Genomic DNA, 115,343 nt, shown 5'->3' with positions numbered 1-115,343 from the left:
TGGCGCTAAAAAACGAAGATCTGTATCAAAAATATTACTCTATATATAAGGAGCAAACCGATAAATTAGACAAAAATAAAAAAGACGCTATCCGAAATCTGGTAAAGCTGAATGAACAATACGAAGCTAAACGAATAGAAAACTCTAACAGCAATTTTGTAAACAATATTCTGATTATTTCAATGGTTTGTTTCATTGGAATTTTGGTGATTATTATTGTCAGTATTTCCGAAAAGAGAAAAGCAAAATCAATCCAGAAGCAAATCGATTTTTATTCCAAACAACATGATTTCATTAAAAAAATTGATAAAAATAAAACTGTTGTTGAACCAAAAGTTGGTAAAATAGATCCAGATATTTCTAAAAAAACGCCACTCATTTCCAAAGAAAAAGAAATGGATATTTTGGCGCGTCTGGAAGAATTTGAAAAATCGGAAAAATTTCTGAACCGCGATATGTCATTGGCAATGCTGGCCGGACAACTGGACACGAATACGAAATATCTGTCCGACGTCATCAACCGATACAAAGAAAAAAATTACAATAATTACATCAACGAACTAAGAATCAATTACATTGCTTATCTTTTAAAAACCGACCCAGCTTATCTTAATTATAAAGTGAGTTATCTGGCGGAGAAAGCAGGTTTCTCATCGCACAGTGCATTCACAACAGTTTTCAAATCCGTAACTGGTATTTCGCCAAACACTTACATCCAGCAATTGACTCAGAATAAACAATGAAACGCTTCATTTTCATATTAATTATTTTCTCATTTACCGGAATTTTCAAATCCCAGTACAACGAGCAATTGTATAAAAAGGCACTTTCGGACATTTATCAAAATCCTGATAACTCTCAGAAAATGGCTCAGGAAATGCTGAAAAATGAGAAAAACCCGGACAATCTCATTAAACTTTACAAACTGATATCCCATTCCTATATCTCAAAAAGAGATTTTGACAAATCGCTGGATTGGGTTCTGAAGATGAAGGAACTAAGTAAAAATGTAACAAATCCCGAACAAAAAGTAAAAATCCTAAATGCTACGTCTATACAATATCAGCAGATGGGGCTCAACAGCAAGACTTTGGAAATTCTGGACGAATCTTATCAAATTTGCAGTCAACTTCCGGATGGGAAATTCAGGACTTATTATCTTGGTCTCAATTCTGCGTTAAGAGGTTTGGTCTATAAATCTCAAGACAACAACGAGCTGGCCTTGGAAAAACTGCTCATCGGCTTGGAGTATGTAAAAAAAGTTGGAAATTATGATAATGCGATCGCGAACTCCAGTGTTTTCCTTTACAATATTGGCTATTGTTATTTTTATTTGAAGAGATATAGCGAGGCAGAAAAATATTTCAAAAAGTCTGCTGAAGTTGCCAAATCTGTTCAAGCAGAGAGTTTGGAGGCTTTTGCCTACAAAGGTTTGTCTGAGAATTTCACGGCTTTGGGAAAACATCAGGAAGCCATAGACCTTTTGAAAAAATCGGTCAATCTGTCCAAAAAAGTCGGCGATTTGGTCTTGAGCGAAGGGATTTACAAAGGTTTTTCTGACAATTATCTCGCACTTCAAGATTGGAACAATTATGAAGTGTACAACAAACTGTACATCGAAACCAAATTTGCCAGAGAACAAAGCGAGCTCGCTTCTCTCAACAAAAGCATCGATGTCCAGAATCAGGAAAACAACAAAAAAATCGAGGAACAAAAGAACAGATTGAGAATCATAAGCGCCATTATTATTTTAATTTCTTCAATCTTATTTATTTGGTTTCTTCTTAAATTTATCAAGCACAAAAAGCGCAACCAATTATTATTAGAAAAGCTCAATCAAATTAATAAAATCACGACCTAAACTATGAAGAATATATTCGACCAAGCAGACACCAGTCATTTTATCAAGAGAATCAACGCACTCACGGAAGACTCTTTCCCGAAATGGGGCGTGATGTCCGTGGACAAAATGTTGGCGCACTGCAACGTAACTTACGAACTCATCTATGAAACCGAAAAACATAAAAAGCCTGGCGCTATTACCAAATGGATTCTTAAGCAATTTGTAAAATCAAAGGTCGTGAGCGAAACGCCTTATAAACATAACTCTCCTACTTCGGCAATGTTTGTTATTACAGATAACAAAATATTTGAAGAAGAGAGAAAAAGAATTATCGGTTTCATCCAGAAAACCCAACAATTGGGTGCAGACGCTTTTGAAGGCAAAGAAAGTTTCAACTTCGGAAAACTCACAGCCATCGAATGGAATAATATGATGTCCAAACATCTCGACCACCATTTGACACAATTTGGAGTTTAATAATTTAGTTCACTGATTGATCGGATTTTGCAGCTTCATTTCTATCTGCTTGATCAAAACAATCTGCGAGACACTAAATATTTTTTATTGGGGCAACTTATCCGCCTTCCGCTCCCAATCTTTTTTGCATACGATTTCACATTGACATAGAATTTGGAGGTTGGCAAAAAAGGATTTCCGCTCAAGTCGGGTTGCGAGTAATTCAATGTTTTAAAATTTATGGTTATGAAAAAACTTTTCTTTCTTTTAATTCTTGTTTTTGGGATTATTCATTCCAAGGCTCAAACCGAAAGTCTTATTATGAATAATACCGAATCTTATATCGGAACAATTGATGATAAAACAAAAATAAAAGTGGGATTTTATTCAGTTTTTCTGGACAAAGATTCTCCCGAAACCTATAAAGTAAAAGGCTATTCTGATGTCGAAGGAACTAAATCCAACTTCAGCGGAACAATTATTCTAAATATTGAAAGAACAAAAAAATCTCCGAAAGGCAATTTGAAAATTTACGATTTCAAATTTTCTGAAGAAGGAACAGGCAAACACAATGGAACTTTTTCTGGTGATATGCTTTCTTTAAGTTTAGGAAAATTAGCGTTCATAGGTTTTGAGGGCAATTGGGAAAACTATGAACAATCTTTGAAATTCCCTGTTTACTTTGACAACAGCAATAAAATATATAATTTAAAAAAATGAAACTTTTCACTCCTATAACATTCAGAAATGTAGAACTGAAAAACCGAATCGTAATGTCGCCAATGTGTATGTATTCCGCAGAAGAAGGTGTAGCGAATGATTTCCACTTCGTTCATTACGGAAGCCGAGCTCAAGGTGGCGCTGGCCTTATTGTAGTAGAAGCAACTGGCGTTGAACCTCGCGGTAGAATCTCGGATAAATGCCTTGGAATCTGGAATGACGAACAAGTTTTGGCTTTGCAAAAAATCGTTGACTTTGTTCATGAGAATTCAGAAAGTAAAATCGGAATTCAGTTGGCTCACGCTGGACGAAAGGGTTCTGTTTCCGCTGAAACCAATCGACAAATGAGCTTGGAAGAAGGCTGGGAAACCATTGCGCCAAGTCCAATTCCGTTTCATCATTCCGAAAGAATTCCCCACGAATTATCTGTTGACGAAATCAAAACTTTGGTAGAAGATTTCCGAAAAGCAGCGAAAAGAGCAGTTGAAGTTGGATTTGATGTTTTGGAAATTCACGGTGCGCACGGTTATTTGATTCATCAATTTCTATCGCCACTTTCCAATACAAGGACTGATGAATATGGTGGAAATCCTGAAAACAGAGCAAGATTCTTAATGGAAATTGTAGATGCCGTTAATTCTGAAATTACAGAAAACCAAGCGCTTTTCGTAAGAATCTCCGGAACCGAATATGCGGAAAATGGATGGGAAATCTCCGATAGTGTAGAATTATCAAAAGCTTTGAAAGCTAAGAATGTAGATTTGGTAGATGTTTCCAGCGGTGGTAATATCAATGGTGTAACCATTCCTTTGAGACCAGGTTACCAAGTTCCGTTAGCAGAAGATGTGAAAAAGAATTCGGATGTCAAAACCGGAGCTGTTGGTCTTATCACGTCAGCGGAACAAGCGGAAGAAATTTTACAAAACGGACAAGGAGATTTAATTTTCCTGGCTAGAGAAATTCTGAGAAATCCTTATTTCGCAGTTCAGTCTTCTTGGAAAAATGGCGATGATTGTTTTTATCCGCATCAATATTTGAGAGCGAAACCAACAAAATAAAAAAACCGCCCTCACAGAAAAGAACGGTTTTAAAATGAATTTGGGTTTATCATTTTGGAGTTACTAAGGTAGAAAATAAGAAAACCTGTTCCAACTTTCTTGAACTGACTTTTAACAGAATATTAAATAAAAACTTTCCTTTTTGGAGAGTTTTTTTCGTTTTCACAGAAATTGACAATTGTTGTCACACAATGTCACGCCATAAATTAAAGCTTTCGGGTTTATACTATATAACTTCACTCAACAAAAAAAAATTATATATGGAAAAGTATATATTCTCGGGAATTTTAAACAGAGGAATTTTATCAATGACTGTTTTGAGTTTGACATTGGTTTTTGGACAGTATCAATCGAAAAAAATCACAGCTTCTACAAGGGAAAGCAGAGCAGAATTCGGGACGTCGGTTGCGATTAACAATCAATTTTTGGCGGTTGGCGCTTCCAGAGAAGCCATTGCAAAAGGTGCTGTTTATATTCATCAAAAAAGCGGAAACAATTGGAATTTCAATCAAAAAATCACGGCTCCGGATGGTTTCGAAATGGCAGAATTTGGAGGAAGTATAAAGTTTGGAAATGATTTTCTTGTGATTTCTGCAGGAAGGGCGGATATCGAAAATACAATCCGGGCTGGAGCTTTATATGTTTATGAGTTGAATCCTAACAATCAATGGAATTTCAAAAAGAAATTAATTGCTTCCGATTATGATAATGATGCATTGCTAGGCGTTAATCCGACTTCCATTGCTGTTGACGGGAATACGATTGTTGCTGGTGCTCCAGGATTCAGCAGTTGGAATGGTGCTGTTTATATTTACAAAAAAAATGGTAATGACTGGATAGAAGCACAGAAAATCACTTCATCGGAAAGTGTGGATTTTGGAAATTTTGGAATTGGTGTCAGTCTCTATGGCGATTATCTTGTGGTTGGCGCAAGTGGTGTCAACAACAGCGCAGGGAAAATTTACATTTATAAAAAGAATAATTCGGGTAATTGGATATTCCATCAGAGCTTAACGTCATCAGACAATTTTGAGAACTCTTATTTTGGAAATTCGGTTAGTATTTCTGGTAATGAATTGGTTGTTGGTGCTTATACAGAATCCAACACAGGAAATCCGTCGATGGCTTATATTTTTAAATTGAATGATAATGGCAACTGGGAAGAATCTCAAAAAATCCCAAGTTATGAGTCTTCCGAACACACCTATTTCGCCTGGATGTGTGAGTTGAAAAATGACAAACTACTCATCAGTAGTCCGCATCTTTATGGTGCTGAGCCAGGAAGAACATTGCTTTACAAAAAGAATAACCAGAATAATTGGGAATTTGACCAGGAACTGAAACCTGGAGATGATGTTGCAGAAGATTTTTATGGCTGGAGCCTTGCAATGAATGATAATGAAATCATCGTTGGTTCTGCGAGAGATAATTTTGATGATAATGAAGAAAATGAACTTAATGATGCGGGTTCCGCTTATATTTTCACTTCAACAGATCTTGCAACTAATGAAAGTAATCTTCCTAAAAAAGATGTAAAAATCTATCCAAATCCCGCTAAAGATTTCATCAACATTACAAGTAAACAACAAATTAATTTGGTTGAAATTCTGGACCAATCCGGAAAACGGATTTCGGAGTCCAAAGAATTAAAAATTAATGTTTCAAATCTTTCAAAAGGAATTTATATTCTGAAAATAAAATTCTCAAACGGAAGTTCATCGATTCAAAAATTGATTAAGAAATAATTTTAATTCTCGCAGATTTGCTGAATTTTTTCGATTTAATCTAAAATTTGCCGAATCAGTAAAATCTGCGAGAAATAGAATAAAACTAAAATTATCGAATAAATCAATTCTCACAATCTCATCTTTTTGCTTTTACGATTAATTATATCTATATTTCGTTATCGATTTGACTAGAAGATGAAATTATTTCTGAAAATAATCCCAATCATTATACTTTTTGTTCTGCCTTCCACAATGTCCGGGCAGTCCGAAAAAGAATATGAGGTCATCATCGATTCCGCTATTCAGAAGATGTTCCGAAAAGAACATACGAAATCTCTGGAAATGTTGATTCGTGTAAAATCTGTCTCGGAACAAAAGAAATGGGACAAATCCAACTTTCGCGCAACCAACAACATTGGTCTCAATTATTATCTGATGACCGACTTTGGCGAAGCTTTGAAATATTATCTCGAAGCTTATGATATCGCAACCAATATGCCGGACAAGAAACACGTGATGACGGTTGTGAACAACATTGCAATTCTTTATTTTCAGGAAAAAAATAACAAAAAAGCCTACGAATATTTCCTCAAAGCCTACCAGACTGCCAAAGAAAATAATCGAAATGAAAAAGCCGGCGCTTATGCAGTGAATCTCGGGTTGGTTCTGAATAAATTGAATAAAATCAATGAAGCCTATAAGTACATTCAGGAAGCTGAAATCCTGACAAAAGATGACCCAAAAGTCAATATAATGAACAAAATGGCTTTGGCAGAAAATCTTTATCTCAAGAAAAAATTTGAAGAATCTGAAGCTATCATCGATAATCTGATTCCTAAACTGGAAGCAGACAATCAAACTGAAAATCTTGTTTTTATTCTTTTGATAAAAGCGCAAATCAATGAGAAAAAAGGAGACTTTACTCAGGCAAAATCTTTGGCTTTACAGGCAAGAAAACTTTCTCCAAACATCAATAACAGAGAGGAAGTTTACAATTATCTTTCAAAAATCAATGCAGAAAGTAAAAATTATGATGAGTCTCTGAAATACAAAGATTCAGTAATTATTGCGAATGATTCGATTTCAAGAATTAATAATTCGGCACTGTTCAATAATGGAAAAATCAAGTTCGAAATGCAAAATTACCAGTTCGAACTCAAAGAAAGCCATCAACGTTTGAAAGATGAAAGAAAAATCTTCTACATCATCATCGCTTCTGCCGTTATCATTATTTTATTGGTTCTGCTTTTCCTTTACAATAACTCGATAAAATACAGACAGCAGAAAAAAATCACGCAACTGGAATTTGAGAAAAAACAGAGTGATAATCTGATTTTGACGCAACAATTAAAAGAACAGGAAACTTTGTCTTTGCTTGAAAAAGAACGTCTTAAAAACGAAATAGAACAACAAAACCGACAACTGACTTCACAAGCTCTAACCATCTCCAGCAGAAATGACGTGGTGGAAGAAATTATTGAAGCGATTGTCAATCAACCTGAGATTTCTAATAATACGAAACTGGTCAATTCTATCAAGGATTTGAAAATTCAGCTTAAGACTAATAATCAGTGGGATAGTTTTTTCAAACATTTTGAAGGCGTTAATCAGAATTTTATCACCACGCTCAAAGAAAGACATCCGGATTTGAGTTCTTCCGAAATCAGATTCATCTGTTATGTTTATATGAATCTCAGTCATAAAGAAATTGCATCCATTCTCAACATCAGTCCGGAATCCTGCAGAAAAAGAAAGGAAAGAATCAGTAAAAAAATCAATCTTCCTGACAAAATAAACTTATACGACTACATTTCAGCGATATAGACAAATCTACGTCACGCAGAAATTGGATTGATGTCACGCAATGTCACGCCATTGTTGATATAATTTTTTTTATTTATCATCAATTTTACATCAATAAATTTTTGAAATATGAAGAAAATATTGACTTTATTTTTATTGGCAATTTGCTCCGGTCTTTCTACAATGCTGACGGCTCAATTGTCATTTTTAACTTCACCAAATTATGGGCAGGTCTTTGATGTGACTTATGACCCAATCAAGCCTGATGTTTTGTATGCCAATACGGTAACCAATCACATTGTGAAAAGTTCTGATAATGGAAAAAATTGGGAAGTGCTTTACTCTTTTCCAATTAATCTGAGTTTTGGAACAATAAAGGAATTAAGATGGACCGCTGACCAGAAATACCTGAGTTTTATTTTAACTTCGGAAGGGACAGCTTACAATCAGGTAATTATCATCGACCCGGAGAATGGCAACGTCATCAAAAAAGTCGATTCTCCAAATGGAAATCAATCTGGAAACCTTATAATGTCCTACTCGATTACGGGAAATAACTACGAAAATATTCTTTTGCACACGACTTATATGTACAATTTTGGTCTTGTGACGGATGTTTTCTACAGCAAAAATGGCGGAGACGACTGGCAAAAAGTTTACACAAGTTCCAACAACGATGGCGTTCACGTGAATAATGTCGCAATCCATCCAAGAAATCCCGACAAATTATTTTTAGCAAGAGGTTTTTCTCCGGCAGAAAAAAACGGTGGATTATTTGTGTCTGAAAATGCCGGAAATAGTTGGACAGAAAAAATTGCCGGACAGAATTATTCTGCCATAACTTTTGACCCGATTAATCCTCAAAAAATGTTTTTAGGAACATTTTATCTCACAGAAACTCAAACGGAAAATCTCTATCAATCTACAGATGGTGGCGATAACTGGGCAATTGTTCCAATCACTTGGACAACACTTTCAAGCAACAGCATTCAAAAAATTGTCATCAATCCAAAAAACACAAATGATATAATGGTTCTGGAAGAAAATGAGATCGTGATATCAAAAGACGGAGGAAACACTTGGACAAACTATGTTTATCCTGCAAATGATTTGGAAAATAAATATTATTATGGACTGAACGCAACTTATAATCCTTCGAATAGCAATGAATTGATTATCAGTTCCAATTACTATCCTTTTCATTCTTTGGATGGCGGAATCACGTTGTCGAGATTCAAAAATCCATTTGCAAACAATACCGATAAGGTAAGCTTTCACAACAGCATAGAAAAACATTTGTATTACGGATTGAGAAGAGGCTTTATTCATCAGAACTTACAAACCGGAGAAGAAACACCAATTAATCTTCAGGCAATCAACTTCTTCCCGAATTTTACTAATAACGGACTTTTTGCTGATCCATTAGTTTCCGGAAGAGTTTATATCAGTACAAGCGGTTTTATGGGTTCTACCTTTGCGGTGAGTGCAAATCACGGCGCAGATTATTCCACCGGATATACTGATTATGGACTGAATATTATGAAAATCGCTACATCCAAATCAAATACCAATCATTCCTGGGTAGCTTTCAGCGAGATGGTGAGAAAATTTGATTTTACAAATATGAGTGGAATTACAAGTGAAGAAGTGATGTTGCCTTCGTTCGGTACTGTTTTCGGAATCAGCATCGATGAAAGCAATGAGAATAATGTTCTTCTTTCCCAGAACAATCAAGTTTACAGAACAACAGACGGCGGACAAAACTGGACACCATCGGAAAGCGGATTGGAAGTTTTGGAAAAAGATGTAGATTATATTTACGACATCACAAAAAATCCTTTTGACAAAGATCAATTGCTTTTGTCCACAACTCAGGGGATTTTCATCTCCAATGATGCCGGCGTAAAATGGAATCAAATCTATAGTGGTAATGTCATCAACAAAGCTGAATTTTCGCCGTACAAAAATGGTGTTATTGTAGCAACCTCCAATTTTATGAACGGAAGCGGCGACGGTTATGCTTATCCACCTTCGCAGGTAAGAATTGTCTATTCTAAAGATTTTGGACAAACCTGGAACGAAGTTTCTCCTGAAAGTTTGGGTCATCTTTTCTCAGAATCTTCAGCCATTAATTTTCTGGAAGATGAAAAAGCGGACATCTACTTCAGCACGTCAGATTTAGGATTGGTGAAATATCAAATCAGTCTGGAAACTTTGGGAACTGGCAATAATTCCCTATCAAAAGCCGAACTGATCATCTATCCGAATCCAACATCTGATTACATTACGATTTCTAATGACAAAGTGAAAGAATCTTCGATTATAGATTTCACTGGAAAAACTTTACTGAAATCAACGTCGAAAACAATCGATTTATCCAATCTTCCGAAAGGTGTTTACATTCTGAATGGGACATTGGAAAACGGAAAATCTATTTCGAAAAAAATCATCAAGAAGTAAAAATTTCTTCATATCAAAAAAAAGAGACTTAGCAAAAATTTGTTAAGTCTCTTTTGATTTAATTAAAGATTGGTCTCATATTTCCTTATTAATCCAAAATCACGCGTATTTTTTTATATTTGTTAACAGAAGCACATTTATGGAGATATTTTTATTACTGGTCGTTATACTTTTTGTGATAATTATTCACAACAAAGTCAATTCTAACCATCAAGCCACTCAGGATTCAATCAGAAAACTGCAGGAGAAAATCGATTCTTTAAAATCAGGAATCCAAATTCCACCTGTAAAACAGGAAGAACCAGAGATTCCAATTATCAAAGAAGAAATCAAACCGGAAGAAATAACACCAACTCCTGTTGAAGTTCCTCCGTTATTCGAAGAAGAAATCATCGAAGAAAAACAGCCGGAAAGTATTGAAAATACAATTCCTCCAGTTGAAGATGAACTTCCAAGAGCGGAACAAAAAGTGGCTTTCTCAGCAGAAAGTACGATAAGAGAAGTTGTACCGTCTAAAAAATCGTGGCTGGAAAACTTCAGGGAAAATAATCCTGACATCGAGAAATTCATTGGAGAGAATCTGATTAATAAAATCGGGATTCTGATTTTGGTTTTAGGAATCAGTTTCTTTGTGAAATATGCGATAGATAAAGATTGGATTAATGAACCAGCACGTGTGGGAATTGGCGTTTTGGCAGGCGCGCTTGTGATGGGCGTCGCTCATCGATTGAGGAAAAATTATGCGGCTTTCAGTTCTGTTTTTGTAGCCGGAGCAATTAGTATTTTTTATCTCACAATTGGAATTGCTTTCCACGATTATCATCTGTTCAGTCAGACTGTGGCGTTCGTTATAATGGTTGTCATTACCATTTTCAGTGTGTTTGTGTCTGTTTCTTACAACCGGAAAGAACTGGCTGTTTTATCATTGATTGGCGGTTTTGCCGTTCCTTTTATGGTAAGTACAGGCGAAGGAAATTACAAAGTTTTATTCACTTACATTGCGATTCTTAACATCGGAATGTTGATGATTGCTTACTTCAAAAAATGGAATCTGGTCACTTTGTTGGCTTTCATTTTCAGTTGCCTGCTTTATTCTGCTTGGTTTGGAAAAGGCTTTTACGACGACAAATTACCATATCGTGGCGCTTTGTTTTTTGCTACTATATTTTACCTTATTTTCAGTATTGCTACTGTTATTCATAACCTTAGAAACAAGGGAACTTTCACGAAGCTGGAATATTTCATAATGGTCGCTAATACGTTCTTCTATTTCGGGATGGGAATCAGTATTATCGAAAACTGGAAACCGGAATTCAAAGGTTTATTTACCGTTGTTTTGGCTTTGTACAATTTGGTTTATGCGATATTCTTATATAGAAAGTTCGGGTTGGACAAAAATGCGATTTATCTTTTATTAGGACTGACTTTAACCTTCGTGACATTAGCCATTCCGATTCAGTTCCAAGGCAATTACATCACTTTATTCTGGGCTGGAGAAGCCGTTTTATTGTTCTGGCTTTCTCAAAAATCGAAAATTGCAACCTTCAAATTAGGCGCAATCATCGTTCAGATTTTGATGTTCGGAAGTTTGATTATGGATTGGGAAAAATATTATTCCAGAAACCTGATGGAACTGAAACCTTTCATCAACCGAATGTTCATCACAGGAATCGTTTCTTTGGGTTCCTTGATTTTCACTTATATTTTATTGAGTAAAGAGAAAGAAAAAACTGATATTTTCGGTTTTGAATTCCATCCTTCATCCTATAGAAATATTATTTTAGGCGTCGGTATTTTGGTCGGCTATTTTACCGGAATACTGGAAATCAGTTATCAAGCTAACGAATACATCAGCAATTATTATTCGGCCTTGTCGTATTCGGTTTTGTATCATTTCTTGTTCAGCATTGGAATTATTTATTTCGTTTTGAAACTGAAAGACCAATTTTGGAACAGTTTCACAATGCTTTTGGCTTCGGTTAACATTCTTTTATATATAACTGTTTTCTACAAGCTGACTTACAATGAAATGATGGAAAATTTTGCTCTCAATCTATCTTCCAAATCAGCTTTCTTCGTACATTATATCTTATTGATTTGTCTGGCTTATTTCGGATATGTTTTGATTAAATTCAGAAATGAAAGTCTGTTTTCCAAGCTTTTGAATCACAAATTGGCTTTGTGGGTTTTCGCATTTTGCATTGTTTATGTTTTGAGTAATGAAGTGATGATTCACGGATTAATGTTTACCAAAGACATTATTTCTCCTGCAGAATTAGCTAAATATCCATTGAATAAAACCGGTCACAGCTACGAAAAAGAGATTTTCATCGATGATAAATTCGAAGCGGTAAAGGTTCAAATCATTAAAATCGGCTATCCGATTCTTTGGGGTGTTTTATCTTTTGTTTTCCTGATTATCGGCATCAAAAAACAAAATCAACCGTTAAGGATTATCGCTTTGTCTTTATTAGGTCTTACGATTATCAAATTATTTATTTACGATATCAAAAACGTTTCGGAAACAGGGAAAATCATCGCCTTTATTTTGTTAGGTGTTTTGATTTTGATAATTTCATTCGTTTATCAAAAGATTAAAAGACTGGTTGTAGATGAAACCAAAATCTCTTTGGATAAAATTGAAAACTTAGAAGACCAAACAGAAACTAAAAACCCAACCGATGAAGAAATTAATTAGTCTAATACCAATTCTAATAGCGAGTTTTTCCTTAGCTCAAACTTATCAGGGAAAAATCAATAAAGTCTCGGAAAACGGATTGCATCAGATTTTGCTAACTCCGGAAGTTCGTTCTGCGTCACAGAATAATATTGATTTTTTAAGAATTTTTGATTCTAAAAATAATGAAGTTCCTTATGTTTTTTATGAAGGGAAATCCAGCAATTCCAGTTCAAAAAATTTCACAATCATTTCCAAATCTGCCGTTCCGAATGTGGCGACTTCCATTATCATCTCCAATGAAAACGCATTGAATATTGACCATCTGACGCTGAAAATCGCCAATACGGATGTAGAAAAAAAGTACAATATCAGCGGAAGCAACGACCAGAAAGAATGGTTTGGATTGGTCATTAATCAAAAAGTAATCGGACTGAATGATGCCGGCGAAAACTTTGTGGAACGTGATTTTACGTTTCCTTTGAACAATTACAAGTTTTTGAAATTTGATTTCATTGATAAAAACTCTTTGCCAATTAATATTTTGGAAGCCAGTTTGGAAGAAAACCATTCCATCAATCAATCGAAAACTGAATTACAAAACTTCACTCAAAAAATTGAAACGAATAAAAAATTAAAACAAACCAGAATCACAATTACTTTTCCAAATTCACAAGTAATTGACGGAATCAGTTTCGAGATTTCTTCACCGAGTTATTATCTGCGTGACGCAAGGATTTTGATTAATAAAACCCGAGTTTATAAAAAATCGACTGAAAATTATGTCGAGAATATTTCTGCTTTTCAACTCAATTCAAAAAGTAAAAACAGATTTGATGTTCAAAGTTTTTTCGCAAAAGAATTCATAATCGAAATTGATAATCAAGACAATCCGGCTTTAGAAATTAAGAAAACTAATCTTTTTCAATCGCCCGTCAGCATTCTAACCGATTTGAAACCGAATGAAAATTACACTTTAAAAATTGATTCCACTTGGTCAGCTCCACAATATGACCTCGCCAATTCCGGAATTGATTTTAATCAAAATTATCCTGTTACAACCATTTCGAACTTGGAAAAATTAGAACAAGCAAAATCTAAAGAAGCAGAAAAAAACTTTTGGCAAACGCCTTTGTTTATGTGGATTTGTATTGTTTTAGCTGTTGCGATTATTGGTTATTTTGCGGTTGGTTTGGTTAAGGATATAAATAAGGAGAGTTAAATGAGTAAAATCAACATATTGAAATTTTTTCTAGCTAAGTTCTATCAAGGTTTTAGTAAAGTATTATCTGGAAATATTTTAGTTATATCTAAATAAGATTTTTTGTTCTTCATTATTTAATTATTTTTAAGGATAATTAGTTTGGACTGACGCAATGCGTGAAGACAGATGTTAGGCAATATTTTATGAAAAAATACCTATTTATTTTTGTTTTTGTTATTTTTAATCAAACTTTTGGACAAATTCCTAAATTAAAAAAAACGTATTCGCTAAATCCAACAATTGATTATTTTATAGATAACTTACAAGGCATTAACCACGAAAATATTGTTATAATTGTTAGTTTTTTCTATGATAAAAAAGAGAAGTCATTTTTGTTAGATTTAACTTGCGAGAATGTTAAGCTAATTTTTGATAAATCTGAAAAAAACATTTATAAAATTTATAAGTATAAAGACTATAATCTTCTTTTAATAGGACAAAATTCGCAACAAATTAAGTTCCTGAATTCAATAATTAAAAATTTGAAACCTAACATAAATTCCAATGTTGAATTTTTAGGTAAACAAAAATATGGTATAAGTAATGACCCTTATTCTTGGTATTTAGATTTTAATAAAAAAATGAATATTAAAAATATTTATATCACTGAAGATGAATCAACTGAAAAATATGCTAAAATAGTTTCAAAAATTATGGAATTAAGCAAAAAGTAATAAAATGTAATGGCAAAATATCTATAAAAATAAAGGCAACAAAAAACCTTTCCAAAATCGGAAAGGTTTTCTTTAACTAATACTGTAACTTCCTAAAAACTTCTAGCGTTTTATCAATCATTTCTCTTACGTGTCCCATTTTTACGATTACGAACAAGATACTCACACCAACGTGGGTAAACAAAATTTTGTTTCACTTAAAAAAAAATATAAATATTAAAACTTCGTTTATCCTTGTATTAGAAGGAATTTTAAACAAACACTCGTCACAAATGAAATTAATTATATTTTTTCTTGGAATTTCTACCTTTTGCTTCTCACAAAAATTGAGTTTCATTTACGAAACAAAATACAAACTGAATTCAGAAAATCCGGATGATGTTAATTCCGAGAAAATGATTTTGGATTTAAAAAATAATGTTTCAATTTTTAGAGATTCAGTAGAAAAAGAAGCAGATTCACTAAAGCTGAATAATGGAAAGGAAATATTTAAAATGGGCGTTGAAAACAAATTCTATGTCAAAAAGAATCTTGCTCAAAAAAGAATTGAAAAAGTAATAACTTATTTGGGAAAAGATTATCTTCTTCCAATTGAGGAAATATTAGATTGGAAAATATCTTCCGACCAAAAAATGATTGGAAAATATAAATCTCAAAAAGCAGAAACTACGTATGGAGGAAGAAACTGGATTGCTTGGTTTACAACAGAATTACCTTTTGGAGATGGTCCGTATATTTTCAATGGTTTGCCTGGGTTGATTATTTCTATTCAAGATTCAAACAATGATTATTCATTTAATTTGATAGAAGTCAAAAAAGGCGATAATATTTTTGACGCACGCACGAAAACAATAAAAATTGATTGGAAAAAATATGAAACACTTGCAAAATCATATTTTAATGACCCATATGATGTAAAGTCAAAGATGGGAATATGGAAAACTGTGACATTTACCGACCCGAAAGGTAATACAATGGATATTTCTGTAAAAAATAAAGAAATACAGAATAATATTTTACAAGAAAATAATCCAATCGAATTAAATCACAAAATAAACTACTAATAAAAACTTCTGCTAACATTATATTGCAAAACGCAGGATGAATTGCTGAGTGGAAAAGCCCAACACAATACAAAACAAAAAACCTTTCCGATTTTGGAAAGGTTTTTCTTTATCTAATACTGAAACTTCCTAAAAGCTTCCAGCGTTTTATCAATCTCTGTATCACCAATCGCAGAAGAAATAAACCAAGTCTCATAACCACTTGGCGGAAGATAAATCCCTTGTTCCAAAACCTGATGAAACAGATTGTTGAACAAACCAATGTTGGAATTATTCACTTCGTTAAAATTACTCGCAGAAGTCACATCAAAGAAAATCGACATCATACTTCCCTTTCTGTTGATTCTGTGTCGGATTCCTTTTTCGTTCAGGATTTTCCCGATTTCGAAATCCAAGGTTTCTGTTGTTTTGTCTAATTTTTTATAGAAATCCGCGTCTTCTTTTATAAGCTGCAACGTTTTAAGTCCGGCTCTCATTGCGAGGGGATTTCCGCTCAAAGTTCCGGCTTGGTAAACGCGTCCTCTTGGCGAAAGCCAATTCATAATTTCGTTTCTTCCCGCAAAAGCACCAACAGGCAATCCACCACCAATCACTTTCCCATAAGTTACCAAATCTGCTTTCACGCCCAAAGCTTCCTGAGCTCCACCAAAAGCCAAACGGAATCCCGTCATTACCTCATCAAAAATCAATAATGCTCCGTTCTCATCACAGATTCTTCTAAGATTTTGAAGGAACTGATTTTCCGGCAGAATACAACCCATATTTCCGGCAATCGGTTCTACGATAATCGCCGCAATCTGTTCAGGATTATTTTTGAAAAGTTCTTCAACTTGTTCGATATTATTATATTCAGCAAGTAATGTATCTTTTGCTGTTCCTTGAGTTACTCCGGGAGAATTTGGGCTTCCAAAAGTAGCCATTCCACTTCCAGCCTGAATCAAAAACGAATCCGAATGTCCGTGATAACAACCTTCAAACTTGATGATTTTTTCTCTTTCAGTATAACCTCTCGCCAAACGAATTGCGCTCATACAAGCTTCGGTTCCCGAAGAAACCATTCTGATTTGGTCAACATTAGGAACATTTTCCACAATATATTTTGCAATCTCTGTTTCCAATTCTGTCGGTGCTCCGAAAGAAAATCCTTTTTCAGCCTGTAGTTTCAGCGCTTCCAAAACTTCTGGATGTGTGTGACCGAGAATTGCTGGTCCCCAAGAATTGATATAATCGATGTAGTTTCTGTCGTCTTCATCTGTAAGGTAAGCACCTTTTGCATATTTCATAAAAATCGGAACACCTCCAACAGATTTGAAAGCACGAACCGGCGAATTAACTCCGCCCGGAATATATTTGTACGCTTCTTCAAAAAGCGTTGAACTTCTTTGGTATAACATTTTAGTTGATTGTTATTGGTTGATAGATGTTAGTCCAAATTCTAACATCTAGTTTATAATTTCTAAGCTCTCGGCTTTTTACTTTGCAGATAAATCACTTGTCCGGCTCTTGGTTCTTCCCCAGCTTCCATTCTGTTTTTAGAATACAATTTCTTCAATTTAATTCCGAATTTCTGAGCAATATCGTGCATTGTTTCACCAATTCCGGCTTTGTAAGTTTCTTTATTTCCTGATGAGTTTTTGCCTTCCAAGAAGATAATATCATTCTTCGCCAGTTTAGAATCTTCCAACTCGTTATACTTCATCAGACGTTTTTCACTGATTCCGAACTTTTTGGCAATATCAGAAATATCAGCGTTCACAGGCATTACAAAGAATTTCAAATCGCCATTAGGATGATTTTTTACAAGAATATTTTTCAGAAGTGCTGTTTTCGTATTGGCATCTACAATATCAGAAACTTCGGATTGTTTTTTCGCGTATGAACCTTGCGAATAAGGCACTTTCACAGTTGGTGGAGCAACTTTTTCATTCTGTTTTTCCTGACCAAGCTGAGCCATAAAAACCGCATCGTTATTAAGATTCGGATACAATTTCAAAATCGCATAATAAACCTCATCTTTCGTCGTATTATCAAATTCATAAAGTTTATACTTCTCGATTTTATCAATCAAAATATACGCATATCTCGGATTAGTCGCATATCCCGCTTTTTTCAGACCGTGAGCCCAAGCTTTGTAATCTTTCGGGTTCAGGTCAAACAATTTGGTGTAATATTTTCTCGTCGCCAAAAAAACCGAATGGTCTTCGTAGGATTGCTTTGGGTCTTCATAAACCCGGAAACACTCGTTGGGCGCATCATCCGTGTGTTTCATTGTTTTTCCCGTCCAGTCTTCCTTACATTTGATTCCGAAATGATTTTTCCCTTCCTGCGCCAATCGGCTTTGTCCGCCACCGGTTTCCAAAAGTCCCTGAGCAAGCGTGATACTTGCCGGAATCTTGTATTTTTCCATTTCTTCCACCGCATAAGGCGCAAATTTTTGGACATATTGGTCTTCAGTTTTCCAGGTTTGCGCTTTCACAAATCCCAGAACACACACCAAACCAATCCCAAACAATCTTCTCATTTTCGATATTTTAAAATATTTATCTTCTTATTTTTTTAGGAGCTTAATCCCGCTATCCACTATTACTCCTCGCGCCAAGTCTTTCCCATCGCTTGCTGTGGGGTAACCGTTACTATCGGGGCTAGGGATTTCTACATCAATTCACTTTTCGTCAAAAAATCGAATTTTCAAAATCAATCAACGGTCTATGTTTACCTTTCAAAAACAGATTTGCACCTTTGATTCCTTGTAACCCACCAGTATGAAATGTCAAAATCTTTGAACCTTTCGGAAAGAATTTTTTTTCTGCCAAATCAAAAATCTTCTGCATCATCTTTCCAGTATAGATTGGGTCAAGCGGAATCTTATATTCCTCAAAGAACCAATTTATAAAACGGATATTCTCATCCGATATTTTCCCGTATCGATTTTCATCCGCATCAATCAATTCAAAATTGTCTCTACCGCTCCATTGCTTCACTAAGTTTTCCAGCGAATTATCCTTAACAACTTTGATTCCAACAACTTTCTGATTCTCTTCTGCAAACTTCGAAATCCCTGCAATTGTTCCTCCGGTTCCGACTGCGGTGCAAAGATAATCAAAATCTTTGGTGTCGTTTCCCAGCATATATTGGACACCTTCAACTGCCATTGCATTACTTCCACCTTCCGGAATAATGAGTGCATTTGGATATTTTGCAGAAAACTCTTCAGTTAATTTTTCTTTGTTCTGATAATCTTCTCTGGAAACAAAGAAGAATTGCATTCCGTTTTTGGAAGCTTCGGAAAGCGTGGGATTGTCTTGCCAATTATTTTCTAATTCATTCCCTCTGATAATTCCAATCGTGGGAATTCCGAATTCATTCCCAAAAGCAGAAACCGATGCAATATGATTAGAAAATGCTCCACCAAAAGAAATTAACAAAGGATTTTCCGGTTTCGATTCCAGATATTGATTGACATTGAAGAAAAGTTTCCAGAATTTGTTCCCGGAAATTTTGGGATTGATAAGGTCTTCTCTTTTGATAAAAATCCGGACATCAAAATCAGTTTTGATTTCGATAATGGGGATTTTATGTTCCGGAATCTGAAGCATCTTCAAAAATAAAAAATTGAGAGCGAATAATGGACTTTTAGAACAATTAATTGAGGTCAGAATTCTTCGCCGCCATTACCAATTCATTCATCTCCGCATAAAGCAGACGCCATTCAGTCACATTTTTCATTGCAGTGAGAAGATTCAGAAAAGACTTTAGCACTTTTTCCAATGCTCTTCGGGTGGCAGACGCACTTTTTGTGAGCCTTAATTCTGCATTGGAAGTCGCCTGCTCAGCAAATAATTCTTCAAAAGTACTTTGTTGGACCTTCAGGTCATCTATGGTTGAAGTCAGAAAAAGCGCATCAATTTTCTGTTGATTCTCGGGTTGTTGCAGTTCCTCCAGAAGTTTTTTCATTTGGGCAGTTTGCGAAGAATAACTGAGCTTATCCAGCGCCAGACCATACTTTTTAATAATCTGATAAAGCGCATCTGCCATCTGATAATTCGGCAATCGTGGCATATCTTTGTAGCCATCCAGAAATTTTTTGAGGTTTCGGAATGCAGTATCTCTCTCAGCATCCGCATCAGCAACCAATTTTCCTTTTCCACTGAAACTTGCTTTGCCATAAGCCTTATCATAATCAGTATTTTCTGCTTTGATGTCTGCCAAAAGAGGATGCGAAAAGATTACCAAATATTTCCCTATCTGCTGTGCTGATGATTCTCTGTGCGAGTGTCGTCAAATCTTTGGTCGACAATTCTGATAATGTAATTTTCATTCAATGTGTTTTTTTAATAATTCATTAAAAATAAAAAAACAGATGATTTAAAACCATCTATTTTTAATTGATACAAAAGTCTGTTTTGATTTGCCAAGTCAGATTAGACTTTCACAGATATCTGTTTGAGTTCCGCAGGTCAGATTAAACCTTTACAGATTTATGTTTGAGTTGCGCAGGTCAGATTAAACCTTCACAGATTTCTGTTTGGGTTGCGCAGTTGAGATTACATTTAAATTAGTCGTCAAACAAAAAAATCCACCATAACGGTGGATTCTATAAGATATAATTAATTAAAATTATTTTGTTCTTTCGATGATTCTTTTCACTGCTTTTATCACAGCATCTGCATCGATTTCATACTTCTTCATCAATTCTGCCGGTGTTCCAGATTCCCCGAAAGTATCGTGTACCGCTACAAATTCCTGAGGCGTTGGTCTTCTTCTTGCAAGCATTCCAGCGACAGATTCACCAAGTCCACCAAGATAATTATGTTCCTCTGCAGAAACTAATTTACCAGTTTTCTCTACAGACTTCAAGATAATCTCTTCATCCAAAGGTTTGATGGTGTGGATATTGATAATTTCAACCGAAATACCTTCTTTTTCCAACTCATCTGCCGCTAACAAAGATTCCCAAACCAAATGTCCGGTTGCAACAATCGTTACATCTGTTCCCTCTTGTAAAAGAATTCCTTTTCCAATCTCGAAAGGCATATCCTCCGGAATAAAAACAGGAACTACAGGACGTCCGAATCTCAAATAAACAGGACCTTCGTGTGCAGCAGCAGCCAAAGTTGCCGCTTTTGTCTGGTTATAATCGCAAGGATTGATTACCGTCATTCCCGGTAACATTTTCATCATCCCGATGTCTTCCAAAACCTGATGTGTTGCGCCATCTTCACCCAAAGTAACTCCAGCGTGAGAAGCTGCAATTTTTACATTCTTGTTAGAATAAGCAATCGATTGACGAATCTGGTCGTAAACTCGAGAAGTTGCAAAGTTGGCAAAAGTCCCGGCAAAAGGAATTTTCCCATTGATTGTAAGACCGGCAGCCAAGCCCATCATATTAGCCTCAGCAATACCTGTCTGGAAAAATCTTTCCGGTGCTTTTTCTATGAATTTCTCCATTTTAAGCGATCCAATTAGGTCTGCGCAAAGTGCCACAACATTTGGATTAGTATCAGCTAACTCTGCCAATCCTGCTCCGAAGCCTGAACGTGTATCTTTTTTTTCTGTGTATGTATATTTCATTTTATTATAATTGATGGATGATAGTTGATAAATGATTTTATATTATTGATAATAAATCACTCATCATTAATAATTTATCATTGATAATTAATAATCTGCTGGTGCTTCTAAGTATAATTGTTTGAAAGCTGTTGCCAACTGCTCATCATTAGGCGCTTTTCCGTGCCAAGCGTGACTTCCTACCATAAAATCTACACCACTTCCCATCTCTGTATGAAGAAGAATCGCAACAGGTTTTCCGTTTCCGGTTTCTGCTTTTGCTCTGTTTAAGATTCCGATAACTGCTTCCAGATCGTTTCCGTTTTTCTCTTCAAGAACCAACCATCCGAAAGCTTCTAATTTTCCTCTCAAATCTCCCAAAGACAATACATCATCTGTATCTCCATCAATCTGTCTCCCGTTATAATCTATAGTTGCGATGATGTTATCTACTTTTTTTGCAGATGCATACATCAATGCTTCCCAGTTTTGACCTTCCTGCAACTCACCATCACCGTGAAGTGTGTAAACCAAAGAATTATCTCCGTCTAATTTTTTACCCTGAGCAGCTCCTAAAGCAACCGACAAACCTTGACCTAAAGAACCTGAAGCCACTCTGATTCCCGGTAAACCTTCGTGTGTCGTTGGGTGACCTTGTAATCTTGAGTTTAATTTTCTAAAGGTTGCCAATTCTGCAACCGGAAAAAAACCAAATCTCGCCAGTGTGCTATAAAACACCGGAGAAATATGCCCGTTTGAAAGGAAAAATAAATCTTCATTCTTACCTTCCATAGTAAAAGGTAGTTTGTAGTTCATCACTTCGCCGTAAAGTGCTACGAAATATTCTGTACAACCAAGAGATCCTCCGGGGTGACCACTGTTTACAGCGTGAACCATTCTCAGAATATCTCTTCTGATCTGCGTTGAAAGGCTTTTCAGCTCTTCTATTGATTTGCTCATTATATTGGATTTGCTTTCTTGCGAAATTACGTTTTTTTGATGACCTCAAAAAATCTGCGGTTATAAAAATTCCATAAAAAAACCACTCAGATTTGAGTGGTTTGAATTATTTATTTTAAATAAAATTATTTTCCAAACTTGTAAGTTAAACCAAATTGGAAAACTCCGTTTCTATAAGAATCACTTCCGTCATTATCTTTGATAATATCTGTAACACCGGCAACATATCTTACATTTGCACCTAAACTAGAAGTGAAATTATATCCAGCTCCTAAACCAATCCCTAAATCAAATCCGTTTATAAAGTCTTTTGCATCTTCTGAACCACCATCCCATTTTTCTTTTGCACTAATCGCAAAACTGAATTCTGGGCCAGCTTCTAGATAGAACTGAGGTGTTGCTTTATATTGGAACATTACAGGTACTGAAATATAATCTAAATTTAATTTTCCGTCACCTGCTCCATCATACTTTACTCCTTTACTATTATAAAGTACTTCAGGTTGAAGACTGAAAATCTCTGCAATTGGAACATTAACAAAAGCTCCGGCGTAAAATCCAAATTTAGCTTTACTATCTTCCGAATTCGAAACACTTGAAACATTGGCACCAGCCTTTAAACCAAAAGTTTGTGCATTGGACAATCCAAAGATTGCAATTGCGGCTGTAAAAATTAATTTTTTCATAGTTGTAATTTTAAAAATGTTATTAATTGTTAATTTAACTTAAAACATTGCTAAATTAATATTTTTTTCCAAACTTCAAAATAAATTATAAAAAATCTAAAATTAATGCAACTCAGCATTTTTTTTAAGATTCGAACAAATAAAAAACTCCAGTCTAAAAAGACTGGAGTTTTTAAATCTATTTTGTGAAATACTTATTCTTATTTCAAATAAAAATTATATCCTACGATTACTGCACCGACAGATTCCTTCCCGACAACCGGGCGGTCATCGTAATATCTTCTGTTGTCTCCTGCAATACTTTGATAACCAATGTATAGTTCACCTGTTGGCATATTATACATAAATTTTGGAACTGCATAGAAACCTCCATTAACATTGTCTGCCGTAGATATTGCATATCCTAAGTCAAGTCCTACTCCGATTGGTGCACCAGAAAATGAATATTTACCTGAAACTGCTACAGGAATAAAACCAAAATCATCAGCTTTTATTGATCCTCCTGGATAATCATAACTTTTACCTATATAATGAGAATATCCTGTTGCAACACCAAGGTCAAACCCTTTTGCAATATTCCATCTATAAGCAGCGTCTAATCCTAAAGTGAATGGTGAGTTACCTGTAGTTGGAGCTCCAATGTGAGCACCTAATTTAAATCCTTCTTGAGCTTGTGATAAACCAAATACAGCAATCGCAGCAGCTAAAAATAACTTTTTCATAGTTTTAAAAATTTAATTTCCAGGAAACCTTAACCAAGTTTTATACCAAAAATCAATTTTTATTTTCTTTCTACATTATTATAAGCCATAATAATCTTCTTCACAACAGGATGTCTTACCACATCTTCTTCTGTAAGATGTACGAAACCAATCTCTTCTACATCTTTTAAAATAGTCATAGATTCTTTAAGTCCGGACTGCTGATTTTTTGGTAAATCAATTTGGCTTGGATCACCTGTGATAATGAATTTGGCATTCATTCCCATTCTGGTTAAGAACATTTTCATTTGAGAATGCGTGGTGTTCTGGGCTTCATCCAAAATCACAAAAGCCTCATCCAAAGTTCTACCTCTCATAAAAGCCAAAGGTGCTACTTCTATAATCCTTTTTTCCATAAAACCTTCCAGTTTCTCGTGTGGAATCATATCACGAAGCGCATCGTACAGTGGCTGCATATACGGGTCTAATTTTTCTTTTAGGTCACCAGGCAGGAAACCAAGACTTTCGCCAGCTTCTACGGCAGGTCTTGTGAGAATAATTCTTTTAACTTCTTTATCTCGCAATGCTTTTACAGCCAAAGCAACACTAGTATATGTTTTCCCCGTTCCGGCAGGACCAATCGCAAAAACCATATCTTTTTTCTCAGATGCTTTTACCAATTTTTTCAGATTGGTAGTCTTCGCTTTGATGGCTTTTCCATTGACGCCTTTTACGATAATATCCTGATCAAAAACCAATTGTTTTTCAGAATCGTCCTTTAATTTCAAAAGAGATTCCAATTGTTTGATTTCTATAGAATTGTGCTTGGTAATGTAAGCAGAAATATCATCGAGTTTTTGCTTCAAAACATCCAGAGTTTCTCTGTTTCCCATTGCAAAGATAAAATTATCACGACCCGTGATTTTAAGCGTTGGAAAGCTGGATTTTATAAGGTTGAAATTTTGATTCTGGACACCATAAAAGGTTTTGGTGTTGATATCTTGTAGTTCATAATTGATTTCGAACATAAATAATATTAGTGGTTAGTCTAACAAATATATGAATAGATTTGACATCTTATGCGCCTTTAAAAATTGATTTATATTAAATTTGCAACAAATCTTATCAAATGTCAGTCATTACGCTTACTTCAGATTACGGACTTGTAGACCATCGGGTTGCAAGTATCAAGGGAAAAATACTCAGCTGGAGCGAGGATGTAAAAGTGATTGATATCACACATAACATAACGGCTTACAATCTTTTACAGACAGCTTACATTGTAAGAAACGCCTATAAATTTTTCCCGGAAGGAAGTATCCACATCATTTCCGTAGACAGCTTTCATCATAAATCGAGGAAGAATATTATTACCAAAATCGATGGCCATTATTTCATTTGTGCAGATAATGGAATCATTAACCTCATGTTTTTTGACATCAAACCAGAAGCTATTTATGAAATAACTCTTAATAACAGATTTGATGACAAGGTTTCTTTTCCATCGACAGATATTTTTGTTCCTGCAGCTATGCACCTTTACAAAGGTGGTCTGCCTGAAGTGATTGGAAGAAAAATCAAAACGATAAAAGACATTTCTTTTCCAAAAGCCATTTACAACGAAACTGAAAAAATGATTGTTGGTGAAGTGATGTATATTGATAATTTTGGAAATGTGGTTTCCAATATCAGCCGAAAATTTTTCGAAAAGCACGCCTCTATCAATAACGATTTCACGGTTAAATTCCGAAATATTGTTTTGTCAAAAATCATGGAACAATACACAGATGTTGTAACCGATTGGAGCAGAGAACAGGAATTCCATGGAAAATCTTCTGTCATTTTTAATGATGCAGACTTATTAGAAATTACCATTTATAAAGGCAGTGTTCTGAACGGTGCCTCTACGCTTTTCGGAATGAATGCTGGCGAGAAAATCTACATAGAATTTACATAAAAAAACCGGCAAATATTCGCCGGTTTTTATTTTGATTTAAGAATATTATTCTTTGATTAATTTCTTACTAACAGTTTCTTTAGAAGATTTAATGGTTACAATGTATGTTCCTGTCTTTAATTTTGAAACATCGAAGCTGTTTCTTGATAGAGAATCTGAATTAAACTCTCTCACCAATTTACCCGATTGATCAAAAACTTTCACGTTCTCGATTTTCTGTTGTCCATCAATTTTAAATTGATTTTTAACCGGATTTGGAGATATCGAAATTGATTTTTGAGAATTGAATTCATCAGTTCCTAAAACTGAACAGTTTAATAATGCTTTAAAACCAGCTTCATTAACCATAGTATCCGATCTGAAGACTAATGTAATTGCCCCAGTTGCATGGGTAGACTCGAAAGGTCCTCTTATTGTTGTACCAGTCATATTACTAGCCCCTGTAAAAACAGGAGAAGTTGTAGAAGGACCATTTCTAACCGTCAAGAAGTCATAACCATCTTCCAAATTAAACTCTTGGAAAGTTATTTTTAATTTTTCATTATCATTTTCAGGGTAGAATGTTTTACTCCAAGTTTCACTATCAGAATAATTACCATTAATACCACCAGTATCAGTTATTGTTTTCCCACACCAGTCATCGTCTGTCAAAATGATCTGAGATCTTTGATATGCAGGGGAGCAATCTGTCCCGATTTCTATTTTATAAAAAGTACCTTGTGCAAGACCACTTAATGTAAAACTTTTTTCTGTAGTAGTACCAGATTGAGCCACTGTTCCATCCATTAAACTCACTCGGTATTTCCATTCAGCAGAAGTGGCATCAGTAATAACAACTGAAGCTGTAGTCTTAGCAACAGTAGGAATAGATAATCCAGTAACTGTAGTTGCACAAGCCGTCACACAATTCCCACTCAAACAAGCCTTGGAATCAACTGTTTGTCTGATTAAAGCGCCTGGCTGTTCGCCAAAACCTTTTGTGAAATTGATACCAGTTGACACCAAGTGACAATAACTCATAATTGTACCTCCATCTGTAGGAATAGGACCAATAGGACAATCTCCTTCTGCAAGATCAGGTCTGTAAGTCGGCGCACATCCATCGATAGCGGTTCCGTCTCCATTCCAAGAACAAGCGTGTGTGTGGGGAGAACCTAAAGCATGGCCCATCTCGTGTGTCATTGCCATAACGGTCCAAGAATAAGTTGGGATATTGCTATAGGTCATATTAATGCCTGAGTATGCATAACGATTGGTTGTACACAAAGAGTTAAGATAAGCTACACTGGTTGTAGAAGGATAATTTACAAGATGCGCAAGATCTCCTTCAAATGTAGTCCTGTTGGATCTAAATGCAGCTAAGTTTGCACTATAACTACCTGTATAAGGATCTGCTGTCTCCCAAACATAAACTGTTTTTAGAGACATTTTAACACCATCATTAACATATAATGTATTGATATTATTATGAACAGCTGATATCCAGTTGATTGTATTAGTTACATCGCTTCCGTTTTGTTGAAAGGGTTTATAACAAATCTCATAATAAACTCTCACACAAGCATCTGTCATCTGTGGAGCTTTGGAAGTTTTGGGGTCAAATCTTACTTTTTGTGCTTCATTCTCCATTAACTCGTCGGCAGAACAGATAAATGGGTTTGTTCCAGTTAATTTCTGATCATTATAAACAACAAAATCTTCGGAGTTCACAGCTTTTCCTAAAGTTACATTTCCAATATTATTTGCAGAAGCGATACCTACTACGTCATTATCAAAAAAACTAAATGCAACAACGGATGTATTATCTCCTTTGATAATCCCTCTATAAAAAGCTCCTTTCTTATAATTGGTAATTTGTCTTTTGTTTGTTTCTGCTTTGAACTCTGGAGAATAAAGATCAACTCTTACCATTTCTACTGTAAGTTGTCTATTCTCAAAAGGAAAATCCATTTCCAATGCTATCGGCTTTTCACTTACTAAATTTGATAATTGCTTTTTATCCAATTTCAGAACCTGAGCATCTCGCGCAGCTTGTTGATAAATCATTTGTTTACCACTTGTGTTATCCAAAGTAAATGGATTGACTTTCTTAAATACTACTTTTTTGTTTTGAAAATCCTTTACTTCTTTCGCAATAGGTCTTAAACTTGCCTGCGCAGAAAAAAGAACAAAAACAAAAACCGTTAAAAACAGCTGTAAAATTCTTTTCATATAAACTTCTTTTTAAATTTTCACAAAAAAAACAATAAAAATCCAAATATGCTAAGGATTCAGCATTTTTAACATTCTAAATTAGAATTGATAAATGCCTTTTAATTTTAGACATTAGATTATCTTTGCAAAAAATCCGTAGATGCTTTACACGATTATCAAGGCAATTCATATTATTTTTATGGTAAGTTATTTTGCCGGGATTTTCTATCTCGTGAGATTGTTTGTATATTATAAAGATACAGATGAATTTGATGAAGTGAAACAACAGATTCTCAGAAATCAATACAGTTTTATGGCGGTCAGACTTTGGAATATCATTACTGCTCCTGCCGGAATTCTGATGTTATTAAGCGGATTGACGATGATCTATCTGAATCCCGGATTACTGAAAACACCTTGGTTTCATCTGAAACTGACATTTCTCGTAGGACTTGGAATTTACCATTTCTGGTGCTGGAAGCGAGTGAAGGAACTTAAAAACCTCAACGGAAACACACTCTCAATTCCGAATATCAAACTTCGGCAATTCAACGAGATTGCAACTTTTATTTTATTCGCTGTAGTTTTTACAGTAATTCTCAAATATTCCGTTATACAATATTGGTGGCAACTGTTACTTGGATTTTTTGGAATCATCATTCTGATAACTTCGATTGTAAAAATGGTAAATAAGAATAAAGATAAAAGAACAAAGAGTAAAGACTAAAGGCTTCGGGAGCCTCAGCCTCACAAAAAAACTAGCAACTATAAACCATCAACCGACAACTAAATTATGATAGCAATATTCAAAAAAGAACTTTGGAATTTTTTCGGAAACTGGAGTGCGTGGCTTATCATCGCCGCTTTCAGTATTATATCCGCATTATTCCTATTCTTCTTCGAGAACAATTTCAACATTTTCGAGATTGGAAGCGCTACTTTACAAAGTTTCTTTGTGCTTTCGCCTTGGCTTTTTATGTTCATTATTCCGGCAATCAGTATGAGAACTTTGGCTGAGGAAGAACAATCCGGAACACTATTTTGGCTTTTTTCCCAACCGGTAAAAATCACAGAAATCGTTGGCGGAAAATTCCTTTCCGTTTGGTTGGTTGGCGTTTTATGTTTGCTGCCATCGCTGGTCTATTATTACACGGTTTATGTTTTGGGCATTCCGGAGGGTAATATCGATGGAAGTATGACTTTCGGAAGTTATATTGGTTTGACGATTCTAATTGCCGCTTTTTCTGCGGTCGGAATTTTGGCTTCGTCGTTATCTTCGAATCAAATTATGGCTTATCTATTGGGAGTTTTCCTTTGTTTCATTCTCTATTTTGGGATTGAACAATTGGCAAGTTATAAATTAATGGGTGGTGCAGATTATATTTTACAGAATATTGGATTTTATCAGCATTTTCTGGCATTCACAAGAGGTCAGGTAGATACAAGAGACGTTTGCTACTTTCTTTTCGTAATATTTTTGGGATTAGGATTAGCAAGTTGGTTTGTCTGGAAAAAGAAGTAAGGAAAAATTAAAGATAAAAGACTTCCAATTGGAATGTTGAATCCTAGCAGCCCGACTCGAGCGGAAATCCTTTTTTACGCAACTTAGTGGAGTGAAAAGATTGGGAGCGGAAGGCGGATTAAGCTGCCCTAAAAATTTAAATTATAAAATTCATTCTAATAGAAAAATGAATAAAAAAAATAAAATCACTTTGGTTATCATAGCTGTTCTCCTGATTATCGGGATGAGCGGAATCATTTATAAACGTTTCGATTTGACGGCGGAAAAACGTTACACACTTTCTGATTCCACCATCAAGGTTTTGGAAAATGTAAAGAAACCGATGACGATTGAAGTTTATCTTGAAGGCGATTTTCCAGCTTCTTTCAAGCAACTTTCGAACGAAACCAAATTTATGTTGGACGAGTTCCGAAAAATCAATCCAAAAATCGATTATAAATTCCGTGACCCGATTGCTGAGAAAATTCCACAAGATACATTGAAAGGAATGGGAATGCAACCTTCGATTCTTCCGGATATGAAGGACGGAAAAATCTCCGAAATTGTGATGTTTCCTTACGCTGCTATCAAGTATAACGGTTATGGAACTTCAGTTCCTTTGATTGTTCAACAATCGGGAATTGATGCAGCAACACAATTAAGCAAATCAATTGAAAACCTAGAATATAATTTCGCTTCCACAATCAAAGGAATGACGGAAGAAACGGCGAAGAATATTGGTTTCTTGGTTAATCAACAAGAATTAGGTCCGGATGAATTTCGTGGATTTTTGGATTTGGCAATGGAGAATTACAATATTGGGCCAATCATTCCGGAAAACAAAACCGAATTGTCTTTGGCCGACGTTCCAAAACTAAAACAAATGGACGCAGTTGTTATCGCAAAGCCAAGAAAAGCTTTTACTGATAATGAAAAAGTGATTCTCGACCAATATATTATGAATGGCGGAAAAACGCTTTGGATGATTGATGCAGTTAATGCTGAAATGGATACACTTTTTCAAGCCAAGAAAATTATGGCTTATCCGATTGACCTTAATCTGACGGATTTTATGTTCAATTATGGTCTTAGAATCAATCCCGCTCTGACCAAGGATATGAAAAAATCGGCATTGGTAAGAATCGTTTCTGGTGAAGTTGCCGGTAATCCACAGTATAGCAGTTTTCTTTGGCCTTATTTTCCTTTAGGAATCGCAGAAACCAAAAATCCGATTACAAAAAACATCAATCCTGTAAAATTCGAATTTCCAACTTCGATTGATACATTGGGAAGACCAAATATCAAAACCAAAGTCCTGTTCGAATCGAGCGAAAGAACGACGAGCAAAACCGTTCCGAATTACGTCGCGCTTTCTGAAATTGTAAGAACAGACAGCATCGGCGAAATGGAACGTCCTACGCCGCCGAAGATTTTTGCAGTGGCTTTGGAAGGAAAATTCAAATCGGCTTATGCGACGAGAAGTGAGAAAAATTCTTATCCTGGATTCAAAGCTCAAAGTCCTGAGAATAAAATGCTTGTAATTGCTGACGGTGATATTGCCAGAAATCAAATCTGGAAAGGACAACCACTTCCTTTAGGAGAAGATTTACTAACAAAAGAACATTACGGCAACGCACAATTCCTGAGAAATGCTTTGGATTATCTGCTAGACGACAGCAATATAATGGAACTCAGAGACAGGACAATTGAAGTGAGATTACTCGACAGACAGAGAATTGATGCAGAAAAATCTGACTGGCAATGGATTAATTTGCTTTTACCTTTGGGAATATTGGGTGCTTTAGGAACAGGATTTTATTTTCTGAGAAAGAAGATGTTTTCGTAATTAAATCTTTTTGAACACAAAATCCACTAAGATTTTTAATAAAAATAAATATAAGGTTCACAAAGACGCTTGTTCATAAAAGATTCTTTGCTAAGTGCTAACAGCTTTGCGAACTTTAAAATAATCACAATAATTGTTATAAAACTTTGCGCACTTTGCGTTCAAAAAACAACGTATTATGAAAAACCTTTTACTAGCTTTAATTTCGGGTGTTTTGTTAGCCATTTGCTGGCCGACTTATGGGATTCCGTTTTTTATATTTTTTGCTTGGGTTCCGCTTTTGATGGCAGAACATAACATTACAAAGTTCAGTAATATCAAGAAGAAAAGCTTGGCAGTTTTTTGTTTCTCCTATCTTACTTTTTTGATTTGGAATTGGGTAACAACAGGCTGGCTTTACAATTCGCAATTGCCGGATGGAAGCAAATCTCTGTTGGCAGTTCTGTTTCCTGTTTTGACAAACTCATTTTTTATGGCTTTGGTTTTCTTGGCTTATCATTTTTACAAGAAAAGTCAAGGAACTTATTTTGGATTGGTATTTTTTGTAGCGATTTGGATGTGTTTTGAAAAGCTTCATCTCGTTTGGGAATTCACTTGGCCTTGGCTGAATCTCGGAAATGTGTTTGCAGATTATCATCAGTTTATCCAATGGTATGATACTTTAGGTGCAACAGGAGGAAGTTTTTGGATTTTGGTTTGTAATGTTTTAGTTTTTTACACGATAAGAATTTGGGAAGCTGGAAGAAAGAGAAAATCATTGATTAAAAATATTTCATTGTCTGTTGCTTTTATTGGTTCACCTATGATTATTTCTTTGGTTAGATATTACAATTATTCGCCAGAAACTGTTGGTTCAATCAATGTAACTATGCTTCAACCAGCGCTTGACCCTTACAATGAAAAATATCAGAAAGACAGCTTGACAATTGAATGTGACTTATTGAAATTAGCTACAGAAAATTCAGTTTTACAGAGCGATAAAAAATCAAAAATCGATTTATATCTTTCGCCCGAAACTTCACTCCCTGGTCCAGGTTCTATCAGCGAAAGAGGTTTTAATAACAGTTTGTTGATTAATAATATCAAAACTTTCCTTACTCAACATCCAAAATCTGTTTTCTCAGGCGGAATTTCCAGTTATTATGTTTACAAAGAAGACGAAGAAAAGCCATCAACAGCAAGTTATCTCGACAGACAAGGGATTTGGGTTGATGAATATAATTCCGCAATCCAAATTATCCCAAATCAACAACCGGAAGTTTACCACAAAGCAATGCTAGTTCCTGGCGTTGAGATTTTTCCTTACATTAATTTCTTCAAACCAATCTTAGGAAACGTGATGTTGGATTTAGGAGGAACAACACGTTCTCTTGGAGTTTCTAAAGAAAGAAAAGTCTTCGCCAATCCTTATAACAAATCTGTGATTGCGCCGATTATTTGCTACGAAAGCATCTACGGAGAATTCGTAACCGATTATGTTAAGAAAGGAGCAAATCTTCTTACAATCGTAACCAACGATTCTTGGTGGGGATATTCTCAAGGTCACAAACAATTGCTAGATTACGCTAAACTAAGAGCAATAGAAACAAGACGAGAAATTGCAAGAGCTGCCAACAGCGGAACAAGCGCACATATCAATTCCCGAGGCGATATCGTGGATGATTTACCTTATGGTGCAAAAGGCGCTTTGACAGCAAAAGTCAATCTGATTGACAAAGAAACGTTCTACACCAAAAGTGGTGATTTTCTTTCCAGACTTTGTCTTTTTGTGATTGGTGCTTTGTTGCTTTTTATTCCAGGGAGAAAGTATTTGAGTAGGAAGAAATAGTAAATTATTTTCTTGCGTAATAACAACTTTGACTGTATAAATGGCTCAAGTTATTTTCTGTTATCCAACTGTATTTTAACAAAATATCTTTTTTGAATTGATTAAAATTTACAAATTCGATTTCTCCATTGATGACCGAACCGCCTTTGTAAACATAATTATTAGCAAATTGATTGACCTTTTTGCAAATAGAATTTAATTTATCTAAATCCTCAGAAGAAATATCGGGATACTTTTTAAGAATTCTTTCGTGAATCGTCTTCAACCAATTCTCCCCGAATTCCATTGACATAGCCAATGGCAGTATTTAATATTTCTTCTGAGAAATTCATTATAAATTCGGTAAATATCTCTCCTTAATAATATTCAGGTGATGAATGTTATGACCAACGGTTAATTTGCCAATTGTTTCTACTTTGATGTCATTTCCATTCACTTTTCCGGAAAGTTGATATGCTTCTTCCGGAAGATTTTTAAAGAATTTGATAGATAATTTTCTGGTCAATTTAAATTCTTTAATCAGACTTTTCAACGTTCGGCTGTCTGCATAAGAATTGTCTGCCCAAGCTTCTTCATCAAATCCCGAAACCAAAGACTGGTCTTTTCTGGAAAACCTCAAAGCTCGGTAAGCAAAGACTTTTTCTGTATCGATGAGATGCTGCAAAAGCGTTTTCAAACTCCACTTTCCTTCTGCATAAGCATAATTACCTTGCTCCTCGGAAAGAGATTCATAGATTTGTAAAGTTTCGTCTGAAGCAATTTTCATTTCTTCAATCCATTGTTCAGAAGGAACCAAATCCAAATAACGCAGTATATATTTTTCGAATTCTGTCATCGTTTAAGACTTCGTTTAGTCGAATTTTAATTTTTGATAAATTTTAAGTTGGCTATACCTTCTTTAGTTTCAACTTTAATGATGTAAACACCTTTATTAAAATAAGAAATATCAATATTTTTATTATCTGTCTTTTCGCTTTTTAAAACTCTTCCAGACATATCAAGAATTGTATAGCTGTCAATTTTTAAAGGGCTCATAATGGTAAGGATACCATTTGACTTATTTTGAGATACTTTAATTTTATCAATCAGATTAGCAATCTCTTCTGTGCTCTGAACCTCGCAGTTGGTTACTGCAAAACCCGGATATCCGAAGTCATAACAATTGATTTTCAAATCCGTAAGATTGGGATTGTTTTCAATTTTGGGTGGATAACAACAAGTGCTAAACATATTTCCAGCCTCACTAGAAAACGGACAAAACATCCAGTCAGCCAGGATACACCAACTCGTATTTTTACCATTTTGAAGATTTAGACTTTTAAAGTTATTATCATTAAATCTGAACAAAACGTAAGCTCTGTCGGGCAGATTCACAGAAGATTGAGATAAGTCTAATGTTTCCAAAAAATTATAAGAGCAATCTAGTGCACGCAGTGATTTTACAAATTGAAAATTAGTAAAAGAATTAATCTGGTTTTTTTTACAAATCACTTGTTCTAATTTGCTAAGATCGGTAAAATCTATTGTTGTTATTTTGGCATAGGCGCAGTCTAAAACTTTCAAATTCTTAAAATTATTAAGTCCTCCTAGCGAATAAATATCTTTTATTGTTAAAGGATTATCATAATGACCCCAAAAATAATAAACAGTGTAATTAAAACTACCAAATCTCCCATTGAAACTTATAAGAGATACATTCTCTGCTTCAGAAATCTGGATTTCGCCATCATTATTTTGATCTAACTTTATAGAATTATTGTTGAGATCACGTACAAATCCATTAGTTGAATTAGATTCTAATAAGAAGCTTTTAAAATTAGCATCCGTAAAATTTATATTTTGTGAGAATGCAAAATGCACAAATGCTAAAAACAGTAGATTAAATAGTTTTTTCATAGTTTTTCTTCTAAAGATATAAAAAATAAATTATGAAAATATATTATACTAAATCAATTGTTGATTTCATTGCAGATACATTCATTACATTCAAGAATAAAAGTGATGCAAATTAACATTTAAATTTATAATTCTATCGTCCACTCATAAAAATTAACCTCATCATATTTTTTGAAACCTGCACTTGGATACAATTGATTTCCAATCATATTCTCTTTGCTTGTTTCTAAGTACATTCCGCAAGAATTGGATGTTCTGCAAAGTTCTTTTGCTTCTTCTATTAAAGCTTTAGAAAAACCTTTACCACGGAAATTAGAATTAACGTAAAGGTCATTCAACAACCAATAACGCTTCATTCTTGTTGATGAAAAAAGCGGATATAGTTGCGTGAATCCAACCAGCTTCCCCTCATTCTCTGCTACAAAAATCTCAGAATCTTTTTTCTCTATTCTTTCGGATAAAAATTGCTGTGCTCCGGATAAATCAGATGTTTTGTGATAGAACATTCTGTATTCATCAAATAATTTTGACAATTGAGCTAAATCTTCCTGAGTCGCTTTTCTGATATTATTCTTCATCTTCGTACTGTTCAAGATAATAGCTGAAACTAAAATCTTCCACCTCATCTTCCAAATCTTCCAAAGTTGTCAAAAGGTCTTCGAAAAGTTCTAGTTGGTCAACACTCATATTCACAAATTCGATATGAAGTGGCATTTCCAATTCTCCGGAAATCACATCCGAAAGCGCATCCAGATTATCTCCGAAATGTTCCGGCAATTCTAATTTTGATTTAAGTTGTTCGTAAAAATCTTCGTAATCGCCGATGTTGACGAAATCGATATATATTTCTTTCATTTTCTAATTTATTTTTTCTCAAACGATTTATAATGATTCTTCGTCAACCAAACATTACCACTTTTAGTAAAGACAATTCGGTCTGCATTTCGGTTTCCGCAATTATAATTGACGTCGGCTTCGTAATATTGTTCGCCTTTCGGTAATTGCTTTTCACGGTTACTGAATTTATCGCCGCCAATGGCTTTTCCCGGCAAAACGTCACAAAGATTTCCTTTTGAAGGATTCCATCCTTGACTTTTCGCTTCAGATTTTGTGATATAATAATCTGGCAAATTATGATTCGATTTGACGTAAGAAATAACTTTGTTTTCATTTGTCAATTCTTGTATTGAACTTACATCAGAAGGTTTTTCGGTCTCAAACTTAGTTTCAGATTGTGTAACATCCAGCCTCTGATTTCTAACTTCCGACGAAATTTCATTTCTCTTCTCGATTTTATAATTCGAAATCAGATACATTACCGAAATTCCGGCGAATGCTCCGATGAGAAAGAAAAAAAGGGTTTTCAGTTTTGGATTCATTATGAAAAATTTCTATGCTAAAATAATGAAAACCTCGATTCATACAGAAGAAAAAACAAACTTTAAAAAAAAATTGTGCTTAACCTAATTTTTCTATATTTGGGCACAAAGATAAAAATATGGAAACTGCCACTATGGACAATCTAAAAATGATAGCTGAAACGGCCAAAGATTTTGCCGAAAAAAATATACGCCCAAATATTATGGATTGGGACGAGAGCCAGACTTTCCCAGTGGAATTATTCCACCAATTGGGCGAACTTGGTTTTATGGGAATTGTGATCCCTGAAGAATATGGCGGTTCAGGACTTGGTTATCAGGAATATGTGACCATTTTGGACGAGATTTCTCAGGTTGACCCTTCTATTGGATTATCCGTTGCTGCACACAATTCACTTTGTACGAATCATATTTATGAATTCGGGAATGAAGAGCAAAGAAGAAAATGGCTTCCTCAGTTAGCTTCCGGAAAAGTTATCGGCGCTTGGGGATTGACCGAACACAATACAGGTTCTGACTCAGGTGGAATGTCCACAACTGCTGTGAAAGACGGTGACGATTGGATTATCAACGGTGCAAAAAACTTCATCACTCACGCTATTTCTGGAGACATTGCTGTTGTAATGACAAGAACGGGAGAAAAAGGTGCAAAAAATAATTCCACAGCTTTTGTTTTGGAAAAAGGAATGGCTGGTTTTACTTCCGGTAAAAAGGAAAACAAATTAGGAATGCGTGCTTCGGAAACAGCAGAATTGATTTTCGATAACGTTCGAGTTCCGGACTCTCACAGATTGGGCGAAGTCGGGAGCGGTTTCAAACAAGCAATGAAAATTCTGGACGGAGGTCGTATTTCTATTGCTGCACTAAGTTTAGGAATTGCTAGAGGTGCTTACAAAGCTGCGCTTAAATATGCTCAGGAAAGACATCAATTTGGAAAATCGATTTCAAGTTTTCAGGCGGTTAATTTTATGCTAGCTGATATGGCAACAGAAATTGATGCATCAGAATTATTGATTAGAAGAGCCTCGGACCTTAAAAATGCAAAACTAAAAATGACAAGAGAAGGCGCAATGGCGAAATTGTACGCTTCCGAGGCTTGCGTAAGAATTTCGAATAATGCGGTTCAGATTTTCGGTGGTTATGGTTATACAAAGGATTTCCCGGTTGAGAAATTCTACAGGGATTCAAAACTATGCACAATTGGCGAAGGAACTTCTGAAATCCAGAGATTGGTGATTGGAAGAGATATTACGCAATAATTTATTAACATAAAATTAAAACACAAATGATCAAACAAACACTTTTAGGTGAGTTTTTGCACGAAGCAGACAGCACAAGAAAACTTTTGAAAGCAATTCCGGACAGCGCTTTAGACTGGAAACCATCAGAGAAAAACTGGACCACAGCTCAATTGGCCTCACACATTGCTGAAGTTTACAATTGGTATGAGTCAACTTTCAATCAGGATGTTCTTGATATGGGTTCTTATCAATACGACAAAGGTGACATTTCTAAAGCAGAAAATATTATTGCAAAATTCGAAGAAAATGTAGCTAATGCTCAAAAAGCCATTGAAAATTCTGACGAAGCAAATTATATGAACGAATGGAAAATGCTGGCTGGCGGAAAAGAAATTTTCCCACCAATGCCAAAAATTCAAGTCATAAGAGGTTTTCTTTACAATCATCTTTATCATCACAGAGGCGAACTGATTGTTTATCTGAGAGCAACTGGAAACAATGTTCCCGGATTGTACGGACCAACTGCTGACGACAAGTTTTAAAGATTTGAGTCCTGATATTATTTCATACAATCAAAATCTCGATCCTGAAGATGAAAAAATTGCGAATATTCTTTCTGGAGAAATCTGCAAACATCTTCCAGAAGCTGAGAACAAAATCTGGCACGCTCATCCTGTTTGGTTTATTGATGGAAATCCTATTGTTGGTTATAGCAAACAAAAAAAAGGAATTCGGTTGATGTTCTGGAGCGGAAAATCTTTTGATGAAACACAACTGAATGTAGAAGGTGAAAAATTTCAGGATGCTTCGGTTTTTTATAATGATTGGAATGAAATTAATAAAGATGATTTAAAACGTTGGCTGGAAAAATCAAGAGAAATACAATGGGATTATAAAAATATCGTAAAACGAAAAGGTATTTTGGAGCGCTTAAAATAAAAGAAAGCGAAACTCAAAAAAACATTTTAATTTTATAAATGCTGTCTCCTTGGACGGCATTTTTTATATTTGTTAAAATTTTAGAAAAATAATGGAAAAATTAGATAGCCTGAATCAGGTAGCCGAATTTCACAAAACCTTCAATGCTCCAATTCTTGATACACCTCAGATTCCTTCAAAAGAACGAGCAGCTTTGAGAGTTAGTCTTTTACAAGAGGAATTAGATGAGTTGAAAAAAGCCATCGAAGATAATGACCTGGTGGAAGTTGCGGATGCCCTTTGCGATTTACAGTATGTTTTGAGCGGTGCTGTTTTGGAATTTGGTTTGGGAGAAAAATTCGTGGAATTATTCAATGAAGTTCAGCGTTCTAATATGTCAAAAGCTTGTGACAACGAAGTTCAGGCTCAGGAAACTGTAGAATTTTACAAAGACAAAGGAACCGATGCTTATTACGAAAAGTCCGGCGACAAATATAATGTTCACAGAGTTGCAGACAACAAGGTTCTTAAGAACAAATATTATTCTGCAGCGGACATTGCTTCATTATTAAAATAAAAAACTCAGGATGAAAAAAATTTCGATTTTATTAGGAATCATCGCATTGACAAGCATTAATTCCTGTGCTGAAAGAGTGATTGTAAATCGTGAAGTAGAATCCAAAAATGACGGTAAAATGTTACTTGGAACGCAGACGCTTGACCAGTTCCGAAAAGAACCCTTCAAAACTTGGTTTGACGAAGAGTACAATCGTTATCAGGTTGACCAGACGAGTTTAACCGAACTAAGAAAAGAAAAACTCAATTCTTACAGTCTGGTAGTTTTTGTTGGAAGCTGGTGCGAGGATAGTCACAGAGAATTTCCAAGATTAATTAAGATTTTGGACGCTTTGAAATACAACACCGGAAAAATGCAAATCATCGCTGTTAACCGAAAAAAAGAATCACCATCCGGAGAAGAAGGACTTTATAATATTACCAGGGTTCCAACCATTATTGTAAAAAAATACGGCAAAGAAATCGGAAGAATCACAGAAATGCCGGAAACAGGCTATTTGGAAAGAGATTTGCTTAACATTCTGAAAAAAGATAATTCAAGTTTATTTAAATAATAATTTGGGCAGCTTTATCCGCCTTCCGTTCCCAATCTTTTTGCCTTGGCTTTTCCAGCCACAAAAAAGGATTTCCACTCAAGTCGGGCTGCAACAATTCCGTTTAAACATTGCTGACAAAATCTAAATCAATGAATAAATATACAGGTTTACTTTCTTTTATTTTCGGGATTATTCTCACGGTTTTTGTTTTCTTGTCGTGGAGAAGCTGCAACAAAAAAGATGAAGCAGCTTTGGTCAATCAGGATTATTATCTGATTACGAATCAAATCCAGAAAATGAACAAAATGGTAGTTTTGGAGCAGGATTTTTCCAGTTTTCAAACGCATAAAAGTTCAGCTGCTACAGTTGCAGGATTCGATATTCTGCCAAGAGAAATGGTTCTTTACACGACTGCAAAAGCTCAGGTTTCTTACGATTTGAAGAGAATGAAAATCGATGTAGATACCGTTAGCAAAAAATTGATCATCAATGAATTACCTCAGCCAGAAATCAAGATTTTTCCGGATGTAAAGATTCATTTTATGGACGATTACGCGATTAACAGATTCAGTCAGAAAGACATCAACGGCATTATGGAATCTGCCAAAAAAAATATGGCAAAAAGCGTGAACCAGGAACAACTGAAACAGGAAAGCAAAAAACAACTGAAAGAAAATCTTAACGAAATTTTTGTTTTGGCAAAAGCCTTGCATTATTCGATAGAAGACAAAACAAATACGTTTTCTTCCACCGAATTATAAAAATTAACGTTATGAATCCTGATAAAAAAACCGAAAACAACAATTCTGCTGAGAATAAAAAGCAGAATGAAGATTTTAAAAATATTCCTGCCGCATCTGATAAAAAGAATCCGCCCGATATTGATAAACAAGATATCGACAAAGGTTCCAAAATCAACAAAGACGGAAAAACAGACAATACAGAAAAGTAATTTTTTACGAAAAACACAATAAGCCTTTCAATTTATTTCGAAAGGCTTATTTATTTAATAAAATTAATGTATATTTAATATCGAAATCAGAAGATAAAATTTGATTTTTCCGTGTTCTTTAAATTCGTTTCACCAAAAAAAATTTACAGCTATGTCATATATTGTTGTAGGGCTTTTTCCCACTCAGATGGAAGCTGACAAAGTCCTTTTAAAATTGGAAAACGCAGGTTACAATGACTACAATCTTTCTCATTCTGACGAAGAAATTTTACAAAATGTAGACATTCAGAAGAAAAATGGGTTTTGGAATTGGTTATTTGACGACAACCATCTCGACAGAGCCCGTTTCGAATACGCAAGTATAGACCACAACACGATAACCGTTCATCTGAAAACAGAACAGGATGCACACATCGTGAGAGATATCCTAGACAACAATGGTGCAGTGAATGTTGAAGAAAAAACTCAGGATTATATGACTGAAAATTACTCCGTTTCTCCTCGGGAATATGTGATTTCTGAAAGCAAAAATGCAAAAATCATCGCCAAAGCAAAAAACAATCTCTTTTTCACCAACAACAGAAGACATCATCTTCACGAAAATTGGATTGCAGATGAGCCCGACGGTTTGGGTTTTAAAATTAGTTAAATTTACAACTGAATCATTTTTCCCATAATGATTTCTAGGATTTAATACGAGCCTTCTGATTGTTTGGAAGGCTTTTGCATGCTTTCAATTATTAAATCATATAAATTTATAATTATTAAAAATTTGTTAAAATTCCTTCATTTCTTCGTTCTGCCACAATTTTTGTTTAAGTGAAGACAAATAGATTTAACACCAAAAAAAATATTATTATGTCTTACACGATTATCGGGATTTTCCCCAACGAAACAGAAAGCAGAAATGTCATTACAAAATTGGAAGAAGCAGGATTATATGATTATTCGCTGACCAACTCAGAAATAGAAGCTTTAGAAAAAATAGACACTCCGAAAGAACAAAGTTTCTTCGATTGGCTTTTTGACCGCAATGAGATAGAAACTGATCGTTACGAATACGCAAGTATCGACAGTAACACCATTACAGTTTACACAGAAACAGAAGAGGATGCCAATGCCGCAAAGGCAATTCTAGACGACAACGGCGCAATAGATGTGGAAGAAAAAACAAGAGGATATCTTGCAGAAAAATATCCCGACACCCATAAAGAATATCCCATCTCAGAATCTACAAGAGCAAGAATCATCGCCAAAGCTAAAAACGATTTGTATTTCACAGATAACAGAAGCGAAGCCTACAGACCGGAAAAAGGAATGTCTGACGAGATGGATTCGCAAGGTAGAAAAGATTAAAACCAATCACATCCTGATATAACTTTACATTTTTCAAAAGAGCCGAATTTCTTCGGCTCTTTTTTACAGACTTCATATCATCAAACAATCGTTGATTTGCCCAACTGAATATTTTCGAAATTGTAATAAGACCTTTCTGAAAACTTAATATAATCAGCGATAAAATCGCCAACTTCGGAAGTTGAATAGTGTTGTTCCGCATTTAGATCTATCGTTACATATTTGCTTTCTATAGCATGTTCTACGCTTTTTCTCAATTTATCTGCAGCTTGAGTCAGTTCCAAATAATCCAACAACATTGCCGCACTCAAGATTGAAGCAATTGGATTGGCAATCCCTTTTCCTTTGGCCTGAGGATAAGATCCGTGAATGGGTTCAAAAAGTCCACTATCTTCGCCAATAGAAGCTGAAGGCAATAAACCGATAGAACCGCCAATCACACTGGCTTCGTCCGAAATAATATCACCAAACATATTCTCTGTCAAAATCACATCAAATTGTTTTGGGTTAAGAATCATTTGCATCGCAGCATTATCTACAAACATAAAATCTAATTCAACATCCGGATATTGAGGCGCAATTTCTTTTACGATTTTTCTCCAAAGTCTGGAAGTATCGAGAACGTTGGCTTTGTCTATTAATGTCAGTTTTTTTCTTCTCTTCTGTGCATCTTGAAACGCCAAATGCGCAATTCCCACAATCTCTTCTCTGGAATATTTGCAAAGGTCATAAGCATATTCGCCATTTTCTTCCGTGAATTTTTCCCCAAAATAGATGCCGCTAATCAACTCACGGTAAATTTGAATATCTGTTCCTTCGACGATTTCTCTTTTCAGCGGACTTTTTTTGATTAATGAAGCATAAGTTTTGATTGGTCTAATGTTGGCAAACAATCCCAATTCTTTTCTCAATTTCAACAAACCTTGCTCCGGACGGACTTTTGCATCAGGATTATTATCAAAAGCAGGGTCGCCGATTGCTCCGAATAAAACCGCATCAGAATTTCTGCATAATTCCAAAGTCTTATCCGGCAAAGGATTTCCTGTTTCATAAATTGCTTCTGCTCCCATAACTCCATAATCGAACTGGAAATTATACTGAAAAGCTTCGCCAATGACTTTTAAGATTTTTACACTTTCATCGGTTACTTCCGGACCGATTCCGTCGCCTGCTAAAACGGCTATTTTATAAGTTTTGCGCATATACTTTTTGTGCTTTCTGTTCAAAATTTTGGATGGCTTCTTTTTTACTGGTTAAGAAATCGATGTCGTCATAGCCATTTAGTAAACATATTTTTTTATAAGAATCCAACTCGAAACTTTCTGTTTTGTCATTGAATGAAATCGTTTGTTTTTCGACATCAACCGTGATTTGAGTTGAAGGATTTTCCGAAATCGTTTCCATTAAATCTTTAAGATAATCCTCAGAAACTTTCACTGGAAGAAGTCCGTTGTTAAGTGCATTCCCTTTGAAAATATCCGCAAAATAACTTGACACAACCACTTTGAATCCATAATCAGTTAACGACCAGGCCGCGTGTTCTCGACTGCTTCCACATCCGAAGTTATTTCCTGCAACCAGAATTTCGCCGGAATATTTAGGATTGTTCAGAACGAAATCTGGATTTGGTTTATTCGTGTGAACATTATACCGCCAGTCTCTGAAAAGATTTTCACCGAAACCTTCTTTACTGATACTTTTGAGGAAACGCGCCGGAATAATCTGGTCGGTATCTATATTTTCGCTCGGCAACGGAACGGCCTGAGATTTTATTAAAACTAATTTTTGCATACGTTTAATTCGATGTTCAAGATTTAAAATTCAATGTTTTTAAATTCCAATGTTTAATTAATTCAGATTTTCAAAAGTTGGAATTCCGCCTTCTACAGCCACTTTTGCAGCGGTTAACGGACTTGCCAGAAGTGTTCTTGCGCCTTGGCCTTGACGACCTTCGAAGTTTCTGTTGGACGTGGAAACGCAATATTCGCCTTCTGGGATTTTGTCTTCATTCATTGCCAAACAAGCGGAACATCCAGGCTGGCGGATTTGGAATCCTGCATCATTGAAGACTTTATCCAAACCTTCATCATAAATTTGTTTTGCTACTTTTTGCGAACCCGGAACCAGCCAAGCCACAATATTTTCAGCTTTCTGTTTTCCTTTGACATAAGTTGCGGCGGAACGGAAATCCTCAATCCTTGCATTGGTGCAACTTCCGATGAAAACATAATTCACTTTGATGTCCGAAGTTGATTGTCCGGCATTCAGTCCCATATATTTTAAAGCTTTTTCTTCGGATTCATTTTGAGCTGTCGGAATTTTAGAATCGATGGAAATTCCCATTCCGGGATTAGTTCCGTAAGTTATCATTGGACGAATATCTTCTGCCGAGAATTCAAATTCTTTATCAAAAACAGCATCAGAATCGGATTTCAATGTTTTCCAATATTCAATTTTTTCATTCCATTCTTCTCCTTTTGGTGCAAAGGTTTTGTCTTTTACATATTCAAAAGTGGTTTCGTCTGGCGCAATCATTCCGCCTCTCGCTCCCATTTCGATACTCATATTGCAGACAGTCATTCGGCCTTCCATCGACATTTCTTCGAACACATTTCCTGCATATTCACAGAAATATCCCGTTCCAGAATCCGTTCCGACTTTTGAAATGATATAAAGAATCACATCTTTTGCCTGAACATCTTTATTGAGTTTTCCATTTACGGAAACCCGCATCGATTTTGGTTTGTTCATCAATAAACACTGACTTGCGAAAACCTGTGCCACCTGACTTGTTCCAATTCCAAAAGCTATCGCTCCAAAAGCGCCGTGCGTAGAAGTGTGGCTATCACCACAGACAATGCTCATTCCAGGTTGCGTGATTCCCAACTCTGGCGCGATGATGTGAACAATGCCTTGATATTGATGACCAAGTCCGTATAACTCGATGTTATTTTTTTCGCAATTTTCTGTCAGTTGCTGAACTTGCGTTCTCGATAATTCGTCTCTGATTGGCAATTCCTGTCCCAAAGTCGGAACGTTGTGGTCGGCAGTTGCCACAATTTGATTTGGACGAAAAACTTCCAAACCTCTTGCTTCCAATTCCGCAAAAGCCTGTGGACTCGTCACTTCGTGAATCAAATGTTTGTCGATATAAATCACTTGAGGCCCATCTAGAACGGTTTCTACAACGTGTGCGTCCCAAACTTTATCAAATAATGTTTTGCTTTGGCTCATTTTCTATCCAATTTTTTGATTAAATGATTTCATCATAAAGCTTAAATCATCATTATTAACTTCTTTTTTGGTATCCGCAATTTTCAAGAATTCCTGATACAAAAAGTCCAACTCCACTTTTGTCACATCAAAACCGATATTTTTGAAACGATAAGCCAAAGCCGAACGTCCGCTTCTCGCCGTCAAAACGATGGAAGATTCATTGATTCCAACTTCTCTCGGGTCGATGATTTCGTAGGTTTCTCTGTTTTTAATAACGCCATCCTGATGAATCCCTGAACTGTGAGCAAATGCGTTTGCTCCAACAATTGCTTTGTTTGGCTGAACCGGCACTCCCATTAATTCTGAAACCAGATAACTCATTTCGTTCAACATTTTGGAATTGATATTGGTGTGAAAATTAAGATTTGGATGTTGTTTTATAATCATCACAACTTCTTCCAAAGCTGTATTTCCTGCACGTTCGCCAAGTCCGTTGATAGTGCATTCGATTTGTCTGGCGCCGTTGATAATTCCAGAAATTGAATTTGCGGTTGCCATTCCCAAATCGTTGTGACAGTGGCAGGAAAGAATTGCTTTGTCGATATCTTTTACGTTTTCTCTCAGGTATTTAATTTTTCGGCCGTATTCTTCTGGCAAGCAATAACCAGTTGTGTCGGGAATATTAAGAACAGTTGCTCCGGCTTTAATGACTTCTTCACAGACTTTAGCAAGGAAATCATTATCAGTTCTACCTGCATCTTCTGCATAGAACTCGACATCATCAACAAAATTTTTCGCATATTTTACAGCTTCAATTGCACGTTCCAAAACCTGCTCTCTTGTCGAATTGAATTTGAATCTGATATGTGAATCAGAAGTTCCGATTCCTGTATGGATTCTCGGTCTCTTAGCAAACCTCAAAGCTTCGGCTGCAACTTCAATATCTTTTTTGTTAGCTCTGGTTAATCCACAGACTTTGGCATTTTTTACAATTTTCGAAATCTCCTGAACTGATAAAAAATCGCCTGGACTCGAAATCGGAAAACCAGCTTCGATAATATCCACACCGAGACTATCGAGTTGTTCCGCAATGATTAATTTTTGTTTCGTATCCAATTTACATCCCGGGACTTGTTCCCCATCTCGCAAGGTCGTATCAAAAATTTCAATTTTTTCCGAATCCATAATAAAGTTTTTATCTAATTTTGATATTCAAAAGTAGAAATTGACTTGTTCTATTAATCTTCGTTAATTAAATAAATACAATATTCGATTTTATCAAAACAAACAATAATCACTTAATTATCAAAAGATTAAACCATATCATTTTACAATGTCAGAATTACAAAAAGATTTTTTATTCGTGCTTATAAAGTCACTTTCGACTTCGGAAAAACGACAATTTAAGCTGTATGTGAATCGTCTTGGAATTAATGTCGATGCCAAATTTCTTTTACTTTTTTCTGAATTGGACAAAATGAAAGAGTATAATGAAGAGATTATCCTCGAGAAAAAAATCTCTTCAAAACTTCAACTTTCTAATCTGAAAGCGCATCTTTACAAACAGATTTTAATAAGTCTTAGATTAAATCCGAGTCATCAGAATAATAGAATTCAGTTGCGTGAACAATTGGATTTTGCTACGATTTTATACCAAAAAGGATTATATAAACAAGCTCTGAAGATTCTTGACAAAGCCAAACAATCTGCATTAGATTTAGACGAAAAAAGCATCGCTTCTGAAATCATTGAACTCGAAAAGGTTATTGAATCTCAATTCATTACAAGAAGTATCGATGGACGTGCAGATGAATTGATTTTGCAATCGACAGAAATCAACAAACAAAACAGTTACGCCACTCAACTTTCCAATCTATCATTGAAATTATACAGCGAAATGCTGACGCACGGCTATATTAAAAATGATAATGACCGTGAGAATATTCTTAATTTCTTTGATAGCAACATCAAAAATATTGATTTAAAAAAATTAAATTTCACAGAAAAACTTTGGTATTACAAAGCGCACGTTTGGAAAAATCAGTTGCTTCAGGATTATAAGTACACGATAAAATACGCTTATCAATGGGTAGAACTTTTCCATCAGAATCTGGAAATGATAAAAAATCACCCTGTTTGGTACATCAAAGGGAATACTTATCTATTTAAAACATTATTTATTTACGGAAGTATCAAAGGCATTGAGAAAAGGTTTGAAAAATTTGAAAGTATTGTAAAATCAGATGCTTTCATTCATAATGAGAATTCTCAATCTTTGATTTTCCTTAATTATTATAACACCAAAATGAACCTCTATTTCATCAAAGGTGATTTTTTCAACGGCACAAAAATGATTCCTGAATTGGAGTTAAAAATGGAGAAACATCGTGATAAGATAGACGAACATCATTTTCTGGTTCTTTATTTGAAAATCGCAGCAATGTTTTTCGGAAGCAAAAATTATCAGAATACGGTAAAATATGGACAAAAAATCATTAATTCCAAAGGCAATGTTCAGGAAGATTTATTGTTTCATACACGAATTTTAATGCTAATGGCAAAATTTGAATCTGGCTTTGATGATGATTATGATGACTTTGTAAAAGCAACGATGAAGTTTGCAAAAAAGATGAAAAATCCGGGTGATTTACATTTTGGCATTGTTGATTTCTTCAAGAAAATCAATGATAGAAATCCAAAAGAACAAGCCATTGCCTTTAATGAATTTGAGAAAGAATTGGAAATTTCTTCTCAAAACAAATACGACAAACGAACGCTGATGTACATCGATATCCACGGATGGGTAACTTCCAAAGTGAGGAATGTAGATGTGATAGAGATAATTAAGGAAAAAGTTAAACTAAAATAACATTATTCTTTCTTTAAAAATCACTATTTTTGCAAACATTAATTTTTTAAACCATTATGCTAAAAATTACACTTCCTGATGGCAGCATCAGAGAATATGAAGGAGCAGTTACTCCACTACAAGTTGCGCAAAGTATCAGTGACGGTTTGGCAAGAAACACGATTTCTGCTATCGTAAACGGACAACAGACAGAAGTAGAAACCACGATAACGGAGGATTCTACAGTGCAGCTTTTGACGTGGAATGACGATATGGGAAAAAAAGCATTCTGGCATTCTTCTGCTCACTTGTTGGCTCAGGCAATTATGGAGTTTTATCCTAATGCGAAGCTTACAATCGGGCCTGCAATCGCTAACGGATTCTACTATGATGTGGATTTCGGAGGAGAGCCTTTGTCTGAAAAAGACTTTGAGAAATTGGAGAAAAAAATCTTAGAAAACGCTAAGAAAAATTCTACTTTCAACCTGCGTGAAGTTTCTAAAGCAGAAGCTTTGAAGGAATATGCAGACAATCCTTTCAAAACAGAATTGATTGAAAATCTTCCTGATGGCGAAATCACTTTCGTGACTCACGATAATTTCACAGACCTTTGTAGAGGTGGTCACATCCCATCAACAGGAATTGTGAAAGCTGTTAAAATCCTTAATGCCGCTGGTGCTTATTGGAGAGGCGATGAGAAAAACCCTCAATTGACAAGAGTTTACGGAATCTCTTTTCCTAAACAAAAAGAGCTTACAGAATATCTTGAAAGATTAGAAGAAGCGAAAAGAAGAGACCACAGAAAATTGGGTAAAGAATTAGGAATTTTTGCATTTTCTGAGAAAGTTGGTGCAGGTCTTCCACTTTGGTTACCAAAAGGAGCAGCATTGAGAAAGAAATTAGAAAACTTCTTATCAGAAGCTCAGAAAAAACAAGGTTACGAATTTGTAATTTCTCCACACATTGGAGCAAAAGAATTATATGTAACTTCCGGACATTGGGACAAATATGGTGCAGATAGTTTCCAACCAATCAAAACTCCAAATGAGGGTGAAGAGTTTTTGTTGAAACCAATGAACTGCCCACACCACTGCGAAATTTACAAAGCACAACAATGGTCTTACAAAGACTTGCCAAAACGTTATGCTGAATTTGGAACCGTTTACAGATATGAGCAATCCGGAGAATTACACGGCTTGACAAGAGTTCGTGGATTTACTCAGGATGATGCGCACCTTTTCTGTACACCAGACCAATTGTTGCAGGAATTTGAAAAAGTTATTGACTTAGTTTTATATGTTTTTGGTTCGCTTGGATTTGCTGATTTTACAGCTCAGATTTCTTTGAGAGACCCAGAAAATAGAGAAAAATATATCGGTTCCGATGAGAATTGGGAGAAAGCAGAAAATGCTATCGTAACTGCTGCGAAATCAAAAGGCCTTAAAACTGTAACCGAATATGGCGAAGCGGCTTTCTATGGTCCTAAGCTAGATTTTATGGTAAAAGATGCCTTGGGAAGAAGCTGGCAGTTAGGAACAATCCAAGTTGATTACAATTTGCCAGAGAGATTTGACCTTTGGTACAACGGTAATGATAACGAAAAGCACAGACCAGTGATGATTCACAGAGCGCCATTTGGTTCTATGGAACGTTTCATTGCTATTTTGATAGAGAACACTGCAGGAGATTTCCCACTTTGGTTGAGCCCTGAGCAATTTACGATTTTGCCTATCAGTGAAAAGTATGCAGATTATGCAAAAAAAGTTTCACAATTATTGGAAAATCACGATATTTGCGGTTTAATAGACGACAGAAACGAGAAAACGGGTAAAAAAATCCGTGATGCCGAATTGAAAAAACTACCATTTATGCTTATTGTAGGTGAAAATGAGGAAAATAACGGTACGATTTCTGTAAGAAGAAGAGGCGAAGGCGACCTTGGAGCAATGACAGTTGACGCTTTTATCTCTTATTTTAAAGAGCAGGCAAAACCAACATTTGAACTAGGCGGAAACAACTAAGCCTTATTTAATTATTATTAATTTTAAAATTTTAAAACCATAGCACTAAAAAGAAACAACAGCAGAGGTCCGATGAGACGCCCAGTCCAAGAAGACCTTCATCAAATCAACGATAAAATCCGCGCAAGGGAAGTTCGTTTGGTTGGAGAAAATGTAGAACCTGGAGTTTATCCATTGGCAAAAGCTTTGGAAATAGCAAGAGAACAAGAGTTAGACCTTGTTGTTATTTCTGATAAGGCAGAACCTTACATCTCTCGTATCCTGGATTATAAAAAATTCTTGTACGAGCAAAAAAAGAAAACCAAAGAACTAAAAGCGAAGCAAGTAAAAGTAGTTGTAAAAGAAATTAGATTCGGTCCTCAAACCGATGACCACGATTACGAATTCAAGAAAAAGCACGCTGAAAAATTCTTGGAAGAAGGTTCTAAACTGAAGACTTATGTTTTCTTCAAAGGACGTTCTATCATCTTCAAAGATCAAGGAGAAATTCTTCTTTTGAAGCTTGCTCAAGATTTGGAACACGTTGGAAAAGTTGACCAGCTTCCTAAGCTTGAAGGAAAAAGAATGATTATGATGATGAGCCCTAAAAAGCCTGCAAAATAATATTGATAAAATTCAATTATATAGAAAACCTCGAATTAATTTTTGAGGTTTTTCATTTGTTCCATAATTATTAAAGTTATGGTTTCAGAATTTTTTTGTAATTTTGCAAACTATTATTCCTAATTATGTTTAGGAGTCATAAAATGAATATTGATAACAAACTATAAAAAGCAGAACAATGCCAAAATTAAAAACGAAATCAGGTGCTAAAAAGCGTTTTGCTCTTACCGGAACAGGTAAGATCAAAAGAAAAAATGCTTTCAAAAGCCACATCTTGACAAAGAAAGAAACTAAGCAAAAGAGAAATCTTACGCAAACTTCTTACGTTGCTGCTGTGGACACGAAAAGTGTTTTAAGACAATTAGCAATTAAGTAGTTTTTATAAATCTATATTCGGTTTATAAGAATTCAAAACAAATTCAACAATTTAACCCTGAAATGGAGCCACTAAGAGTAATGAAATAATTACCGCACATTTCAAAAAAACAATTTAAATTATGCCAAGATCAGTAAACGCTGTAGCGTCTAGAGCGCGCAGAAAAAAAGTACTTAAGCAAGCTAAAGGTTTTTTCGGTAGAAGAAAGAACGTTTGGACTGTAGCTAAAAACGCGGTAGAAAAAGCAATGCAATATGCTTACCGTGGTAGAAAAGAGAAGAAAAGAAACTTCAGAAGCCTTTGGGTAACTCGTATCAACGCGGGTGCTAGAGAGCACGGATTATCTTACTCTCAGTTTATGGGAGCTCTTAAGAAAAACAACATCGAGCTAAACAGAAAAGTTCTTGCAGACCTTGCAATGAACCATCCAGAAGCTTTCAAAGCTGTTGTAGATCAAGTAAAATAATTACAAATCTTTGTTATCAATATAAAATCCTGAGAAATTCTCAGGATTTTTTTTATTTTTGCTGAAATTTTTAAATAATGATTAAAAGAACGATACTTTCTTTTATATTTTTCGCAAGTTTAGCTTTTGTTAAATCTCAATCTTTCATTCAGGCCTATCAAGATAGAGCCAATCAAATTTCTCAGACTAATATCAATTCTTATCTTCAGGAATTCGAAGCTTTGGGAGTGAAGAGAACCGGAACAACACAGAATACAAATGCTTTCAACTGGATTAAGAATAAATATACTTCTTTCGGATATTCAACTTCTGATTTTTTTGAGCATTCCTGGACTGCGAACGGTTTATCATCCAAAAATTTTATCGTTACAAAAACAGGAACACTTTATCCTAATAAATTTGTAATTGTTTGCGGACATTTTGATTCTATCAACGGTCCGGGTACTAATGATAACGGAAGCGGAACATCAATAATCCTTGAAATAGCAAGAATTCTAAAAGATGTTCCTACAGAATATTCAATCAAGTTTATCCACTTTTCCGGTGAAGAACAAGGTCTTTTAGGAAGTTCCAGATATGTTTCTCAAATCGTAAATGGAACGAGTCCAAAAATGGATATTAAAGTGGTTGTAAACTTAGACCAAGTTGGTGGATTAGCAACAAAAGCGAACACGAAACTTTACCATGATAAAGATCAAAGCAATCCATCAAGTAATAACGCTGCAGCGGCAATTGCTGTTCAAGAATTAGCCAATTGCACCTTATTATATTCGCCTTTAGCTGTAGATTTTGATCCGGCGGAAAGTACAGATTATGTTCCTTTTCAGCAAAATGGCGAGATCATTACTGGTTATTGGGAATACGAAGGTGGCTATAATAATCCATATGTTCACACAGCCAATGACCTTTTGGTGAATATGGATCCAGTTTATGTTTTGAATGTTGGAAAATCCGCAATAGGATCAATTCAACATTTCGCAACGGCTTCCACTACCACTTTAGCTACAGAAGATATTGTTTCAAAAGATTTGGAATCAGTACAATTCTATCCAAATCCAGCTAAGAATACATTGAATTTGAAAATTGACGAATCCATAAAAGATTTTAAATTTGAAATTACTAATATGAACGGAAGTCAGGTTTTACTTAACAAGGATAACATTCAGCAAATTGATATTTCGCATTTGAAGCCTGGCGTTTATCTTGGAACGATAACTATTGACAATAAGAAAGTCACCAAAAAAATTATTATTGAATAATTAAGTAATCCGTTAAATATTAATCCTGAGCTATTTCTCAGGATTTTTTTATGATAAATATTGGGATAAGAAATTAATCAAAAAACATTAGATTTGTTCTTAATAAAAATTAGACCCAATGTTTTTATCAATAAACAAATTAAAACTAGTATCAACACTTTCCTTATTAGGAATTTCCGCATTATATTATTCTCAGGAAAAAACAAATCCTGAGCAGGTTAATGAAGATAATCTAAAAAAACATATTTACTTTTTAGCTTCAGATGAACTACAAGGAAGACTAACTGGTTCTGAAGGCGAAACAAAGGCAGCCAATTATCTTTCAGCAGAATTCAAAAAATTAGGATTGAAGCCTTACGAAGGAAAAGAATTCATCCAAAACTTTGAATATGGTGTTAAGCTAAATCCTCACGATGACAAAACTTCAACAGCCGTAAAAGGAAAAAATGTAATTGCAGTTCTTGACAACAAAGCTGACAAAACAATTGTAATCGGAGCACATTACGATCATCTTGGGCTTAATGAACATCACAACTCTACTTTAGCCAATTCTGACGGACAAATCCACAATGGTGCTGACGATAATGCATCTGGAACTGCTGCTGTTTTGGAATTAGCAAGACTATTTTCGCAGAATAAAACTAAAGAAAACGTCAATTATATTTTCGCATTATTCTCGGGTGAAGAAGATGGATTGATGGGTTCTAAAAAATTAGCTGAAACTATCAAAACCAATTATCCTAATACAATTTTTATGATTAATATGGATATGGTTGGTCGATTGAATAAAGATAACAACCTGACTGTTGGTGGCGTTGGAACCTCTCCCATCCTATCAGATCTGGTCAAAAAATATAAACCAGAAAGTATTAATTTATCTTTGGATGAATCTGGTGTTGGGCCAAGCGATCATACTTCTTTTTATTTGAAAGATATTCCGGTTTTGTTCTTGTTTACAGGAACTCATAATGATTATCACAAACCGACTGATGATGCTGATAAAATCAATTACACAGGGCAGAAAATCATTACTAATTACGTTTTCAATTTGGCTAATGCTTTAGGGAATGAAAAGGAAATTCCGTTTACAAAAACGGCAGTTACCGCTACAAAAGCAGTCCCAAAATATAAAGTGAGTCTGGGAATTATGCCAAATTATGCAGATACCAAAGACGGAATGGGCATCGATGGTGTCATAGATAACAGACCTGCAGCTAATGCTGGAATTCTACAAGGTGATATTCTTACAAAAATTGGAAAATGCGAAGTAAAAGAGGTTTATTCTTATATGGATTGTCTTTCGAAAATAAAAGCTGGGGAAGAACATCCAGTAACCGTAAAACGTAACGGCGAAGAAAAAGTCTTCAATGTGAAATTCTAAATAAAAAAACCGATTGAATATCAATCGGTTTTTTATTTTAAATCTATTAAATTAATTCTTGATAAACTTCTGAACAATATCAGTTCCTTTTATCTTCAATAAGTAAACACCTTTATTCAGATTAGAAACATTAATGACATTATTATTAGAATTAATATTAGTCTCAGAAATTTTTCTTCCTTCTAAACTATAAATTTCAGCTGTCTCTGCTTTTTTAAAGTTCATAGAAACTGTTAAGTTTTCAGTTACCGGATTTGGATAAACAGACACTGAATTTTTAGAAACATCAGCCACTGCTAAATTAACACATTGATAAGCAGGAAGTGTATATCCCGAAGTTGTCAATTCTTCTGTAATAATATTGACATCATCACAAGTGAAGCCATAACTTCCTAACATATCTATAGACGCCTGTCTCACAGCAACCGCTGCAGTTTGCTGATTGGAAGAGGAATTGGTCATTGCAAGTCCCTCTAAGAAAATACGATCCGTTTTCTCTTTTCCAATTCTGTTGTAGATTCTCATAAGAGAAGTTGCCCAAATCTGTCCATCTCTATGAATATTGGCAGTATTACTAATGCTTGAGCTGTATTTTGTTGGATAATTAGTTACACGCCCTGCCCAACATTCGTTATGACCATCCCAGCTGAACATCCAGTTGTATTGAGGTTCTGATGACGCCCATTGATTTAAACTTCTGCTGTAGGACATTGCCCAATAATCTCCGGAACCTTCTCCTAAACCTTGAGCAGAAGAAGATTTCAGCCCCGTAACCCAATGATGAATGGCGTGCCCCAATTCGTGTAAAACTACATCAGCATCCTCCGCATCATCCACACAGCCTTCACCGAAAGCCAACCTTTGAGAACTTGGAATGAAATGCGAATTATCATCACCATTCAACCCGTGTGGGTCAACCATCATCACGCCACCATTAAGCGTAGATTTACAAGTGATTCCTAAAGTTTCATTGATATAAGCAAGACTTCTATCGATGTGATAAAAAGCGTTTACAGCTTCGAAACCTTGTTCATTTCTGTTGAAAAGAAAATCGGGAGAAGTTTGGGTAAACAAACCGGTAGCAGGCGATTCAAAATCCGCTATCTGAACGTATTTGCTTTTTAAACTATACACCCCGTTTGATAAAGTAATGTCCGGCAAAGCCACCAAACTTCTTGCTGCATCCAGACTTGCATTAGTTGCATCATTATTATCAACGTAATTTCCACCATAAGCTACATGCGCTCTGGAAAGTGGATCTGGACCGAAAATGTAAGCTGTTCCAGCAGCTTTCATTTCTGCAGATTTTTGTTTTGATTTTTTCTTTCGGTTGTCGTCGTGATGATAGTTGGCAATATCCAGGACTCTAAGTACATCTCCGGAATTTGCATCTACCATTATTTCCCAATCTCCCGGCGTTTCATAGGAATTGATAATTACTCTATGGACTAATTTAGTCTGTCCATCTTCTGTTACAAAAACATACAAATCATTTTCCTGATGTGTAATTTCACCGGCAATATTAGCAGCTACCTTAGCTTTTTCAAAAGCAGTGTCTTTATTATAAGTTGGCGTTGTATTAATTTGTTTTAACTGTTTAGAAACAGTTACTTCAGTTCCGTAAGTTACTTCTCCTTGTTTATTAAAATGTATAGCAATATCACCTTCATAAACTGGAATGCCATTAATAGTCTGCTGAAATCTCAAAGTTTCTCCTGACAAACTTTTCCTGGAAGACTGAAACTCAAAATTATCTTTAGAGGTTGTTCCTATTTTGTTTGAGTTTTTAGATATCCAATCTCTTGCTTTAGATTCGAGTGTGGTAGTCTGTCCATACATTGTAGAAAATGTCAATGCAAAACTGGCTACCAGAAAATTGATTTTTAAATTCATAAATATTATTTTAATTGATATGCAAAATAATAATTTTCACTCAAATTAATATTATTAAAATCAACGAAAATAACTTTTCATTAGAAAAATAAAAATCACACAACATATTATAAATTAAAGTGCAATATTATTTATAATTCACGGATTTGGCGGAAAGTAAGATTAATCCGAGGTCTCATCGGTCGGTTGGATTTAGCAATCCGATGTTCCCAATGGGTTTGCAAATCGCCTTTCATAATAAGCAGAGAACCGTGTTGTAAAGGCAAACTGTATTTATTCTGATGATTATCTTTTTTTCTAAAATCAAAATTTCTCACCTGTCCGAAACTGACCGATGCAATCACAGGACGATTACCCAATTCGCTTTCTTTATCCCGATGCCAAGCTACAGAATCATTGCCATCTCTGTAAAAATTGAGCAGAACAGAATTAAACTGATGACCTGTCAATTTCTGGATTTTATATTTCAAACCCAAAAGTTCCGGCGTCCAAGCATTCACACTGAACTCATTACCTCCCAAATGATACGATTTTTCATCGTCGCCGTACCAAGCAGTCAAACGTGGTGTCAGAACTTCTTTATCAAAAATTTTTTGTGTACTTTGTTTCCAGGGAACATTTTTTATAAGATTTTTTTCGATTTCGGTAGCTCTTTCCTCAGACAAAAAATGTTCGGTATAATCTAATAACTCGGTGGGAAACTGGTAATATTCGCCTGCGTCAAACAAACTGAGTTGCATATCTGTATTATATGTCCTAAAATTATTTTGCATTTGAAACTTTATTATCCAATTCTTTAATATCTTTTCTGATTTCCAAAAACATCTCCTTCAAATTATAATTATCAAAATCTTCTGGTTCAAAATCCTCCGGAAAAATGCCCGATGCATATTGCCAAATTTCCACAATCTCACCCAATGGAATCTCATAAGGTTTATAGAAAGAGTTGTCCGCTGCCACTTCAATTGACGTTCTATTTTTAGTTTTAAATCGTTTATAGGAAATCCCATCATTCAAAGTCACAAAAATGTAGCTTCTGTTTTTTTTCAAATCTTCAATATCTTCCACATATTTCCCAATGATGTAAGAGCCATCTTTGAAAGGTGGCATAGAATCGCCCTGCGCAGGGAAAGCACGATATTTTCCATTAGTCAAAAAAGGCAATGAAATTCTCTGCAGACTTTCGATATATTCTGGGTCGCTATAACCTGACAGATAACCCATCGAAGCTTTTTGGGGAATGATTTCTATGCTGTTATTTCCTGACTCATCAATAACTATAGGTAACAAAATTCTATTATCAGGAAGATTCATCATTTCTTCCAAAGGATATTTCCTAATGTCCACTGTCAAAAGCAAATCGATGCTGATGTGGAAAAACTTAGAAATTGTGATGAGCACATCATACGGCGGTTCCGAGCGTCCATCTTCATAGGAAACATACCTCGATCTTGTAATAATTAAAGTATCCGCCAACTCTTGTTGAGTTGTCATTTTTTTAGCTCTCAAAAACCTGATGTTATCTGAAAAAATAGACATTGTTATAATTTATAACAACAAATATAACAATAATGTTTTAAAATGTAACTAATTTTGTCAAGTGAATCGTGCTATTGTACATATGGATCTTGATACGTTTTTCGTTTCCTGCGAAAGGCTGAACCATTCCGGGCTTGACAGAATCCCACTAATCATCGGTGGTGGCGACCGTGGCGTGGTAGCATCCTGTTCCTATGAAGCACGGAAATTTGGTGTTCGCTCTGCAATGCCAATCAAAATGGCGCTCAGGCTTTGCCCCAATGCAAAAGTGGTAAAAGGTGATTATGAAAATTTTTCCAAAATGTCCCACCTCGTAACAGAAGTGATTCAGGATAAAGTTCCATTAATGGAAAAAGCGAGCATTGATGAATTTTATCTTGATCTATCCGGAATGGACAAATTTTTTGGGTGTTACCAATGGACTCAGGAAATTGCATCTGCTGTTAAGAGAGAAACAGGACTCCCTATAAGTTTTGCTTTATCCAATAGCAAAACGGTTTCAAAAATCGGAACAGGAGAGTCCAAACCTGAAGGGAAACGGCAAATTATAGAATCAGAAATAAAGCCATTTCTGAATCCACTATCCATCAAAAAAATCCCGATGGTTGGCGACAAAACATTTCAACTTCTTTCAAGGATTGGCGTGAGAACGATTCATACGCTTTCCGAGATGCCGGTGTTGGTTCTTCAGCAGATGATTGGCGCCAACGGAACAGAACTCTGGAAAAGAGCTAATGGTATTGATGAAAATCCCGTTGTTCCCTACTCCGAAAAAAAATCAATTTCTACAGAAAGAACTTTCGCAACAGATTCTATTGATATTTTAGAAATCAAAAGATTGATTTCCGGAATGGCTGAAAAATTAGCTTATCAATTGAGACAGGAAAAATGGCTGACTTCTACAGTCGTGATCAAGATCCGATATTCTAATTTTGATACGGAAACCAAGCAATACAAAATAGCTTATACATCTGCTGATCACACCTTATCAAGAGTTGCCTTGGAACTTTTCAATAAAGTTTACACGAGAAGAATGCGCATCAGACTCGTTGGTTTACGCTTCACAGATTTGGTTCACGGTAATCATCAGATGAATCTTTTTGAAGACACTGAAGAACAAATGAGCCTTTACCAAACGATGGATTATCTTAAGAATCGCTTCGGATCAAATGCTTTGGGGAGGGCTTCCGGATTTGATTTCAGTAAATAATTTTAAAATAATCAATTAAATGTATCTTAATTGTCATTCTTTTCACAGCCTTCGCTATGGTACTTTATCGGTTCAAAATCTGGTAGATCAAGCTCACGAATTTGGAATTAAAGAATTGGTTCTAACTGATATCAACACAGTTACCGCAATTTATGATTTCAAAAAAGAATGTGATAATCGTGGAATTAAACCAATTGCAGGAATCGAAGTCCGAAAAGAAAATCGATTGCTTTATATTACTATTGCAAAGGAATTCAACGGAATTGGAGAAGTCAATAAAATTTTGACTGAATATAATTGTAACGGCATTGAACTTTCTGAAGTAGCGCCGGAATTCAATCAAGTTTTTGTGATTTATCCTATTGAAAATATTCCGGAAATATTAAAGAAAAATGAATTCATCGGCATACGTGAAGAGGAAATAAATTTATTGATTCGACCTGAATTTAAACATCGAATTAATAAAATGGTTGTCCTTCAATCTATTACTTTCACTACAAAAAGGGAATATAATCTTCACAAAATACTGAGAGCGATTGATGGCAATACTTTGGTCTCTCAACTTTCAGAAAATGATATTTGCAGAAAATCAGAATATTTCAAACCCGAAATCAATTTAATACAATCATTCGAGCGCTATCCTGAAATCATTGATAACACAAAGAAAATTCTCACGGAATGCAATTTTGAATTTACTTATAAAGAAAAAGGAAGTACTGAGAATAAGAACAAAAAGCATTTCCTGAGTTCTAAAGAACAAGATATTGAACTCTTGACCAAACTGGCTTATGAAGGTTTGGAGAAACGATATGGCGCAGATAACGATGTTGCTAAGAAAAGAGTTGACAAAGAAATCAAAGTAATTAATGAGCTTGATTTCTCAGCTTATTTTTTGATTACCTGGGATATTGTCCAATACAGCAACAAAATGGGTTTTATGCACGTTGGGCGTGGAAGTGGGGCAAATTCCATCGTCAGTTATTGTCTTGGGATTACAGATATCTGCCCCATAGAACTGGATCTTTATTTTGAGCGTTTTCTTAATCTTAACCGTACTGCACCGCCAGATTTTGACCTCGATTGGAGTTGGCAAAACAGAGATATGATAATCCAATATATTTTTGATACCTATGGAAAAGACCGCGTGGCGTTTTGCGGAACCAATGTAGAGTTCAAATACCGATCGATTTTTAGAGAAATAGGAAAAGCTTTTGGCTTGCCTAAAGAAGAATTGGACGATCTTGCCACCCAATCTATGGAAACCCATGAAGTGAATTCTGTAGTAAAATTAGTTCATAAGTACGGAAAATTACTTGAAAAATTTCCGAATCAAAGAAGTATGCACGCTTGTGGAATTTTGATTTCCGAGGAACCTATTACCAATTATACGGCTTTGGAAATGCCCCCAAAAGGTTTCCCGATTGCCCAATTTGATATGAATGTGGCGGAAGATATCGGTCTTGAAAAATTTGACATTCTTTCTCAGCGAGGCTTGGGAACGATTAATGAAACAGTTGAACTTATCAAAAAGAATCGTGGCATTCAGGTCGATATTCGGGACACTTCCATTTCAAAAGATGAATCCGTTTGTAATCAATATCTGGCTATTGGAAATACCATCGGTTGCTTTTATATAGAAAGTCCTGCTATGCGAGGGCTTTTGAGAAGACTTCAATGTGATAATTACAAGATTTTGGTAGCTGCTTCCTCTATTATCAGACCTGGTGTTGCACAAAGTGGAATGATGCGCGAATATATTTACCGGCACAATCATCCTGATCAGTTCGAATATTTTCATCCCGTGTTTGAGGAAAACCTAAAAGAAACCTATGGTATTATGGTTTATCAGGAAGATGTTATCAAGATTGCTCAATATTTTGGAGGTCTTGATCATGCCGATGGTGATATTCTAAGAAGAGCAATGAGTGGAAAAGAACGTTCAATTCAGAAATTAATCGAGGTTAAAGCCAATTTTTTTGAAAAATGTAAAGAGCAAGGACATTCTGAGCAAATGACTGCAGAGGCTTTCCGTCAAATTGAATCTTTCGCAGGTTATTCTTTTTGCAAAGCACATTCGGCTTCTTATGCGGTAGAAAGTTATCAGAGTTTGTATTTAAAGGTCTATTATCCTTTGGAGTTTATGGTTTCTGTCATCAATAATCAAGGTGGTTTTTATCGAACAGAAGTTTATATCCACGAAGCAAGAATGTCTGGCGCTAAAGTTCAAAACCCTTGCGTCAATAACAGCGAATATAAGACGAGACTTATAGAAAAAGAAATTTATTTAGGCTTTCTGGTTCTGCAATCACTGGAGTCTAAAATAGCACAAAGCATCTCTGAAGAACGGGATAAAAACGGTAATTACACATCTCTGGAAAATTTCATCAAACGTATTCCGGTTGGTATTGAGACCATTCAGATTTTGATTTTCATAGGTGCATTCAGATTTACGGGTAAACAGAAAAATGAACTTTTGGTGGAAGCTAGATTGCTATTATTCAATTTCAAAACAGAAAATAGAAACATTACACTTTTTGAAGAACCAGCCAAACGATTTGAACTTCCTGAACTGAAAAGAGAAGCATTTGAAGATGCTTTTGATGAATTAGAGATTATCGGCTTTCCTATTTCATCCAGTCCGTTTGATTTGCTAAAAACCAAATACAGAGGTTCTGTTTTCGTAAAAGACTTACTGAAATTCCATAAACAAGAAGTAAAAATGCTGGCTTATTTGATATCCAGAAAACACGTTCCCACAAAAAGAGGTGCAATGTTTTTCGGAACTTGGATCGACGTAAATGGCGATTATTTTGATACCGCCCATTTTCCGGACAGTCTCAAACAATATGATTTTCAGGGAGGCGGTTGTTATCTTTTGTTAGGAACCGTGGAAGTAGATTATCATTTTCCGACCATCACGATTCACAAAATGTCCAAAATGCCGATGATTCCAGATCCGAGGTATGAGTATGATGAGGATAGACAGTATCATATTCATAAACAAATGAAAGAAGATATAAGTATGACATCCAGAAAGCCTTATCCACAAGCGCACGAGATTGGTTTGCCAAGACAAAAATTCAAGTAAAACAAAAAAAAGATTACAAATTCTGTAATCTTTTTAATTTATACTATTTCCGAACTTAAACCTTTGTCAAGTAGTGCCTGGTGCATCGGTTTCAGTTTTTCAAGAGCGCCTGTTTTTACGGTACATTTTCCTTTGTAATGGATGAGCAATGTACATTGTTCCGCTTGTTCTGGTGTGTGTTCGCAAATATCAATCAGGCACATAATGACGAAATCGAAAGTGTTGACATCATCATTGTAAACCACGAGTTTGTAAACTTCGTCTTCAAGCTCCATTACCAATACTTCTTCTTCGTACTGGCGTTTTGGCTCATCGTAAGATTTATTATTGTAGATTTTCATAAGGCTGATTATTCAATAATTTCGTCTGTCAAATCTTCTACGAAAGGTTTGTTGTAAAGAAGTTCTACCAACTCCACACTTTTATTCTGCATTTTAAGAATCTTGAAATGATAATTTTCATAATCGAATTCCTGATTCTCTTCCGGGATATCCTGTAATTCGTTCAAAATAAAACCTGCTAACGTATTATATTCTCCTTCTTCAGAAAGCGGAATTTTTCTTGGTAATTTCTCATTAATCTCATCCAAAGGCTGAGTCGCTTTTATCCAATAGATATTTTCACCAACTTTATCTACAATTTTTTCTTCCTCATCTTCCTCATCCTGGATTTCTCCAACCAATTCTTCTAAGATATCTTCAAGCGTAATGATTCCTTCCGTTCCTCCAAACTCATCAATAACAATTGCCAAATGCTGTTTCTTGAATTGGAAAACCTTAAGCAAATCAGAAATCTTCTTACTTCCAACCACAAAGAATGCTTCTCGCATAAATCCTCTCAGACTCTCTTCAGAAACCTGACCTTTACTCTTGATATATTCTCTGATGATTTCTTTGGTGTAAAAAATCCCGATGATGTTATCAATCGAGCCTTCGTAAACCGGAATACGCGAATAACCGCTTTCCATAATCTGGTTGATAATATCTTCTGGGTCATCCTGAATATCGATAGAAGAAATATTCTGCCTCGTAATCATAATCTGTTTTGCATTATGATCCGTAAAATCGAATGCATTTTTTATGATTTCGTAATTCTCTTCTTCGATTTCGCCACTGTCAGCAGATTGTTTTACCAATAATTGTAATTCCTCCGTCGAGTGAATATCGTGTTCCGAGGCTGGAAATATTTTGATTAATTTCAGGAAAGCATTGGATAATGAGTTCATCAACCAAATGAAGGGTCTGAAGATGTTATAAAACCAATGCAAAGGATAAGCAATGAAAAGTGTTGTCGACTCTGATTTTCTAATCGCAATCGATTTCGGAACCAATTCTCCGAATACAATGTGCATCACTGTAATCAATAAGAAGCTACAAACAACCGAAATAGTTGTAACCGTAGCTTGAGCCAACTCGATATTCAATGAATGGAAAATAGACTCTATAATGTGATGCAGAGCGCTCTCTCCTACCCAACCCAAAGCAAGGGAAGCTAGCGTAATCCCCAGCTGAGTCGCTGAAAGATAAGCATCTAAGTTTTTGATAATGTTTTCGGCTTGTTTTGCTACGGCATTTCCTTCAGCAGCTTTTAGCTGGATTTGGGAATAACGTACTTTAACAATTGAGAATTCGGCGGCTACGAAAAAGCCATTTAGAAGAACTAAAAATAATGCAATGAGAAGTTTGACTAAACTATCGGGGTCCATTTAATGTTGTTATATATACAATCTGTACAAAGATATATATTTTTTTTAACTTCGATTTAGATATTAGAAGTTGGGGTATAGAAGTTGGAAAAAATATGATTTTGGTGATAAAACATTGATTTAAAACCAATATTTCGGAGCTTCGCCCCTCACTAAATGAATTATTTTCTACCAATATACCGAAACTTCGTCTCTTTTTTTTGTAAAGTTGATAAAAGGTGGACTGGTTATATTTGGCGAAGCTACAGCCCGACTTGAGCGGAAATCCTTTTTACGCAACGAAGTGGAGTGAAAAGATTGGGAGCGGAAGGCGGAAAAGCTGCCCAAAATAATAAAAAGCACTGAAGTTTGACCTCCAATGCTTTTTATAACTAACTACTAACTTTAACTTATCTTTAATTAACTGTTCTTAAGCGCTTCTGCTCCGGAAACAATTTCTAATATTTCGTTGGTGATGGCTGCCTGTCTTGCTTTGTTATAGAAAATCTTAAGGTCATTTCTAAGTGCTTCTGCATTATCGGTCGCCTTGTGCATCGCTGTCATCCTTGCACCGTGTTCTGACGCTACGGAATCTAGCACCGCTTTGAATATCTGAGTTTTAATCGATTTTGGAATTAATGTTTCCAAAATTTCTTGTCTGCCTGGTTCGAAGATGTAATCTACATTAACGTCTGAGCTTGTTTTCTCTACAGAAACTGCAATTGGTAAAACCTGCTCAGTTACTACTTCCTGAGTAGCAGCGTTGATGAATTTGTTATAAACAACGTAAACTTTGTCAAACTTTCCAGCTTTGAAATCTGACATCACTTTACTTGTCATATTTGAAACGTGGTCGAAAGAAAGGTTGTCAAACAAAGAACTGTGGTTTTCGTAAACAGTTTTGTTTTTTCTAAGTGCATCAAAAGCTTTCTTACCGATGGTTAAAACTTCTACTTCTACATTTTCGTTAGTAGAGAACTGAGTGTTCAATTCTTTGATAACAGAAGAGTTGAAAGCTCCAGCCAAACCTCTGTTGGAAGTCACGGTGATGAAAAGCACTTTTTTAACTTCTCTTTCTATAGCGAATTCTGAGATATTCTCAGCATCAGAAGCAGCACTTACGTTCTCTATAATCTCCTGAAGTTTTTCTGAGTAAGGTCTCAGCATTACGATTGCGTCTTGTGCTTTCTTCAGTTTCGCAGCGGAAACCATTTTCATAGCACTTGTAATCTGCATCGTAGAAGATATAGATGAAATTCTGCCTCGTATTTCTTTTAAGTTTGCCATTCTTTAGTTCAAAGATTATTGTTTAAAAAGTTCAAGGTTTCAAAACAATCGTTCTGAATCCTTGAACATTGAACTTTTTTAGTTGTATTTCGCAGAAAGTTCTGTTGCAACTTGTTTCAAAACTCCAGTTAATTGGTCATCAATTTTACCGGCTTTAAGAGCTGCCATCACTTCTGGATGTTTGTTTTTCAAGAAATCCACATATTCTACCTGGAATTCTTTTACCTTTCTGATTGGGATATTTCTCAATAGATTCTCAGTTCCTGCGTAAATCATCGCTACCTGATTTTCTACCGGAAGTGGAGAGTTAACTGGCTGCTTCAAAAGCTCCACGTTTCTTTCTCCTTTAGAGATTACTGCCAATGTAGCAGCATCTAAGTCAGAACCGAATTTAGCAAACGCTTCCAATTCTTTATATTGAGCCTGGTCTAATTTCAAAGTTCCAGAAACTTTTTTCATTGATTTGATCTGAGCGTTACCTCCAACTCTCGATACAGAGATACCAACGTTGATTGCCGGACGAACCCCTGAGTTAAACAAATCTGTTTCCAAGAAAATCTGTCCGTCTGTAATAGAGATAACGTTTGTCGGGATATATGCAGAAACGTCACCAGCCTGAGTTTCGATGATTGGAAGGGCTGTTAATGAACCACCACCTTTTACGATTGGCTTCAAAGATTCTGGCAAATCGTTCATTTGTTTTGCGATAGAATCATCAGCAATAACTTTTGCTGCTCTTTCCAACAATCTTGAGTGTAGGTAGAAAACGTCTCCTGGGTAAGCCTCACGTCCTGGTGGTCTTCTCAATAGAAGAGAAAGCTCACGGTAAGCAACCGCTTGTTTAGATAAATCATCATAAACAATCAAAGCAGCACGACCAGTATCTCTGAAGTATTCTCCGATAGAAGCACCTGCCATTGCAGAGTAAACCTGCATTGGAACTGGGTCAGAAGCGTTAGCTGCAACGATAACTGTATAAGCCAAAGCACCTTTGTCTTCTAACGTTTTAACGATTTGAGCTACAGTTGAAGCTTTTTGTCCAATTGCAACATATATACAATATACTGGCTGACCAGCATCATAAAATTCTTTTTGATTGATGATCGTGTCGATAGCAACAACTGTTTTACCAGTTTGTCTGTCACCAATAATCAACTCTCTTTGTCCTCTTCCTACCGGAATCATAGAATCGATAGCAACGATACCAGTCTGAAGTGGCTCGGTTACCGGCTGACGGAAGATAACTCCCGGCGCTTTTCTTTCCAAAGGCATCTCGTAAAGCTCACCACCGATAGGTCCTTTACCATCGATTGGATTTCCTAGAGTATCAACAACTCTACCAAGCATTCCTTCACCAACTTTGATAGAAGAGATTCTGTTAGTTCTTTTTACAGTATCACCTTCTCTTACCATTTTGGATTCCCCAAGAAGAGCCACACCTACGTTGTCTTCTTCAAGGTTAAGAACGATACCTTCTACTCCAGCTTCGAATCTTACCAATTCTCCGTACTGCACATTTTCTAAACCGTAAACACGAGCGATACCATCACCGATTGTAAGTACAGTTCCAACTTCTTCTACGTTAGATTGAGTATCGAAATTTGCTAATTGCTGCTTCAGTATCGCTGATACTTCTGCCGGATTTATTTCTGCCATTATATGGTTGTTTTTTCTTAATTAAGTTGAAATTCTTTTTTGATATTGTTCAGTTTGGTTTTAACTGAAGCATCGATTTGCTGGTCACCTACTCTTAGGATATAACCTCCCAAGATATCTGGTTTGATAATCGTTTCCAAATCATAGTTAGAAACATTTACCATATTAGAATCAGCAATTATTTTTTGAATATTTTGCTCTGACAATTTGCTAGCTGTAACCAAAGAAATACGTTGCGTTCCTTTGATATCTTCTACTTTATTGATGAATTCCTGAGCAATATTTTTAAGCTGAGATTCTCTACCTTGTTTGATAACCAATCGGATGATATTCTTCGAAACAGGAGAAAAATCTTTAAAAATTTCTAAAGCAATCGCTTCTTTCTTTCTTGCATCAATGATAGGCGTGTTGAAGAATGTGTTCAATTCTTTGGACAGAGACATTATTTTCACAATATCCTTCATCTCTACGAAAACAGATTCTGTATTACCAGACTCTTGTGTGAAATCCAGTAAACCTTGTGCGTATCTTTTAGCTACTTTAGATGTAAGCATCCTGATTAGTTAAGGTTAGATTTGTTAAGAATATTTTCTACCAAAGCGTTGTGTGCGCCATCGTTGTTCAATTTCTCTCTAAGAATATTTTCAGCGATGTTCACAGACAAAGTACCGATTTGGTTTTTGATATCAGCCATAGCCGCATTCTTTTCCGTTTGGATAGATTGTCTAGCTGCTTCAATCATTTTTTCACCTTCCACTTTAGCACTGTCTTTAGCTTGATTTACGATTTTATCTTTCATATCTCTAGCTTCTTTCAAGATACCATCTCTTTCAGCTCTAGCTTCACGAAGAATTCTTTCGTTATCTTCTTTCAACTGTGCCATTTCTTGTTTAGCCAATTTAGCTTGGTTAAGAGCATCGATGATTGAAGTTTCTCTCTCGTCGATAGATTTTAGAATTGGTTTCCACGCAAACTTTCCTAATACAAAAAGTAATACTAAGAAAATGATGGACTGAATGATAAATAATCCTGATGAAAACTGATGAAGTAATTCCATTATATAGTGAGATTAATTTTTATAAATTTTTAAATTAAACATTGCTGCAGCCAACCGCTGCAACAATGTTTTGAATTTTGTTTGGCTTATGATGCGAATAACGCAGCGAAAGCAACACCTTCTACCAATGCAGCAGCAATAAGCATAGCAGTTTGGATTTTTCCAGATTGCTCTGGTTGTCTAGCGATTGCTTCAAGAGCAGCAGCACCAATTTTTCCAAGACCGATACCTACACCAATAACGATAAGTCCGCTACCAATAATTTTAGGAATTTCCATAATATATAATTTAAAAAATTGTTTTATACTTTTAATTAATGAGCATGTTCATGCTCGTGCTCTTCAACTGCCATACCGATAAACAAAGCTGAAAGCATTGTGAATACGTAAGCTTGAAGGAACGCTACTAATACTTCTAATAAATAAATTACGAATGTCAAGAACGGGAAAGCAACTCCTGCAATCCAATTTTCGAAAATGTAAATTGAACCAATCAAAGTCATTACAACGATGTGACCTGCTGTCATATTTGCAAAAAGACGAATCATCAAAGCAAATGGTTTTGTCAATGTCCCCAATATTTCTATTGGCATCATAATAAACTTCATAGGAACTGGAACACCCGGCATCCAAAAAATATGTTTCCAATAATCTTTTGAGCCTGAGAAAGTTGTAATCAAGTAAGTTACAATTGCTAAACAAAATGTAATCGCAATATTACCCGTAACATTGATCCCAAAAGGCATCAAACCTAAAACATTCAGAAACAAGATAAAAAAGAATACAGTCAGTAGATAACCCATAAACCTCTTATACTTATGTCCAATGTTTGGAATTGCAATATCATCTCTTACAAAAATGACAAGTGGTTCAAGGAATTTTGCAGCACCAGAAGGAACAAGAGATTTTTTATAAGATCTTGCCATTCCTCCGAAAAGCACAATCATAAAAATAGCAACTAAGAAAATAACCAAAACACTTTTCGTGATAGATAAATCTAAAACTCTCTTTTCAGTTGGGTGGTGATCTTTATCTAATGTTAAAGTCCCCTTAGAATCTGTTCTGTAGATTTTTTCGTGGCTAAGTGTATAAAATTTACCATTACTTTCTACCGGAGAACCGTGGATAAACTCGTGCCCATCTACGCCTTCTGTATTACTCATAAAGAAATGAAATCCTTCATCATAAATAATAACCGGCAAAGGAAAACCAATATGATGACCATCTTTCACCATCAGGGCAACATCGTGAGCATCCAAAATATGGTGGTCTACGAACTCTTTAACTTCCTTTCTTCTCTCTTCTTTTCCAGAAAGCTCAGGAGTTTCAGTTACAGGCTTACCGTGTTGGTTTTCAACATTTTCGTGCTGAGCAAAAGCAGTTGCAAACATTAATAAACTGTAAAATAAAATTGCCGTTTTCTTTAGCATCGGTAGATTTTTTTTTCGTTTTGCAAAAATAGACTATTTTTTCTCTTTAGAAGAATTAATTTACTGTTTTTTGTCATAATTAATTAACTGAATTGCATAATATGTAAGCAACGTTGTCAAAATGAAATATGGAATAATAAAATGGAATTTATAATTCGGAATTGCTTCGAAATGAAGCTTGTTTTTTACAAGGAACATCAGCCCAAATTTCATGACAATCAGTCCTATCATTGCAAATCCTTGGTATTGCGGAAGAATTTTGTTAATCAAAATAATCAAGGTTATCATCATCATAAAAATGATTGTAAGAAATAAATAAAACTTGATTATCGTGACTTCATCCAGATGAAATGCAAATTTCCAAATTGCGAAATGTATAATAAATGTGAGAAAAAATATCACACTGATAATTAGGTTACTTTTGTTTTGCATTGTCCTGTTCTTCTTTATTTAAAATTTCGAGTCTCTTCAAGGTTGTGTATAGTGAAAGGCAAAGTCCGCTGAGACCAATCACCAAAACCAAAACATTGGAACCGGTTTCAAAATACAAATCCAACTGATGTCCGCCCCAAAAAGAAATCCCAATAATAAAAAGCATCTGAAAAACAACAGACGAATACTTTCCATATTTTCTAAGGGAATCGGAGGCGTTATTTTTTTTGTCTTCCAATTTTTGATTTTTGCAAAAGTAAACATTCTAAACAACTTGAATGATTTACAATTTTATGTGGATGTTAAACGCAAAGTCCACAAAGATTTTTTATGAGATTCTTTGTTTTTAAGTTTAACAAAGGCGATTCGCCCAGTAAGAAATCTGATCATTAATTATACGTAGAATCTGCAGCCCGACTTGAGCGGAAATCCTTTTTTGCGCTTACTCAACTTCTATTGAATCTGAAATCTTTCTGCAAAAAAGATTGGGAGCGGAAGGCGGATTAAGCTGCCCAAATAAAATAAACGATGACTGATAAGTGATGATTGATAATTCTAGAGTATGATTCTGTAACTTTCGTTTAAATTTTCTTATTTTTGCAACCTTAAATATCTTATTAAAGTTATGTTTAACAGTTTACAAGACAAGCTAGATAAAGCGCTTCATAATATTTCCGGACGTGGAAAAATCACGGAAATCAACGTTGCAGAAACGGTAAAGGAAATCCGAAGAGCATTGGTGGATGCCGATGTAAATTATAAAGTTGCCAAAGACCTCACAAAAAGAGTTCAGGATAAAGCGATTGGTGAAAACGTTTTGACATCGCTAACGCCGGGACAATTGATGACGAAAATTGTTCATGACGAATTGGTGGATCTGATGGGTGGTTCACAAGAGGGGATCAACCTTTCCGGAAAACCTACTGTGATTTTGATTGCCGGTCTTCAAGGTTCTGGTAAAACGACTTTCTCAGGAAAATTAGCCAACTATCTGAAACAAAAAAGAAGCAAAAAACCACTTTTGGTAGCTTGTGACGTTTACAGACCTGCGGCGATCGACCAGTTGAAAGTTCTGGGAGGACAAATCAATATTGAAGTTTATACGGAAATCGACAATAAAAATCCTGTAGCGATTGCTGAGAATGCGATTAATTATGCCAAGTCTAAAGGCTTTGACACGATTATCGTGGATACAGCTGGCCGTTTGGCGATTGATGAGCAAATGATGAATGAAATCAAGTCAGTTCATCAAACGATCAAACCAACTGAAACGCTTTTCGTTGTAGATTCGATGACAGGACAGGATGCTGTGAATACGGCGAAAGCCTTTAATGACACTTTGAATTTTGACGGGGTTGTTCTTACTAAATTGGATGGTGATACGAGAGGTGGAGCTGCTTTGACAATCCGTTCTGTTGTAGAAAAGCCTATCAAATTTATCTCTACCGGCGAAAAAATGGAGGCGCTCGACCTTTTCTATCCGGAAAGGATGGCGGACAGAATCCTTGGAATGGGAGATGTTGTTTCCTTGGTAGAAAGAGCTCAGGAACAATTTGACGAAGAGGAAGCTAAAAAACTTCATAAGAAAATTGCTAAGAATGAATTTGGCTTTGATGACTTCTTGAAGCAAATCAACCAAATCAAGAAAATGGGTAATATGAAGGATTTGATGGGGATGATTCCGGGTGTTGGAAAAGCGATCAAAGATGTCGATATCAATGATGATGCTTTCAAACATATTGAAGCTATTATCCACTCGATGACACCAGAAGAGAGAAGAAGACCTTCTATCATCAATGTTTCAAGAAAACAAAGAATTGCTAAAGGTGCAGGAAGAAAATTGGAAGATGTGAATGCACTAATGAAACAGTTTGACCAAATGGGGAAAATGATGAAAATGATGCAAGGTCCTCAAGGTAAACAAATGATGCAGATGATGAGCAAAATGCCGAATATGCCTGGAATGGGTGGTGGTTTGTTTGGAAAGTAGAATATGAAAATTTAGATAAAAAATGCGATTCAGTTGAATCGTATTTTTATTTTTTAATCTATTGATTTTAGCAATATCCACATTTGTTTTGATATTGGAACACCTGTCCTTGCATTTTTCCATTTTAATAAACTCCAATAAGTATTGGAAGATAAAGGTTTTCCGCTGTAATCTTTTCCGTTCCATTTAAAATCTGTATTTGAGATAGAATGTTCAAATACCTTACTGCCTATTTTATTATAGATAGATATTTCCAGTTCAGAATAGTCTTTTAGCTTAGAATAATCCCAAAAATCATTAATACCATCACCATTGGGAGAAAAGAAGTTTGGAAGCTCTATATTTTCCTGTAATGTCAAAAGCTTGATTTCTTTTTTGATAAAACAATCTGTTGGTGATGTAATTTTAACGTATGCGGTCAAAAGCGCTGTTTCATACGCTTCAGGCTTATCAATAAATTTTGTCAAATCACTATCTTCATAAAATTTATAATCATTCTTACCTTTGTCAATAATAGTTTCTGTGAGGTCATATTTTCCTTTACCATTGGATTCAGAAATAGGATATAACTCAGGTTTTATTTCTGCAACAGGTCTTTCATTAACAAATACACTAGCCTTTATAGTTTCACATAGTCCCATAGTTTCTGTACAAATTCTATAGACAAACCTATCATCTCCGGTAAAATCCACGTTTGGAATATACTTTAAATTTAAATTATCTTTGATAACTTTTCCATACATTGGTTCTGTCAAAATTTCTAACTTAGAAATCTTTTCGGATTCATTAGGTGTAGAAAATTTTGGAGTGAATGCTATGTCATCACATATTTTTCCAAAATCTTTATCTACAACTGTATAAGGGCAGTGAGTAATATTAAAACTATTAGTTGTATAAGTTACATTAGAATAAGTTAAAACACAAGTATATAGTCCTGGCTCGGTCGGAATATAAGTAGCTTGATTTGCCCCAACGATATCTACTCCATCTTTTTGCCATTGTATTTTATCAAAATCTGTATTATTGAGTTTTAGAAGTAATCCTTCTTCTATACAATTTCCATTCATTGTAATGAAAGGGTCATTACTGTAACTTACTACACTTCCTGCATAACCAGAATAAGAACTAGAATATGCAGTCGTTGTACCACCAACAAAATCTACATTTAAACTTTTGTCCGATTCTATCACTACATTTCCTTTAGAGTTCTGGATGGTATGATATATCCAATTGGGTTTCCCTAAAATATCTGTTCCTCCAGTTAACTGAACTCCATTTATCTTAATGTTCGCATTTTTTTCAGTTTTGATGGAAAGTTTGCTTCGCATTTCCTGTCCTCCGATATCGTCGATAAAGGGAATTGTAACATTCTTTATTTGATATTCTTTATCTAAAGGATAAGAAAAAAGCATAGCACTAGTCTTATCTACTTTATATACATAATTTCGAGGGTCAATAGGCTTATCATAAAATGTTGCTAAAAGTTGATAACAATAGATAGGTTTTGTAGCTCTGATAAACATAGCAGAAGTAGTAATTTCTCTACCCTCTTCATTTATAAAAGAAGACTCAGAACCTTCAATGAATTTTTTATCCGCTTGATATGGTCCTATATAATGTTCTCCTTTATTTAATGTAAAAAGTGGGGTATTTTCATTATTAAAGAAAATCTGCGTCCCATCCTCTGTGGCCACAATTATTGCTTTTTCTGTAAAGTATTTACCTGCAGCCATACCATTGACAACCAAATATTCTTTTCCCAATTTATCAACCGGCATACTTTGATCTATATTAACACTTCCACCATCTAAAGCTGCATCTTGACTTAAAAGATTTCCATTATTAACAACAATAGGTTTATCAGATACTATAGTTGCACCGATAAGATGAGGATCAAAGTAATCATTAAGTGCCCCGGTTGTATTATCTTTTTTTAAAGCTGCAACTATGTAAGATTGATTTTTATTTAAAGTAATATTAATTTCATTATTTGTAGATCCATTGGTAAATTTTAAACCATTTTTGTAACCTGATATTTTTATTTTTGTATTATCGTAATACGCAGTGATACTCGCTTGATAATTCATTGGATTTGGATTAAAACTACCATTCAAAAGATTTTGATCATTAACCACGAAGAATGATTTCCCTAAGGCGCTTTTCCCTTTTGATGATATTATCTCTGTATTCGCACCAACGTATTTAAGATTTGCATAAAAACTATTCTCACCCACAAGATGTAAACCTCTGTCAAGAGGAATCATAGTATCTCCTATAAAAGAAGTATATACAGATTGTATAATATTTGCAACTACCAGATCATATTCTATTGGATTATATTTATCAATCTTTACATTACCTACGAGATTATTGCCATTATAAATATAAACGTTAAAAGGTATTGTTTTATCTGTAGAAAGTGATACAACAGCACTTTTGACATTAGCACCAGAACTAAAAACAGAAGGAAACCAATGTTCCAAATCTAACTGAGCTTTTATATTATTTTGAAAAAGGAGAAAAAGAAAAAATAGAAAAAGTTTTTTCATAGAGCAATTTTGATAATATCAGAAGAAGATTAATAGTTTTTTTATAAAAGTACAAAAAGATAAGATTGAAAGTCATTTATTTAAAAAAATCTAATAAATCTATATACAAAAAGAGCTGTCCAAAATAGACAGCTCTTTGACGAAAATAATATTGTTATTCTATCTAGCCCAGAATGGGGTAAATTGATTTTTTGTAAATACATCAGTCGCCGTCATGTTTGGAACATTATTAGCATTTGATGCATATTCTGACGTAGGATAAATCAATCTATTTGGCTTCACCGTTCCTGTAGCAATAGTTGCCATAGGAGTAATAGGATACCCGGTTCTAGTATAATCAAAGAATGATTGTTCCGGATTAATACCAGTTAAGGCAATCCATTTCTGAGTCATAATAGCTTCAAGTTTATTATCATTAGAACCTGTCCAACCTAATTTTGGAACTGCATTTATACTAGTAATATAAGCTGCTGCCCCCGTTGCTCCAAGATAAGAGTATGAAGCTGTAATCCCAGCTTCAAAATGTCCTTTATCATTCCCGAAAACAGCTGGATATCTAAGTGCAGCTTCAGCTAATAAAAATTCTGTCTCCGCTTTTGATAACAAAACAACTGGTTTTGCTGATGCAGCTGCAACAATATCAGCAGGAGCAGTTGATGTAATTGTAGTATTATTACCTACAATTAATCCTAAACCAAATCTAGATACAGTATTTCCTGTTCTACCTGCTTCAGCCCCTGCTTGACCAGGCGTAGCCCCTTGTCTCACACCTTCTACAGTTGCTTCTGTAGCATCACGACCGGCTGGAGTAATCAACGTAAATAATCTTCCTGATCTACCATCTTTTATCCCATTGAATTTTTGATAAACATCTCTAGGATCATTATATTCAACACTAGTCGTTGCAGATGTAGGAATATATCTTTTATTACCATTCAAAGCCAAAGCAATATGTTCAGAAGCCGTATACAAAGTATAGCTTTGGTTACCTGATACTGGTCTTGCACCTGAACTAAGAACAACCCAATAATTAGTCCATGGATTTTGCTTAGAATCGCTTGTAGAAGAATATCCTGGATTCATGGTCACATTACTAGCAGAAAATGTTGCACCAGCCAAGGTAGCTAATTTTTGATCTCTGTAAGTAGCCATTTCGCCTGTTACGTTAGACATTCTTATAAGATATCTCAACTTAATAGTATTAGCAAAAGCAATCCAACTTGGCATAGTCCCTCCAAAGACAACATCTGCGCTACCAGGATTAGCACCAGTACCAGAATTAATTAATTGAACCGCACTTTCCAAATCTGCGATGGATGCTTTATATATATCTTCTCCTTTATCATATTTAGGCGAAAGATTTAATTCTCTTTTGAAAGCTTCTGTGTAGGGCATATCACCATATAAATCTGTAAGAATCTGTACATGATAAGCTTTCATAATCATTGACATCGCTTTAAATTGTTTATATTGACCATTTGGATCGTTATAATCAATAATTGTTTGAAAATTCGTAATTTGTCTAAACATAGCATCCCAAATCGCTGAATTATAACCAGAAGTAATATTGGGAGTATAGTCATCTACAAATGGCGTTCCGAATGAATATGAATTCCCCGCTAAACTATTCATTTGTAAGCTTGCAAAGGCGTTTAAAACTCTAGCTTGTACATAACTTCCAGCAGTCGCGCTAAAAACTGATCCACCTGTTACAGCTCCTGGAAAAATATAGTTTGGAGTGAGCAAATTCGCATCTGCTCTATCTGGGTCTATATTAGTATCTAAAAAATCATTACACGATATGCTACTAAGCAAAGTAGCCGATAATGCCATTAATATTATTTTATTTTTCATTTTTTTTAATTTAGAAAGTTGCATTTAATTTAAATCCGAATACTCTAGTAGTTGGATATTGTGAAGTGTCAGCAATTCCAGATAAATTTCCGGTATAATTTGAAGTTTCTGGATCAGCAAAGTTTCTATTACTTTTTGCATATATTGCGATTGGATTTCTTGCATATAGGCTAAATGTAACCCCATTTACAAATGTAGATGCTAAAAGAGACTTTGGCAAATCATAGCTTAAAGCAATCTCTCTTACTTTGAAAAAAGTTGCATCTACAATAAGATTTTCACCTGTTCTTCTAAAATTATTACCTGTCCAATAAGTTACAGCTCCAGAATAATCAGCCGAATATGCAGCAGTAGTATTAGCGACATATTGTCCATTTATTAATTGTACTGAATTTGGCACAACATATCCATTTTCTCTATCTTGATTTGCAGTTTGTTCAAGACCACCTGTAAATGCTAACAAACCTTTGGTAAATGAAACAAACTGTCCTCCTTTTCTGTAATCCATAACTGCAGAAAGAGACAATCCTTTATATTTAAAAGAGGTAGTAAGTCCCATTGTATAATCTGGATTCACATTTCCTAAAACTGAAAGAGCAGAATTAATAATAGGTACACCATTTGCACCTACAATGATATTACCATTAGGATCTTTTTGGTATGTTGAGCCAACAAAAGAATAAAGGTTCTGTCCTACTACAGCCGCTACACCAATAGAAGGTGATGAATATGTAAGTAAAGAAACTTGAGACGCACCACTACGCAAAGACTCTAATATAGTTTCTGATTTAGAAAAATATGCATGTAAATTCCAAGTGAAATTTTGAGTTTTAATAGGTGTAAGTCCCAAATCAATATCAAAACCTTTAGTTTTAGAGTTTCCAATATTATCTACATAAGATGATAAACCACTAGAATTTGATGGAGCTGATGCAATAATTAAATCTTTAGTTTTTGATTGATAAACAGATCCTTCCAAAGTAATACGATCGTTAAAAAATCCAAACATTGCATTTAATTCAATACTATTAAAATACTCTGGTTTTAAGTTTGGATTTGTAACAGAAGTATTTAAAATGTAAGAAGGAACATTAAAAGGATATCCTGCAGCCACATTTCCCGTAGGATTTATTTGATATGGATTTAAATTTGCATTACCCACTCTGGAATAACTAGGTGCAATTTTCATGTAAGTTAATACATCACCACCAAAATCAAAAGCCTTAGTAGGAATGAATGATAAACCAGCAGAATAGTATGGATACGCTTTATTATTAAAGTTTCCACCTATATTTGTTGTAAACAATGAACTTTGTTCGTATCTATATGTAGCATTCAAGAATAAATAATCTTTATATGCCAGATCTAAATTTCCAAAAAATGCATAGGTTTTAACTCTTCTATTATAGTTCTCCATAGTACCACCATCTTCTTTTGTACCAGTATCAGTAGGAAGTGCAAGTGAGCTAATGTTATTTACACTATACCATCCTGGAATTATTAATCCTGACCCACCTACAGATCTTGCATTATATGCTCTATCTTGGATATTATTACCTAAATTTACTTTTAGATTCAAGTCATCGGTCAAATCATAATTAAAATTCAACATCAAATCGCCATAATATCTTCTATCTGTGTAATTTCTATTATAAAAATAAGAAGCAACACCATTAGGTAGAGGAACATTTGCATCAGCATAAGTTACCACATCCTTAAATCCATCATTATGATTTTCTTGTTCAGTTTTAGATAGACTAAGATTTCCTGTATAGCTTAAATTTATGTTTTTATTAAAATCATACTGTAGTGATACGATACCATTCAAATATTCCATTGTTGAATTCAATCTTTCATGTTGCATCGTCCAATATGGATTGGTAGCATAGGCTGTAAGATAACCCGGAATCCCCGAATTTCTATAGACTCTTATATCATTTGTTGTTGGCATTTGCAAAATATCATCGTACAAACCTCCATTTGTTTGGTTTACAGTTCTACTGATATAGTTAAATTGCCCATCAATTCTTAGTTTATTAAATTTTTTACCTCCTTTGAATAAGAAATTATTTTGTTTAAGTTTATCATTCGCAACCACAAATTCATTATCTAATCTATTCATCGACAGAAACGCATAAGAATCAGGACCACCAACATTTATGCTCAAACCATTTTGAAAATTAACACCATTTTGAAAGAATTTCGAAAAATGATCTTTTACTGGTGCATATTTACCATAGATATAATTTCCATCTGCTTGAGGAAGACCTGTCGGAACCATTTGTCCACCTAAGCTACCATTATAAGCTGGTCCCCAAGATGTATTTTCCCATGGCACATAGTTTGTTCCACCATAATCTTCATCACTATAGCTTTCATCTTGTACTCCTTTACCATATCGAGTTTGTACTTTAGGAAGTTTGAATACCTGACTTATTTCTACGGCAGAAGTTAAATTAAATGTAATTTTTTCGGATTTAGTTCCTTTTTTGGTTGTTACAATAATTACACCATTCACACCCTGCGATCCATAAAGAGCAGACCCTTGTAAACCCTTAATAATGTTTACACTTTCAATAGCTTCAGGAGGTATTGCTCCTAAAATCGCCGCTGTCGAAATTGAATTATCAATAACTATTAGTGCTTGATTATTTCCAGTTACAGACTTTGCACCTCTCAAAACAATATTATAATCAGGGTTAACCGAACTATTTGTATTAGTAATTTTTAGTCCGGATACTTTACCTGTTAATGATTGTATAGCACTAGGCGCTGCAGCTTGATTCAATTCCTTTGTACCAACTATTTGTTGTGCACTTGTTGTAGCATCAGCTGTCTTCTTGATACCCAGAGCTCCAGTTATTACAACCTCCTCGATCTGTGTTGTCTTAGCAGTATCTTTTACCGTTTGTGCAGAAACTACTGCAAAAGACGACGAAAGAACTACTGCCAACACACTTGTTGTTAATTTTTTCATATCAAATCAAATTTTTCAATAAACAAAAATGCAAAACTTTATTAATATATCCAACATAAATTCTTAAAAATTTGTTAATAGTATTCAATCAAGCCGCACTATTACATAACTTTGCAGTAATATTTTTTATTATGCTATTAATACAAAATTTTTCAGAATCATTTATTGAAGCCGGATGTGATGAAGTCGGAAGAGGATGTCTTGCAGGACCTGTAGTTGCTGCCGCTGTAATAGTCAATAAAAATTTTAAGCAAAATTTGGTTAACGATTCTAAAACGTTAAATTTCAAAACCAGACAGAATCTTGACCTTTATATTAGAGAAAATGCGGTTGATTTTGCTATTGCAGAATTGTCTCCTGAATTTATAGATGAACATAATATATTGAATGCCAGCCTTCACGCAATGCACAGAGCGCTCGACCAATTGAAAACCAGGCCAGAATTGATTTTGGTTGACGGCAACAAATTCCATCCTTATAATTATATCCCGCATCATTGTATTATAAAAGGTGATAGCAAGTATCTCTCGATTGCCGCAGCTTCAATTCTTGCAAAAAATTACCGTGATAATCTGATGATCAAACTTCACGATGAATTTCCTAACTATGGCTGGAACACCAATTTTGGGTACTGTACAAAAACACATCAAAAAGCTTTGAAGAAATTTGGTCCAAATATTCACCACAGAAAGTCTTTCCGATTGGATTATGATGTAGAAATCTGAAATTAAAAATAAATATTTTTTATTTAAAACATAAAAATTAGTAATATTTTAAATTAAAAACCACACAAATCATTTAAAATAATCAATTAGTCTTTGGACGAACTAAGGACGAACATAGGATATACAAAGAACGAACAAACACAAATGAAAATTATTCAGATTCTGACCTGTTTTATATCGATTCTTTTATCTTAGTTTCTTATCTTCGTTATTATGCAAAACTCATATTCTGTTATCAACGCATCTGCTGGTTCAGGTAAAACTTACACGCTCGTTCAGAGGTTGTTGATGATTTGTCTAAGATTTCCCAATCAATCGGATGCAATCAGAACTATTATTGCATTAACGTTTACCAACAAAGCTGCCAACGAAATGAAGGAAAGGATCCTTTTCTATCTTGGCGAATTTGTGAAAGATAATTATTCCGAAAATCAAGATCTTAAAAACATCCAGGAAGCATTAGAACATCAAGGTTACAGAATCACTTTGGCTGATTTACGATTGCGTTCCCAAAAAGTTCTGGATTATATTCTGCACCACTACTCTACACTTAATATCGGAACGATTGACAAGTTCAATTCACGATTGGTCAAGAGTTTTTCCTATGAATTGGGATTGGCTCAGAACTTTAATTTAGAAATTCAGCCCGAACCTTATTTAATAGAAGCGGTTGACAAAATGTTGGACGAGATTGGCGAGGAACAAGCCGTTTCCGAAGCATTTATGGATTTCATCAATTATAATCTTGATAATAATGAACGTGTTAATCTGAATCAAACGCTTTACAACTCGGCAAAGAAATTCGTGAATGACATCCATTACAAACCGTTGCAGGACAACAAAGATTTTGAATGGCAAGCCTACGAAAACAAGAAAAATGAGCTGAGAAAAAAAATCAGTGATAACAAAATCCAATCCTCACAATTGGCGACACAAGCTTTAGAATTAATAAAAACCCGAGGAATAGATATTGAAGATTTTGCTCAGGGAAAAAATGGTTTGGGTGGATTTTTCCAAAAAATTCAGGATTTTTATAACAAAAAAAGAGATGGATTTCCTTTCCCTAGCAATGAAGATTCTGCTTTAACGAATTATCTGAAAGGTGCTTCTGCAAAAGGAAAAATTAAAGAATCAGATATTTCGGAGATTTTGCCACAATTGATTTCCTGGAGAAAAGATATTATCAATATTTATATTGATTCTCAGAAAAAAGAGAAAATTCTGGAAGCGATTTTACCCCTGAAAGTGAATGCCGATATCCAGAAAAAACTGATGGAAATTGAGGAAGAAAACGATTTGGTTTTACTTTCGAAATTCAATATTATAATTAATGAAAACCTTCGGAATGAGCCTTCTGCATTCATTTATGAGAAAGTAGGAACTCAGTTTCAACATTACTTTTTTGATGAGTTTCAAGATACATCGTCGATGCAATGGCAGAATTTTTTGCCACTTCGTGACAACAGCATTACTTCGGACAATACTAGTTTTACGATTGTCGGCGATCCGAAACAAAGTATCTACCGATTCCGCGGTGGCGAAAGTGAACTGATGCTGAATATAATCAATCAAACCGAAATCACTCCTAAATTTGCAACAGCCGAACACTTAAAATTCAATTGGCGAAGCGCGAAAAACATCGTCGATTTTAATAATCGATTGTATGATTTTATGTCTCAGGCTTTGAATAATGAGCATCAAAAAATCTTTGGCGAAAATGCCGTTCAAGAGGCAAAATCTAATATGGAAGGCCGGGTAAAAGTTCATCTTTTGGAAAATTCGGTTAAATCTGTTTTCTACGAACAATCGGCAGAAAAAATGCGCAACGACATTCAGGAATGTTTGGACAATGGATTTACATTTTCTGATATTACGATTCTTTGTCGTGGAAACAGTGATATTTTCAATTATTCCCAGTTATTAAGCAATCTAAAAGTCAATTATAACAACAAAGAAACTTACATCAAAACAATTTCTGAGAAAGGATTGACACTTGATTTATCTTTTACGATTAAAGCTTTAGTTGAATTCCTGAAATGGGAAATCAATCCGAAAAACAAACAGTTTTTGGTAAAGATGATGTACTTTTTGAATGTCTCTGGAAGAGTAAAAATGAATGATTTCACTTCTGAAATTAAGACCATTTTAAGTCTCGAATCCAAGAAAGATATCGAAAATTATATTGATGCTCATTACCAAGTCAAATTAGTTCAAAACGACATCCCACAACTGAATCTTTATAATTTCATCGAATATTATATTCAGGAATTTGCTGTCGAGAATAAGGAAACTGATTTTCTTCTTAACTTCCTTGAGATGTTATTCAATTACACTCAAAATGCGGGTGCAACGCTGAAAGAATTCCTGAAATTTTGGGATGATGAGGCTTCGAAAATCAGCATTCAGGCGAGTGAGAATATCGATGCGGTTCAGATTATGACCATTCATAAAGCTAAAGGTCTTGAGTTTCCTGTTGTTTTCATCCCGATGCGAAACGAAAACAGCGACAAAAAATTCTCCGAATGGTATGACCTCAATAGTGAAGATGAATTGAAAACCGTGATTCTGACTCAGTTTTCTTCGGAGTTGGAAACTTATGATGAAGATTTGGCTCAATTCAATTCTGAAAATTCTTACCGAAATAAAATTGACCGTTTTTGCATCCAATATGTTGCAACTACACGACCTGTGGAACAGCTATTCCTCTATCTGGAAAAACCTAGTAAATCTTCCAATTATTTGGAATTATTTGATTTCGTGACAGAGTTTCAGCCGACAGAAAATGGGGAAAAATTAGATTCATTTGATATTTTCCACGTTGCTGATTTAACAAAACAAAAAAGAAAAGCGAAGAAAGAATATCTCTCGGAAAACATCAATTCAATTTCTCAGAATACCGAAAAAGCCTCGAATATCGAAATTGCTACGACTTCCAAAAATTATCAAAATCGTGTAGAACATGTGCGAATGGGAATTTTCACCCACGAAATTTTATCCAAAATCAAAACCAAGAAAGATGTTTCTAAAGTTCTAAACGCTTACCTTCTGGAAGGCATTATTACCAACGAAGAAAAGAAATCAATTTTGGAAAGAATTGAAAATGTAATTAATGATGTGAATTATTCTGCTTATTTTGAAGACCATCTGAAAATCATCAATGAAAGAGAAATGTTTGCAACAGAAAATGAGCAATCAAAAACTTATCGTCCTGACCGATTGGTAGAAACGGAAAACGGCTTTATCATTGTGGATTTCAAGACCGGCGAGGAAAAAGACAAAGACCAAAAGCAGGTTGATCTTTATCAAAATAAGCTGGAACAATTTGGAAAAAAAGTTGTGAAAACGGATGTGATTTACATCTAACCTGTCAGAAAAACCTTACAAGGCTGCGAAGCTCATCTAGTCTTTCCCGAAAGCTTGTTGCAGGAGTGCGGGAGACTTTCGGGAAGTACTGAAGGCTTGTTGCAGGGGTGCAGGAAGCTTCCTGGGAATTCTTAAAAGAGTTTGATTATTTTATTTGCTTTTTGCTATTAACAGGTCGTCGCTCTGCGGCTTTCAGGTTCTTGATTTTATCCGAAGTTCATTAATAAAAAGAAAAAATCCCGAGAAATAATTCCCGGGATTTGTTTTTCTATTTCTTAACGGCAGTTACAACCTGACCTTCCATCTTCGTAATGTTATCAAAAATCTGCTTGAACGCTGGATAATATTCTTTCGGATAAACTGGATCTTCAACTGTTGTCGTGGTTTCGACAGTTAGTTTATTGCCTTCCTGCGTTACTTTATAAACATATTGGATGGCGCTGTCTTCCGTTCTGAATTTTTTGGACTTCGGAACATTTTCAAAAGTGTAACCCTCCGGCAAAGTAATGGTCACTTTTTTGATTTTATCATAGCCTGTCGTCAACTCAATCGGCGATCGTCTTTCTTCTGACTGATCGAACTCGTGAGACTTATTGAATAAAAACAATAACGGATTAAAGACTAATTTCCCGCCAATACCATCTACGAAACTATCCGAATCAAAATCGAAGCTGGTTTGGAAGTCTCCTTTTTCTGTCGTACCGGATTTGATATTGGTGTAAGGAAATTTGTAACGTTCTTTATAACTTTCCTTCTGGTAAGCTTCTTTATCCTTATCATAAGACTCACTATTCATCATTGCGTACAGCATTGTATCTCTATCAGAAAAATTCCCTTCAAAAGTACCATCCGTATTTAGCTTTGCGTCTACAGTAAGGTATGTTACACTTTTTTCCGGGCAAAGGATATTGATCTGCTTGGCATCGGTTTTTGTCATAACAAATCCAAAATAATTAAGCGCAGCAGGACGAATCAGATTAGGTGTCGTCATCTTGGATGTAGCATCGTATAATACAGGTTTACCATCAAAATCTATAAAAGCAATCACATAGTTAAGCATCGTAATACTCGGAGAATAGGATGTTAATAAGCCTCTGCCAATGGTAGAAAGCAACACCGGCTCAGCATCTAGACCTGCACTTCTCATTAATAAAATCAACATAAGATTGATCTCTGCAGAGTTACCACTATTCGTAGCAATGAGCTGTTTGATACCTTTATCCGTAAAAGCACCATAATCTCCATTCCATTTGTATTTATTTTGAGCAAACTTCAAAACAGCAGCAGCTCTTTCTTTTTTATCTTTTATCGATTTGATATCCTCAGGAAGGGTTTCTTTTACAAGATTGGTTCTTTTCAACTCATCGCCGAAATTTTCATCCTCATATAATTGTTTTCTAATGTCTGACCAGGAAATCCCATAAGACTTGAACCCACCAGAGATACCCGTACTATATGCTCCATTACTTGTAATTGGAAAGTCTGTAGAATTAAGCTCCGCTCTGATAGAAGTTCTGTAATTATCGATATTATTAACATATTTTTCATCCTTATAGGCCGCAATATCATTGTAAGCGAAACGGTACGTTCTGGCTTCTGTTCCGTATAAAATCTTTTCACTTACATCTCTCTTCTGCGGATTGAGCGTTCCTTTATAATTGATGTTATATCCAAAGTGTTTTGGCGCATCAAAAACATATTCGAAATAGCGGATAGGTGCTACATCTTCTACCATTACTCTTGGAATGACATATAGAAATGGCGACAGAACCGAATATTTATATTCTACGATAGAGCCGTCTTTTACATTCTCAAAAGCAAACTTGGTTACAGAGTAGTTTTTATTTTCTTTTGATTGGTATTTAGAATTTTTATCAACCGTAGTAGTTGCTATTTTACCGTTTTCGAGATTATATGTATTAACTTTGAGAGAAGTGACTTTCTCTGTATTGTTATTCTTACCCATGTAAGTATATATCTCTTCTTCCAAGAACTTTTTAGCATCATCCTTTTTATAAATTTTCACCCTGCTGACCACATCCAGATGTAAGTCCCCCTCAGTGATGTAATAGTGATAGGATTTATAAAGAACTTCGGCAGGCTCAGATGTATTTTTAGCATATGAAGTTAATTTAAGATCCTCGATATCCAGTTTTGGCGGATCAAGAAACTTTTGTGAAAAAACGAAGCTTGAGAAAAGCAATGTAATAATTAATAAATAAGTTCTCATAGTTTGGTTATCAATATTTTTGTGTTATCAATTTTATTAGTTTGTTTTCTGAATTGGATGTATTCTGAAATTTTATCCGAAGAAAAGACGCCTTTCTTTAGCATAAATTTTCTTTTAACCAGGAGCTTTTTATCCTGAATAACAAATTCCAAAGAATAGTTTCCAAACTCCGAATCGATTTTGACAGGAGCCGCCAATTCTGAGAATTTATAGTTTTGCGGAATTGTATATTCGATTTCATAATCATCTGTAAATCCAAAAGGAATCTCAACCGGAAATCTTCTTTCCGAACTTTCTAGATAAAAATCGGATTCTAAAAATGGAATCGCTCTGAAATATATATCTGACCCTAAGGATTTGGAATAATTTTCCGCTTTGAAATTTAAATCGAAATCAATATTGGCTTTATCTTTATCATTATTAAGATTTTCTATATTGATAGTTTTAAACTGTAGATTATGATAACGATGCTTCATTGCATCATTGGCTTCTATCGGAGTCATATAGAGCAATGGCATCATTACGTCATAAGCATTACCTTGATAAGAGAACTTTGACAGAACATCCAAAGTATTATTTTCAGAAAGATTCGCTTTTACACGGATGATTTCTTTGCTTTTTTCAGAGGTTGTTTTTGGCGTTTCGACTATTTCCACAGTATTATCTTTTACCATCATTACGTTTCTGTCCAGAGTTCTATACCCCAAATGATCAAACGCAATTTTCTGAGAAGTGTTCTCCAGCCAGATATTCCCTTTATCCGTAGGAACACAAAGGACAACATGATTACCATCCATCTTAGGAAAATTTTTGTCAAAAATTTTTGAAGTCTCATCCATATAGATAATCGAGTAATAAGAAGGGATTCCGGCGGCTTTTAGCAAAACGCGCATATAATTGGTAAGAGCTTTACAGTCTCCATAGCCTTTCTTTCTTACATTGTCAGCAGACATTGGCTGCCAGCCACCAATGCCGATAGCAACATTCACATATCTGGTTTTACTTTGCATATACTGGTAAATTTTTTTCACCTTTTCTTCGGTAGAACCTTGCAAATTCAGCGCATTAACTTCTTGCTGAATCTCAAGTGTTATTTGCGACACTGGCTCCAAAAGTGTATTATACCACTTGCCAAATTCTTCCCATGATGTGAAATTTCCTTTCTTCCCTTCAAGGTTGAATTGGTCTAATGCAAACTCGCATCTTGGCATAACCACAGACATACTAGGCGCGTATTTTTCTTCTTTGATAGCAGGAATGTTTTTGTAAGAAACTTTTAGATTGTCATCATCACCACTAAACTCCGCTTTTGCAAATGAATTTTCAATATTCTTTTTTCTAAGCTTAATTCCAGACTTATTTAAGATTTCAATTTCTCTGTTTTGTACAGATACATTATAATCATAAAAAGGAGTCAGCGTTGGTAAAAAAATAGTATTGCTTGTATTGGTAGTGAATTGTACATCCAATGTATAAGGATAAAGCGTATTGGAAATTTTCAAATACAATGCTCTGTCATCTGTATAGAGGGCAGAATCATCTGACTGACCAATATCGTTCAGATCACTTTTCGAATAGGTTTTGATTTGTTTTCCAAACTCGTTATAAACCTTGATCTTAATATCAGAAACTTTTCTAGATCTATCATAAGGGATATAAACGTAAGAATACTTTTCCCCAGGGCTGTTTAATATAGAAATAACTTTTTTCTCATTGATTTCCATATCGTTCTGAGAATTGATAATGTAATGCGAGCTGATATTTCTAATTACAGCATTCGCATCTTTCTTAAGCTCTTCCGGAATTTCTGAGATAGCATAATTCTGTGAAAACATCCTGACAGATATTAACACAAATAGGGTTATTAGTTTTTTCATTAGTGTTTAAAAATATTAATTGGCTGGAGCTGGAACAAAAACCCTTTGCGCCAATTCCTGATCGAATAGATACAGTGCAGAAGGATTATCCTTTACCATTTTGATCTTGGTGACCAAAAGCGATGCGCTGGACTCTTCTTCCACCTGCTCATTGATAAACCATTGCAAGAAGCTTGTTGTCGCAAAATCCCCTTCATCGTTGGCAGCTTTAACGATATTGAAAATACTTTTTGTTACCAGTCTCTCGTGGTCAAGTGCTTTTTCGAAGATTTCCTGAGCATTGTTAAATTCGTGTGGAGGTTTTGGAACTTCATTTAGGATGATTTGTCCTCCGATGTCGTTCACATAATCAAACATTTTGTCTGCGTGCATCAATTCTTCTTTAGATTGTACTCGGAAATAGTTTCCAATCCCTTCCAAATCTTGCGCATAAAACCAAGCGCTCATAGAAAGATATAATTGTGCTGCGTATTGTTCTTTGGTAATTTGTTCGTTGACGAGTGTAATAATTTTCTCTGAAACCATAACTTTATGTATTTTTTTATGAAATTTTAACTTTAAGACCCAAATATAAAAAAAAGAGCCGTTAAAAAATAACGACTCTCTCTGAAATTAATCACTAACTAAAAACTATTTAACAACAGTGGCATCCGCCTTTTTTCTGTCTTGAAATTGAGCTTTTCTTTCTGCCATTTTTTTTGCCTTCAACTCCTGGAATTTTTTGTATTGTTCCGGTGTCAAGATTTTCTGCATTTCTGCTTCATTTTCTTTCATCTTCTGCATTCTGTCTTCTTTTTTTGCTGTCATTTCTTGCTTTTTTTCAGCAGCTTTAGATTCGTGTAAAGCTTTGATTTGAGCAACTTGGGCATCAGTCAAATTTAATTCTTGTTTCATTTGTTGCAAACGTTCTGCTTTTTTCTGAGTGAAATCTGCTTTTGTAGTTGTTTGTGCAAATCCGAAAACTCCTAGTCCAAGAAATGCTGCGCTTAAAATTAATTTTTTCATTTTTTTGATTTTAATATTTATAAATTTTATCTGTTTGTTTGATTTGTTATAATTTATAATGTTAAGTGGTTGATATTATAAATTTTTGTTAAATCCGTTTTTATCTAGAAGTGAATCTCATCCCGGAACCTCTGTTTCCATTTTCAGATTTCGGAGTAGAATTTCTTTGGTTAGAACGCTCATTACTTCTGTTCTCAATTTTTCTTTCAGAGTTTTGATTTTGTCTGATTCCGCCACCTTCGTTTCTGATGTTTGGAGAAGGCTGATTTCTTACGTTATCAGAATTACTTCCGCTTCTTATTCCACCAAAATTATTATCTCTTGTTCCACCAGAATTTCTTATTCCATTATTTTCAGAACCTCGGATTCCTCCCCAATTATTTCCATTAGAACCACTTCTTGGATTATCATTTCTGATTCCGTTATTTCTGGTTGGATTTATCATTCCTTGGTTTCTAACATTTTCTCTAAATCCTTCTCTGAAATTTCCTCGGTTCACTTTGTAGATATTAATATTCACATTTCTATAAACTGGTCTTACAGGATATCTTCTTGCATAGAAGTTCACACAACGGTTTCTGTAATAAACAAAAGGACTTGCTCCGCGGAAATAATTATTTTGATAGACTACAAAGATTCTTGGACCAAGGATATTTTGCAAAGCATAGAATCTGTCATAATACCATCTGTCAGGATTCCATCTGTAATAAGAATTCCAGGCAGCGTAAGAAGCAAAACGATTATTTAGCATCATAATCTGGTCAATCTGGAAAGGTGTCAATCTGTATTGGACAAAAAACTGATTCCAGTTTACAGAGAAAATAGCCTGTCTGTAATCGTTGTAATAACCTTGGTAATATTGGTCTGGATAATAATCGTCTGGATAGTTGTAATAATAATCGTCTGGATAATCGTATGAGTTATCGTAATATTCGTATCCGTTATATTCGGTTGGGTAAGTATCGTAATAGTCTTGTGCAGAAACTAATCCACCAAAAATAATAGCAAGTGTTAAAAATATCTTTTTCATAACTTTTTATTTTAAAAATTAAATTCGAAAATTCATTTTTCACTTAAAATGAAACTTTCTATCTTTTGGATATTGACGGATAATAAAAGTTAAACGAAAATTTAGATTCCGGATTCAAATTCAATTCAAAAATCAAATTTCACACTGATAATCAGCGTGATAATTTTCATTGATTATAATAAAAAATAACCCTTTCAGAGTTTGAAACTCTGAAAGGGTTTTATGAAAAGTTATTCAAAATAAAATTTTGAATAACTAAACTTAAAAATTAAAATCGGTCGCTATTTTCAACCCAGCTTGCAATTTTCTGATTGAATCTGTCTTTGGTTTTCAAATCTTCCAATTTAAGATGCATTCTGTATCGCCAATAATGTGGGAAAACTGCAGGATTGTTGATTCTTTCCTCATCCATATTTGGGTTCATCAATTCTTGGTCAGTCGCCAAAAATTCCTGAATCGGGAAAATCGCCAACATTGCATCTGTGTAAAGATGCTGTTTCATTATCATTTCTGACAATTCCGGAGCTAAATCCCAAGGAGCAGTTCCATACTGTCCTAATTGGTTATTAAAATATTTCTGAGTCAGATTTCTGTCCTCGTGCCACCATTGTCTCAGCGTAGAACTATCGTGAGAAGATGCCGTAACAACATTCAGATAACTTGCATTTTTCGGGTCGTACCAAGCGATATTTTCAGAAGGCATTCTTTGAACTTTCAAAGCCGTAATTGCTAATTTATCCATCACAACAGGAACCGAATCCGGAACCAATCCTAAATCTTCACCACAAATCAACATTGTTGTAGAATTCAGTAAAGCCGGTAATTTCTCCATTGCTTTCTGATACCAAAGTCCATCCTGACGTTTGAAGAAATAATCATTATAAACATCATTCAGTTTTGCTTTTTCCCAATCCGGAAGGTATTTGTAAGAAGTCGTTTTTGCAATATTAAATCTTGGATGATAAACGATTCCGTTCTCGGTTTCCTCAGTTAAGAATAAAACATTTCCGGCTAAAGAAATTAATTTTTCTTCTGCCCAATCCCAAGATTCTTTCTTAAAATAATCGGTTAATTTTCTCTGAGTATCAAATTCCGGTTTGAAAGTAATTGTTCCATTATGAGTATCAAAAAATTGATTCTGAACTTTGTCTTTAACATCTCCGAAATTTTCCCAAAGAATCGGGTCGTTTACAAACGGTTTAACATAACGGTCAAAACTAAACGGAATCTGTCTGTCAGCAAACTCTTTCTCAGTAACAGGAAGCGCCGGATAAAAATACCCCAACAAACCTTGAGTAGCAGAAATTGGCATTCTCCAGATTCTGAAAAATCCAAGAATATGGTCGATTCTCATTGCATCAAAATACTGCTCCAAAACTTTGAAACGTTTTTTCCACCATTGGTAACCGTCGGCTTTCATCACTTCCCAATTATAAGTCGGGAATTCCCAGTTTTGTCCTAGATCAGAGAATTGGTCCGGCGGCGCTCCAGCCTGGAAATCCATTCCGAATAATTCCGGTTCTGTCCAGGCTTCGACAGAATGTCTATAAATCCCAATCGGCAAATCTCCTTTTACGGAAATTCCCAAATGATGAAGATATTCCACAGCATCTTGTAACTGCAAATGCAACTGATACTGAATCCAAGCGTGAAGCATCAATTGGGAATATTCTTTATGTTTCGGAGAATAAAGTGTCGCCACTTTTCCTGCAACATATTTTTTATGTGTCTTCCATTCATTGAAATTAGGCGTTTTGTATTTATCTCTCAAAACACAAAATGCAGAATAAGGCATCAGCCATTCTTCGTTATCTTTAATGAACTTTTTAAAGTTTTTATCTTTAAGAATTGTGTCTTTATTTTCCTCGAAAACAGCCGTTGCATATTTCCATTTTCCAGAAATCATCTGCTCGTAGTCAATCAGACTCAAAGCATTCAATTCTGCTTTTTTTGCCTGATAATCCTCAACCAAATCTTTCGGCAAAGCATATTCTAATTTCTCAATCGAAAGATATTGCGGATGAAGTGCATAAACCGAAATCGCCGCGTACGGATAAGAATCTGTCCAAGTGTAATTAGCAGTTGTATCGTTAATTGGCAAAATCTGAATCACAGAAAGTTTGGTTTCGTTTGCCCAATCTCCCAATTTTTTGATATCAGGAAATTCTCCAACCCCGAAACCGTCTTCTGTCCTCAAAGAGAAAACCGGAACCGCAACACCTGCAGAATGCCAAAGCGTATGATTATCGAATTTGAAGTAATGGTCCGCTTTCACATAAAGAATATCCTTATTTGGATTTCCGAAAACCCAACGATTTTCGCCCGGTTCTATGTAAAAAACTTTGCCTGTGTTTTTATCTTTGATGGCGTATTTGTAAAGAATCGTTTGATGAGAATTGATTTCTACGCCGATTTCCCAAACACCGTAATCAGTTTCGCTCAGTTCAATTGCTTTCTCGTAATCCCAATTTCCCAAAGCATCTACATTCCCAACAAGTACCAATTGCCAATTCGGATGATATAGCGGCGCTTCTATCCTGAAAAGATGTGTGTGTTTTTTAACAACCGGCTGTTTTGCAGGCTGAAAACCTTGCAGACGATTGTGAAGAATTTTGTTGGTTAAATAATTTTCAGGAAAGTTTTTGAGATTCCATTGGTCAAAGATTACAAACTCTTTAAAACTGTTTGGAAGATTGAGCTGATGGAAAGGAATCTCTTCCTCTAAAACTTCCCCATCTTCGTTCACGAGAAGATATTTGTAGAGAATTGATTTAGAAAAATAATCCAATTCTGTGGTCCAGTTGTTATTTTCGGAATAAGTCAAGTCGTAGTCCCGATGCTCTGTTTTGTCGTCAAATAGGCGCAAAACGAGTCGCTGGCCAACTTTTGTTCCGAAGTTAACACTAAAGTATAGTTTCATTTATTAAGGTCTATTAATATTGACGCAATTTAACGAATTATTGAATTACAACTAATATTCCCGTAAAAAAATCATTTTTTCGTAATCCTTTCGAGGTAAGCACTAATATTATTGTCCAACGCAACCGTAATTCCGCCTACGTTTTTGGCTTTCATATACATCAATACTTTTTCGTCTTTTAATGAAAACATTAAGAAATCATTGAATTTATCGGGTGAAATTCCTGCTTCAGCAAAATACTCTAAGTCTACATTATTCTGAATCCAAGCCAAACCTTCCTGCAAATCTTCATATTTGTAGCGATTTTTCAGGCGTCGCGAATTACCCGAAAGCCATTTATAAAGATTATCAATATTAAGTTGAGCAAATACCAAAGGCAACAAAACTTCTTTTGCTTCAACAGGTTTTTCACGTGGTTTTTCTGGTCCTTTTGGTAATCCGATATCTTTTCTGAGTTTTTCCTCCTGAGATTCCGCAAGGTTTTTATTAATGATTTTAACTTCTTCTATCTCTTGCGGAATTTTCTCCAATTTGACTACCTGAAAATTATTACTCGTAATAACTATTTTTCCTAATTTGTAACTTTCCTTAGCAAATCGAATTTCATCACCAATATTCGCATTAACCACAAATTTCCCGTAGGCATCGCTGTATGTTTTTTGATTGGTGGTCATATTCACAATCAGAACCTTGGGAATGAGAACTTCGTCCTCTGAAATTACATTTCCTGAAATGTTCTGAGAAAAGATAAAACCCGATAAAATGAGAATAAGAACCTGTAAAAATCGTTTCAAGCGTTGATAGTTTTGGCCAAAAATAAACTTCTTTGCTAAAATAAAAATACGGTTTAACTTTCGTTAACCGTATTTGTTATTATTTATGATTAAAAGTAGATTATCTAACAACAATTTTCTTAGAAACAATTGTTTTCCCATTTTCAGATTCCACATTGACCACATAAACACCGGAAACTAATTTTCCTAATTCAATTCGGTTTTCAGAATTGGAAATATTGGTAATGGTTTGATTAGAAACCAGATTTCCGGAAGCGTTGTAAACTTTCACATTAGCATTTCCTTTTTGATTATTGGCAATTCTTACATTCACAAAACCTTCGGAAACTTTTGTCGGGTAAATATCATTTTTATTAATGTCAACCGCCAATTTATTTGATTTCAAAACATAAGGACTTCCAAGGTCATAAATCGGCATATTAAGATTATTATTCATCTTTTCCGCCTGCAAAGTTTCGAGATTCAAGCTATGGAAAAAACCACCTTTTGCACTTGCCAAAATGATTTTCCCTTCAGAATTGACAGCAACTCCATTGATGGAAAAATTCTCAGGCAAAGATTTTATTTTCCCGATGAATTTAGCTTTCATATCATTCAAAGATACTTTGAAGACACTTCCAAAAGCTGAAAAAACATAGATATTGTTATTATCATCAGCAATCATATCGCCTCCAAAGCCAGTCTGCATTTTGCTTAACTGATTTTCTCCATTTCCAGAATCATCTTTCACAACGCCTAAATCTGTAACCGCATATTTTCCGTCTTTATAAAAAATCTTCAAAAGTTGAGAACCTGAATTTGAAAGCGTATAAACATTTCCATCATTTCCTGTCGCCATTCTGGAAAACTGAGAACCAGTGTCACAAGATGTTGGATTGGAAAGATTATTTTCCAGCAAAGTGATGTCTTTTGTTTTGGAATCCAAAATATAAATATTGGAAGAAAACATCGGCATATAAACCAATTTCCCTCTTCCATCGACAGCTAAAGCTGCAATTTGACTGGATAAAGCATTGGCTGAAGATTTATTATCTTCAGAAATTTCTTTGTTTAATTTGCTGGAATAAATTCTGGGTTGGTCTTTTCCAGACAAAAGAATATTCTCAGTAATGCCTTTCTTAGAATCCAAAGCACGGAAATCCTGAAAAATAATATTTGTAGCGTCTTTTCCTGTCAATGCAAAAATATCTTGCTGAGCAAAAGAACTTGCACCAATAAACAATAAAAGTACAGTTGATAGAGATTTTTTCATAGTAAAAGTGTTTAATTAATTGACACTAAGTTAAGTATTTCTACAATATAATACTTACATCAACAAAAAAACCTTCCGTTTTTTACGAAAGGTTTAAATATTTATTGTTTTAATGAATTAATTCAGAACATAACTTGTTCCATCACGTCCATCTTTCAGCTCAATTCCTTTTTCAAGAAGCTGGTCACGGATCTGGTCAGAAAGTTCCCAATTCTTGGATTTTCTAGCCTGATTTCTCAAATCAATTAAAACCTGCAAAGTCTGGTCAAGCTTATCATTATTAGATTCTTCTATGGTTTGCAATCCTAAGACATCAAAAACAATGGCGTTTAGGAATTGTTTTAAATCTTCATAATCTTCTGTTGAAATACTTTCTTTACCCAATTTTGAAGCCGAAATAAACTTCACAGCCTCGAATAAATGGGAAATCAAAATAGGACTGTTGAAATCGTCCGACAAAGCTTCCAAAACTTTTTCTTTCCAGTTTTTATAATCGAAAGAAGATGTTTCGACGCCTTCTGTCGGAACTTGCGTATTTAGGATTTTCACAGCTTCCATCAATCTATTGAAACCTTTTTCACTCGCCAACATTGCATCATTGGAAATATCCAAAACACTTCTGTAATGTGCTTGTAAAAAGCAAAATCTCAACACACTTGGATGAAAAGCCTTTTCAAAGAAATCATTATTTCCAGTAATTAATTCCATTGGGAGGATGTAATTCCCGGTTGATTTACTCATTCTTTGACCATTCATTGTCAGCATATTCGCGTGCATCCAATATTTTACAGGTTCTACACCATTGCAAGCTTTTCCTTGAGCGATTTCACATTCGTGGTGTGGAAATTTCAAATCCATTCCACCACCGTGGATATCGAATTGGTCACCCAGATATTTGGTGCTCATCGCAGTACATTCTAAGTGCCAGCCCGGGAAACCTTCTCCCCAAGGCGAAGGCCACTTCATAATATGTTCCGGAGATGCTTTTTTCCAAAGTGCAAAATCCTGAGGATTTTTTTTCTCGCCTTGCCCGTCAAGGTCTCTTGTATTAGCAAATAATTCTTCTATATTTCTTCTGGACAATTCTCCGTAATTAAGTCCTCTTGCATTGTATTCCAAAACATCGAAATAAACAGAACCATTACTTTCGTATGCAAAACCTTTTTCAACCAAAAGTTTTGTGAGTTCCAGTTGTTCGATGATGTGACCTGTTGCAGTCGGCTCAATGGTTGGCGGAAGCAGATTAAATTTCTTCAAAACTTCGTGAAAATCAACTGTATATTTCTGAACAATTTCCATTGGTTCCAACTTTTCAAGTCTGGATTGCTTGATGAACCTGTCATTATTGATATCGCCATCATCCGTCAAATGTCCGGCGTCAGTAATATTTCTGACATATCTGACTTTATAGCCCAAAAACTGGAGACTTCTGTAAATGAAATCGAAAGACAAAAAAGTTCTCACGTTACCCAAATGCACATTGCTGTAAACCGTTGGTCCACAAACATACATCCCGATATTACCTTCCAGTATTGGTTTGAAAATTTCTTTTTCGCCTGACAGCGAATTATATATTTTTAGTTGCATTGATTTTTATTAATAATAAATTATAATTGATAAGTGATTTAATATTTAAACATAAAAAATCAACAACAAATAATTGTTGTAATGAAGATTTTGTGAGATTGTTTTTTAAATTTTATCATTATTAATAACTTTTAAGTGATGATTCATATGACTAATATATTCATCAATAATAAATCTTAAAGTGAAAGATTGTTTTTCTAATTTCGTTGTATCGCAAACATTGTCCAACAATTCATCAGGAATATTTTCCACCACATTTACAATCTGAAGGTTCAAATATTTCCACAAATATACGATGTCTAAAATCGTGGTATTCTGATAATTCTGAGCCTTTACCCAAAAATTCTGGTCATATACAATATTTTCATTCTCTTTATATTGAGTCACAACAAACCTTCTCATATTAGTAAGAGCACTATCACACAGATGACCTAATATTTCTTTTTTGGACCATTTTTCATCAGATAATTTTTCATTCCATTGATTTTCTGAAATCGAATTAAATTTTTCAATCTGATTTTCGACCATATCTCGAAGAACTTGATAATCCATTTTAATCAAACTTTGCGTGACTTCCTACATAATGCAAGAATTCTTGTCTAGTAATTGGATTGGTTCTGAAAATCCCGCTCAATTCCGCAGTAATCGTAGAGCTAGCCGTATCTTTAATTCCTCTGCAATTCACACAAAGATGTTTTGCATCTATGATACAAGCGACATTATTTGTTCCTAAAGCTTCTTTTAAAGCATCCACAATTTGCATTGTCAATCGTTCCTGAACCTGAGGACGTTTTGCATAATAATCCACAATTCTATTGATTTTCGACAATCCTATTACTTCACCATTAGAGATATAAGCAACGTGTGCTTTCCCAATAATTGGCAAAAAGTGGTGTTCACAGAAAGAATAAACCGTAATATCTTTCTCTACCAACATTTGGCGGTACTTATACTGATTTTTAAAGGTCGAAACTCCAGGTTTATTTTCCGGAAGAAGACCACCAAAAATCTCGTTTACATACATCTTCGCAACACGCTTAGGAGAATCTTTCAAAGAATCATCTTCCATATCAAGACCCAAAGTCTCCATGATTTCCGCAAAAAGTCCTTCTATTTTCTCAACTTTCTCTTCAGGTTTCAAATCAAAAGCGTCCTTTCTGAGAGGTGTATGATCTTTGCCCGTGAACAGATCATCGTCATTATCAGGAAAATGTTCCATAATATCATTAGTAATAAGACGCAAAAATAAACAAAATTTTGTAGCCTATAGAGAGTAAATCTAAAGATTTGATTATAAAAAGAATAGATTTAGAACGAGTTTAAAAAAGTAAAAAAAAATTGAAATGATTTGAAATTTTATATATTTGCACCTAAATTAACATAATTAAAAATAAATACTATGTCAGACATTGCATCAAGAGTAAAAGCTATCATCGCTGATAAGCTTGACGTTGAAGAAACAGAAGTAACTCCAGAAGCTAGCTTCACTAATGATTTAGGAGCTGATTCTTTGGATACTGTAGAGCTTATCATGGAGTTCGAAAAAGAATTCAACATTCAAATCCCTGATGACCAAGCAGAAAAAATTACAACTGTAGGTCACGCTATTGCTTACATCGAAGAAGTTGTAAATAAATAATATTATCTAGACAGAAAAAAATTTATGGAATTAAAAAGAGTAGTTGTAACCGGCTTTGGCGCTATTACACCAATCGGAAATAATGCGAAAGAATACTGGGAAAACCTAAAAAAGGGAGAGAGCGGCGCTGCTCCTATTACTCTTTTTGATTCCACTAATTTCAAAACTAAGTTTGCAAGCGAAGTAAAAAACTACGATCCTCTTAACTATTTCGATAAGAAAGAGGCAAAAAAAATGGATAGAAACTCTCAGTTCGGACAAATTGCCGCTAGAGAAGCTATCGCTCACAGCAGACTTATAGAAGATAATGTTAACAAAGATCGTGTAGGTGTAATCTGGGGATCTGGAATTGGCGGACTGGAAACTTTTGAAACAGAAGTTTTAGGTTTTGCTGAGTCCAATGGTATTCCAAGATTCAATCCTTTCTTTATTCCAAAAATGATTGCAGATATCACACCAGGTAATATCTCTATCGAATATGGTTTCCACGGTCCAAACTACACAACAGTTTCAGCTTGTGCATCATCTGCCAATGCTTTGATTGATGCTAAAATGCTTATCAACCTTGGTAAAGCAGATGTAATCGTTTGCGGAGGATCAGAAGCTGCTGTTACAGCAAGCGGTATGGGAGGCTTCAACGCGATGCACGCCCTTTCTACAAGAAACGATGATCCAAAAACAGCTTCAAGACCTTTTGACAAAGACAGAGATGGATTTGTATTAGGAGAAGGCGCTGGATGTATCATTCTTGAAGAATATGAGCACGCAAAACAAAGAGGAGCAAAAATCTATGCAGAATTAGCTGGTGGCGGAATGAGTGCTGATGCACATCATATGACCGCACCACATCCTGAAGGATTAGGCGCTTATCTGGTAATGAAAAATTGTTTGGAAGATGCTGGTGTAACTGCTGACGAAGTAGATCATATCAATATGCACGGTACATCTACTCCATTAGGAGATATCGCAGAATCCAATGCCATTGCAAAATTATTCGGAGAGCACGCTTTTGATATTCAGATCAATTCTACAAAATCAATGACTGGTCACCTATTGGGTGCCGCTGGTGTTATAGAAGCTATTGCTGCTTTACACACTATTATTCACGGTATTGTTCCGCCTACAATCAATCATTTTACTGACGATGAAAAAATCGACAGCAGACTTAACTTCACATTCAACACTGCTGTTGAGAAAGATGTTAACATTGCTATGAGTAATACTTTTGGTTTTGGAGGTCACAATGCTTGTGTTCTTTTCAAAAAAATATAATATGTTTTTATGGAGTTGAAAAGTTATTTTTCAAAATTACTTCCAAAAAACAGAGCACAAAAACTTTCGGAAAAAGATATTCTTTTTCGCAAAAAAATTTCTGAAATTGTTGGATACAACATTCATAATTTAGAAATCTTTAAAGAGGCATTTTCTTTAAAATCTTCTTCAAAAAGTACGAATAAAAAAAATTACGAACGTCTAGAGTTTTTAGGGGATTCTGTTTTAGGAACCATTATTTCTTGTCATCTTTTTCAGGCTTATCCTAATGAAAATGAAGGATTTCTCACGCAGATGAAGTCCAAAATTGTTAACAGGAAAAATCTTAACAAACTTGGAGAAGATCTGAAATTAAGTTCGTTATTGCAAGCAGATACAAGCCAAACGATTCTGAGCGAAAACATTTCCGGAAATCTTTTGGAGGCTTTGATTGGCGCTATTTATCTGGATATTGATTATGAATTTTGCAAGAAAATTGTTTTAGACAGGATTCTTACGCCTTCCACAATCAATAAATTGGAAAATAAAATCATCAGCTACAAAGGACTGCTATTGGAATGGAGCCAGAAGAAAAAAGTTCCGATCAAGTATGAGACTTGCGAAGAATTCCAACCTAATAAAGTGACCGTTTTCCGCTGTCACGTTTGGTTGCACAACGAAAAGATAGCGAATGCCGTAGAAAGTTCTAAAAAGAAAGCCGAGGAAAAAGCAGCACAACGAGCTTTTTATGTTTTGAGTAAAAAAGAGAATATTATTGAAGGTCAAAAAACAATTTCTTAAGCTAGAAGAAGATCACACGGAGATCGTCATAGGATTGATTCGACTTGTAAAAACAATCCCAGAGCACGAATTGTTTTTTTTACTCAATAAGACCAATGATTTTAATTTCAAAAGAATTGATGATATATACATCAAAGGTGAATATTTTGATCATCAATTTTCTCGTTATCAAGCTTATGACAGATATTCAAAAAACTGTTACAGCTTTATTTCCAACAAATCGATTTTATCTATAGAAAAAAAAGTTCAAAATCAACTTTTTTCAGATGAATCAAATATTAAATTTTTACTAAATCTACACCAAGATGTAGATTACATCCTTACAAATTCCGATATGTTTGCGGATTTTTCATTAATTTTGCTCCCGGAAAATTTCGTATTTCAAATTCAGGAATATTCACTGAGTTCTGAAGAAGAACTTTATCAATTAATTCAATATTATGAATAAAAACCTAAAAAAAACAAAAATCATTGCAACACTAGGCCCTGCTACTTCTAGCAAGGAGACGATGATACAGATGATACAAGCTGGTGTTGATGTATTTAGAATTAATTTTTCTCACGCCGATTACGAATTGGTGAAAAGAAATGTTGAGATAATTCGTGAAATCAATAAAGAATATGGCTACTCAGTCTCTATTTTAGGAGATTTGCAAGGTCCAAAATTAAGAGTTGGTGTAGTAAAAGAAGGTTCTTTCCTTAACCCGGGAGACGTTCTTACTTTCACAAACGAAAAGATGGAGGGCGATGCGACTAAAGTTTATATGACTTATGAGAAGTTCCCTCAGGATGTAAAAGTTGGGGAAAGAATCTTGATTGATGATGGAAAATTGGTTTTTGAAGTTATTGAAACTAATAATTTAGATACAGTAAGAGCTAAAACAATCCAAGGTGGACCATTGAGTTCTAAAAAAGGCGTTAACCTTCCTAATACCAATGTTTCTCTTCCTGCTTTGACAGAAAAAGATATCGAGGATGCTAACTTTATGTTGGATCTTGAGCTTGATTGGATCGCTTTGTCATTCGTGCGTCATGCACAGGATATCATCGATTTGAAAGAATTGATGGCAAAACATCCAACCAACAAAACGAAAACACCAATCATTGCTAAAATCGAAAAGCCAGAAGGTGTGAAAAACATCGATGAAATTTTGATGGAATGTGACTGTCTAATGGTTGCAAGAGGAGATCTAGGTGTTGAAGTTCCAATGGAGCAAGTTCCTGTTATCCAGAAAAACTTGGTAAATAAAGCTAGACTTTATGCTAAGCCGGTTATCATTGCTACCCAAATGATGGAAACAATGATTACTAGTTTGACACCAACAAGAGCGGAAGTCAATGACGTTGCTAACTCTGTACTTGACGGAGCTGATGCAGTAATGCTTTCCGGAGAAACTTCTGTTGGAAAATACCCTGTAGATGTGGTTAGAAATATGGCTAAAATCGTTAAGAATATCGAAAAGACAGCTTTATATTCAAAACTAAACCACGTTATCGAAGAAAAAATCAACTGTGTAGATGAGCGTTTTATCACTGATAAAGTTTGTCGTTCTGCTGTAGATATTGCAAAATCAACAGGATCTGAAGCTATTGTAACTTTAACAAGTTCTGGTTATACTGCATTCCAAATCTCTGCACACAGACCTTCTTCTCACATCATCGTTTTCAGTAACAACAAACGTGTGATTACGATGTTGAACCTTCTTTGGGGCGTTAGAGCTTTCTATTATGATATGCAAAAATCAACTGACGAGACTGTAATCCAAGTGAATATGCTGACGCACAATTACGGATTTGTAGAGCAAGGCGATTTTGTTGTGAATCTAAATGCAATGCCAGTTCATAACGGCGGAAAAACCAATACATTGAGATTATCTACAATCTAATTTGTAGTAATTATAAAACAAAAAGCCATCGAAATTTCGATGGCTTTTTTATTTTGATTTATCAAGAATTTATTCTTTGATAATTTTCTTAGATACAATTCCAGATTTTGTTTTCACAGTAATGATGTAAACACCGCTTGTAAACTTATTAAGACTGATAACTTGAAATTTTGAAGTCTTTGTATTTTCAAAAATCAGTTTCCCATTCATATCAAAAAGAGCAATTCTCTCGATATCATTTGGCACACTGACATTGATTATATCTTTTGTTTTTGCAGGATAAATTTTAACTTCTTCTTTACTTGAATCATTGGCTGCTAAAGTTATTTTCTTAGTTCCAGTAGCTATCAAAGCAAAATTTTGAGTTGCTGCATTTCCTTCTTGATTCACAATAGAGTTTTTATTATTAACCTCAATTCTGTAGATTCCATTTGTTGTTGGATTATCAATCACAATTTGTTCTACATTATCTACTGTATTATCGCCTTTTGTAGCATTGGCATTAGGATCATTAATATCAAGTCTCCAAGGATAATAGATTGTACCAGAGCCAACTTCCACTACCCTAAGATCAAGATCATTCACAATCCTGGAAGTATGATTATTTTGAAGATCTGTATCACTTGTAAATGGCGTGATAGCAGGATCAACCCAAGAGATACTCACCTTCAAAGGTTCTGTTCCAGTTGCTTTGATTTGTTTTGTGAAAGGTTGCCCTGATGTCAAAGTTTGTTTTTCTAAATAAGCATCTTCATCCAGTCTATTAACTAAAACCTGAGCTGCTTTCTTTGCATCTACCAAACCCCAACCGTACCAAACATCTGGTCCCGGTCTTCCCGCTTCATTCGCTGTATGGGTCAACAACGCTTTCATCTCATCAACATTGAAAATAAAACTGCTGTTTCCAGAAATATTTCTTTCGATTTGAGTCAGTGCACCAGCAATTCCGGAAACCATTGGAGCAGCATAAGAAGTTCCAAAATTTACAACATAAAGATTAGTTGCATTTGGATTTGCAGTAGTATAATTGGCCATAATCATATCTACTCCAACCGCCGAAAGATCTGGTTTTACCGCTCCGTCTTTTCTTGGACCAGCACTACTGAAACTTCCCTTTACAACATCACTTGCCTGAGTATATTTATGATTAGCTGTCGTTAATTGATTAACTGCCCCAACTGTAATAATATTCTTTGCCAAGGAACCAAAGTAAATACAATTATTTCCCTGACTACAGTTAGCTGGTGGCACCTCATCATTAGCCCCAAAAGTAACCCAACTGCTAGTTGCAAAATTATACCTGTATTTTACAGACGACGCATTAGGTCCAATATTATAATAGTTTCCAGTTGATTTGACAATAATCTGTTGCGGTTGAGAATAGACAATTTTATCAAAGTTATAATCGTTATCTCCGTAAGCACCAGCATAAGTATCTGTATGGTTCAAATCGTAATTTCCGTACCAGTAATAAGTATTGGAAGTGTTTGGTTTATTCCAACCGTAATTGGTTCCATAGGAATGGTTGGAAATATTAAGATTGGGTAAACTAGCCAATTTTTCATAATTATTGCCCAAAGCCGTCGCTCCAAACATATAATTATCAATAGTTCCTTGTGGCAAAATCCCCTTTGCATTAGCTTTTGGATAAGAAACGCTGGATTGTGTAAAATTACCTGTTTCTATACCATTCCCAATCAAAATACTATTGACATTGGTTCCATGAAAATGCTGAGCTTCAGTTGTAGCTTCTTTATTAATAGCTCTTCCGGTAGCAAACTGTTCGTGCGTACTTAAAATAAGACCAGCGTCAAAAACAGTCAATTTGATTCCGTTTCCCGTCAAAGGAGATGTAATTCCGGAAACTGTTCCAGCCTGTAATTCATCGACATTTGCAGTCGCATTGGCACTGGTTTCTTCAATTGAATAAAAAACAGGAATCTGGCCTGCAGCAAAACCTGCAAGATTTTTCTTAAGGCTGTCTCTTTCTTTTTGAGAATATTTTGCAGTGGATTTTGAGAAATAAGAATCTAATTTATTTTCATTATTTAATCTTTGCTGAGTGAACTCATTCTTCAGTTTAAGATCCTGAGCATTAGAAAAATAAAATGAAAATATAAAACTTATACTGAATAAAATTCTTTTCATTAGGATTGTTTTTGCAAAGATAAAAAAACCATAACGTATAAATCTTTTTTATAAAAATTAACTGTTACTTTTTGAAATCCTTCAATTTTTCCTCAAAATGAAGCTTCAAATTCCCGACATCCTGCTCATCACAAAAACCATATTTCAGAATATTTCTGGTGTTAAATGTTCTCAACGAGTAATGTAAAAATGAATTGATTTCAGAAACATCTAATCCCATCGATGTAAAATATTCATCTCTCAAATTTTCTCTGATCCATTCTACAAAATCGGTCAAGACCCATTTATCATCAATCTTTCCAAAACTAATTCCTCCTCCAACTGGCTGTACAAATTCGCCAGGCTTTGCATTAAGAACTTCTGCACTGGAAGGCGCTTTGAAATAAACTTTCAAATCATTATTAAGTGTAATTTTCTTTTTATTTTCATCAAATAATTTGGAATCTTTGCTAAGATTTCCACTCAATTGTTTCTTGACTTCAACCTCTTCTATTTCAACAGCTAATTTCACGATGTTAATGAGCAATTCATCATCATTTTCCACATTAATCACTTTACGTTCGTAACCAGATTTTACAAACCGAAGTTCATCATTAATATTGGCATTAATTAAAAATTGACCTTTGGAATCAGAATAAGTTTTTTCCTGAGAATTGATATTAACAACCAAAACCTGATTCACAGCTACAGAATCAGAGACAATTCTTCCTCTAATCTGTTGAGAAAAAATAAAATTAGAAATGAATAAAAAAGTAACTAATAAAAGTTTTTTCAAAGGCTATTTTTCTTCAAAATTAGATTTAATTCTTACTGAAAAAAGACATTTAACCAGCATTAACTTTTTTATGAACAATTAACAAAATCGGACTTTGTATCCATTTTTTTTCTCTTATTAAAACCTTAACTTTACACAAAATTCTATTTTAATGTATTTAGTTTTCGATACAGAAACCACTGGTTTACCCAAAAATTTCAACGCTCCGCTCTCAGATTCAGACAATTGGCCAAGAATGGTTCAGATTGCCTGGCAAATCCACGATGACAACGGAAACCTAATCGAAAACCAAGATTACATCATCAAACCAGAAGGTTACGACATCCCTTTCAACGCTGCAAGAATTCACGGAATTACGACTAAAATAGCGAATGAGGAAGGTCGTGATTTGCAAGAGATTTTGGAAGAATTTTCTAAAGCTCTGGAAAATGTAAGAGTTGTTTCCGGACACAATGTAGAATTTGATTACAATATTGTCGGCGCAGAATTTTACCGGAAAAACATCAAAGATAATCTGCAGGAAAAGCCAAAAGCCGACACAATGATTTTGGGAACAGATTATTGTAAACTGGAAGGCGGGCGAGGCGGAAGATACAAATCTCCGAAGCTTGAAGAACTTTACGAAAAATTATACGGACACAAATTCGATGAAGCACACAATGCGGCAGCCGATGTGAACGCGACTGCGCAGGTTTTCTTCGAAATGATGAGAATTGGCGTGATTCCAACTGAGGTTTTGAAAATCAGTGAAGATCAATTAAAGGAATTTCAAACGCTCAATCTAAATCCGATTAAACCTTTCGGAATTGTTATTAGAAGACAAGTCGCAAGTTTCAACAACAAAAAGAAACAGGCCGACATTGCGAATATTGACGAAATTGATTTAGGCAACTATTTCAATTTTGATAATCACACTGTTTTCTCAACTCTGACTGCGACAACGAGTATTAATGATCTTATCAAAAAAGCACAAGACGATAATTTTTCCGCTGTTGGCATTGTAGATATTGGAAATATGATGGGGGCTTTCAAATTTGTTACGGCAGTTGAAGGTGCTAATTCAGCAGTTTCAAAAAAGCATAAGGAATATTTAGCCAAAAAAGCTGAGGCAGAAGAAAAAGGAGAAGAATTCAATGAAGAGGAGCCAGATTCCAGCCAGCTGATTCCAATTGTTGGCTCAGAATTTTATATTTCGGAAAGATATGAACAAAAGCAATTTACCAAAGACGATCCCGACAGAAGAACGCAAGTCGTTTTGCTGGCAAAGGATTTTAATGGTTATAAAAACTTAGTTAAACTTTCCAGTATCGGTTTCCAGAAAGGATTTTATTTTGGAGTCCCAAGAATCAGCCGAGAACTGATTGCGCAATACAAAGAAGGTTTGATTGCCTTAACATCGGGAATCAATGGCGATATTCCAAGCACAATTTTGAATATCGGAGAACAAAAAGGAGAAGAGCTTTTCCAATGGTGGAAAGATGAATTTGGCGATGATTTTTATGTTCAAATCCAAAATCATAATTTGCCTGAAGAAGAACACTTGAATGAAGTTTTACTTCAATTCGCTGACAAATACAATGTGAAAATCCTGGCACAAAATGAAACTTTTTATACTGATAAAAGTGATGCCAACATTCAGGATATTTTAGGCTGTATCAAAGATGGAGAGAAATTATCCACTCCAATTGGGAAAGGTTTCGGAAAAAGAAAAGGTTTAACCACTGATGAATATTATATCAAAAATTCAGAAGAACTGAAATCTGCTTTTCTCGCTTATCCAGACGCTTTTGAAGCTTATGATGAGTTTTTAGCAAAATTCAAACCCTACACTTTGAAACGTGATGTTTTACTTCCTAAGTTTGATATTCCTGCAGAATTCGTTAATCCGGAAGATGATATTGATGGTGGAAAACGTGGCGAAATGGCTTATTTGACGCATTTGACTTACGAAGGCGCAAACAGAAGATATAAAGAAACCGGAATCACTCCTGAAATTAAAGAACGTTTAGACTTCGAATTGGAAGTTATTGCAAACACTGGTTATCCAGGATATTTCTTAATTGTTCAGGATTTCTGTAATGAAGCCCGAAATATGGGTGTTTGGGTCGGTCCCGGTCGTGGTTCTGCTGCTGGTTCCGCGGTTGCTTACTGTATCGGTATTACCAATGTTGACCCAATTAAATATGACCTCCTTTTCGAGAGATTTTTGAATCCGGAAAGGGTTTCGATGCCTGATATTGATATAGATTTTGATGATGAAGGCCGAGATAAAATCATCAAATGGGTAGTTGAAAAATATGGCCAGGAACAAGTGGCACAGATTATCACTTACTCCGTTTTAGGAGGAAAATCTGCGATTAAAGATGCTGGTCGAGTTCTGGATGTTTCGATTCCGGAAACGAATATGATTGCGAAATTAATCCCGCCAAGTCCAGGAATGAATATTGCCAAAGCCCTTTCAAAATACGACAAACTGAAACCTGAAGACCAACAATTGGTGGATGAGATGAAAGCCATTCTCAGCGACCAAAACGACTCTAGGTTTTCGGTTTTGGACAGTGCTAAAAAGATGGAAGGCTGTATCAGAAATACAGGAATTCATGCTTGTGGTGTAATTATTACGCCAGAACCTGTGAGCAATCTGGTTCCAATTACGATTGCGGCGAAAGATGCTGATATTTTGGTTTCTCAATTCGATAACTCGGTGGCAGAAGATGCTGGTCTTTTGAAAATGGATTTCTTGGGATTAAGAACTTTGACCATTATAAAAGATGCGGTGAAACTTGTGAAAGAACGTCACGGAATCGATATTGACCCAGATGAAATTCCTCTTGATGACGCAAAAACTTATCAATTATTTAAGGACGGAAGAACAATCGGGATTTTCCAATATGAAAGTCCGGGAATGCAAAAATATATGCGTGAACTAAAACCTACAGTTTTTGCCGATTTGATTGCAATGAACGCTTTGTATCGTCCAGGTCCAATTAAATACATCCCGAATTTCATCAACAGAAAACACGGAACCGAAGAAATCATTTACGATTTACCAGAACTTGAAGAATACCTTGAAGAAACCTACGGAATTACAGTTTATCAGGAACAGGTAATGCTCCTGTCTCAGAAACTCGCCAACTTTACAAAAGGTGAAGCCGATACTTTGAGAAAAGCGATGGGTAAAAAGCAGATTGACGTCCTTAATAAAATGTATCCGAAATTCATAGAAGGTGGAAGAAAAAACAATCTTAATGAAGAACGACTTGAGAAAATTTGGAATGACTGGAAAGCCTTTGCAGAGTATGCTTTCAACAAGTCTCACTCCACTTGTTATGCTTGGATTGCTTATCAAACGGCTTACTTAAAAGCCAATTATCCAGCGGAATATATGGCGAGTGTAATGAGTAACAACATTAACAACACCGCTTCTATCACAATGTTTATGGAAGATTGTAAAGCGATTGGTGTAGATGTTTTGGGACCTGATGTGAATGAATCTCAATATAAATTCTCTGTAAATGAGAAAGGACAAATCAGATTTGGATTAGGAGCAATCAAAGGAATTGGAGAAGGCCCAAGTGAAGCGATTACTTTAATTAGACAAAATGGAAGATACAAAAACATCTACGATTTTTTTGAGAGAATTCCGCCTTCGCAAGTTAATAAAAGAGTTGCGGAGAGTTTAATAACTGCTGGCGCTTTTGACGAATTGGATTCTTATCACAGAGGGCAATATTTCGATATAGACCAATCAGGAAGAACCAATATTGAAAGACTTTCCAGATATGGACAAAGTTTCCAAGACAGTAAAAACGAAATGGATAATTCGCTTTTTGCTGATTTTGCGGAAGAAGTTCAAATTGAACAACCCAAACTTCTACCTTGTGCTGAATGGCCAAATATGCACAAGCTAAATAAAGAAAAAGAAATCATTGGTTTCTATCTTTCTGCGCATCCTTTGGATGAGTTCAAATATCAATTCCAATTTATGCAAGGTGTTTTGTCTAAAAAAGCAGTTCTGGAAGAGAAAAAAGATGATTTGCCTGTTTTGGAAGAAGTCGCTCCAATTTTAGAAAAAGACAGTTCTCCCGATGAGGAAGTTCCAGACATTGTTGTTTCTGATGATTCTGGCCTAGAAGAAGAAGAAATTATTGAAGAATCAACGAAAAAAGCAGAGCCAAAAGGAAATTTTAACTTTTTGAATTTGGATGAAGTGGAAGCTTTCAAAGATTTGGCTTTTCCTCCAAAAACAGCAGAACTTTTTGAAGAAAAGAAAAGCTGGAAAGATAAAATGAATGAAAAAGACAATACTAAGGAATATACAGTTGCCGGATTGATTACCGAATATCGTGTTGCGGACGGTTTCCGAAGTGGAGAAAAAGTAGCCTTCGTTATGCTTGAAGATTATACTGGCTCCTACTCTTTCCGTTTGGGAGATAGAGATTATATGCGATTGAAAGACAAATTGGAAGTTCAGCGATTTGTCATTATGAAAATCAAATATTCGCAAGGTAAAGACGGACGCGTTTTTGTGAATGTGAATGAAGTTCTGGAGTTGAAAGAAGCTTTTGAAAAATTTGCTAAAAGCTTGTCTGTTGTAGTTCCATTGGATTCATTACGACAATCTGACATTGAGTTTTTCAGAGAAAATATTATTCAAAATCAAGGCGAGCAAAAGCTTAATTTCTTTATCAAAAATCCGGAAGACGAATCTGTATTAGAAGTTGTTTCTATGCAGCACAAGATTAATATTAATGAAAATCTATTGGAAGTCATTCATCAGATTAATAATTATGAGGTTTTTTTGAATTAAATTAAATTTTTAAAATTAACATAACATTGCTGCATATTAGTTAAATAATAAACAACAAAAACAACTATTAGCAAAAAAAATCTACTTTATAAATATAAAGTAGATTTTTTTTATGTTTTTAAAAACATAAACCAATCTAAAATTTATTAATTATTTAAAATAAATAAATTATCAATAAAAAAAACTGCATTTTATTAAATAACAATTATTACATTTGCTTGATTAATATAAATTAAATAATTATGAAGAAAATTTTACTATCCTGCTTTGTAGCAATTGGAATTTGCGCCAGCGCACAAACAACAGTGGTTTTTGAAGACAGCTTTGAAAGCTATACAGATTTTGCTATTTCTGATATTGGTAGCTGGACTTTAAAAGACATTGATCTTAAGACAACATATGGTATTACCTCTGGTGGATCCGCTGTTGTTTTCCCAAACTCAGGAGTTGCAAAATCTTATCAGGTTTTTAATGCTTCAGCTACTGTTCCTGCATCTGGGGTTGGATTCTCCGCCAGAACTGGTGACAAAAATCTTGTTTGCTTTAATGCAACTTCTTCCCCTTGGAATGACGACTGGTTGATTTCACCTAAAATCAGCATGGTTGCAACAGGAACTTCAGCAGTTAGTTTTTGGGCAAAATCCGCTAACTCTTCTTATGGTTTGGAGAAATTTCAGGTCTTCGTATCAACCACAGGGACTGATATAGCAAATTTCACAGCTATCTCTCCTGTTATAGTTACACCAGCAGATGTTACATATCATGAATACACTTATGATTTATCAACATATAAAGGACAACAAATCTATATTGCAATCCGATGTACTTCTGATGACCAATTTGCACTAAATATAGATGATTTTAAAGTAACAAATACTGCGCCTGCAACAACTGCTCCAAATTGCGCTACATTAACATCTCCAACAAACAGCAATACAGCAGTTCCTCCAGGCTCTACTACACTATCTTGGACAGCACCAACTACCGGAGGCACTGTAAGCAGTTACGATGTATATTTTGGAACAAGTCCAAACCCTACAACTTTACTTGCAACTGTTGCCGGAACATCCACTACTGCACCAACAGCCGTATCTACAACTTATTACTGGAGAGTAGTACCTAAAAATGATATCGGAAGCGCTACGGGATGTAATGAATTCAGTTTCACTACTGCCGCTGCTTCATATTGCACAACTGCCCCTAATTTAGTTTATGGTAATCTAACACCATCTACTTGTAACGGAACAACTGCTGTTACTAGAACAACTGCTTATGCAGGTGAATATTCAACAGTTAATGTTGTAGCGGGAAGAACCTATAAATTTGATATATTACTTAAAAATGGATATTATATCACAATTGCAACCGATAATACAACTCCTGTTGGATTAGCTTCTGGCACAAACTCAGTAACTTATACTGCAACTACAACAGGAGTATTAAGGTTCTACAGCCACACGAATTCCACATGTTCTGGAGCTACAGATTCTTCAACATCACACACAAGAAGTGTTATTTGCATGGGCACATTAGCAGTTTCTGATATTAACAAATCTGACATTTCTGTTTATCCAAATCCATTCGTAGATACACTTAAAATCTCTGATATAAAAGGTGTGAAATCTGTATCTATAAACGATGTATCTGGAAGAGAAGTTAAAATTCTTGCTCCATCAGCAGAACTTAACCTTTCTAACTTAAAAGCTGGTCTATACATTGTAAACCTTAAAATGGAAGACGGAAGCGTTAAAACTTTCAAAGCTATCAAAAAATAGTAGTAATCTATTTAATCTAAACCGTCTCAATAGAGGCGGTTTTTTTATATACCTATATAAATACTGAATTCCATAAATTATTTTAAAATAAATTGGATATTTATTAAATAATTGAAAATTATTATTAGATTTGCTATCGTTAAATAATTAATAATTATGAATAAATTTTTACTATCGTGCTTTATAGCATTTGGAATTGGGGCCAACGCTCAAATTACAGTCAATGAGAACTTTGAAGGAACCCTTCCTTCTACTTGGGCAGGGTCCGGAGGCTATACACCAGCAAGCTATAGTGGCATTTATACTAATGCTGGTTGTACTGGAACAGACAATGCTTATGGTGTATTACTTTTCACTACAACAGCAGCCTCCAAAACAGCAACGTTAACTTACACTAAGCCTGCCGCTATAACAGCAAATGGGAAACAAATAGACATCAAATTTGACTACCAGATAGATGATGCTCTCACAAATGGCAGCACTGGGGCTTTAACTGGAAATATTATTATTTCATATTCCACTGCGGCAACAGGAACTACCTTTACAACCCTTTCTACTATTCCATATAATGGAGCTACAGCATCTTGTCAAAACATTACAGCAACTATACCAGATGGGTTGATAACAGGAGATTTTAGGTTAAGAATTACAACTACTAGTACAAGTGCAAATAATAGTAATGGCAACTACGTATTTTTAGACAATGTATCTATAATACAACAGGTTACAGCTGTCCCTTCCTGTACAACACTGTCAAGTCCAGCCAATGCAGCTACTAATGTTCCTGTAAGATCAACATTAAGCTGGCCAAATGTAGCTAATGCACAAGCTTATATACTTAAAATAGGAACTGCAGCCGGAGCTTCTGATGTTTTATCAACAACATTAACAACTAATTCATATACTCCTACAGCAGCAACAGCTTTTCCTCAAAATACACTTCTTTATGTTAGTGTGACTCCAACAAATAGTTTAGGAAGTGCTACTGGCTGTACAGAAACAACTTTCACAACAGGAGCAAACACTTTCTCGCCTTATTGTGGACCATTGGTATCTACAGCTCCTACTCAAACAGCTCCAATCAAGTCTGTAACTTTCAATGGGATTACCAACACTTCTGATAATGCAGCTACAACTATTGGTACTTTCAGCCCACACGAAAGCTTTGTAAATACAGTTTTTGCTGTTAATAACAATGTTACTACAATACCTTTTACCATAGAGGGGATTGCTCTTGCTAATAACGGATGGGCTTCAACCATATATATTGATTGGAATAATGATGGCGATTTTGACGACGCAGGAGAATCATATTTTAATACAACCGAGACAATGAACAGAACAACGACTGTAAGCTCTTCAAATATTGCGACATTTACAGGCAACATTACTGTTCCATCTGGTGTTTCTGTTGGTCAAAAAAGGATGAGAATAAAGTACAATTTTTGTGGAACAGTTATTCATAATGCCCTGTCTACCCCTTGCTCGGACGTAGGTAACGGACAAGCCGAAGACTACACCATTGATTACAGACAATATCTGGCTGTAAATGACATTAATAAAGCTAGTATCTCTGTTTATCCTAACCCATTCACAGATGTTCTTAATATCTCTGATGTAAAAGGTGTTAAATCAGTTTCTGTAAATGATATCTCTGGTAGAGAAGTTAAATCTCTTGCTCCAGCAGCAGAACTTAACCTTTCTAGCCTCAAAACAGGTTTATATATCGTAAACCTTAAGATGGAAGACGGAAGCGTTAAAACTTTCAAAGCTATCAAAAAATAATTTAAAACCTAATTAAAATAAAAAGCCACCTCTTTTTGAGGTGGCTTTTTATTTTAATAACTTAAATCAACTTTAAGTGTTAATATGCTTCTTCAGATTAAAAAAAATTTTTATATTCGTATCAGTTTAAATAAATTTATAATATTATGAAAAAAATTCTATTCTCTTGCCTTTTGGCATCATCCTCATCACTGTTTTTTGGACAATTAGTTTATCAAGATAACTTTGAATCTTCTACAGTTGGAAATCTTGGAACAGACATTACCGGAACTACTCCTGGACAAGGAGGATGGTATACAACCGCGGCAACAACAGCATCCAACTCTGCTGCCAGTAATTTTCAAGTTCAAACTAATACAGCAGCACATGGAAACGTATTATCTATTCTCGGTTCTGCAAGTGCTACAGGTACCAAACAAATACAACAAAACAATAAACTGACATCCGTTTGGAGCACAAGAACATCAGGAAATGATATTCTTCAATACGAATTTGATATTTTCAGTGGTGCAACTAGCACTTCTCAAAATACAGGAAGAGTATATCTTGTAGATGGTGTAGCAAATAAATTTTTGATAGGTTTTGCCTTGAATATGGCTACCAAACAACATACGCTTATCGCTTATTCGGATCCAGCAGATATTAATGGGCAAACCGGCCAGGAAGTTGGTAACTGGGGTTACACTTTCAATGCAGCATTACAAGCAAATACTTGGTATAAAGTCGGATTAGCGTGGGATTCTGCGACAGGAGAGATTTCCTATAAAATCATCAATGAAGCAACTGGTGCGATTGTTATAGATGAATTTTATCAAGGTCAAGCAGCTGGTAGCAATCCAGATTTAGGAAATATACAGGTACAAGCAGTACCAAACACTACAGTAACAGCAAATTCAGTTGCAGCTAATATAATTTTTGATAACATTAAATTAAAAGCTACAAATACCGTTGATCTATTGGCAGTAAATGATGTGACGAGTACCAAAGCTACTTTCTCTATCTATCCTAATCCAACATCAGATTATTTGAAGTTTGATACTAAAGCAAAGATTGATGCTATTCAAATCTATGATATCTCTGGAAAATCTGTAAAAGCAACACTAACAGATAACCAAGTAGATGTTAGAAATTTACAAAATGGTGTTTACTTAATTAAAGTTACAACTGCAGAAGGTACTTCTTCTCAGAAATTCATCAAAAAGTAATTCTTTAGAATTATAAAATTCAAGTCCATTTCGTTAAACGAAATGGACTTTTTATGTCATTAAAAGTAAACCTGCAATTATTACTCAACAAGCTTACTATTCTATGAAGAAAGATTACATTCTTTTAATACAAATTATCTTTTTACATCAAACTTTGAAGTAACACTTTAGTCTTTTGAAAACTTAAAAATTAAATAAAAAAATACCCTATGAAAACATAGGGTATTTTTTTATAAGAAATATATTACCAGATTTTAATTCTTTCTTCTGGTTTCTTGTAAAGCTTATCGCCTTCTTTAACATCGAATGCTTTATAGAAAGCTTCCGTATTAACCAAAGGTCCAAAACTTCTGAAGAATCCTGGAGAGTGCGGATCTGTCTTAACTTGGTTAGTTAAATATTTATCTGTTGATAAAGTTCTCCAAACTGTTGCCCAGCTTAAGAAAAATCTCTGATCCGGCGTGTAGCCATCAATTTTGCCTGGATTTCCTTTATCTTTAAGATACATTTGCAATGCATCATAAGCGATATTAACACCACCTAAGTCTGCGATATTTTCCCCATTAGTAAAGGTTCCATTCACGTGAACATCTTTTGCAGGTTCATACTTGTCGTACTGAGCAGCTAAACTTTTTGTTGCTTTTTCGAAGTTAGTTTTATCCTCAGCAGTCCACCAATCCGTCAAATTTCCATCACCGTCAAACTGTGCACCACTATCATCAAAACCGTGTGTCATTTCGTGTCCGATAACCGCTCCGATTCCGCCAAAATTAACCGCAGCATCAGCATCTGGATTGAAGAAAGGCGGTTGAAGAATTGCAGCAGGGAAAACTATTTCGTTATTTACCGGGTTGTAGTAAGCATTCACCGTTTGTGGAGACATTCCCCACTCTGTTTTATCAACTGGTTTTCCTACTTTTTCTATTTCTTTGTCATAATGCCAGCTTTCTACATTCTTTAAATTTGAATATAAAGAACCGCCGTCTTTATCAGACTTCAGAACCAGTTTAGAATAGTCTTTCCATTTGTCCGGATAAGCAATCTTCACTGTAAATTTGTTTAATTTTTCAAGTGCTTTTTGCTTAGTTGTAGAAGACATCCAAGTCAAGCCATTGATATGAACACCGAAACTTTTCTTTAGATAATCTATATAAGTCAACATTTGAGCTTTAGCTTCTGGCGTGAAATATTTCTCAACATAAACTTTTCCGAATGCTTCTCCAAGAACACTGTTGATTAGAGATAAAGCTCTTTTGTTAAGTGCTCTTTGCTCTTGCTGACCTTGAAGATATTTGCTGTAGAAATCGAACTTCATATTGTCCAATTTCTGATTAAGATAACCTGCACTTCCAGAAGTCAAGTGAAATTTAAGATAATCCTTAATCAAAGGAATATTTTTCTCAGTTAAGAAAGTATCAAGATTTTTATAATAGTTAATCTCGCCAATGATTACTTTATCCGTTTTCACACCAACTTCAGCAAGATATTTTGGAAGATCAATATTTTTCACCAAAGTTTTAAGTTCTGGTAAAGTCTTAGGATTGTACTGAAGATTAGCATCACGGATTTGCTCATTCGTCAATAATGTCTTTGCCATTTTCTTTTCGAAATCAACAATTTGTCCGGCAGCAACATCTGCATTTTTATAACCAATTTCGGTTAAAACTTTAGCGACATATTTTTTATATTCAGCGATAGTTTCAGCATTCTTTGGAGATTCTTTTTGGTAATAATCTCTACCAAGACCAAATGATGCATCACCAAGGTAAACCGCATTCATTTTAGAATTCTTAAGATCGCCATCTACGCCCCAGCCATAAAAAGCATTATCACTTCTCTTAGTTGCTT

At 35.0% G+C, this 115,343-nt stretch carries 98 protein-coding genes (2 of these 98 running past the window's edge); 47 read left to right on the top strand and 51 right to left on the bottom strand.

The window, feature by feature from the left end:
- From BUR19_RS01040 to BUR19_RS00985, 12 genes are all read left to right on the top strand, one after another.
- A protein-coding gene (locus tag BUR19_RS01040) for a helix-turn-helix domain-containing protein (protein ID WP_074233081.1) crosses the window boundary here: on the top strand, positions 1-743 show its final stretch. The gene continues 826 nt to the left of window position 1, outside the view; the window shows 743 of its 1,569 coding nt (coding positions 827-1,569); the start codon falls outside the window, past its left edge; it ends in the stop codon at positions 741-743.
- On the top strand, positions 740-1,861 hold the full coding sequence (locus BUR19_RS01035) for a tetratricopeptide repeat protein (RefSeq protein WP_074233080.1): 1,122 nt from the start codon (positions 740-742) through the stop codon (positions 1,859-1,861). Before BUR19_RS01040 ends, BUR19_RS01035 begins: the two co-directional genes overlap by 4 nt.
- 3 nt (positions 1,862-1,864) lie before the next feature.
- The gene (locus BUR19_RS01030) at positions 1,865-2,320 is read left to right on the top strand and encodes a DUF1569 domain-containing protein (protein ID WP_074233079.1); all 456 of its coding nucleotides are present in this window, start codon (positions 1,865-1,867) and stop codon (positions 2,318-2,320) included.
- A 225-nt stretch (positions 2,321-2,545) separates the two neighbouring features.
- Positions 2,546-3,019, top strand: a complete 474-nt coding sequence (locus BUR19_RS01025; RefSeq protein ID WP_139297237.1) for a hypothetical protein — start codon at positions 2,546-2,548, stop codon at positions 3,017-3,019.
- A complete protein-coding gene (gene namA, locus BUR19_RS01020) occupies positions 3,016-4,077 on the top strand; it encodes an NADPH dehydrogenase NamA (protein WP_074233077.1) in 1,062 nt (353 codons plus the stop codon). The genes BUR19_RS01025 and namA overlap by 4 nt, the downstream gene beginning before the upstream one ends.
- 260 nt (positions 4,078-4,337) lie before the next feature.
- The gene (locus tag BUR19_RS01015; RefSeq protein WP_074233076.1) at positions 4,338-5,822 is read left to right on the top strand and encodes a T9SS type A sorting domain-containing protein; all 1,485 of its coding nucleotides are present in this window, start codon (positions 4,338-4,340) and stop codon (positions 5,820-5,822) included.
- A gap of 177 nt (positions 5,823-5,999) precedes the next feature.
- Positions 6,000-7,628 (top strand): tetratricopeptide repeat protein, encoded by a 1,629-nt coding sequence (locus BUR19_RS01010; RefSeq protein WP_074233075.1) that lies wholly within the window; start codon positions 6,000-6,002, stop codon positions 7,626-7,628.
- A gap of 108 nt (positions 7,629-7,736) precedes the next feature.
- The gene (locus tag BUR19_RS01005; protein ID WP_074233074.1) at positions 7,737-10,067 is read left to right on the top strand and encodes a VPS10 domain-containing protein; all 2,331 of its coding nucleotides are present in this window, start codon (positions 7,737-7,739) and stop codon (positions 10,065-10,067) included.
- 139 nt (positions 10,068-10,206) lie between these two features.
- Complete coding sequence (locus BUR19_RS01000) at positions 10,207-12,765, top strand: DUF2339 domain-containing protein (RefSeq protein WP_074233073.1); 2,559 nt, start codon at positions 10,207-10,209, stop codon at positions 12,763-12,765.
- Entirely contained in the window at positions 12,749-13,966 is a 1,218-nt protein-coding gene (locus BUR19_RS00995) for a hypothetical protein (RefSeq protein ID WP_074233072.1), read from the top strand. Before BUR19_RS01000 ends, BUR19_RS00995 begins: the two co-directional genes overlap by 17 nt.
- Before the next feature lie 185 nt (positions 13,967-14,151).
- Positions 14,152-14,682 (top strand): hypothetical protein, encoded by a 531-nt coding sequence (locus BUR19_RS00990; RefSeq protein WP_139297236.1) that lies wholly within the window; start codon positions 14,152-14,154, stop codon positions 14,680-14,682.
- A gap of 272 nt (positions 14,683-14,954) precedes the next feature.
- Entirely contained in the window at positions 14,955-15,746 is a 792-nt protein-coding gene (locus tag BUR19_RS00985) for a GLPGLI family protein (protein ID WP_074233070.1), read from the top strand.
- Between the two features lie 113 nt (positions 15,747-15,859).
- On the opposite strand, the gene hemL is transcribed toward BUR19_RS00985, so the two are convergent.
- The 10 genes from hemL to BUR19_RS00940 form a co-directional block, all read right to left on the bottom strand.
- The gene (gene hemL, locus BUR19_RS00980) at positions 15,860-17,140 is read right to left on the bottom strand and encodes a glutamate-1-semialdehyde 2,1-aminomutase (RefSeq protein WP_074233069.1); all 1,281 of its coding nucleotides are present in this window, start codon (positions 17,138-17,140) and stop codon (positions 15,860-15,862) included.
- Positions 17,141-17,202: 62 nt separating this feature from the next.
- Positions 17,203-18,267 carry a glucosaminidase domain-containing protein gene (locus BUR19_RS00975; protein ID WP_074233068.1) on the bottom strand — a complete coding sequence of 355 codons (1,065 nt, stop codon included), beginning with the start codon at positions 18,265-18,267 and terminating at the stop codon, positions 17,203-17,205.
- A 151-nt stretch (positions 18,268-18,418) separates the two neighbouring features.
- Entirely contained in the window at positions 18,419-19,342 is a 924-nt protein-coding gene (locus BUR19_RS00970) for a 1-aminocyclopropane-1-carboxylate deaminase/D-cysteine desulfhydrase (protein ID WP_074233067.1), read from the bottom strand.
- A 46-nt stretch (positions 19,343-19,388) separates the two neighbouring features.
- Positions 19,389-19,955 carry a DUF6261 family protein gene (locus BUR19_RS00965; protein ID WP_245798999.1) on the bottom strand — a complete coding sequence of 189 codons (567 nt, stop codon included), beginning with the start codon at positions 19,953-19,955 and terminating at the stop codon, positions 19,389-19,391.
- The gene (locus tag BUR19_RS19085; RefSeq protein WP_245798998.1) at positions 19,927-20,064 is read right to left on the bottom strand and encodes a hypothetical protein; all 138 of its coding nucleotides are present in this window, start codon (positions 20,062-20,064) and stop codon (positions 19,927-19,929) included. The genes BUR19_RS00965 and BUR19_RS19085 overlap by 29 nt, the downstream gene beginning before the upstream one ends.
- Positions 20,065-20,363: 299 nt before the next feature.
- Positions 20,364-21,317 (bottom strand): transketolase family protein, encoded by a 954-nt coding sequence (locus BUR19_RS00960; protein WP_074233066.1) that lies wholly within the window; start codon positions 21,315-21,317, stop codon positions 20,364-20,366.
- Positions 21,318-21,404: 87 nt separating this feature from the next.
- Complete coding sequence (locus BUR19_RS00955; RefSeq protein ID WP_074233065.1) at positions 21,405-22,256, bottom strand: transketolase; 852 nt, start codon at positions 22,254-22,256, stop codon at positions 21,405-21,407.
- Between the two features lie 125 nt (positions 22,257-22,381).
- The gene (locus tag BUR19_RS00950; protein WP_074233064.1) at positions 22,382-22,942 is read right to left on the bottom strand and encodes a porin family protein; all 561 of its coding nucleotides are present in this window, start codon (positions 22,940-22,942) and stop codon (positions 22,382-22,384) included.
- 200 nt (positions 22,943-23,142) lie between these two features.
- Positions 23,143-23,664, bottom strand: coding sequence for a hypothetical protein (locus BUR19_RS00945; protein WP_074233063.1), 522 nt, complete (start codon positions 23,662-23,664; stop codon positions 23,143-23,145).
- A 59-nt stretch (positions 23,665-23,723) separates the two neighbouring features.
- The gene (locus tag BUR19_RS00940) at positions 23,724-24,671 is read right to left on the bottom strand and encodes a PhoH family protein (RefSeq protein WP_074233062.1); all 948 of its coding nucleotides are present in this window, start codon (positions 24,669-24,671) and stop codon (positions 23,724-23,726) included.
- Between the two features lie 101 nt (positions 24,672-24,772).
- Here BUR19_RS00940 and BUR19_RS00935 point away from each other — a divergent pair, with 101 nt between their 5' ends.
- A complete protein-coding gene (locus BUR19_RS00935; RefSeq protein ID WP_074233061.1) occupies positions 24,773-25,600 on the top strand; it encodes an SAM hydrolase/SAM-dependent halogenase family protein in 828 nt (275 codons plus the stop codon).
- Between the two features lie 45 nt (positions 25,601-25,645).
- Here BUR19_RS00935 and BUR19_RS00930 read toward each other — a convergent pair whose 3' ends face one another.
- A complete protein-coding gene (locus BUR19_RS00930; RefSeq protein ID WP_074233060.1) occupies positions 25,646-27,811 on the bottom strand; it encodes a M12 family metallo-peptidase in 2,166 nt (721 codons plus the stop codon).
- Positions 27,812-27,953: 142 nt separating this feature from the next.
- On the opposite strand from BUR19_RS00930, the gene BUR19_RS00925 reads away from it, so the two are divergent.
- From BUR19_RS00925 to lnt, 4 genes are all read left to right on the top strand, one after another.
- Positions 27,954-28,520, top strand: coding sequence for a CopD family protein (locus BUR19_RS00925; RefSeq protein WP_074233059.1), 567 nt, complete (start codon positions 27,954-27,956; stop codon positions 28,518-28,520).
- A 66-nt stretch (positions 28,521-28,586) separates the two neighbouring features.
- Positions 28,587-29,315 carry an ABC transporter permease gene (locus BUR19_RS00920; RefSeq protein ID WP_074233058.1) on the top strand — a complete coding sequence of 243 codons (729 nt, stop codon included), beginning with the start codon at positions 28,587-28,589 and terminating at the stop codon, positions 29,313-29,315.
- A gap of 166 nt (positions 29,316-29,481) precedes the next feature.
- Positions 29,482-31,140 carry a gliding motility-associated ABC transporter substrate-binding protein GldG gene (gldG, locus tag BUR19_RS00915; RefSeq protein ID WP_074235498.1) on the top strand — a complete coding sequence of 553 codons (1,659 nt, stop codon included), beginning with the start codon at positions 29,482-29,484 and terminating at the stop codon, positions 31,138-31,140.
- A gap of 178 nt (positions 31,141-31,318) precedes the next feature.
- Entirely contained in the window at positions 31,319-32,968 is a 1,650-nt protein-coding gene (lnt, locus tag BUR19_RS00910) for an apolipoprotein N-acyltransferase (RefSeq protein ID WP_074233057.1), read from the top strand.
- Positions 32,969-32,972: 4 nt separating this feature from the next.
- On the opposite strand, the gene BUR19_RS00905 is transcribed toward lnt, so the two are convergent.
- The 6 genes from BUR19_RS00905 to BUR19_RS00880 all read right to left on the bottom strand — a co-directional run bounded on the left by BUR19_RS00905 (position 32,973) and on the right by BUR19_RS00880 (position 36,243).
- Positions 32,973-33,260: a hypothetical protein gene (locus BUR19_RS00905; RefSeq protein WP_139297235.1), complete on the bottom strand. Its 288-nt coding sequence runs from the start codon at positions 33,258-33,260 to the stop codon at positions 32,973-32,975.
- 39 nt (positions 33,261-33,299) lie between these two features.
- A complete protein-coding gene (locus BUR19_RS00900; RefSeq protein WP_074233055.1) occupies positions 33,300-33,803 on the bottom strand; it encodes a DinB family protein in 504 nt (167 codons plus the stop codon).
- A 26-nt stretch (positions 33,804-33,829) separates the two neighbouring features.
- Positions 33,830-34,864, bottom strand: a complete 1,035-nt coding sequence (locus BUR19_RS00895) for a T9SS type A sorting domain-containing protein (protein ID WP_074233054.1) — start codon at positions 34,862-34,864, stop codon at positions 33,830-33,832.
- 125 nt (positions 34,865-34,989) lie between these two features.
- Positions 34,990-35,442, bottom strand: coding sequence for a GNAT family N-acetyltransferase (locus tag BUR19_RS00890; protein ID WP_074233053.1), 453 nt, complete (start codon positions 35,440-35,442; stop codon positions 34,990-34,992).
- A complete protein-coding gene (locus tag BUR19_RS00885) occupies positions 35,432-35,719 on the bottom strand; it encodes a barstar family protein (protein ID WP_074233052.1) in 288 nt (95 codons plus the stop codon). The genes BUR19_RS00890 and BUR19_RS00885 overlap by 11 nt, the downstream gene beginning before the upstream one ends.
- An 8-nt stretch (positions 35,720-35,727) precedes the next feature.
- Positions 35,728-36,243 (bottom strand): ribonuclease domain-containing protein, encoded by a 516-nt coding sequence (locus BUR19_RS00880; protein WP_074233051.1) that lies wholly within the window; start codon positions 36,241-36,243, stop codon positions 35,728-35,730.
- Between the two features lie 119 nt (positions 36,244-36,362).
- Here BUR19_RS00880 and BUR19_RS00875 point away from each other — a divergent pair, with 119 nt between their 5' ends.
- From BUR19_RS00875 to BUR19_RS00835, 9 genes are all read left to right on the top strand, one after another.
- Complete coding sequence (locus BUR19_RS00875; protein ID WP_245798997.1) at positions 36,363-37,502, top strand: acyl-CoA dehydrogenase family protein; 1,140 nt, start codon at positions 36,363-36,365, stop codon at positions 37,500-37,502.
- Between the two features lie 26 nt (positions 37,503-37,528).
- Positions 37,529-38,026 (top strand): DinB family protein, encoded by a 498-nt coding sequence (locus BUR19_RS00870; protein WP_074233050.1) that lies wholly within the window; start codon positions 37,529-37,531, stop codon positions 38,024-38,026.
- The gene (locus BUR19_RS00865; protein ID WP_221407767.1) at positions 37,983-38,423 is read left to right on the top strand and encodes a DUF1801 domain-containing protein; all 441 of its coding nucleotides are present in this window, start codon (positions 37,983-37,985) and stop codon (positions 38,421-38,423) included. Before BUR19_RS00870 ends, BUR19_RS00865 begins: the two co-directional genes overlap by 44 nt.
- 91 nt (positions 38,424-38,514) lie before the next feature.
- A complete protein-coding gene (locus tag BUR19_RS00860; protein ID WP_074233048.1) occupies positions 38,515-38,979 on the top strand; it encodes a pyrophosphohydrolase domain-containing protein in 465 nt (154 codons plus the stop codon).
- 10 nt (positions 38,980-38,989) lie between these two features.
- A complete protein-coding gene (locus tag BUR19_RS00855; RefSeq protein WP_074233047.1) occupies positions 38,990-39,532 on the top strand; it encodes a TlpA family protein disulfide reductase in 543 nt (180 codons plus the stop codon).
- A 131-nt stretch (positions 39,533-39,663) separates the two neighbouring features.
- Positions 39,664-40,275, top strand: coding sequence for a DUF4230 domain-containing protein (locus BUR19_RS00850; protein WP_074233046.1), 612 nt, complete (start codon positions 39,664-39,666; stop codon positions 40,273-40,275).
- Between the two features lie 11 nt (positions 40,276-40,286).
- Entirely contained in the window at positions 40,287-40,466 is a 180-nt protein-coding gene (locus BUR19_RS00845) for a hypothetical protein (protein ID WP_074233045.1), read from the top strand.
- Between the two features lie 151 nt (positions 40,467-40,617).
- On the top strand, positions 40,618-41,115 hold the full coding sequence (locus tag BUR19_RS00840; protein WP_074233044.1) for a hypothetical protein: 498 nt from the start codon (positions 40,618-40,620) through the stop codon (positions 41,113-41,115).
- Positions 41,116-41,324: 209 nt separating this feature from the next.
- Entirely contained in the window at positions 41,325-41,822 is a 498-nt protein-coding gene (locus BUR19_RS00835; RefSeq protein ID WP_074233043.1) for a hypothetical protein, read from the top strand.
- An 80-nt stretch (positions 41,823-41,902) separates the two neighbouring features.
- Here the strand turns inward: BUR19_RS00835 and leuB are convergent, their stop codons facing one another.
- From leuB to BUR19_RS00815, 4 genes are read right to left on the bottom strand one after another with little or no spacing between them, the layout of a single operon-like run.
- The gene (gene leuB / locus BUR19_RS00830) at positions 41,903-43,024 is read right to left on the bottom strand and encodes a 3-isopropylmalate dehydrogenase (RefSeq protein WP_074233042.1); all 1,122 of its coding nucleotides are present in this window, start codon (positions 43,022-43,024) and stop codon (positions 41,903-41,905) included.
- Positions 43,008-43,613: a 3-isopropylmalate dehydratase small subunit gene (gene leuD / locus BUR19_RS00825; protein WP_074233041.1), complete on the bottom strand. Its 606-nt coding sequence runs from the start codon at positions 43,611-43,613 to the stop codon at positions 43,008-43,010. Before leuD ends, leuB begins: the two co-directional genes overlap by 17 nt.
- Before the next feature lie 57 nt (positions 43,614-43,670).
- On the bottom strand, positions 43,671-45,056 hold the full coding sequence (gene leuC, locus BUR19_RS00820; RefSeq protein ID WP_074233040.1) for a 3-isopropylmalate dehydratase large subunit: 1,386 nt from the start codon (positions 45,054-45,056) through the stop codon (positions 43,671-43,673).
- A gap of 3 nt (positions 45,057-45,059) precedes the next feature.
- Positions 45,060-46,223 carry a 2-isopropylmalate synthase gene (locus tag BUR19_RS00815; RefSeq protein WP_074233039.1) on the bottom strand — a complete coding sequence of 388 codons (1,164 nt, stop codon included), beginning with the start codon at positions 46,221-46,223 and terminating at the stop codon, positions 45,060-45,062.
- A 148-nt stretch (positions 46,224-46,371) separates the two neighbouring features.
- On the opposite strand from BUR19_RS00815, the gene BUR19_RS00810 reads away from it, so the two are divergent.
- The 7 genes from BUR19_RS00810 (at position 46,372) to BUR19_RS00780 (ending at position 53,992) form a co-directional block, all read left to right on the top strand.
- Positions 46,372-47,907 carry a hypothetical protein gene (locus BUR19_RS00810; protein WP_074233038.1) on the top strand — a complete coding sequence of 512 codons (1,536 nt, stop codon included), beginning with the start codon at positions 46,372-46,374 and terminating at the stop codon, positions 47,905-47,907.
- 56 nt (positions 47,908-47,963) lie between these two features.
- A complete protein-coding gene (gene thrS / locus BUR19_RS00805) occupies positions 47,964-49,907 on the top strand; it encodes a threonine--tRNA ligase (RefSeq protein WP_074233037.1) in 1,944 nt (647 codons plus the stop codon).
- A gap of 72 nt (positions 49,908-49,979) precedes the next feature.
- Positions 49,980-50,510, top strand: coding sequence for a translation initiation factor IF-3 (gene infC / locus BUR19_RS00800; protein ID WP_074233036.1), 531 nt, complete (start codon positions 49,980-49,982; stop codon positions 50,508-50,510).
- A gap of 178 nt (positions 50,511-50,688) precedes the next feature.
- Complete coding sequence (gene rpmI / locus BUR19_RS00795; protein ID WP_027384637.1) at positions 50,689-50,886, top strand: 50S ribosomal protein L35; 198 nt, start codon at positions 50,689-50,691, stop codon at positions 50,884-50,886.
- A gap of 121 nt (positions 50,887-51,007) precedes the next feature.
- Positions 51,008-51,352: a 50S ribosomal protein L20 gene (rplT, locus tag BUR19_RS00790; RefSeq protein WP_074233035.1), complete on the top strand. Its 345-nt coding sequence runs from the start codon at positions 51,008-51,010 to the stop codon at positions 51,350-51,352.
- 77 nt (positions 51,353-51,429) lie between these two features.
- Positions 51,430-52,611 carry a M28 family peptidase gene (locus tag BUR19_RS00785; RefSeq protein ID WP_074233034.1) on the top strand — a complete coding sequence of 394 codons (1,182 nt, stop codon included), beginning with the start codon at positions 51,430-51,432 and terminating at the stop codon, positions 52,609-52,611.
- Positions 52,612-52,729: 118 nt separating this feature from the next.
- Positions 52,730-53,992 carry a M20/M25/M40 family metallo-hydrolase gene (locus BUR19_RS00780; RefSeq protein WP_074233033.1) on the top strand — a complete coding sequence of 421 codons (1,263 nt, stop codon included), beginning with the start codon at positions 52,730-52,732 and terminating at the stop codon, positions 53,990-53,992.
- Positions 53,993-54,043: 51 nt separating this feature from the next.
- On the opposite strand, the gene BUR19_RS00775 is transcribed toward BUR19_RS00780, so the two are convergent.
- From BUR19_RS00775 to BUR19_RS00765, 3 genes are all read right to left on the bottom strand, one after another.
- Positions 54,044-55,885, bottom strand: coding sequence for a T9SS type A sorting domain-containing protein (locus BUR19_RS00775; RefSeq protein WP_074233032.1), 1,842 nt, complete (start codon positions 55,883-55,885; stop codon positions 54,044-54,046).
- 131 nt (positions 55,886-56,016) lie between these two features.
- Positions 56,017-56,658 carry an alpha-ketoglutarate-dependent dioxygenase AlkB family protein gene (locus tag BUR19_RS00770; protein ID WP_245798996.1) on the bottom strand — a complete coding sequence of 214 codons (642 nt, stop codon included), beginning with the start codon at positions 56,656-56,658 and terminating at the stop codon, positions 56,017-56,019.
- Positions 56,648-57,424, bottom strand: a complete 777-nt coding sequence (locus BUR19_RS00765; protein WP_074233031.1) for an XRE family transcriptional regulator — start codon at positions 57,422-57,424, stop codon at positions 56,648-56,650. The genes BUR19_RS00770 and BUR19_RS00765 overlap by 11 nt, the downstream gene beginning before the upstream one ends.
- A gap of 61 nt (positions 57,425-57,485) precedes the next feature.
- Between BUR19_RS00765 and dinB the strand changes: the two genes are divergently transcribed.
- Both dinB and BUR19_RS00755 read left to right on the top strand, forming a co-directional pair.
- Positions 57,486-58,634, top strand: coding sequence for a DNA polymerase IV (gene dinB / locus BUR19_RS00760; RefSeq protein ID WP_074233030.1), 1,149 nt, complete (start codon positions 57,486-57,488; stop codon positions 58,632-58,634).
- Between the two features lie 19 nt (positions 58,635-58,653).
- Positions 58,654-61,722, top strand: coding sequence for a DNA polymerase III subunit alpha (locus BUR19_RS00755; RefSeq protein WP_074233029.1), 3,069 nt, complete (start codon positions 58,654-58,656; stop codon positions 61,720-61,722).
- A gap of 38 nt (positions 61,723-61,760) precedes the next feature.
- Here BUR19_RS00755 and BUR19_RS00750 read toward each other — a convergent pair whose 3' ends face one another.
- The 10 genes from BUR19_RS00750 to BUR19_RS00705 form a co-directional block, all read right to left on the bottom strand.
- Positions 61,761-62,063, bottom strand: a complete 303-nt coding sequence (locus BUR19_RS00750; RefSeq protein ID WP_074233028.1) for an ATP-dependent Clp protease adaptor ClpS — start codon at positions 62,061-62,063, stop codon at positions 61,761-61,763.
- A gap of 8 nt (positions 62,064-62,071) precedes the next feature.
- Positions 62,072-63,427 (bottom strand): hemolysin family protein, encoded by a 1,356-nt coding sequence (locus BUR19_RS00745; RefSeq protein ID WP_074233027.1) that lies wholly within the window; start codon positions 63,425-63,427, stop codon positions 62,072-62,074.
- Between the two features lie 399 nt (positions 63,428-63,826).
- Positions 63,827-64,693, bottom strand: a complete 867-nt coding sequence (gene atpG, locus BUR19_RS00740) for an ATP synthase F1 subunit gamma (RefSeq protein ID WP_074233026.1) — start codon at positions 64,691-64,693, stop codon at positions 63,827-63,829.
- Between the two features lie 78 nt (positions 64,694-64,771).
- Entirely contained in the window at positions 64,772-66,349 is a 1,578-nt protein-coding gene (atpA, locus tag BUR19_RS00735; protein WP_074233025.1) for a F0F1 ATP synthase subunit alpha, read from the bottom strand.
- Between the two features lie 17 nt (positions 66,350-66,366).
- The gene (gene atpH, locus BUR19_RS00730; protein ID WP_074233024.1) at positions 66,367-66,903 is read right to left on the bottom strand and encodes an ATP synthase F1 subunit delta; all 537 of its coding nucleotides are present in this window, start codon (positions 66,901-66,903) and stop codon (positions 66,367-66,369) included.
- 5 nt (positions 66,904-66,908) lie between these two features.
- On the bottom strand, positions 66,909-67,406 hold the full coding sequence (locus tag BUR19_RS00725; RefSeq protein ID WP_074233023.1) for a F0F1 ATP synthase subunit B: 498 nt from the start codon (positions 67,404-67,406) through the stop codon (positions 66,909-66,911).
- Positions 67,407-67,492: 86 nt separating this feature from the next.
- Entirely contained in the window at positions 67,493-67,684 is a 192-nt protein-coding gene (atpE, locus tag BUR19_RS00720; RefSeq protein ID WP_034975839.1) for an ATP synthase F0 subunit C, read from the bottom strand.
- A 35-nt stretch (positions 67,685-67,719) separates the two neighbouring features.
- Complete coding sequence (atpB, locus tag BUR19_RS00715; protein ID WP_074233022.1) at positions 67,720-68,835, bottom strand: F0F1 ATP synthase subunit A; 1,116 nt, start codon at positions 68,833-68,835, stop codon at positions 67,720-67,722.
- 60 nt (positions 68,836-68,895) lie between these two features.
- Positions 68,896-69,129, bottom strand: a complete 234-nt coding sequence (locus tag BUR19_RS18765) for a hypothetical protein (protein WP_139297234.1) — start codon at positions 69,127-69,129, stop codon at positions 68,896-68,898.
- A 121-nt stretch (positions 69,130-69,250) separates the two neighbouring features.
- The gene (locus BUR19_RS00705; protein WP_074233020.1) at positions 69,251-69,505 is read right to left on the bottom strand and encodes an AtpZ/AtpI family protein; all 255 of its coding nucleotides are present in this window, start codon (positions 69,503-69,505) and stop codon (positions 69,251-69,253) included.
- A 387-nt stretch (positions 69,506-69,892) separates the two neighbouring features.
- Between BUR19_RS00705 and ffh the strand changes: the two genes are divergently transcribed.
- A complete protein-coding gene (gene ffh / locus BUR19_RS00700; protein WP_074233019.1) occupies positions 69,893-71,257 on the top strand; it encodes a signal recognition particle protein in 1,365 nt (454 codons plus the stop codon).
- Positions 71,258-71,310: 53 nt separating this feature from the next.
- On the opposite strand, the gene BUR19_RS00695 is transcribed toward ffh, so the two are convergent.
- The 3 genes from BUR19_RS00695 to BUR19_RS00685 form a co-directional block, all read right to left on the bottom strand.
- A complete protein-coding gene (locus BUR19_RS00695) occupies positions 71,311-73,806 on the bottom strand; it encodes a T9SS type B sorting domain-containing protein (RefSeq protein WP_074233018.1) in 2,496 nt (831 codons plus the stop codon).
- Between the two features lie 159 nt (positions 73,807-73,965).
- On the bottom strand, positions 73,966-75,438 hold the full coding sequence (locus tag BUR19_RS00690; protein WP_175565852.1) for a SusD/RagB family nutrient-binding outer membrane lipoprotein: 1,473 nt from the start codon (positions 75,436-75,438) through the stop codon (positions 73,966-73,968).
- 232 nt (positions 75,439-75,670) lie between these two features.
- Positions 75,671-78,637: a SusC/RagA family TonB-linked outer membrane protein gene (locus BUR19_RS00685; protein WP_074233017.1), complete on the bottom strand. Its 2,967-nt coding sequence runs from the start codon at positions 78,635-78,637 to the stop codon at positions 75,671-75,673.
- 131 nt (positions 78,638-78,768) lie between these two features.
- Between BUR19_RS00685 and BUR19_RS00680 the strand changes: the two genes are divergently transcribed.
- Together BUR19_RS00680 and BUR19_RS00675 are read left to right on the top strand one after the other, a co-directional pair.
- Entirely contained in the window at positions 78,769-79,362 is a 594-nt protein-coding gene (locus tag BUR19_RS00680) for a ribonuclease HII (RefSeq protein WP_074233016.1), read from the top strand.
- A gap of 213 nt (positions 79,363-79,575) precedes the next feature.
- Positions 79,576-82,725 carry a UvrD-helicase domain-containing protein gene (locus BUR19_RS00675; RefSeq protein WP_074233015.1) on the top strand — a complete coding sequence of 1,050 codons (3,150 nt, stop codon included), beginning with the start codon at positions 79,576-79,578 and terminating at the stop codon, positions 82,723-82,725.
- A gap of 268 nt (positions 82,726-82,993) precedes the next feature.
- Here BUR19_RS00675 and BUR19_RS00670 read toward each other — a convergent pair whose 3' ends face one another.
- The 11 genes from BUR19_RS00670 to folE form a co-directional block, all read right to left on the bottom strand.
- Positions 82,994-84,955, bottom strand: coding sequence for a DUF3857 domain-containing protein (locus tag BUR19_RS00670; RefSeq protein ID WP_074233014.1), 1,962 nt, complete (start codon positions 84,953-84,955; stop codon positions 82,994-82,996).
- On the bottom strand, positions 84,952-86,832 hold the full coding sequence (locus tag BUR19_RS00665) for a DUF3857 domain-containing protein (protein WP_074233013.1): 1,881 nt from the start codon (positions 86,830-86,832) through the stop codon (positions 84,952-84,954). Before BUR19_RS00665 ends, BUR19_RS00670 begins: the two co-directional genes overlap by 4 nt.
- Positions 86,833-86,847: 15 nt before the next feature.
- Positions 86,848-87,357, bottom strand: a complete 510-nt coding sequence (locus tag BUR19_RS00660) for a ferritin (RefSeq protein ID WP_074233012.1) — start codon at positions 87,355-87,357, stop codon at positions 86,848-86,850.
- Positions 87,358-87,462: 105 nt separating this feature from the next.
- Positions 87,463-87,837 carry a hypothetical protein gene (locus BUR19_RS00655; protein WP_074233011.1) on the bottom strand — a complete coding sequence of 125 codons (375 nt, stop codon included), beginning with the start codon at positions 87,835-87,837 and terminating at the stop codon, positions 87,463-87,465.
- A 100-nt stretch (positions 87,838-87,937) separates the two neighbouring features.
- Positions 87,938-88,867 (bottom strand): hypothetical protein, encoded by a 930-nt coding sequence (locus BUR19_RS00650; RefSeq protein WP_074233010.1) that lies wholly within the window; start codon positions 88,865-88,867, stop codon positions 87,938-87,940.
- A 268-nt stretch (positions 88,868-89,135) separates the two neighbouring features.
- Entirely contained in the window at positions 89,136-91,787 is a 2,652-nt protein-coding gene (locus BUR19_RS00645; RefSeq protein WP_074233009.1) for a 4-alpha-glucanotransferase, read from the bottom strand.
- Between the two features lie 71 nt (positions 91,788-91,858).
- Positions 91,859-92,581, bottom strand: a complete 723-nt coding sequence (locus BUR19_RS00640) for a hypothetical protein (protein ID WP_074233008.1) — start codon at positions 92,579-92,581, stop codon at positions 91,859-91,861.
- A gap of 100 nt (positions 92,582-92,681) precedes the next feature.
- A complete protein-coding gene (locus BUR19_RS00635; protein ID WP_074233007.1) occupies positions 92,682-93,833 on the bottom strand; it encodes a T9SS type A sorting domain-containing protein in 1,152 nt (383 codons plus the stop codon).
- 117 nt (positions 93,834-93,950) lie between these two features.
- Positions 93,951-95,420 (bottom strand): cysteine--tRNA ligase, encoded by a 1,470-nt coding sequence (gene cysS / locus BUR19_RS00630; protein ID WP_074233006.1) that lies wholly within the window; start codon positions 95,418-95,420, stop codon positions 93,951-93,953.
- 105 nt (positions 95,421-95,525) lie between these two features.
- Positions 95,526-95,972 (bottom strand): DinB family protein, encoded by a 447-nt coding sequence (locus BUR19_RS00625; protein ID WP_074233005.1) that lies wholly within the window; start codon positions 95,970-95,972, stop codon positions 95,526-95,528.
- 1 nt (position 95,973) lies between these two features.
- On the bottom strand, positions 95,974-96,639 hold the full coding sequence (folE, locus tag BUR19_RS00620) for a GTP cyclohydrolase I FolE (protein ID WP_074233004.1): 666 nt from the start codon (positions 96,637-96,639) through the stop codon (positions 95,974-95,976).
- A gap of 180 nt (positions 96,640-96,819) precedes the next feature.
- Between folE and BUR19_RS00615 the strand changes: the two genes are divergently transcribed.
- The 5 genes from BUR19_RS00615 to pyk are packed head-to-tail and all read left to right on the top strand — an operon-like array spanning position 96,820 to position 100,997.
- Positions 96,820-97,059 carry an acyl carrier protein gene (locus tag BUR19_RS00615; RefSeq protein ID WP_002976354.1) on the top strand — a complete coding sequence of 80 codons (240 nt, stop codon included), beginning with the start codon at positions 96,820-96,822 and terminating at the stop codon, positions 97,057-97,059.
- A gap of 24 nt (positions 97,060-97,083) precedes the next feature.
- Complete coding sequence (gene fabF, locus BUR19_RS00610) at positions 97,084-98,331, top strand: beta-ketoacyl-ACP synthase II (protein ID WP_074233003.1); 1,248 nt, start codon at positions 97,084-97,086, stop codon at positions 98,329-98,331.
- A gap of 9 nt (positions 98,332-98,340) precedes the next feature.
- Complete coding sequence (gene rnc / locus BUR19_RS00605; RefSeq protein WP_074233002.1) at positions 98,341-99,111, top strand: ribonuclease III; 771 nt, start codon at positions 98,341-98,343, stop codon at positions 99,109-99,111.
- Positions 99,086-99,559 carry an IPExxxVDY family protein gene (locus BUR19_RS00600; protein WP_074233001.1) on the top strand — a complete coding sequence of 158 codons (474 nt, stop codon included), beginning with the start codon at positions 99,086-99,088 and terminating at the stop codon, positions 99,557-99,559. Before rnc ends, BUR19_RS00600 begins: the two co-directional genes overlap by 26 nt.
- Entirely contained in the window at positions 99,552-100,997 is a 1,446-nt protein-coding gene (gene pyk / locus BUR19_RS00595) for a pyruvate kinase (protein WP_074233000.1), read from the top strand. Before BUR19_RS00600 ends, pyk begins: the two co-directional genes overlap by 8 nt.
- A 69-nt stretch (positions 100,998-101,066) precedes the next feature.
- On the opposite strand, the gene BUR19_RS00590 is transcribed toward pyk, so the two are convergent.
- Together BUR19_RS00590 and BUR19_RS00585 are read right to left on the bottom strand one after the other, a co-directional pair.
- A complete protein-coding gene (locus BUR19_RS00590; protein ID WP_074232999.1) occupies positions 101,067-103,145 on the bottom strand; it encodes a S8 family peptidase in 2,079 nt (692 codons plus the stop codon).
- Between the two features lie 64 nt (positions 103,146-103,209).
- Positions 103,210-103,920, bottom strand: a complete 711-nt coding sequence (locus BUR19_RS00585; RefSeq protein WP_074232998.1) for a hypothetical protein — start codon at positions 103,918-103,920, stop codon at positions 103,210-103,212.
- 151 nt (positions 103,921-104,071) lie between these two features.
- Between BUR19_RS00585 and dnaE the strand changes: the two genes are divergently transcribed.
- The 4 genes from dnaE to BUR19_RS00565 all read left to right on the top strand — a co-directional run bounded on the left by dnaE (position 104,072) and on the right by BUR19_RS00565 (position 113,495).
- On the top strand, positions 104,072-108,730 hold the full coding sequence (dnaE, locus tag BUR19_RS00580; RefSeq protein WP_074232997.1) for a DNA polymerase III subunit alpha: 4,659 nt from the start codon (positions 104,072-104,074) through the stop codon (positions 108,728-108,730).
- A 242-nt stretch (positions 108,731-108,972) separates the two neighbouring features.
- Positions 108,973-110,505 carry a T9SS-dependent choice-of-anchor J family protein gene (locus tag BUR19_RS00575; RefSeq protein ID WP_074232996.1) on the top strand — a complete coding sequence of 511 codons (1,533 nt, stop codon included), beginning with the start codon at positions 108,973-108,975 and terminating at the stop codon, positions 110,503-110,505.
- 156 nt (positions 110,506-110,661) lie between these two features.
- A complete protein-coding gene (locus BUR19_RS00570; RefSeq protein ID WP_074232995.1) occupies positions 110,662-112,290 on the top strand; it encodes a T9SS type A sorting domain-containing protein in 1,629 nt (542 codons plus the stop codon).
- A 146-nt stretch (positions 112,291-112,436) separates the two neighbouring features.
- A complete protein-coding gene (locus tag BUR19_RS00565; RefSeq protein WP_074232994.1) occupies positions 112,437-113,495 on the top strand; it encodes a T9SS type A sorting domain-containing protein in 1,059 nt (352 codons plus the stop codon).
- Positions 113,496-113,739: 244 nt separating this feature from the next.
- On the opposite strand, the gene BUR19_RS00560 is transcribed toward BUR19_RS00565, so the two are convergent.
- Positions 113,740-115,343: the 3' portion of a M13 family metallopeptidase gene (locus tag BUR19_RS00560; RefSeq protein WP_074232993.1), read on the bottom strand. Its footprint extends 421 nt past the window's final position; 1,604 of the gene's 2,025 nt are visible here — the last part of the coding sequence; its start codon lies beyond the right edge, outside the window; its stop codon occupies positions 113,740-113,742.

Source organism: Epilithonimonas zeae (assembly GCF_900141765.1).
GTDB lineage: Bacteria > Bacteroidota > Bacteroidia > Flavobacteriales > Weeksellaceae > Epilithonimonas > Epilithonimonas zeae.
Note: the sequence above shows the minus strand (reverse complement) of the source record. Positions and strands in the feature narration are given on the sequence as shown.

Excerpts from the sequence above, each read along its gene's own strand:
- BUR19_RS01035 (WP_074233080.1), top strand. The coding sequence starts at position 740 with ATGAAACGCTTCATTTTCATATTAATTATTTTCTCATTTACCGGAATT.
- BUR19_RS01030 (WP_074233079.1), top strand. The coding sequence starts at position 1,865 with ATGAAGAATATATTCGACCAAGCAGACACCAGTCATTTTATCAAGAGA.
- BUR19_RS01025 (WP_139297237.1), top strand. The coding sequence starts at position 2,546 with ATGAAAAAACTTTTCTTTCTTTTAATTCTTGTTTTTGGGATTATTCAT.
- namA (WP_074233077.1), top strand. The coding sequence starts at position 3,016 with ATGAAACTTTTCACTCCTATAACATTCAGAAATGTAGAACTGAAAAAC.
- BUR19_RS01015 (WP_074233076.1), top strand. The coding sequence starts at position 4,338 with ATGGAAAAGTATATATTCTCGGGAATTTTAAACAGAGGAATTTTATCA.
- BUR19_RS01010 (WP_074233075.1), top strand. The coding sequence starts at position 6,000 with ATGAAATTATTTCTGAAAATAATCCCAATCATTATACTTTTTGTTCTG.
- BUR19_RS01005 (WP_074233074.1), top strand. The coding sequence starts at position 7,737 with ATGAAGAAAATATTGACTTTATTTTTATTGGCAATTTGCTCCGGTCTT.
- BUR19_RS01000 (WP_074233073.1), top strand. The coding sequence starts at position 10,207 with ATGGAGATATTTTTATTACTGGTCGTTATACTTTTTGTGATAATTATT.
- BUR19_RS00995 (WP_074233072.1), top strand. The coding sequence starts at position 12,749 with ATGAAGAAATTAATTAGTCTAATACCAATTCTAATAGCGAGTTTTTCC.
- BUR19_RS00990 (WP_139297236.1), top strand. The coding sequence starts at position 14,152 with ATGAAAAAATACCTATTTATTTTTGTTTTTGTTATTTTTAATCAAACT.
- BUR19_RS00985 (WP_074233070.1), top strand. The coding sequence starts at position 14,955 with ATGAAATTAATTATATTTTTTCTTGGAATTTCTACCTTTTGCTTCTCA.
- hemL (WP_074233069.1), bottom strand. The coding sequence starts at position 17,140 with ATGTTATACCAAAGAAGTTCAACGCTTTTTGAAGAAGCGTACAAATAT.
- BUR19_RS00975 (WP_074233068.1), bottom strand. The coding sequence starts at position 18,267 with ATGAGAAGATTGTTTGGGATTGGTTTGGTGTGTGTTCTGGGATTTGTG.
- BUR19_RS00970 (WP_074233067.1), bottom strand. The coding sequence starts at position 19,342 with ATGCTTCAGATTCCGGAACATAAAATCCCCATTATCGAAATCAAAACT.
- BUR19_RS19085 (WP_245798998.1), bottom strand. The coding sequence starts at position 20,064 with ATGAAAATTACATTATCAGAATTGTCGACCAAAGATTTGACGACACTC.
- BUR19_RS00960 (WP_074233066.1), bottom strand. The coding sequence starts at position 21,317 with ATGAAATATACATACACAGAAAAAAAAGATACACGTTCAGGCTTCGGA.
- BUR19_RS00955 (WP_074233065.1), bottom strand. The coding sequence starts at position 22,256 with ATGAGCAAATCAATAGAAGAGCTGAAAAGCCTTTCAACGCAGATCAGA.
- BUR19_RS00950 (WP_074233064.1), bottom strand. The coding sequence starts at position 22,942 with ATGAAAAAATTAATTTTTACAGCCGCAATTGCAATCTTTGGATTGTCC.
- BUR19_RS00945 (WP_074233063.1), bottom strand. The coding sequence starts at position 23,664 with ATGAAAAAGTTATTTTTAGCTGCTGCGATTGCTGTATTTGGTTTATCA.
- BUR19_RS00940 (WP_074233062.1), bottom strand. The coding sequence starts at position 24,671 with ATGTTCGAAATCAATTATGAACTACAAGATATCAACACCAAAACCTTT.
- BUR19_RS00935 (WP_074233061.1), top strand. The coding sequence starts at position 24,773 with ATGTCAGTCATTACGCTTACTTCAGATTACGGACTTGTAGACCATCGG.
- BUR19_RS00930 (WP_074233060.1), bottom strand. The coding sequence starts at position 27,811 with ATGAAAAGAATTTTACAGCTGTTTTTAACGGTTTTTGTTTTTGTTCTT.
- BUR19_RS00925 (WP_074233059.1), top strand. The coding sequence starts at position 27,954 with ATGCTTTACACGATTATCAAGGCAATTCATATTATTTTTATGGTAAGT.
- BUR19_RS00920 (WP_074233058.1), top strand. The coding sequence starts at position 28,587 with ATGATAGCAATATTCAAAAAAGAACTTTGGAATTTTTTCGGAAACTGG.
- gldG (WP_074235498.1), top strand. The coding sequence starts at position 29,482 with ATGAATAAAAAAAATAAAATCACTTTGGTTATCATAGCTGTTCTCCTG.
- lnt (WP_074233057.1), top strand. The coding sequence starts at position 31,319 with ATGAAAAACCTTTTACTAGCTTTAATTTCGGGTGTTTTGTTAGCCATT.
- BUR19_RS00905 (WP_139297235.1), bottom strand. The coding sequence starts at position 33,260 with ATGTCAATGGAATTCGGGGAGAATTGGTTGAAGACGATTCACGAAAGA.
- BUR19_RS00900 (WP_074233055.1), bottom strand. The coding sequence starts at position 33,803 with ATGACAGAATTCGAAAAATATATACTGCGTTATTTGGATTTGGTTCCT.
- BUR19_RS00895 (WP_074233054.1), bottom strand. The coding sequence starts at position 34,864 with ATGAAAAAACTATTTAATCTACTGTTTTTAGCATTTGTGCATTTTGCA.
- BUR19_RS00890 (WP_074233053.1), bottom strand. The coding sequence starts at position 35,442 with ATGAAGAATAATATCAGAAAAGCGACTCAGGAAGATTTAGCTCAATTG.
- BUR19_RS00885 (WP_074233052.1), bottom strand. The coding sequence starts at position 35,719 with ATGAAAGAAATATATATCGATTTCGTCAACATCGGCGATTACGAAGAT.
- BUR19_RS00880 (WP_074233051.1), bottom strand. The coding sequence starts at position 36,243 with ATGAATCCAAAACTGAAAACCCTTTTTTTCTTTCTCATCGGAGCATTC.
- BUR19_RS00875 (WP_245798997.1), top strand. The coding sequence starts at position 36,363 with ATGGAAACTGCCACTATGGACAATCTAAAAATGATAGCTGAAACGGCC.
- BUR19_RS00870 (WP_074233050.1), top strand. The coding sequence starts at position 37,529 with ATGATCAAACAAACACTTTTAGGTGAGTTTTTGCACGAAGCAGACAGC.
- BUR19_RS00865 (WP_221407767.1), top strand. The coding sequence starts at position 37,983 with ATGTTCCCGGATTGTACGGACCAACTGCTGACGACAAGTTTTAAAGAT.
- BUR19_RS00860 (WP_074233048.1), top strand. The coding sequence starts at position 38,515 with ATGGAAAAATTAGATAGCCTGAATCAGGTAGCCGAATTTCACAAAACC.
- BUR19_RS00855 (WP_074233047.1), top strand. The coding sequence starts at position 38,990 with ATGAAAAAAATTTCGATTTTATTAGGAATCATCGCATTGACAAGCATT.
- BUR19_RS00850 (WP_074233046.1), top strand. The coding sequence starts at position 39,664 with ATGAATAAATATACAGGTTTACTTTCTTTTATTTTCGGGATTATTCTC.
- BUR19_RS00845 (WP_074233045.1), top strand. The coding sequence starts at position 40,287 with ATGAATCCTGATAAAAAAACCGAAAACAACAATTCTGCTGAGAATAAA.
- BUR19_RS00840 (WP_074233044.1), top strand. The coding sequence starts at position 40,618 with ATGTCATATATTGTTGTAGGGCTTTTTCCCACTCAGATGGAAGCTGAC.
- BUR19_RS00835 (WP_074233043.1), top strand. The coding sequence starts at position 41,325 with ATGTCTTACACGATTATCGGGATTTTCCCCAACGAAACAGAAAGCAGA.
- leuB (WP_074233042.1), bottom strand. The coding sequence starts at position 43,024 with ATGCGCAAAACTTATAAAATAGCCGTTTTAGCAGGCGACGGAATCGGT.
- leuD (WP_074233041.1), bottom strand. The coding sequence starts at position 43,613 with ATGCAAAAATTAGTTTTAATAAAATCTCAGGCCGTTCCGTTGCCGAGC.
- leuC (WP_074233040.1), bottom strand. The coding sequence starts at position 45,056 with ATGAGCCAAAGCAAAACATTATTTGATAAAGTTTGGGACGCACACGTT.
- BUR19_RS00815 (WP_074233039.1), bottom strand. The coding sequence starts at position 46,223 with ATGGATTCGGAAAAAATTGAAATTTTTGATACGACCTTGCGAGATGGG.
- BUR19_RS00810 (WP_074233038.1), top strand. The coding sequence starts at position 46,372 with ATGTCAGAATTACAAAAAGATTTTTTATTCGTGCTTATAAAGTCACTT.
- thrS (WP_074233037.1), top strand. The coding sequence starts at position 47,964 with ATGCTAAAAATTACACTTCCTGATGGCAGCATCAGAGAATATGAAGGA.
- infC (WP_074233036.1), top strand. The coding sequence starts at position 49,980 with ATGAGACGCCCAGTCCAAGAAGACCTTCATCAAATCAACGATAAAATC.
- rpmI (WP_027384637.1), top strand. The coding sequence starts at position 50,689 with ATGCCAAAATTAAAAACGAAATCAGGTGCTAAAAAGCGTTTTGCTCTT.
- rplT (WP_074233035.1), top strand. The coding sequence starts at position 51,008 with ATGCCAAGATCAGTAAACGCTGTAGCGTCTAGAGCGCGCAGAAAAAAA.
- BUR19_RS00785 (WP_074233034.1), top strand. The coding sequence starts at position 51,430 with ATGATTAAAAGAACGATACTTTCTTTTATATTTTTCGCAAGTTTAGCT.
- BUR19_RS00780 (WP_074233033.1), top strand. The coding sequence starts at position 52,730 with ATGTTTTTATCAATAAACAAATTAAAACTAGTATCAACACTTTCCTTA.
- BUR19_RS00775 (WP_074233032.1), bottom strand. The coding sequence starts at position 55,885 with ATGAATTTAAAAATCAATTTTCTGGTAGCCAGTTTTGCATTGACATTT.
- BUR19_RS00770 (WP_245798996.1), bottom strand. The coding sequence starts at position 56,658 with ATGCAAAATAATTTTAGGACATATAATACAGATATGCAACTCAGTTTG.
- BUR19_RS00765 (WP_074233031.1), bottom strand. The coding sequence starts at position 57,424 with ATGTCTATTTTTTCAGATAACATCAGGTTTTTGAGAGCTAAAAAAATG.
- BUR19_RS00755 (WP_074233029.1), top strand. The coding sequence starts at position 58,654 with ATGTATCTTAATTGTCATTCTTTTCACAGCCTTCGCTATGGTACTTTA.
- BUR19_RS00750 (WP_074233028.1), bottom strand. The coding sequence starts at position 62,063 with ATGAAAATCTACAATAATAAATCTTACGATGAGCCAAAACGCCAGTAC.
- BUR19_RS00745 (WP_074233027.1), bottom strand. The coding sequence starts at position 63,427 with ATGGACCCCGATAGTTTAGTCAAACTTCTCATTGCATTATTTTTAGTT.
- atpG (WP_074233026.1), bottom strand. The coding sequence starts at position 64,693 with ATGGCAAACTTAAAAGAAATACGAGGCAGAATTTCATCTATATCTTCT.
- atpA (WP_074233025.1), bottom strand. The coding sequence starts at position 66,349 with ATGGCAGAAATAAATCCGGCAGAAGTATCAGCGATACTGAAGCAGCAA.
- atpH (WP_074233024.1), bottom strand. The coding sequence starts at position 66,903 with ATGCTTACATCTAAAGTAGCTAAAAGATACGCACAAGGTTTACTGGAT.
- BUR19_RS00725 (WP_074233023.1), bottom strand. The coding sequence starts at position 67,406 with ATGGAATTACTTCATCAGTTTTCATCAGGATTATTTATCATTCAGTCC.
- atpE (WP_034975839.1), bottom strand. The coding sequence starts at position 67,684 with ATGGAAATTCCTAAAATTATTGGTAGCGGACTTATCGTTATTGGTGTA.
- atpB (WP_074233022.1), bottom strand. The coding sequence starts at position 68,835 with ATGCTAAAGAAAACGGCAATTTTATTTTACAGTTTATTAATGTTTGCA.
- BUR19_RS18765 (WP_139297234.1), bottom strand. The coding sequence starts at position 69,129 with ATGATGATGATAACCTTGATTATTTTGATTAACAAAATTCTTCCGCAA.
- ffh (WP_074233019.1), top strand. The coding sequence starts at position 69,893 with ATGTTTAACAGTTTACAAGACAAGCTAGATAAAGCGCTTCATAATATT.
- BUR19_RS00695 (WP_074233018.1), bottom strand. The coding sequence starts at position 73,806 with ATGAAAAAACTTTTTCTATTTTTTCTTTTTCTCCTTTTTCAAAATAAT.
- BUR19_RS00690 (WP_175565852.1), bottom strand. The coding sequence starts at position 75,438 with ATGAATAGTTTAGCGGGGAATTCATATTCATTCGGAACGCCATTTGTA.
- BUR19_RS00685 (WP_074233017.1), bottom strand. The coding sequence starts at position 78,637 with ATGAAAAAATTAACAACAAGTGTGTTGGCAGTAGTTCTTTCGTCGTCT.
- BUR19_RS00680 (WP_074233016.1), top strand. The coding sequence starts at position 78,769 with ATGCTATTAATACAAAATTTTTCAGAATCATTTATTGAAGCCGGATGT.
- BUR19_RS00675 (WP_074233015.1), top strand. The coding sequence starts at position 79,576 with ATGCAAAACTCATATTCTGTTATCAACGCATCTGCTGGTTCAGGTAAA.
- BUR19_RS00670 (WP_074233014.1), bottom strand. The coding sequence starts at position 84,955 with ATGAGAACTTATTTATTAATTATTACATTGCTTTTCTCAAGCTTCGTT.
- BUR19_RS00665 (WP_074233013.1), bottom strand. The coding sequence starts at position 86,832 with ATGAAAAAACTAATAACCCTATTTGTGTTAATATCTGTCAGGATGTTT.
- BUR19_RS00660 (WP_074233012.1), bottom strand. The coding sequence starts at position 87,357 with ATGGTTTCAGAGAAAATTATTACACTCGTCAACGAACAAATTACCAAA.
- BUR19_RS00655 (WP_074233011.1), bottom strand. The coding sequence starts at position 87,837 with ATGAAAAAATTAATTTTAAGCGCAGCATTTCTTGGACTAGGAGTTTTC.
- BUR19_RS00650 (WP_074233010.1), bottom strand. The coding sequence starts at position 88,867 with ATGAAAAAGATATTTTTAACACTTGCTATTATTTTTGGTGGATTAGTT.
- BUR19_RS00645 (WP_074233009.1), bottom strand. The coding sequence starts at position 91,787 with ATGAAACTATACTTTAGTGTTAACTTCGGAACAAAAGTTGGCCAGCGA.
- BUR19_RS00635 (WP_074233007.1), bottom strand. The coding sequence starts at position 93,833 with ATGAAAAAATCTCTATCAACTGTACTTTTATTGTTTATTGGTGCAAGT.
- cysS (WP_074233006.1), bottom strand. The coding sequence starts at position 95,420 with ATGCAACTAAAAATATATAATTCGCTGTCAGGCGAAAAAGAAATTTTC.
- BUR19_RS00625 (WP_074233005.1), bottom strand. The coding sequence starts at position 95,972 with ATGGATTATCAAGTTCTTCGAGATATGGTCGAAAATCAGATTGAAAAA.
- folE (WP_074233004.1), bottom strand. The coding sequence starts at position 96,639 with ATGGAACATTTTCCTGATAATGACGATGATCTGTTCACGGGCAAAGAT.
- BUR19_RS00615 (WP_002976354.1), top strand. The coding sequence starts at position 96,820 with ATGTCAGACATTGCATCAAGAGTAAAAGCTATCATCGCTGATAAGCTT.
- fabF (WP_074233003.1), top strand. The coding sequence starts at position 97,084 with ATGGAATTAAAAAGAGTAGTTGTAACCGGCTTTGGCGCTATTACACCA.
- rnc (WP_074233002.1), top strand. The coding sequence starts at position 98,341 with ATGGAGTTGAAAAGTTATTTTTCAAAATTACTTCCAAAAAACAGAGCA.
- pyk (WP_074233000.1), top strand. The coding sequence starts at position 99,552 with ATGAATAAAAACCTAAAAAAAACAAAAATCATTGCAACACTAGGCCCT.
- BUR19_RS00590 (WP_074232999.1), bottom strand. The coding sequence starts at position 103,145 with ATGAAAAGAATTTTATTCAGTATAAGTTTTATATTTTCATTTTATTTT.
- dnaE (WP_074232997.1), top strand. The coding sequence starts at position 104,072 with ATGTATTTAGTTTTCGATACAGAAACCACTGGTTTACCCAAAAATTTC.
- BUR19_RS00575 (WP_074232996.1), top strand. The coding sequence starts at position 108,973 with ATGAAGAAAATTTTACTATCCTGCTTTGTAGCAATTGGAATTTGCGCC.
- BUR19_RS00570 (WP_074232995.1), top strand. The coding sequence starts at position 110,662 with ATGAATAAATTTTTACTATCGTGCTTTATAGCATTTGGAATTGGGGCC.
- BUR19_RS00565 (WP_074232994.1), top strand. The coding sequence starts at position 112,437 with ATGAAAAAAATTCTATTCTCTTGCCTTTTGGCATCATCCTCATCACTG.